General features: G+C 62.7%; 117 protein-coding genes, 1 tRNA gene and 1 pseudogene (1 of these 119 only partly in view). 73 read left to right on the forward strand and 46 right to left on the reverse strand.

Annotation, left to right across the window (positions count from 1 at the left end):
* Positions 1-342 (forward strand): annotated as a pseudogene (locus tag G8767_RS35645) (hypothetical protein); the annotation flags it as partial.
* A gap of 143 nt (positions 343-485) precedes the next feature.
* On the forward strand, positions 486-1457 hold the full coding sequence (locus G8767_RS00010; protein ID WP_166808975.1) for an alpha/beta hydrolase: 972 nt from the start codon (positions 486-488) through the stop codon (positions 1455-1457).
* Positions 1458-1466: 9 nt separating this feature from the next.
* Here G8767_RS00010 and G8767_RS00015 read toward each other — a convergent pair whose 3' ends face one another.
* Genes G8767_RS00015 through G8767_RS00025 form a run of 3 tightly spaced genes read right to left on the reverse strand, consistent with a single transcriptional unit; the run spans position 1467 to position 3741 of the window.
* Positions 1467-2270, reverse strand: a complete 804-nt coding sequence (locus G8767_RS00015; protein WP_166808976.1) for a transglutaminase-like domain-containing protein — start codon at positions 2268-2270, stop codon at positions 1467-1469.
* Positions 2271-2329: 59 nt separating this feature from the next.
* The gene (locus G8767_RS00020; protein ID WP_095972068.1) at positions 2330-2896 is read right to left on the reverse strand and encodes a nucleotidyltransferase family protein; all 567 of its coding nucleotides are present in this window, start codon (positions 2894-2896) and stop codon (positions 2330-2332) included.
* A 2-nt stretch (positions 2897-2898) separates the two neighbouring features.
* Positions 2899-3741 carry an alpha/beta hydrolase gene (locus G8767_RS00025; RefSeq protein ID WP_019745522.1) on the reverse strand — a complete coding sequence of 281 codons (843 nt, stop codon included), beginning with the start codon at positions 3739-3741 and terminating at the stop codon, positions 2899-2901.
* A 146-nt stretch (positions 3742-3887) separates the two neighbouring features.
* Here G8767_RS00025 and G8767_RS00030 point away from each other — a divergent pair, with 146 nt between their 5' ends.
* Positions 3888-4997, forward strand: coding sequence for a DUF6670 family protein (locus tag G8767_RS00030; protein WP_166808977.1), 1110 nt, complete (start codon positions 3888-3890; stop codon positions 4995-4997).
* A gap of 18 nt (positions 4998-5015) precedes the next feature.
* A complete protein-coding gene (locus tag G8767_RS00035) occupies positions 5016-5591 on the forward strand; it encodes an AAA family ATPase (RefSeq protein ID WP_166808978.1) in 576 nt (191 codons plus the stop codon).
* Here the strand turns inward: G8767_RS00035 and G8767_RS00040 are convergent.
* A complete protein-coding gene (locus G8767_RS00040) occupies positions 5574-6218 on the reverse strand; it encodes a formylglycine-generating enzyme family protein (RefSeq protein WP_095972072.1) in 645 nt (214 codons plus the stop codon). The two genes, G8767_RS00035 and G8767_RS00040, sit on opposite strands and share 18 nt — an antisense overlap.
* A 28-nt stretch (positions 6219-6246) precedes the next feature.
* On the reverse strand, positions 6247-7767 hold the full coding sequence (locus G8767_RS00045) for a PucR family transcriptional regulator (protein WP_240951816.1): 1521 nt from the start codon (positions 7765-7767) through the stop codon (positions 6247-6249).
* A 175-nt stretch (positions 7768-7942) separates the two neighbouring features.
* Here G8767_RS00045 and G8767_RS00050 point away from each other — a divergent pair, with 175 nt between their 5' ends.
* Positions 7943-8407: a nucleoside deaminase gene (locus G8767_RS00050; RefSeq protein ID WP_021331861.1), complete on the forward strand. Its 465-nt coding sequence runs from the start codon at positions 7943-7945 to the stop codon at positions 8405-8407.
* On the forward strand, positions 8404-9735 hold the full coding sequence (gene codB / locus G8767_RS00055; protein ID WP_166808980.1) for a cytosine permease: 1332 nt from the start codon (positions 8404-8406) through the stop codon (positions 9733-9735). The genes G8767_RS00050 and codB overlap by 4 nt, the downstream gene beginning before the upstream one ends.
* Positions 9736-9829: 94 nt before the next feature.
* On the opposite strand, the gene G8767_RS00060 is transcribed toward codB, so the two are convergent.
* Positions 9830-10675 (reverse strand): mechanosensitive ion channel family protein, encoded by an 846-nt coding sequence (locus tag G8767_RS00060; RefSeq protein ID WP_003939801.1) that lies wholly within the window; start codon positions 10673-10675, stop codon positions 9830-9832.
* An 86-nt stretch (positions 10676-10761) separates the two neighbouring features.
* On the opposite strand from G8767_RS00060, the gene G8767_RS00065 reads away from it, so the two are divergent.
* The 4 genes from G8767_RS00065 (at position 10762) to G8767_RS00080 (ending at position 14489) form a co-directional block, all read left to right on the forward strand.
* Entirely contained in the window at positions 10762-11400 is a 639-nt protein-coding gene (locus G8767_RS00065) for a DUF2461 domain-containing protein (RefSeq protein WP_166808981.1), read from the forward strand.
* A gap of 428 nt (positions 11401-11828) precedes the next feature.
* Entirely contained in the window at positions 11829-12821 is a 993-nt protein-coding gene (locus G8767_RS00070) for an ABC transporter substrate-binding protein (protein WP_007729992.1), read from the forward strand.
* 83 nt (positions 12822-12904) lie between these two features.
* Positions 12905-13690 (forward strand): alpha/beta hydrolase, encoded by a 786-nt coding sequence (locus G8767_RS00075; protein WP_166808982.1) that lies wholly within the window; start codon positions 12905-12907, stop codon positions 13688-13690.
* Positions 13691-13760: 70 nt separating this feature from the next.
* Positions 13761-14489, forward strand: coding sequence for a Clp protease N-terminal domain-containing protein (locus tag G8767_RS00080; protein WP_166808983.1), 729 nt, complete (start codon positions 13761-13763; stop codon positions 14487-14489).
* Positions 14490-14558: 69 nt separating this feature from the next.
* Here G8767_RS00080 and G8767_RS00085 read toward each other — a convergent pair whose 3' ends face one another.
* Both G8767_RS00085 and G8767_RS00090 read right to left on the reverse strand, forming a co-directional pair.
* Positions 14559-14762: a cold-shock protein gene (locus G8767_RS00085; protein ID WP_003939930.1), complete on the reverse strand. Its 204-nt coding sequence runs from the start codon at positions 14760-14762 to the stop codon at positions 14559-14561.
* Positions 14763-14901: 139 nt separating this feature from the next.
* A complete protein-coding gene (locus G8767_RS00090) occupies positions 14902-15795 on the reverse strand; it encodes a LysR family transcriptional regulator (RefSeq protein WP_095972124.1) in 894 nt (297 codons plus the stop codon).
* A 168-nt stretch (positions 15796-15963) separates the two neighbouring features.
* Between G8767_RS00090 and G8767_RS00095 the strand changes: the two genes are divergently transcribed.
* From G8767_RS00095 to G8767_RS00105, 3 genes are read left to right on the forward strand one after another with little or no spacing between them, the layout of a single operon-like run.
* Entirely contained in the window at positions 15964-17439 is a 1476-nt protein-coding gene (locus tag G8767_RS00095) for a sodium:solute symporter (RefSeq protein WP_166808984.1), read from the forward strand.
* 41 nt (positions 17440-17480) lie between these two features.
* A complete protein-coding gene (locus tag G8767_RS00100) occupies positions 17481-18101 on the forward strand; it encodes a TetR family transcriptional regulator C-terminal domain-containing protein (RefSeq protein ID WP_054826364.1) in 621 nt (206 codons plus the stop codon).
* Complete coding sequence (locus G8767_RS00105) at positions 18098-19042, forward strand: C-terminal binding protein (RefSeq protein WP_166808985.1); 945 nt, start codon at positions 18098-18100, stop codon at positions 19040-19042. Before G8767_RS00100 ends, G8767_RS00105 begins: the two co-directional genes overlap by 4 nt.
* Positions 19043-19054: 12 nt before the next feature.
* Here G8767_RS00105 and G8767_RS00110 read toward each other — a convergent pair whose 3' ends face one another.
* Entirely contained in the window at positions 19055-19828 is a 774-nt protein-coding gene (locus G8767_RS00110) for a class II aldolase/adducin family protein (RefSeq protein ID WP_095972079.1), read from the reverse strand.
* A 133-nt stretch (positions 19829-19961) separates the two neighbouring features.
* Here G8767_RS00110 and G8767_RS00115 point away from each other — a divergent pair, with 133 nt between their 5' ends.
* Positions 19962-21014 carry an ABC transporter substrate-binding protein gene (locus G8767_RS00115; RefSeq protein ID WP_346842948.1) on the forward strand — a complete coding sequence of 351 codons (1053 nt, stop codon included), beginning with the start codon at positions 19962-19964 and terminating at the stop codon, positions 21012-21014.
* A 46-nt stretch (positions 21015-21060) separates the two neighbouring features.
* A complete protein-coding gene (locus G8767_RS00120) occupies positions 21061-21780 on the forward strand; it encodes a dienelactone hydrolase family protein (protein ID WP_166808986.1) in 720 nt (239 codons plus the stop codon).
* Here the strand turns inward: G8767_RS00120 and G8767_RS00125 are convergent, their stop codons facing one another.
* Positions 21781-22506, reverse strand: coding sequence for an SDR family oxidoreductase (locus tag G8767_RS00125; protein ID WP_166808987.1), 726 nt, complete (start codon positions 22504-22506; stop codon positions 21781-21783).
* Between the two features lie 72 nt (positions 22507-22578).
* Here G8767_RS00125 and G8767_RS00130 point away from each other — a divergent pair, with 72 nt between their 5' ends.
* The gene (locus tag G8767_RS00130; RefSeq protein WP_234036887.1) at positions 22579-23115 is read left to right on the forward strand and encodes a MarR family transcriptional regulator; all 537 of its coding nucleotides are present in this window, start codon (positions 22579-22581) and stop codon (positions 23113-23115) included.
* Here the strand turns inward: G8767_RS00130 and G8767_RS00135 are convergent, their stop codons facing one another.
* Genes G8767_RS00135 through pcaH form a run of 6 tightly spaced genes read right to left on the reverse strand, consistent with a single transcriptional unit; the run spans position 23116 to position 29044 of the window.
* Entirely contained in the window at positions 23116-24327 is a 1212-nt protein-coding gene (locus tag G8767_RS00135) for an acetyl-CoA C-acetyltransferase (protein WP_124569135.1), read from the reverse strand. It lies immediately after the preceding gene.
* A gap of 24 nt (positions 24328-24351) precedes the next feature.
* Positions 24352-25176: an IclR family transcriptional regulator C-terminal domain-containing protein gene (locus G8767_RS00140; RefSeq protein ID WP_095972084.1), complete on the reverse strand. Its 825-nt coding sequence runs from the start codon at positions 25174-25176 to the stop codon at positions 24352-24354.
* Positions 25173-26354, reverse strand: coding sequence for a 3-oxoadipate enol-lactonase (gene pcaD, locus G8767_RS00145; protein WP_166808989.1), 1182 nt, complete (start codon positions 26352-26354; stop codon positions 25173-25175). The genes G8767_RS00140 and pcaD overlap by 4 nt, the downstream gene beginning before the upstream one ends.
* Complete coding sequence (pcaB, locus tag G8767_RS00150; protein ID WP_166808990.1) at positions 26351-27679, reverse strand: 3-carboxy-cis,cis-muconate cycloisomerase; 1329 nt, start codon at positions 27677-27679, stop codon at positions 26351-26353. Before pcaB ends, pcaD begins: the two co-directional genes overlap by 4 nt.
* 11 nt (positions 27680-27690) lie before the next feature.
* Positions 27691-28332 carry a protocatechuate 3,4-dioxygenase subunit alpha gene (pcaG, locus tag G8767_RS00155; protein ID WP_166808991.1) on the reverse strand — a complete coding sequence of 214 codons (642 nt, stop codon included), beginning with the start codon at positions 28330-28332 and terminating at the stop codon, positions 27691-27693.
* Entirely contained in the window at positions 28325-29044 is a 720-nt protein-coding gene (pcaH, locus tag G8767_RS00160; RefSeq protein WP_166808992.1) for a protocatechuate 3,4-dioxygenase subunit beta, read from the reverse strand. The genes pcaG and pcaH overlap by 8 nt, the downstream gene beginning before the upstream one ends.
* Positions 29045-29215: 171 nt before the next feature.
* On the opposite strand from pcaH, the gene G8767_RS00165 reads away from it, so the two are divergent.
* Both G8767_RS00165 and G8767_RS00170 read left to right on the forward strand, forming a co-directional pair.
* Positions 29216-29962: a CoA transferase subunit A gene (locus tag G8767_RS00165; RefSeq protein ID WP_007730016.1), complete on the forward strand. Its 747-nt coding sequence runs from the start codon at positions 29216-29218 to the stop codon at positions 29960-29962.
* Positions 29959-30606 (forward strand): CoA transferase subunit B, encoded by a 648-nt coding sequence (locus tag G8767_RS00170; protein WP_166808993.1) that lies wholly within the window; start codon positions 29959-29961, stop codon positions 30604-30606. The genes G8767_RS00165 and G8767_RS00170 overlap by 4 nt, the downstream gene beginning before the upstream one ends.
* A 63-nt stretch (positions 30607-30669) precedes the next feature.
* Here G8767_RS00170 and G8767_RS00175 read toward each other — a convergent pair whose 3' ends face one another.
* Positions 30670-31548 carry an AraC family transcriptional regulator gene (locus G8767_RS00175; RefSeq protein ID WP_166808994.1) on the reverse strand — a complete coding sequence of 293 codons (879 nt, stop codon included), beginning with the start codon at positions 31546-31548 and terminating at the stop codon, positions 30670-30672.
* Between the two features lie 154 nt (positions 31549-31702).
* Here G8767_RS00175 and G8767_RS00180 point away from each other — a divergent pair, with 154 nt between their 5' ends.
* The 4 genes from G8767_RS00180 to G8767_RS00195 all read left to right on the forward strand — a co-directional run bounded on the left by G8767_RS00180 (position 31703) and on the right by G8767_RS00195 (position 35801).
* Entirely contained in the window at positions 31703-32275 is a 573-nt protein-coding gene (locus G8767_RS00180; protein ID WP_166808995.1) for a peroxidase-related enzyme, read from the forward strand.
* A 133-nt stretch (positions 32276-32408) separates the two neighbouring features.
* Positions 32409-34103 carry a hypothetical protein gene (locus G8767_RS00185; RefSeq protein ID WP_166808996.1) on the forward strand — a complete coding sequence of 565 codons (1695 nt, stop codon included), beginning with the start codon at positions 32409-32411 and terminating at the stop codon, positions 34101-34103.
* Complete coding sequence (locus G8767_RS00190) at positions 34075-34692, forward strand: sortase (protein ID WP_166808997.1); 618 nt, start codon at positions 34075-34077, stop codon at positions 34690-34692. Before G8767_RS00185 ends, G8767_RS00190 begins: the two co-directional genes overlap by 29 nt.
* 26 nt (positions 34693-34718) lie before the next feature.
* Positions 34719-35801 (forward strand): M20/M25/M40 family metallo-hydrolase, encoded by a 1083-nt coding sequence (locus G8767_RS00195; RefSeq protein ID WP_166808998.1) that lies wholly within the window; start codon positions 34719-34721, stop codon positions 35799-35801.
* Here G8767_RS00195 and G8767_RS00200 read toward each other — a convergent pair.
* Positions 35762-36787, reverse strand: a complete 1026-nt coding sequence (locus G8767_RS00200; protein WP_095972094.1) for a LacI family DNA-binding transcriptional regulator — start codon at positions 36785-36787, stop codon at positions 35762-35764. The two genes, G8767_RS00195 and G8767_RS00200, sit on opposite strands and share 40 nt — an antisense overlap.
* A gap of 234 nt (positions 36788-37021) precedes the next feature.
* Here G8767_RS00200 and G8767_RS00205 point away from each other — a divergent pair, with 234 nt between their 5' ends.
* From G8767_RS00205 to G8767_RS00240, 8 genes are read left to right on the forward strand one after another with little or no spacing between them, the layout of a single operon-like run.
* Positions 37022-37864 carry a BtpA/SgcQ family protein gene (locus G8767_RS00205; protein ID WP_124569147.1) on the forward strand — a complete coding sequence of 281 codons (843 nt, stop codon included), beginning with the start codon at positions 37022-37024 and terminating at the stop codon, positions 37862-37864.
* A gap of 2 nt (positions 37865-37866) precedes the next feature.
* Positions 37867-38766, forward strand: a complete 900-nt coding sequence (locus tag G8767_RS00210) for a carbohydrate kinase family protein (protein WP_166808999.1) — start codon at positions 37867-37869, stop codon at positions 38764-38766.
* Positions 38763-39770, forward strand: a complete 1008-nt coding sequence (locus tag G8767_RS00215; RefSeq protein ID WP_019745494.1) for a substrate-binding domain-containing protein — start codon at positions 38763-38765, stop codon at positions 39768-39770. The genes G8767_RS00210 and G8767_RS00215 overlap by 4 nt, the downstream gene beginning before the upstream one ends.
* A gap of 2 nt (positions 39771-39772) precedes the next feature.
* Positions 39773-40543, forward strand: a complete 771-nt coding sequence (locus tag G8767_RS00220) for an ATP-binding cassette domain-containing protein (RefSeq protein WP_003939830.1) — start codon at positions 39773-39775, stop codon at positions 40541-40543.
* Positions 40540-41583, forward strand: a complete 1044-nt coding sequence (locus G8767_RS00225) for an ABC transporter permease (protein WP_003939698.1) — start codon at positions 40540-40542, stop codon at positions 41581-41583. Before G8767_RS00220 ends, G8767_RS00225 begins: the two co-directional genes overlap by 4 nt.
* A complete protein-coding gene (locus G8767_RS00230; protein ID WP_166809000.1) occupies positions 41580-42629 on the forward strand; it encodes a phosphotriesterase in 1050 nt (349 codons plus the stop codon). The genes G8767_RS00225 and G8767_RS00230 overlap by 4 nt, the downstream gene beginning before the upstream one ends.
* Positions 42622-43374 (forward strand): glutamine amidotransferase, encoded by a 753-nt coding sequence (locus G8767_RS00235; RefSeq protein ID WP_166809001.1) that lies wholly within the window; start codon positions 42622-42624, stop codon positions 43372-43374. Before G8767_RS00230 ends, G8767_RS00235 begins: the two co-directional genes overlap by 8 nt.
* Positions 43371-43997 (forward strand): TenA family protein, encoded by a 627-nt coding sequence (locus G8767_RS00240; RefSeq protein WP_095972099.1) that lies wholly within the window; start codon positions 43371-43373, stop codon positions 43995-43997. The genes G8767_RS00235 and G8767_RS00240 overlap by 4 nt, the downstream gene beginning before the upstream one ends.
* Before the next feature lie 97 nt (positions 43998-44094).
* On the opposite strand, the gene G8767_RS00245 is transcribed toward G8767_RS00240, so the two are convergent.
* Together G8767_RS00245 and G8767_RS00250 are read right to left on the reverse strand one after the other, a co-directional pair.
* A tRNA-Met gene (locus G8767_RS00245) sits at positions 44095-44168 on the reverse strand.
* A gap of 53 nt (positions 44169-44221) precedes the next feature.
* On the reverse strand, positions 44222-44932 hold the full coding sequence (locus G8767_RS00250; protein WP_166809002.1) for an FCD domain-containing protein: 711 nt from the start codon (positions 44930-44932) through the stop codon (positions 44222-44224).
* A gap of 98 nt (positions 44933-45030) precedes the next feature.
* On the opposite strand from G8767_RS00250, the gene G8767_RS00255 reads away from it, so the two are divergent.
* From G8767_RS00255 to G8767_RS00275, 5 genes are all read left to right on the forward strand, one after another.
* Entirely contained in the window at positions 45031-45780 is a 750-nt protein-coding gene (locus G8767_RS00255; protein ID WP_166809003.1) for a (Fe-S)-binding protein, read from the forward strand.
* Positions 45777-47297 (forward strand): LutB/LldF family L-lactate oxidation iron-sulfur protein, encoded by a 1521-nt coding sequence (locus tag G8767_RS00260; RefSeq protein WP_166809004.1) that lies wholly within the window; start codon positions 45777-45779, stop codon positions 47295-47297. The genes G8767_RS00255 and G8767_RS00260 overlap by 4 nt, the downstream gene beginning before the upstream one ends.
* Positions 47294-47920: an LUD domain-containing protein gene (locus G8767_RS00265; protein ID WP_166809005.1), complete on the forward strand. Its 627-nt coding sequence runs from the start codon at positions 47294-47296 to the stop codon at positions 47918-47920. Before G8767_RS00260 ends, G8767_RS00265 begins: the two co-directional genes overlap by 4 nt.
* A gap of 58 nt (positions 47921-47978) precedes the next feature.
* Entirely contained in the window at positions 47979-48794 is an 816-nt protein-coding gene (locus tag G8767_RS00270; RefSeq protein WP_095972104.1) for a mycofactocin-coupled SDR family oxidoreductase, read from the forward strand.
* A gap of 132 nt (positions 48795-48926) precedes the next feature.
* The gene (locus G8767_RS00275; protein ID WP_166809006.1) at positions 48927-49808 is read left to right on the forward strand and encodes a sulfurtransferase; all 882 of its coding nucleotides are present in this window, start codon (positions 48927-48929) and stop codon (positions 49806-49808) included.
* A gap of 58 nt (positions 49809-49866) precedes the next feature.
* Here G8767_RS00275 and G8767_RS00280 read toward each other — a convergent pair whose 3' ends face one another.
* Positions 49867-50931 (reverse strand): LLM class flavin-dependent oxidoreductase, encoded by a 1065-nt coding sequence (locus G8767_RS00280; RefSeq protein WP_166809007.1) that lies wholly within the window; start codon positions 50929-50931, stop codon positions 49867-49869.
* Between the two features lie 11 nt (positions 50932-50942).
* Entirely contained in the window at positions 50943-52232 is a 1290-nt protein-coding gene (locus tag G8767_RS00285) for an O-acetylhomoserine aminocarboxypropyltransferase/cysteine synthase family protein (protein WP_166809008.1), read from the reverse strand.
* A gap of 199 nt (positions 52233-52431) precedes the next feature.
* Here G8767_RS00285 and G8767_RS00290 point away from each other — a divergent pair, with 199 nt between their 5' ends.
* The 9 genes from G8767_RS00290 (at position 52432) to G8767_RS00330 (ending at position 62373) form a co-directional block, all read left to right on the forward strand.
* Positions 52432-53130 (forward strand): alpha/beta hydrolase, encoded by a 699-nt coding sequence (locus tag G8767_RS00290; RefSeq protein WP_166809009.1) that lies wholly within the window; start codon positions 52432-52434, stop codon positions 53128-53130.
* A 46-nt stretch (positions 53131-53176) separates the two neighbouring features.
* A complete protein-coding gene (locus G8767_RS00295) occupies positions 53177-54541 on the forward strand; it encodes an aminotransferase class I/II-fold pyridoxal phosphate-dependent enzyme (RefSeq protein WP_166809010.1) in 1365 nt (454 codons plus the stop codon).
* Positions 54542-54684: 143 nt separating this feature from the next.
* Positions 54685-56076, forward strand: coding sequence for an NtaA/DmoA family FMN-dependent monooxygenase (locus tag G8767_RS00300; protein WP_166809011.1), 1392 nt, complete (start codon positions 54685-54687; stop codon positions 56074-56076).
* 41 nt (positions 56077-56117) lie between these two features.
* Positions 56118-57656 (forward strand): ABC transporter substrate-binding protein, encoded by a 1539-nt coding sequence (locus G8767_RS00305; RefSeq protein ID WP_166809012.1) that lies wholly within the window; start codon positions 56118-56120, stop codon positions 57654-57656.
* A 45-nt stretch (positions 57657-57701) separates the two neighbouring features.
* Positions 57702-58742: an LLM class flavin-dependent oxidoreductase gene (locus G8767_RS00310; protein WP_166809013.1), complete on the forward strand. Its 1041-nt coding sequence runs from the start codon at positions 57702-57704 to the stop codon at positions 58740-58742.
* Positions 58743-58770: 28 nt separating this feature from the next.
* The gene (locus G8767_RS00315) at positions 58771-59802 is read left to right on the forward strand and encodes an ABC transporter permease (protein ID WP_166809014.1); all 1032 of its coding nucleotides are present in this window, start codon (positions 58771-58773) and stop codon (positions 59800-59802) included.
* Between the two features lies 1 nt (position 59803).
* Positions 59804-60673, forward strand: coding sequence for an ABC transporter permease (locus G8767_RS00320; protein WP_166809015.1), 870 nt, complete (start codon positions 59804-59806; stop codon positions 60671-60673).
* 4 nt (positions 60674-60677) lie between these two features.
* A complete protein-coding gene (locus G8767_RS00325; RefSeq protein WP_166809016.1) occupies positions 60678-61529 on the forward strand; it encodes an ABC transporter ATP-binding protein in 852 nt (283 codons plus the stop codon).
* Entirely contained in the window at positions 61519-62373 is an 855-nt protein-coding gene (locus G8767_RS00330) for an ABC transporter ATP-binding protein (RefSeq protein ID WP_166809017.1), read from the forward strand. The genes G8767_RS00325 and G8767_RS00330 overlap by 11 nt, the downstream gene beginning before the upstream one ends.
* Here the strand turns inward: G8767_RS00330 and G8767_RS00335 are convergent.
* The gene (locus tag G8767_RS00335) at positions 62370-63008 is read right to left on the reverse strand and encodes an LON peptidase substrate-binding domain-containing protein (RefSeq protein WP_166809018.1); all 639 of its coding nucleotides are present in this window, start codon (positions 63006-63008) and stop codon (positions 62370-62372) included. The genes G8767_RS00330 and G8767_RS00335 overlap by 4 nt on opposite strands.
* Positions 63008-63484, reverse strand: coding sequence for a DUF309 domain-containing protein (locus tag G8767_RS00340; protein WP_166809019.1), 477 nt, complete (start codon positions 63482-63484; stop codon positions 63008-63010). Before G8767_RS00340 ends, G8767_RS00335 begins: the two co-directional genes overlap by 1 nt.
* Positions 63485-63623: 139 nt before the next feature.
* On the opposite strand from G8767_RS00340, the gene G8767_RS00345 reads away from it, so the two are divergent.
* Both G8767_RS00345 and G8767_RS00350 read left to right on the forward strand, forming a co-directional pair.
* Positions 63624-63968 (forward strand): YciI family protein, encoded by a 345-nt coding sequence (locus G8767_RS00345; RefSeq protein WP_166809020.1) that lies wholly within the window; start codon positions 63624-63626, stop codon positions 63966-63968.
* Between the two features lie 6 nt (positions 63969-63974).
* On the forward strand, positions 63975-65216 hold the full coding sequence (locus G8767_RS00350; protein WP_166809021.1) for an RNA polymerase sigma factor: 1242 nt from the start codon (positions 63975-63977) through the stop codon (positions 65214-65216).
* A gap of 8 nt (positions 65217-65224) precedes the next feature.
* Here the strand turns inward: G8767_RS00350 and G8767_RS00355 are convergent, their stop codons facing one another.
* The 3 genes from G8767_RS00355 to G8767_RS00365 form a co-directional block, all read right to left on the reverse strand.
* Complete coding sequence (locus G8767_RS00355) at positions 65225-66637, reverse strand: FAD-binding oxidoreductase (RefSeq protein WP_166809022.1); 1413 nt, start codon at positions 66635-66637, stop codon at positions 65225-65227.
* A 62-nt stretch (positions 66638-66699) separates the two neighbouring features.
* On the reverse strand, positions 66700-67278 hold the full coding sequence (locus G8767_RS00360; RefSeq protein ID WP_166809023.1) for a hypothetical protein: 579 nt from the start codon (positions 67276-67278) through the stop codon (positions 66700-66702).
* 35 nt (positions 67279-67313) lie between these two features.
* Complete coding sequence (locus tag G8767_RS00365) at positions 67314-67913, reverse strand: TetR/AcrR family transcriptional regulator (protein WP_054781655.1); 600 nt, start codon at positions 67911-67913, stop codon at positions 67314-67316.
* 140 nt (positions 67914-68053) lie between these two features.
* On the opposite strand from G8767_RS00365, the gene G8767_RS00370 reads away from it, so the two are divergent.
* From G8767_RS00370 to G8767_RS00380, 3 genes are all read left to right on the forward strand, one after another.
* Positions 68054-69199, forward strand: coding sequence for an acyl-CoA dehydrogenase family protein (locus G8767_RS00370; protein ID WP_007730036.1), 1146 nt, complete (start codon positions 68054-68056; stop codon positions 69197-69199).
* Positions 69200-69277: 78 nt separating this feature from the next.
* Positions 69278-70039, forward strand: coding sequence for an SDR family oxidoreductase (locus tag G8767_RS00375; protein WP_003939707.1), 762 nt, complete (start codon positions 69278-69280; stop codon positions 70037-70039).
* A 97-nt stretch (positions 70040-70136) separates the two neighbouring features.
* A complete protein-coding gene (locus G8767_RS00380; protein ID WP_095972109.1) occupies positions 70137-70784 on the forward strand; it encodes a TetR/AcrR family transcriptional regulator in 648 nt (215 codons plus the stop codon).
* A 3-nt stretch (positions 70785-70787) separates the two neighbouring features.
* Here the strand turns inward: G8767_RS00380 and G8767_RS00385 are convergent, their stop codons facing one another.
* Positions 70788-71249 (reverse strand): SRPBCC family protein, encoded by a 462-nt coding sequence (locus G8767_RS00385; protein WP_003940411.1) that lies wholly within the window; start codon positions 71247-71249, stop codon positions 70788-70790.
* Positions 71250-71338: 89 nt separating this feature from the next.
* Between G8767_RS00385 and G8767_RS00390 the strand changes: the two genes are divergently transcribed.
* A complete protein-coding gene (locus tag G8767_RS00390; RefSeq protein WP_095972127.1) occupies positions 71339-71965 on the forward strand; it encodes a TetR/AcrR family transcriptional regulator in 627 nt (208 codons plus the stop codon).
* A 38-nt stretch (positions 71966-72003) separates the two neighbouring features.
* On the opposite strand, the gene G8767_RS00395 is transcribed toward G8767_RS00390, so the two are convergent.
* Positions 72004-72582: a TetR/AcrR family transcriptional regulator gene (locus tag G8767_RS00395; RefSeq protein ID WP_166809025.1), complete on the reverse strand. Its 579-nt coding sequence runs from the start codon at positions 72580-72582 to the stop codon at positions 72004-72006.
* A 34-nt stretch (positions 72583-72616) separates the two neighbouring features.
* On the opposite strand from G8767_RS00395, the gene G8767_RS00400 reads away from it, so the two are divergent.
* A complete protein-coding gene (locus tag G8767_RS00400; RefSeq protein WP_206028785.1) occupies positions 72617-73594 on the forward strand; it encodes a DMT family transporter in 978 nt (325 codons plus the stop codon).
* Here the strand turns inward: G8767_RS00400 and G8767_RS00405 are convergent.
* From G8767_RS00405 to G8767_RS00430, 6 genes are all read right to left on the reverse strand, one after another.
* Positions 73581-74402 carry a tyrosine-protein phosphatase gene (locus tag G8767_RS00405; RefSeq protein ID WP_235170383.1) on the reverse strand — a complete coding sequence of 274 codons (822 nt, stop codon included), beginning with the start codon at positions 74400-74402 and terminating at the stop codon, positions 73581-73583. The two genes, G8767_RS00400 and G8767_RS00405, sit on opposite strands and share 14 nt — an antisense overlap.
* Positions 74403-74440: 38 nt before the next feature.
* Positions 74441-74854 carry a phage holin family protein gene (locus G8767_RS00410; protein WP_070385180.1) on the reverse strand — a complete coding sequence of 138 codons (414 nt, stop codon included), beginning with the start codon at positions 74852-74854 and terminating at the stop codon, positions 74441-74443.
* Between the two features lie 64 nt (positions 74855-74918).
* Positions 74919-75860, reverse strand: a complete 942-nt coding sequence (locus G8767_RS00415; protein WP_166809027.1) for a DUF1214 domain-containing protein — start codon at positions 75858-75860, stop codon at positions 74919-74921.
* Positions 75861-75925: 65 nt separating this feature from the next.
* Entirely contained in the window at positions 75926-76234 is a 309-nt protein-coding gene (locus G8767_RS00420; RefSeq protein ID WP_166809028.1) for an SHOCT domain-containing protein, read from the reverse strand.
* Between the two features lies 1 nt (position 76235).
* Positions 76236-76670: a DUF6325 family protein gene (locus tag G8767_RS00425; RefSeq protein ID WP_095973111.1), complete on the reverse strand. Its 435-nt coding sequence runs from the start codon at positions 76668-76670 to the stop codon at positions 76236-76238.
* The gene (locus tag G8767_RS00430) at positions 76667-77041 is read right to left on the reverse strand and encodes a PLD nuclease N-terminal domain-containing protein (protein ID WP_124569165.1); all 375 of its coding nucleotides are present in this window, start codon (positions 77039-77041) and stop codon (positions 76667-76669) included. Before G8767_RS00430 ends, G8767_RS00425 begins: the two co-directional genes overlap by 4 nt.
* Before the next feature lie 169 nt (positions 77042-77210).
* On the opposite strand from G8767_RS00430, the gene G8767_RS00435 reads away from it, so the two are divergent.
* Positions 77211-78746, forward strand: coding sequence for a LuxR family transcriptional regulator (locus G8767_RS00435; RefSeq protein ID WP_166809029.1), 1536 nt, complete (start codon positions 77211-77213; stop codon positions 78744-78746).
* Here the strand turns inward: G8767_RS00435 and G8767_RS00440 are convergent.
* A complete protein-coding gene (locus G8767_RS00440; protein ID WP_095973114.1) occupies positions 78681-79268 on the reverse strand; it encodes a TetR/AcrR family transcriptional regulator in 588 nt (195 codons plus the stop codon). The two genes, G8767_RS00435 and G8767_RS00440, sit on opposite strands and share 66 nt — an antisense overlap.
* Before the next feature lie 95 nt (positions 79269-79363).
* On the opposite strand from G8767_RS00440, the gene G8767_RS00445 reads away from it, so the two are divergent.
* The 4 genes from G8767_RS00445 (at position 79364) to G8767_RS00460 (ending at position 84185) form a co-directional block, all read left to right on the forward strand.
* Positions 79364-81142 (forward strand): ABC transporter ATP-binding protein, encoded by a 1779-nt coding sequence (locus G8767_RS00445; protein ID WP_166809030.1) that lies wholly within the window; start codon positions 79364-79366, stop codon positions 81140-81142.
* 75 nt (positions 81143-81217) lie between these two features.
* On the forward strand, positions 81218-82429 hold the full coding sequence (locus tag G8767_RS00450) for an acyl-CoA dehydrogenase family protein (protein ID WP_166809031.1): 1212 nt from the start codon (positions 81218-81220) through the stop codon (positions 82427-82429).
* Positions 82426-83451, forward strand: coding sequence for a phosphotransferase family protein (locus tag G8767_RS00455; protein WP_166809032.1), 1026 nt, complete (start codon positions 82426-82428; stop codon positions 83449-83451). The genes G8767_RS00450 and G8767_RS00455 overlap by 4 nt, the downstream gene beginning before the upstream one ends.
* The gene (locus G8767_RS00460; RefSeq protein ID WP_095973116.1) at positions 83448-84185 is read left to right on the forward strand and encodes an SDR family oxidoreductase; all 738 of its coding nucleotides are present in this window, start codon (positions 83448-83450) and stop codon (positions 84183-84185) included. The genes G8767_RS00455 and G8767_RS00460 overlap by 4 nt, the downstream gene beginning before the upstream one ends.
* On the opposite strand, the gene G8767_RS00465 is transcribed toward G8767_RS00460, so the two are convergent.
* On the reverse strand, positions 84186-84731 hold the full coding sequence (locus tag G8767_RS00465; RefSeq protein WP_095973117.1) for a ribulose 1,5-bisphosphate carboxylase large subunit: 546 nt from the start codon (positions 84729-84731) through the stop codon (positions 84186-84188).
* A gap of 144 nt (positions 84732-84875) precedes the next feature.
* On the opposite strand from G8767_RS00465, the gene G8767_RS00470 reads away from it, so the two are divergent.
* From G8767_RS00470 to G8767_RS00485, 4 genes are read left to right on the forward strand one after another with little or no spacing between them, the layout of a single operon-like run.
* Positions 84876-85376: a methylated-DNA--[protein]-cysteine S-methyltransferase gene (locus tag G8767_RS00470; RefSeq protein WP_166809033.1), complete on the forward strand. Its 501-nt coding sequence runs from the start codon at positions 84876-84878 to the stop codon at positions 85374-85376.
* Positions 85363-85917 (forward strand): sigma-70 family RNA polymerase sigma factor, encoded by a 555-nt coding sequence (locus G8767_RS00475; protein WP_124569171.1) that lies wholly within the window; start codon positions 85363-85365, stop codon positions 85915-85917. Before G8767_RS00470 ends, G8767_RS00475 begins: the two co-directional genes overlap by 14 nt.
* Positions 85914-86519 (forward strand): methylated-DNA--[protein]-cysteine S-methyltransferase, encoded by a 606-nt coding sequence (locus G8767_RS00480; RefSeq protein ID WP_124569172.1) that lies wholly within the window; start codon positions 85914-85916, stop codon positions 86517-86519. The genes G8767_RS00475 and G8767_RS00480 overlap by 4 nt, the downstream gene beginning before the upstream one ends.
* Complete coding sequence (locus G8767_RS00485; RefSeq protein WP_166809034.1) at positions 86516-87361, forward strand: DNA-3-methyladenine glycosylase 2 family protein; 846 nt, start codon at positions 86516-86518, stop codon at positions 87359-87361. The genes G8767_RS00480 and G8767_RS00485 overlap by 4 nt, the downstream gene beginning before the upstream one ends.
* A gap of 4 nt (positions 87362-87365) precedes the next feature.
* On the opposite strand, the gene G8767_RS00490 is transcribed toward G8767_RS00485, so the two are convergent.
* The 5 genes from G8767_RS00490 to G8767_RS00510 all read right to left on the reverse strand — a co-directional run bounded on the left by G8767_RS00490 (position 87366) and on the right by G8767_RS00510 (position 93257).
* Positions 87366-89591: an MMPL family transporter gene (locus G8767_RS00490; RefSeq protein ID WP_124569174.1), complete on the reverse strand. Its 2226-nt coding sequence runs from the start codon at positions 89589-89591 to the stop codon at positions 87366-87368.
* A gap of 102 nt (positions 89592-89693) precedes the next feature.
* Complete coding sequence (locus G8767_RS00495; protein ID WP_166809035.1) at positions 89694-91241, reverse strand: bifunctional 3'-5' exonuclease/DNA polymerase; 1548 nt, start codon at positions 91239-91241, stop codon at positions 89694-89696.
* Between the two features lie 47 nt (positions 91242-91288).
* The gene (locus G8767_RS00500) at positions 91289-92152 is read right to left on the reverse strand and encodes a biotin-dependent carboxyltransferase family protein (RefSeq protein ID WP_166809036.1); all 864 of its coding nucleotides are present in this window, start codon (positions 92150-92152) and stop codon (positions 91289-91291) included.
* Positions 92149-92781: an allophanate hydrolase subunit 1 gene (locus G8767_RS00505; RefSeq protein ID WP_166809037.1), complete on the reverse strand. Its 633-nt coding sequence runs from the start codon at positions 92779-92781 to the stop codon at positions 92149-92151. The genes G8767_RS00500 and G8767_RS00505 overlap by 4 nt, the downstream gene beginning before the upstream one ends.
* Positions 92778-93257, reverse strand: coding sequence for a MarR family transcriptional regulator (locus G8767_RS00510; RefSeq protein WP_166809038.1), 480 nt, complete (start codon positions 93255-93257; stop codon positions 92778-92780). Before G8767_RS00510 ends, G8767_RS00505 begins: the two co-directional genes overlap by 4 nt.
* A gap of 74 nt (positions 93258-93331) precedes the next feature.
* On the opposite strand from G8767_RS00510, the gene G8767_RS00515 reads away from it, so the two are divergent.
* The gene (locus tag G8767_RS00515) at positions 93332-94165 is read left to right on the forward strand and encodes an alpha/beta hydrolase (RefSeq protein ID WP_166809039.1); all 834 of its coding nucleotides are present in this window, start codon (positions 93332-93334) and stop codon (positions 94163-94165) included.
* 4 nt (positions 94166-94169) lie between these two features.
* Here the strand turns inward: G8767_RS00515 and G8767_RS00520 are convergent, their stop codons facing one another.
* The 3 genes from G8767_RS00520 to G8767_RS00530 form a co-directional block, all read right to left on the reverse strand.
* Complete coding sequence (locus G8767_RS00520; RefSeq protein ID WP_166809040.1) at positions 94170-94613, reverse strand: hypothetical protein; 444 nt, start codon at positions 94611-94613, stop codon at positions 94170-94172.
* Between the two features lie 116 nt (positions 94614-94729).
* Positions 94730-96106: an NAD-dependent succinate-semialdehyde dehydrogenase gene (locus G8767_RS00525; protein WP_166809041.1), complete on the reverse strand. Its 1377-nt coding sequence runs from the start codon at positions 96104-96106 to the stop codon at positions 94730-94732.
* Between the two features lie 99 nt (positions 96107-96205).
* Positions 96206-97519 (reverse strand): DUF3533 domain-containing protein, encoded by a 1314-nt coding sequence (locus G8767_RS00530; protein ID WP_166809042.1) that lies wholly within the window; start codon positions 97517-97519, stop codon positions 96206-96208.
* Positions 97520-97690: 171 nt separating this feature from the next.
* Here G8767_RS00530 and G8767_RS00535 point away from each other — a divergent pair, with 171 nt between their 5' ends.
* Genes G8767_RS00535 through G8767_RS00580 form a run of 10 tightly spaced genes read left to right on the forward strand, consistent with a single transcriptional unit; the run spans position 97691 to position 108272 of the window.
* Positions 97691-98323, forward strand: a complete 633-nt coding sequence (locus tag G8767_RS00535) for a DUF4178 domain-containing protein (protein ID WP_166809043.1) — start codon at positions 97691-97693, stop codon at positions 98321-98323.
* Entirely contained in the window at positions 98320-98820 is a 501-nt protein-coding gene (locus G8767_RS00540; protein ID WP_095973132.1) for a DUF2617 family protein, read from the forward strand. The genes G8767_RS00535 and G8767_RS00540 overlap by 4 nt, the downstream gene beginning before the upstream one ends.
* Before the next feature lie 26 nt (positions 98821-98846).
* Positions 98847-99224 (forward strand): DUF4247 domain-containing protein, encoded by a 378-nt coding sequence (locus G8767_RS00545; RefSeq protein ID WP_124569429.1) that lies wholly within the window; start codon positions 98847-98849, stop codon positions 99222-99224.
* Between the two features lie 16 nt (positions 99225-99240).
* Positions 99241-99711: a DUF350 domain-containing protein gene (locus G8767_RS00550; RefSeq protein ID WP_095973179.1), complete on the forward strand. Its 471-nt coding sequence runs from the start codon at positions 99241-99243 to the stop codon at positions 99709-99711.
* 44 nt (positions 99712-99755) lie between these two features.
* Entirely contained in the window at positions 99756-101285 is a 1530-nt protein-coding gene (locus G8767_RS00555; RefSeq protein WP_240951834.1) for a polyamine aminopropyltransferase, read from the forward strand.
* 52 nt (positions 101286-101337) lie between these two features.
* Complete coding sequence (locus G8767_RS00560) at positions 101338-102078, forward strand: enoyl-CoA hydratase-related protein (RefSeq protein ID WP_124569184.1); 741 nt, start codon at positions 101338-101340, stop codon at positions 102076-102078.
* Complete coding sequence (locus G8767_RS00565; protein WP_166809045.1) at positions 102075-103637, forward strand: acetolactate synthase large subunit; 1563 nt, start codon at positions 102075-102077, stop codon at positions 103635-103637. The genes G8767_RS00560 and G8767_RS00565 overlap by 4 nt, the downstream gene beginning before the upstream one ends.
* Positions 103638-103686: 49 nt before the next feature.
* Positions 103687-104382, forward strand: a complete 696-nt coding sequence (locus tag G8767_RS00570; protein ID WP_166809046.1) for a GAP family protein — start codon at positions 103687-103689, stop codon at positions 104380-104382.
* An 18-nt stretch (positions 104383-104400) separates the two neighbouring features.
* Positions 104401-106314, forward strand: coding sequence for an SEC-C metal-binding domain-containing protein (locus G8767_RS00575; protein ID WP_166809047.1), 1914 nt, complete (start codon positions 104401-104403; stop codon positions 106312-106314).
* 35 nt (positions 106315-106349) lie between these two features.
* Positions 106350-108272, forward strand: coding sequence for an SEC-C domain-containing protein (locus G8767_RS00580; RefSeq protein WP_346842949.1), 1923 nt, complete (start codon positions 106350-106352; stop codon positions 108270-108272).
* Between the two features lie 32 nt (positions 108273-108304).
* Here G8767_RS00580 and G8767_RS00585 read toward each other — a convergent pair whose 3' ends face one another.
* Entirely contained in the window at positions 108305-109735 is a 1431-nt protein-coding gene (locus G8767_RS00585; RefSeq protein WP_166809048.1) for a coniferyl aldehyde dehydrogenase, read from the reverse strand.
* Positions 109736-109844: 109 nt separating this feature from the next.
* Between G8767_RS00585 and G8767_RS00590 the strand changes: the two genes are divergently transcribed.
* Complete coding sequence (locus G8767_RS00590) at positions 109845-110642, forward strand: enoyl-CoA hydratase (RefSeq protein ID WP_166809049.1); 798 nt, start codon at positions 109845-109847, stop codon at positions 110640-110642.
* 44 nt (positions 110643-110686) lie between these two features.
* On the forward strand, positions 110687-111447 hold the 5' portion of the coding sequence (locus G8767_RS00595; protein ID WP_124569190.1) for an acyl-CoA synthetase. The gene runs 760 nt beyond the window's last position; only the first 761 of its 1521 coding nucleotides appear in the window; the start codon lies at positions 110687-110689; its stop codon lies off the right edge, out of view.

The raw sequence follows: 111447 nt of genomic DNA on the forward strand, positions 1-111447 counted from the left end.
TGGTCGAGTCACTGGTCAGGTAACTCGTTCATCACTACGCGATGGCCCACCCACAGAACCGGAACGACACGCCCCACCTGCGGCTACGCTGTCTCACCGAATGTCCACCACCCCAGGGGACTTACCCTGAAAGTGCGTCTCTCCGGGGCAATGACCGGGTGGAGTAGCTGGGCGGTGCAACCTGCTGGATCTGGTTGCATAGCCGACTTTCGGCAACAAGTGGCGGTGTCCGGAGCGCTCGGTCTGGCCTCGAAGATCGCGAAGCCGGTGTTCGAGTGGAATCATGAAGCGATGATGCGTGGCGGGCACCGCGGACTGTCCGCGTATCTCTCCTCGCCGTGATGGCAAGCCGAACTTGCACACGCTCGAGCAATTGAGGTCCACCCGTCGTGTCATTTTGACGCAGCGTCAGTTATCGTTCACATCAGCAGCCGACAAGTATGTGTAACTCACATGCACAAAACGGCTTGACCTGGGAGGACGCTATGCGGACGCGAGATTCGACGGTATGGCATTGGAACGTGAGCCCGCGAGCACGGGTTATCTTCTGCCTGACCAGGACGTTCGTGAAGCCCATGTTCACCCTCTGGCCGACCACCGAACGCGGTATCCGCCAACTCGAGCGACTCGACGCGATGGCGGACAAACTGCCGAAGCCGAAGAACCTCGACATCGAGCCTTTCACGCTGGGTGGTGTGCCCAGCGAGAAGGTGCAGCATCCACGCAAAGCGCAGGGCGAATTGGCCAGCGCCACAATCCTCTACTTCCACGGCGGTGGGTTCGTCTTCTGCGGTCTGGCAACGCACCGCGCGCTGTGCGGCCTGCTCTCGGCGAAGACCGGCGTACCGGTGATCTCCGTGCGCTACCGACAGTTGCCGGAAGGTTCCATCGGCACCTCCGTCAAAGACGCGATGGCCGCGTACACCGCGTTGCTCGAGACAGCGGAAGATCCGAACAAGATTGTGGTCGCCGGTGACTCGGCGGGCGGTTACCTGGCCATGAAGGTCGCCGAAATTACCGCACTGCGCGGAATCACGCGGCCCGCAGCCGTCGTCGGATACTCGCCGCTTCTCAACGTGAACCTCGAGGACCACGATCCCGATTTCATGAAACGTGACGCCTACCTACCGATGTCACAGGTGGAAAAGCTCAAGGACCGGTGGCTCGAGGGTCCGGACGAGATTCCTGGTGCGCAGTCGCCGATCAACGCCGACGCCAGTCTGATTCCGCCGTCGTTCCTGGTGTCCGCCGAATACGAATTGATGCGTCCGGACGTCGAGATCATGACCGAAAACTTGATCAAGGCAGGACAAGCCGTCGAAACGCACATCTGGAGTGGGCAGATCCATGCCTTCCCGGTGATCGGCAAAGCACTTCGCGAGGGCAAAGCGATCGTCGATCTCACGGTCAAGTTCCTCGAGCGAACGATGGCCTCGCAGAACCAGATCAGCGCCTGACGCTGCTCTTCATCCGATGGACGTCAGTGTCGCGTAGTCGTCGTTGTCGAGAACGCCGTCGACGACTGCGCGAACTTCCGAGGCATGCAAAGTGATAGAACCGCCGTGATTATCGAGGAAGGCTGTGTCCGCGGCGTCTCGGCCGGTCGAGATGCGCACAAGATTGCTGCGCGGGGCCAATTGCGTTGCATCGACTACGCGCCACACGTTGTCGATACTGGCTTCGACGACGGCGTGAAAATCCATCGGATCGCACCCCGGCGCGTAGACGGCCACAAGGCGAGCGGGAATCCCCACCGCGCGTAGCAGTGAGATGGTCAGGTGCGAGTAGTCGCGGCACACTCCGGCACCTGCCAGCAGGGTGTCGACCGCACTGTCGGTGCCACGACTGGTGCCCGGAACATAACTCAAATGTGTACTCACCCAGCGCGTGACTTCGAGGAGGAGTTCGGCCGGGGGAGTGGCGAGATCGAATTGCCCGGCGACAAAACCGAAGAACTTGTCGGCCTCGGCATACCGGCTGGGGCGCAGATATTTCGACACGTCGTAGTCGCTGACCGACGCCGGTTCTGCGCGGCCGATGACGGTTGCGTCGTAGCTGACGATCAGTTTGCCTGGGGCACAGTCGAGTAGATGAATCCGGGTGCCGTGTTCGGCGATAATCTCACGGGGTTCGATCGGATTGCCGTCATGAACGAACGACATCGTTTCCAGTAGCTCGACCCCCGGTGCGCGCGTCACCGCGATCTTGAACTCCAGGTTGGTCGCCTCGTCGATCTCGATGTCGAGCAGGGCGGCGACGGTACGTTTCATCGGGTCATCTTTACACCGAATTCGGACACCCACCACCTGGGAGGATTGTGACAGTGCGATCAGGCTTCGGGATAGTCGATGTCGACGCCGCTGCTGAGGTCGCTGCACTCCACCAACTCGACCCCGTGTTCGCGTAGGTAGGCGTTGGCGCCCCCGTCCCCGGTGAGTGACTTGGCAAGCGTCGGCCAGTGGTCGCGTCCGATCAGGACAGGATGGCCGGGCCTGCCGTGAAAGACAGCTCTTCGCAGTATGTTTCGTGAGCGGGAGCTCTGGCCCACGATACGAGTCACGGTTTCGGCGTTGAGGTCCGGGACGTCGACCAGGGAGATCGCTGCCGCCTCGGCGCCCTCGATCTGCATGGCCGCCTCGAGTCCGCAGCGCAGTGACGCGCTCATTCCGTGTTGCCAATCCGATATCACCACAATGACATCGGTGGTGGGCAGTAGCTCGACGGCGGCCTCGGCTTGGGCGCCGAGGACCACGATGACCGGCGAGAGGCCGGCGGACTGCAGTGTCGTCACCCCGTGGTGGAGCCACGACTGACCGTCGGCGTCTGTGACGAGAGCTTTCGGTTTGCCCATGCGGGATCCCGCCCCGGCAGCCAGCAGGATCCCGCACGTCGACATGACTACGCTCCGGTGACCCGCGGACGCAGCCACTCGATCAGATCGTTCAGAACCTCTTCCTGCTCAGGCTCATTGAAGATCTCGTGGTACAAGCCGTCGTACACCTTCAAGGTGACATCCGAAGAGCCGGCCAGATCTGCGACGAGCTTGCTGCCGGCGGGGTCCGTCAATCGGTCGTCCGAGCCGTGTTGAAGCAGTACGGGAATGGTGAGCGATGGCAGGCGCGCCGGGAAGCCTTCCGCGGCGGTGATCATGCCGCGCGCGATTCCGGCAGGAACCTTGCCGTGGTGAACCAGCGGGTCGGCGTTGTACTTGTCGACGACCTTCTGATCACGCGATACGGCAGCTGCTTCCAGATTCTCGACGGGCACGTCGGGGAGATATTTGCCGACGATCTTGCCCAACTGCATCACGATCTTCGGAGTACCGGTTGCGATGATCACGGCAGGTCCGGACAGGGCGAGGGCTTTGAGATCGGCCTGATGGTCGAGGGCGTAGGAAAGGGCGATCGCGCCGCCCATGCTGTGTCCGAGCAGGAACTTGTCCTTGCCGGGATGAGCCGCCGTCACGATCGAGAACAACGTGTGGACGTCGTCGGTGAAGTCGGAGAATTCCTTCAGGTGAACGCGCTTGCCGCCAGAACGCCCGTGCCCGCGATGGTCGGGTGCGTACACGATGAGCCCGAGTTCCCCGAGACGGGCAGCAACATGGTCGTAGCGCCTCGCGTGTTCGCCGAGGCCGTGGCAGAGGACGAGAACCCCGGTGGGTTCGCGGTCCGGAGTCCACACGTCGTAGACGATCTTGGTGCCGGCCACTCCGGTGAACGACGACTCTTCGTGCTGCATTGTTGCGCCCTCTCTGCGACCGGTTCCGGTACGCGGATTCTCACATGCTATTCGTCCCGTGCGCAGGGCGCGGGTGTTCCGGGTGTGCGGTCGACGAGGAAACTTCGACACTTGTTTGTTACGGCTGGTTACATTAACTTGGGGGCGTGACCGGACAAACTGTTGATCGTTCCCACATTGCCTCCGCCACCCGCTCGCGGCGGTTGTGGCGACCCGCGGTTCGGGCATTGCTGGACGGCGCGCTTCCGCTGATCGACAAGCGGATGGCCGAATCGGTACGCCCGTTCGACCGTCCGGAGATGATGCGCCCGCATCTAGCCTCGCGAAAATTTGCCTGGACGCACTACGGGATCTTCGTTCCCCGATTGCCAGGACCTTTCCGTTACCTCAACACCATGACGCTGATCGGTGCCACCGGGACGATGGTGTTCGACAACGACTATCTCGCTGCACCAGACGCACGAAACACCGCGACCGTGCTGAGTTCCACCGCTGCGCCGGGGCATCACTTCTATCAGGCGTACGACACCGCCGATGAGTGTGCGTTCGAAGACGATGGTTCGCAAATCGCCTTCGGTGACAACCTGATCATCGAGAACAGCTATCCGAACTTCCGTGTCACCGGGCGATACGACTCTTTCGACGTCGATCTCGAGATCGTGGCAACGGATCAAGCGTCGTGGTTCGTGCGCAATCCCGTCTACGACCATGTCAGTCTGCTGGCGCACTGTTCCGGGACGATCTCGAGTCCGGATGGACCGGTGAGTATTTCGGCTCCGTGCACCGTCGAATACGCGCGGTGCATGACACCGCAATCGTTGACTCGCCGCGCGCTTCCCGAGTCGTGGAAGCTTCCGGCCGACTTCTTCACCTACCAGATTGTTCAGCTGGACGACCGGCATCAGTTGTTGCTCACCGATGTTCGAGCGTCAGGAGTTACGGCGTGCAAGCTCGCCTACATTCGGACTGTTGACGGCAGTGCGAAGGTCTTCGACGACGTGGTGTTCGACGTACTCGAGTACGCCGACGCATTGCATGTCGACCCGGAGGGACGTGAGATGCGTGTGCCGCGCGTACTACGTTGGCAGGTACGCGATTACGGCAGGACGATCGTGGAGTTCGAGGCCGAGATCGACTCGGAGTGGCGCTACGGCCACGGTAAGGGGTACGTCGGCGCGTACACCTACCGGGGAAGTTTCGACGGTGCGTCGATCAACGGCACCGGTTACATCGAATGGGTGGACTGCGAAGTCTGAGGCCCCTAGTGTGTATCGGTGCCTTTCGTCGACCCTGCCGAGCTGACGGTTCGTCCGCAGAAGATCCTTGTCGCGGGGACCTCAGGTGCCGGAAAGACGACTCTCGCCGGTCGAATCGGTCAGCTTCTCGAGATCGAACACACCGAGTTGGACTCTCTCTTCCACGGGCCAAACTGGATTCCGCTCGAGAGTTTCGAACCCGAAGTACGACGCTTTTCCAGCGGGCCGGCCTGGGTGACCGAGTGGCAGTACGGTGCGGTGCGTCGGCTACTGGCCGAGCGTGCGAACCTGATGCTGTGGTTGGATCTGCCTCGGCGGACGGTGATGCGCCAGGTGATCACACGAACCGTGCGTCGGCGATTGCAGCGAGAGGTGTTGTGGAACCGCAATATGGAGCCGCCACTGCACACCATTCTGTTCGATCCGGATCATGTGGTTCGGTGGGCCTGGCGAAGCGACGGACGCAACGCGGAGCGAATGGCCACGGTCTTGGTCGATGTGCCGTCGTTGCCGATAGTTCGGCTGCGCAGTCGAGAAGAGATCGAGGCTGTGCTCGAAGTCCTCGGTCGTCTGCCCTCAGATCGTCTGAGCTAGGCGAAATCCCAGGTCGTCGATAGCAAACGTCGGGTGGCTTCGCCTTCTTACGGTAGCGCCGCAACCGCGTTCACTTTCGGCCCAACTGCCGCCGCGAAAGATCCGGTACGTGCCGTACACCTCGGGGTCGTAGAGATCCCAGCACCATTCCCAGACATTGCCGATCATGTCGTACAGGCCCCAATTGTTGGGCGCCTTCATCCCGACGTCATGTGCCCGTCCCCCTGAATTGTCGCTGTACCAGGCAATCTCGTCGATTTCGCCGTAGCGGTAGCCGGAGGTGCCGGCTTTGCACGCGTACTGCCACTCGGCCTCGGTGGCGAGCCGGTAGCCAGTTGCCGCCCGGTCCCACCGCGGAGAATCGGTGTCGACGTCTTGATATGCGGGTGTCAGACCGTCCGCGACTGACAGCGAGTTGCAGGTTGCGATGACGTCTTTCCACGAAAGGTCGACCGCGGGTTTGCTCGAATCGCCCGACGAATTTCCGTGAAGCAGTGCCCTGGTGGTGAGATGGCGTGCGAGGCGGAAGGATTCGACTTTCGAGGTCCATGCAGTGCCTTTGCGGTCGTCCCGAAGGTGCACCTCGCCGGCAGGGATCTCGATCATCAACTCCGCTGCTCCGGTCATACGTCCATCATCGCAGAAGCTCGGTTGCTCACCCGGGGAGACGCTCGAACGCTGCTTGTGGATCAAGGCCGGTGCGCATGCGCCATGCGGTCAGCGCAAGCCCGAGACACACCACCTGTGCCGGATCGTCGAGGGAAACACCCATCAGCTTCTCGATGCGCGTGAGCCGTGCATAAAGCGACTGACGCCGGATGCCGAGGAAATCCGCGGTTCTCGCCTTGCCGCCCCGATGTGCGAGGTACGCGTCGAGTGTTCGGACGAGATCGGCGGAATGTGCTGTGTCGTAGGCGATCAGCGAACCGAGTTGCTCCGTGACGAACGAGGACAGGGAAGCGGGCGTCGTGCCGGCGGCGAGGAGTCGTTGGACGCCGACGTCCCTCGCGAGGATCACGCCGGTCCGGGTGCCGAAGCGTCGCGCGATCTGGACGACCTCGCGAGCTTGCGCGACCGCCACCCCGACGCCGGACAGATCCTCGGCCGGCGTCGCAACTCCGAGCGTGCGTACTGCGGAACCGCCCGGCCCGCGGCGTAGCAGCTCGTCGGCTTCGGTGAAGGTGGCCCGAACTCGTGCCGGGGATGCGGACGCCCACCCGTGCGCGAGCACGATGACGTGATTGGCCGCAGTCCCGACGACGCAGGAACCGAGCACGGCCCGCACGGCGTCGCGTACTTGGTCAGCGAGCTCTCGAACCGGCGTTTGCCGATCGACGTCGACAGCGGCGACGAGGACATGGTGCCCCTCCGACAACGGCGTCCACCCGGCCGCTGTCAGTCGCTCGGACAAGTCGCCGTGTGATGTGAGCACACCGCCCACCACGTCGGTGATCACCGATTGCGCGAGTGACTGTCGTGGGCCGACATCGCCGTGACGTCCGAGTTCCAGAGCCACGGCGACGGCGGCGCAGTTTGCGACGGCGGTTCGGCGTGTGGTTGCGCGCCCGCACAGGACAAGTCGACCGAGCGAGTTCGTCGGGCCGCGTACGTCGTGGATCGTGCGCTCGGTCTCGGATCGCTCTGCGCCGGTTGTGCTGCGCTCGACGGTTCTGCCATCCGCGTCGAGCAGATCGACGGCGCACCCCGCGAGTCGTGACACCTTGTCGAGCAGCGCGGTCATGCCCTGGCCTGCGACCACGAGACTCAGAAGTTCTTGCCAGACAGGCTCGCCCGCTTGCGCCGAACCGAGAGTGCGGCGGAGCATCAGGTCGTGAAAGTCTTCGACCATCCGCTCGAAGGGCACTACCGCGTGCAGGGCCAAGAACGCGAGCCCGCGTCGGCGCGAAGCTTCGACGAGTTCGGGAGGGGCCGTGAGGAACGAGCGACCGACTTCCATCGCGAGCGCGACGCATCCTGCGTCCGCCAACTGGTCGATGTAGGCGGTGAGCTGCTCGGGAGACCGCCCGTGGAGACCGAGGCCCGTGGTCAGAAGGACCTCACCTCCGGACAGCAGCCCACCCATCTCGTACACCTCGGAAGAATGGACCCAGCGGACCACCGCGGTATCGACGTCGCCCGCGAGCACCTCGATTGCGGCGGCCTTGAACGAGGGCATCGCAAGAACTTGTCGCAGAGTCGGGAGCATTTCTATATCGTCCGCCGAGGGGGCACTTCGTCATAGAGCTAGTTCTGCCGAACTGACAGGTTGTCCCTTGTCGGGCTGTTACCACCGTGGTCGGATTGTGACACGAGCCACAATCGACGATTTTGGTCAGACTCCAGGAGCGCACATGAATCACCCGGCACACACCGATGAGTATTTTCTCGGACTTGCGATCGAACAGGCGAAGATCGGTTGGGAGGAGGGCGGCGTGCCGATCGGCGCGGCGCTGATTCACCGCGGCGAGGTTCTCGCAGTCGGACGCAACCGTCGGGTCCAGATGAACAGCGCCATCCGTCATGGAGAGACCGACTGCATCGAGCGTGCCGGACGGCTGCCGGCCTCGGTGTATCGCGAGTGTGTCCTCTACACGACTTTGTCGCCGTGCTTCATGTGCGCCGGAACTGCGCGCCTGTACGAGATCCCTCGAATCGTGGTCGGCGAAAATCGTTCCTTCGAGGCGTCGGAAGAATGGTTGCGCAGCAGCGGAATTCAGGTCGACGTCGTCGACGACGCGGAGTGTGTGGCACTGATGGACCGCATGCTGACCGAGCGCCCGAGCCTCTGGCTCGAAGACATCGGCGAAGTTGTATGAGCAGCGCCGTCGAACCTGCCACGGTCGCAGGCGATTCGGAGAGCGCAGGCCCTCCGGTCGACCCGGACTATCCCGTTACTCCGGTTCCGCTTCATGCACGAAAGCCGTTCTTCTCACTCGCGGTGGTGTTGTTGGGGTTCACCATCTTCACACCGACGATGTTGGCCGGAGCAGCGCTCGGTACCGCGTTCTCGTTCTGGAAACTGATGGTGGTGATCGCCGCCGGATCCGCCATCTTGGGGGTGTACGTCGCCATGATGGGGTTCGTCGGAGCCCGAACCGGACTCACAACAGTTGTGATGGCGCGCTACAGTTTCGGCACTCGCGGGTCCAAGCTCGCTTCGATCCTGCTGGGCGGTACCCAGATCGGCTGGTACGGAGTGATCATCGGCACAATCGGCGATCTCACCGCGCAGGCATTGGGCTGGGATTCCTATCTCGCGCGAGCGTCGGTGATGATCGCGGCGAGCATCTTGATGTGCATCACTGCCTGCTACGGCTACCGCGGAATGTATTGGGTCTCGCTCGTCTCGACGCCTTTGATCCTGGCGTTGGCCTGCTGGGTCGTGTTCCGGTCCCTCGAGGAAGTCGGTGGATTCTCCGGCCTGGTCTCGGTTCAACCACAGACGACCATGACGATCGCGCTCGCAATCACCACTGTGGTCGGCACATTTGTATCGGCGGGAACGCAAGCGCCCAACTGGACCAGGTTTGCCCGTTCCGGATCACAAGCGGTGTGGGCCTGCGTTATCGGGTTCCTGCTCGGAAACGGATTGATGATCCTGTTCGGTGCCATCGGAGCCATCACGTTCCACGAGGGTGACTTCGTGCTGATTCTCTACAACCTCGGGCTTGTCGGCTGGGGCCTGGTCTTGCTGTTCGGGAATCTCTGGAAGAGCAACGCCGACACCGCTTACGCCTTCGGGGTGGCCGGTGCCGAATTGTTCAGAAAGCCCCGCAAGACCCCGTTCGTCATCGGTGGATGTGTGATCGGAACGGCACTCGCCCTGACCGGTGTGCACAACCATCTAGTCGACTACCTGAGCCTTCTCGGGACGTTCATCCCGCCATTGGGCGGTGTGATCATCGCGGACTTCCTGTGCCGCTGGCGGCGCGGCATTCCCGAGAGTTACACCCCGCAGCCGGTCCACTGGCGAAACCTCGCCGTCTATGCCGTCGCAGCGTTCCTCGCATGGCTTTCCGGTGAGTTCGAAGTGGGAATCCCGCCGCTGATCGGCATCGTCGCAGCGATTGCGCTGACGATGTTCCTGCACAGGGTTTTCGGTAACACCTCGGCAACCCGGGAGGTCTCGACCTCCACCGTCTGAAGCACGCTTCAGAGACCGGCGAGCCCCCGGCGGTATCGACCCCGCCGGGGGCTCGCGTCGTTGATAGAAAGGGCAGACGCTTCCGTCCCAACCGTCACCGCAGAACAGGCAGGTACGGTGCCTCGATTCCCTGCTCTTCGAACGCAGTCAGCGCCGAGCGCGCAAATGCGCGCTGGACTGCCCACTGGCGTCCAGGCTTGACCTGCGCCGTCACTCTAATGGTAATTGCCTCGGCAGTAACCGAATTGACTCCCAGCATCTCCGGCTTGTCGATCATGTCCGCCCTGATCGGTTCGGACTCCGCCGCCTCGAGGACAGCTCGCGTTGCCACCTCACACGCTTTGTGCACGTTCGCGTTGTGAGCGATCGGGAGATCGAGAACTGCAGTGGCGTAACCCTGACTCATGTTGCCGACTCGCAGGATTTCGCCGTTGCGGCAGTACCACAAGGTGCCGTTGACATCTCGAATCGTGGTAACTCGCAGGCCCACGGTTTCGACGGTCCCGACCGCGTCGCCGAGATCGACGACGTCGCCGACACCGTACTGATCCTCGAGCAACATGAAGATGCCGGAGAGGAAGTCACGCACCAGGTTTTGTGCACCGAAACCGATGGCAAGACCGATGACTCCGGCGGATGCGATGAACGGCGCGACGTTGATCCCGAGAATGCCGAGGATCTGCAGCACACACCAGACGAGGATGACGATGGACACTGTCGACTTGAGTACCGAACCGATGGTCCGGGCTCTCTGCGATCTGCGCTCGTTCACCTTGGCATTCGGAGACTTACGGGGCTTCGACATTCGATCGATCCCGCGGTGCAGCGCGAAGCGCAGTACGACTGCGAGCGCCACGTAGATCGCGATCTCGACAGGTCGGTGTATCAGCCAGTCCCGGTTGGTGTCGGTCAGTTCCCATGCTTGTATTTCGGAAATCATCCCCATGCAGTCTACGGATTCCGGCCGATCCGGGCATCGGTGCAGGGCAGGCGGTCCAAAGCCGAACAGGCAGCTAGGCTTACGCCATGGCTGCGTTCACTGGCATACCCGTTGCTGCACTCGATTTCTACGAAGACCTGGAAGCCGACAACAGCAAAACCTGGTGGGCAGCGCACAAGGAGACGTACGACGAGGTGGTTCGTCGTCCGATGGCGTCGTTGACCGCGGCGTTGGAGGACGAATTCGGCGCGGCCAAGCTCTTTCGGCCATATCGAGACGTTCGATTCTCGAAGGACAAGATTCCGTACAAGACACATCAGGGCGCGTTCGTCGGTCTTGCCGAGAGCTGTGGCTACTACGTGCAGATCGACGCGGCAGGGTTGATGGTGGCCGGTGGTTTCTACGCCAGCAGTTCGGAGACTATCGCGCGTTATCGTGCGGCTGTCGACGACGACGTTCGAGGGCCGGAGCTCGAGAAGATCCTGGCCTCCGTCGAGAAGGCCGGATTCACCATCGGCGGCGACAAGCTCAAGACGGCGCCTCGCGGATACACGGTCGATCACCCGCGAATCGACTTGTTGCGACACAAGTCGCTCACTGCTGGTCGCAGTTACCCAAGCCCCTCGTGGCTGGACAGCGCCAGGACGTTGAAGGAAGTTCGCACAGCGTGGCGCGCATTGACGCCTCTGGTCGAATGGTCCGGACAGGTGCTCGGACCGAACTGACCGTCCGACAGAAAAGTGTGACGTAGCCGTCGGAGAGTTCACCTCGAGTTCATCGAAACTCGAGACGCCTGGGGCTAGCGTGGTGTGTGTAACCGAAAGTTTCGGCCCCGCTTCGAGTCGCAGCGCCGCAGTTCGAAGCCATTTTCTCTCGATCGACATCGTGAACAACCCGTGTCAGTGGAGACCATCATGGCTATGTTTCTCGCTCTCGTCCTGATCATCTCGGTCCTCGGAATCGTCGGCACCTACCTCGCGTTCAGCGCGGTCTACTTCGTCGAGATGCGCAAACTCGACAAGTAGGGGGCTCGATTTGGCCTGATCCGACTATTTCTGGGCCGATCGCGACGACCCTCCCTGCGTACGCTGTTAGGGCATCCTTATCCGCTCGCAACAGTGGATGATTCATTTCTTCTGGAGGTTCGACACGCATGCCCGCTCAATCCACGCTCTTGCTTCCCGAGGGCTACTCCGACAACCGCCTAGTCTCGGACCTCACGCGTCGGCAGTTCGGCTTCGGTGCCGGTATCGCCGGACTGGGCGCGTTCCTGGCGGCCTGCGGTGACAGCGGGAGCAGTTCGGGTGAAACCGAAATGCGTTCTGTGACGACACCTCTCGGAACGTACGACATTCCTGTCAATCCCAAGAGGGTTGTCGCGATCGACTCTCGACTCGACCTGGAACCTGCTGTAGCGCTGGAACTTCCGCTCGTCGGCTACACGTACGCCCAGGCGACACCGTGGGTGCCTATCGATTCGTCGGTACCGTTCCTGTCGGAGATCCCCAACCGCGAACAGATCTTGGCACTCGAGCCCGACCTGATCGTGTGCCTCAACTACGAGAGCGAGTGGTGGCCGGTAGCCGAGATGTCCACCATCGCACCGGTTCTGACGACCGAGTTCACCGACGACTGGCGTACCAACCTCTCGCGGCTGTCGGGCTGGCTCGGTCGAACGGCCACACTCGATCGATTGACGCTCGACTACGACAATCTGATTTCCGACATCCGCAGTCGTCATGCCGAGAAGATTGCGTCCAAGACCGTCGCCAGTGTCTCGTTCATGCCCGACACGAACACGCTGTACGTCACGAGCATCCGTACGTCCGAGAAGGGCGACAAGCCCAGCGACATGACGCTCGGCGACATCGGTGGCAAAACTGCCACCTCGGAGGGCCTCGATCCCGAGGGTGGCGTCAGCCTCGAAGGCCTCGATGTGCTGGCCGGCGTCGACGGCTTCATGATCACCGAAAACGAGGACAGTGCCGCGTACCAGGCATTGGTGGCGAGCAAGCTGTGGCAGCGACTCCCGGCAGTGCAGGCGGGCAACGTCACCAGTCTGGGTGGCTCCACGTTCTACGGTTCGATCTACACGATTTCGTACGTGGCACAGGGTTGGGATGCGCTCTACAACAAGATCAGCTGAAGCCTCTGCCGACTGGACCGATGAGTTTCGGTAGCGCGGGCGGTCTAATCAGGTAGGCATTGACCAAACCTGAGGAGATCGACGTGCAAACAGAGCAATCCCCAGAGGTAGTGCAATCCCGCGACGGTACGACCATCGCATACGAACGCTCCGGTGCCGGACCAGCGGTGGTCCTGGTTGCCGGAGCGTTCTGCGATCGAGGATGGTTCGATTCTCTCGCTGCAGAGTTGGCGGCGGGTTTCACGGTGTACTCGTACGACCGGCGCGGACGCGGGGACAGCGGTGACAGTCGTGCGTTCTCGATCGACGCCGAGGTAGAGGACTTGCGGGCGGTCGTCGCTGCCACCGGTGAAACGCCGCTGGTTTACGGATTGTCGTCGGGTGCTGCGCTGGCTTTGGAAGCTGCCGCGCAGGCCGTACCGATGCGCAAGCTCGCCGTTTACGAGGCGCCGTACATGGACGACGACCAGCGTGACGTGACTGCCCAAAGCGATCTGGAGCGGTTGATCGCTGCCGGTGACAGGGAGGGGGCTGTGACCCGTTTTCTGGACCTGACCGGCGCGTCTTCGGAGATGGTCGACGAGATCAAGCGGAGTACCGATTGGCCCGAAATGTGCGCCATCGCGCACACCTTGCCCTACGACGTCGCCGTGTGCGATCACGGCTGCGAGTCGCTCGACTGGCTGGCCTCGATTACCGTCCCCACGTTGGTCATGTACGGCGGTGAGAGTGGTCGATGGGCACCTGCCTCGGCGACGCGAATCGCTGCAAAAGTCTCGGGGACAAAAACTTTGGAGATCCCCGGTCAGGGTCACGGCGTTGCCGACGACGCTATTGTCCCGGCTCTGCGTGAATTCTTTTCCGGCTGATCACTGGGCGGCGAAAACGATCGTCAACCTGGGGTTGACGTTTTCGATTGCGTCAACCTATGGTTGACGCATGAGCAAGCCAGTGGAAATGACCAACAAGGTTCGACTCGACGACCTCATCGACGCGATCAAGAAGGTGCACACCGACGCGCTCGACCAACTGTCCGACGCGGTGATCGCAGCTGATCATCTCGGTGACGTTGCAGATCATCTGATCGGCCACTTCGTCGACCAGGCGCGCAGGTCGGGAGCGTCGTGGACGGAGATCGGCGCGAGCATGGGTGTCTCGAAGCAGGCCGCACAGAAGCGTTTTGTTCCCAAGGCGCCGAATGATCAGAAGCCGATGGATCCGAACGAAGGATTCAGCCGGTTCACTCCCCGGGCGAAGAACGTCGTCATGGCCTCGCAGAACGAAGCCCGCGCCGCCGGTAATGCAGAGATCCAGCCTGAGCACCTGATCCTGGGGCTTGTCGAGGAGCCTGCCGGGTTGGCTGCGAAGGCGATAGTGGCGCAGGGGGTGGACCTCGGGTCCGTTCGGGATGCAGTGGCGGGTGTACTACCGGCTCCGACTTCCGAACTGCCAGAACTCATTCCGTACGACGCTCGTGCGCGCAAGGTCCTGGAACTGACGTTCCGTGAGGCTCTTCGTCTGGGCCACAACTACATCGGAACCGAACACATCCTGCTCGCGCTGCTCGAACTCGAAGACGGATCAGGTGTTCTGGCCGATCTCGGAATCTCGAATTCAGTGGCGGAGTCGAACATCGTGGGCGCGCTGGCCGTCATTCAGGATCAGTGATTCAGGGGCGAACCTGATGCAGAAGAGGGCCGCACCCTTGCGGGTGCGGCCCTCTTCTTGTGTCACTGATTAGACAGCGCGCACATTGGTGGCCTGAGGACCCTTCTGGCCCTGGCCAACCTCGAACTCCACACGCTGGTTCTCGTCGAGCGACTTGTAGCCGTTGCCCGAGATTTCAGAGTAATGAACGAACACGTCCGGTGTTCCGTCGTCGGGAGCGATGAAACCAAAGCCCTTTTCGCCGTTGAACCACTTCACGATGCCCTGTGCCATACCGATACTCCCTACAAACTCGATCCGGGCCCTCACATCGAAGTCCCGATCTCGATATGTCTATCCTCCCACGCCGCGCAAGTCGAAGGGTGGGCGACGTGCAGAAAACGGTTTGTCAGCATGATCAGAGGTGGCCGCGCTACTGATCTTCGACGCTGGTTCTGACCAATTCACGGAAGGCGAGGACCAGTGGTTCGCGTGCCCGTCCACGGCGATAGATCAGGGAGAACGGTGCCTGATAGCCGAAGGAGGCAGGCAGTAGGGGGCGCAGTCGTTGCTGGTCTACCCAGTATCCGGCGTAGTGCTCGGGTAGATATCCGATGTATCCGCCCGAGAGGATGAGAATGAGTTGCCCCTCCATGTTCTCGACGGTGGCCGATCTCTCGGTGAATCCTTGGCGAGCCAATTCGGCTTCGCTCCAATAACCCCTGGTGACCATTCGTTGACGGGTGATGACGTCCGGGTGCACCCGCTTGCTCGCGAAGAGTGGATGTTTGTCGCTGCAGTAGAGCCAGTGCTGCTCGCGGTGTAGGGCCTGTGCGGTCAGACCGTTCATCGGCGAGGCGAATGCGCCGATCGCCACGTCGATACGGTCGTCTAGGACGCCTACTTGAAGCTCGTGCGGAGTTTGGACCTTGAGGTCGAGATAGACGCCGGGGTGTGTTCGGCTGAATTCGCCGATGACGTCGGCGAGTGGGAGCGTCGAGTCCGTGACAGTCGAATCCAGCACCCCGACGGTCATCGTTCCCCGCAGTTCGCCTTGGAGTGCGGTGGCATACCGCTCGAACCCCTCCAGTTCGCCGAGGATGCGGACGCACTCCTGGTGGTAGAGCTCGCCCTTGCTGGTCAGACTGAACCCACTGCGGCCGCGGTGGCACAGGACGATGCCGAGCTGGCGTTCGAGCTGGCTCATGTAGGTGCTGATCGCCGAGGCGGACAGGCCGAGGTCCTGTTGCGCCGGCGCGAAGCCCTGGTGGCGCACCACGGAGGTGAAGATCCGAAGCAGTTTCAGATCGGGAAGTGAGCTGCGCATCGGGTACCTCGGCAGAGTCGCGAACAGATACATCAGAAATTTCTGAAGTGATTATTTGTATCAAGTGATTTATTTCACGTCAATCGTCTTCTACGGTTTCCTCAGGCGGTCTGACGAGACCGGCGTCTGCACTCGGACCTGCTGGTACTTCACGAAGGAATCGTCACCATGGACATAGCCATAATCCTGACCTATCTGGCCGCAATGCTGGCGTTCGGTTGGTGGGGCAAACGCCGCGCGAGCAACTCCAGCGAGTACCTCGTGGCCGGTCGAAGGCTCGGCGGAGTTCTCTACACGAGCACGATGGCCGCCGTCGTCATCGGCGGAGCGTCCACGGTCGGTGGTGTCGGCCTCGGCTACAAATACGGAATCTCCGGTATGTGGTTGGTTGTCTCCATCGCCGCTGGTGTGCTCCTGCTGAGTCTGTTGTTCGCCTCCCGGATTCAGCGTCTGAAGGTATACACGGTTTCGGGAATGCTGAAGTTGCGCTACGGAATCGACGCAACCGGCGCGTCCGGCATCGTGATGATGGCCTACACGTTGATGCTCACCGTTACGTCCACCATTGCCTACGCCACTATCTTCAACGTGCTCTTCGGGTTCGACCGGACGCTCTCCGTAATCCTCGGTGGATTGATCGTCGTCGCGTACTCCGCGATGGGCGGCATGTGGTCGATCACCCTGACCGACGTCGTTCAGTTCGTCATCAAGACCATCGGAATTTTCTTCCTCCTGCTCCCGTTCACATGGTCGAAAGCCGGTGGGTACGACGGGATCAAGGAGCGTGTGGGCGACGCAGCGTTCTCGCTCGGCACCATCGGCACCGGCACGATCATCACCTTCTTCGTCGTGTACACGCTCGGAATCCTTATCGGGCAGGACATCTGGCAGCGTGTGTTCACGGCCAAATCGCCCGAAGTTGCGCGCTGGGGCGGCGTCGCAGCGGGCGTCTACTGCCTGCTTTACGGTGTGGCAGGTGCACTGATCGGTCTGGCGGCCTCGGCTCTGATGCCTGACATCGGATCTTCCGACGACGTCTACGCCGACGTGGCAGTCCACGTTCTCCCGATCGGTCTCAGCGGCATTGTCCTTGCAGCGGCCGTCGCAGCGATGATGTCGACTGCTTCGGGCGCGCTGATCGCTACTGCCACCGTGGCGCGGCAAGACGTCTTGCCACTCGTCTCGAAGATCTTCGGGCGTACACAGCCTGGCCTGGATACGTCCGATCCGGAAGCAGATGTGCGCGGAAACCGTCTGTACGTCATCGTGATCGGTCTCGTCAGTATCGTCCTCGCCGCCCTGATCAACGACATCGTCGCGGCGCTCACGATTGCGTACGACATCCTCGTGGGCGGCCTGCTCGTCCCGATCCTCGGTGGTCTGGTGTGGAAGAGGGCCACCGGAACCGCAGCGATGGCATCGATGGCGGTGGGAACGGCAGCGACTCTGATCACGATGTTCGTCGTCGGCGACGTGCTGGCCAACGAACCGGTGTACGTCGGTCTGGTGAGTGCACTCGTTGTCTTCGTTGCGCTGAGTCTGACCACGGCGCCGACTCCGCCCGCAGTCATGAAGATCTGGAACGAGCGAGTTTCCGGAAAGGGCACGGAGACGGCGGAACCCGAAGTCGCCCCGATAGCCTGAAGGTCGGTGCGTGCAGGAGTGCAGCCACAAGGAGGTAGATCGTGCCCAAGGTCGTTGATCACGACGAGCGACGGTTGGTGCTGGCCGACGCTGTTCTCAGCCTGATCGCCCGCGAGGGTATCTCGGCGGTGACCACCAGGGCGGTTGCCGAGGAGAGTGGATGGTCGACCGGAGTGTTGAACCACTACTTCAATTCTCGACACGAACTTCTCCTCGCCGCGCTGCGCCGGGCCGCGGACATCCAAGGTGATCAGTATCAGGTCATCCTGGATCAGGTCGACAACTCGGCGCTCGAAAAGTTGCGGGGAATCACCGCCAGTGTCTTGCCGCTCGACGATCGGCGCCTGGCGATGACGCGCGTGTTCCTCTTCTTCTATGCCGAAGGCGCACAGGAAGAGAAAGCTCGCAGTGAGATCGCGGGCTTTCTCGCTCGGTGGCGCCGGATCGTTCGCGAGACGGTTCTGGAGGCGCAACAGGAGGGGTCGGTGCCGGCAGATGTCGACCCCGACCTCGTGACGATCAGGTTGGTCGGACTCACCGACGGCCTTGCCATGCAGTCGATTCTTGATCCCTTCATGATGGACGCCATTCGGGCTCCCGGCGCGGTGGCCCGAGGCGTCGACGCAGTCCTGCAAGCGATATCCGCGGAGGCTCGGACGTGACGGATCGAATCGTGGTGCTCGACGATTTCATCGACCTCGGCACTCTGCGAGAAACTCTCGGCGCCGCCGGGATCGACGTCGGCGTCGAGTTCAGTTCCGAGATCCCGAGCGGCGCAGGCATAATCGCGCTACTGGTGGGGCCGGAGACTCTAGGGCTCGACGCACATCATCTCGACTCCTTGCCGGATCTGCGTCTCCTGGCGGCCACCTCGGCCGGGTTCGATCACCTGCCGGTGGGCGCGGCGCATGATCGGGGCGTCACCGTCACTCGCGCGGTCGACTACTGCACCGAGGAGGTTGCCGATCACGCGCTGGCGTCGATCCTGTCCTTGCTGCGCTCCATCGGTCCGCTCGATGCCGCAGTGCACCAAGGTCGTTGGAGTGTCGTGGAGTATCCGCCACGTCGGATCGCAGGAACAGTTCTGGGCCTCTATGGATTCGGACTGATCGCTCAGGCACTTGCCAGCCGTGCAGCAGCGCTGGGGATGACGGTCTTGGCAGCGGGGCGTTCGCTCTCGGCCGGAGCGCCCGGCGTCGAGGTCGTGGAGTGGGACGAGCTTCTGCGTCGATCGGACGTGTTGAGCGTGCATGTTCCGTTGACTGCGGAGACTGCGGGCATCGTGGACGCTCAGGCTTTGGCGTCGATGAAGCCGGGATCGTTCCTGGTCAACGTCTCGCGCGGAGGCCTCGTCGATCACGAAGCGCTCGGAAGTGCTTTGCGTAGCGGCAGATTGGCCGGCGCTGCGGTCGACGTGCTACCGGCAGAACCGCCGACTGCTGATGATCCGATACTGCAGATTCCGAACCTGACGATCACTCCTCATGCCGCCTGGTATTCGTCGGCGGTCTCGGGGACTCTGGCCAGGCAGTCCGCACTCAACGTCGTTGCGGTGCTGACGGGAAAGACCCCGGTGGGCGTTGTAGCCGCACCGGGGTCCTGAGGGGCGCTCGCCTCAGTTCTTGTATTCCGGATCGATTCGATCGAGAAGGCGAAGTAGTGCAGCCCAGGCTAATTCGTAAGCCTGGTCGTCACTGAATTCGTCTTTCACCTCGCCCGCGAATTGTCTGGCGGTGTACTCCGCCAGTTCAGGGGAGGGTAGGCGCAGACTGCCGGAAGCCTGTGCGGCGATCTGGATGTCGCATGCTTTCTCCAGGTAGAACATTCGCAGAAATGCTTCCGACGCAGTCTCGCCGACAGTCAGCAGGCCGTGATTGCGGAGAATCAGCGCGGGGTGGGTGCCGAGATCCTTCACCAACCGCTCACGCTCGGCGGTGTTGAGAGCGATGCCCTCGTAGTCGTGGTAGCCGACCCGATTGTAGAACTCCATCGAGATCTGGTTGAGCGGCAGCAGACCGTCTTCCTGTGCTGCGACGGCGCAGCCGGCCTTGGTGTGCGTATGAAGGACGCACTGTGCGTCTGACCGCGCGGAGTGCACTGCCCCATGGATTACGAATCCTGCTGGGTTGACCTGATATTCGGACGGCTCGACGAGGTTCCCGTCGAGATCGATCTTGACCAGGTTGGATGCTGTGATCTCTTCGAAGAGTAGGCCGTACGGATTGATGAGGAAGTGATGTTCGGGCCCCGGAACGCGCACCGAGACGTGCGTGAAGATGAGGTCCGTCATCTTGAAGTGGGCGAGCAACCGGTAGACGGCGGCGAGTTCGCGGCGAAGTTCCAGTTCGGACTTGGCAATTGTTGGCGGGGTGGTGGCCGGCGCGCTCATGCGGTCTCCGTTTCTATGAGCAGTACAACTTCGTTTAAATATATCAATCGATATATTTAAACGTCAATGGTTGTCGTACACCGAAACGTAGGAGCCCCACGCGTGCTCAGGGTGGGCTAATCTCGCATTCGCTGTGCCCTCGGCGCGCGCAGCAGACGCCGAGAAGGAGAGTGCACACGTGTACGGAACGATTCGCGAATCACCGACGACCGCTGAACTTGTGGACCAGCTCAGCCGCCGTGGGTTCTTCGGCGTCGGCGCGGCGGCAGCGGCCGCCATCCTTGCGGGTTGTTCGACGGCGTCAGATGCCGTAGACGCCGGCGAACAACGCGAGGTGATCAATGCGCTCGGCACCACCACGATCTCGGGAAAGCCGGAAAGGATCGTTGTTGCCAGCGACTTCACGGATCTGGAATTCCTGCTCTCGCTCGGCGTTCACCCAGTCGCCTACGGCAACACAGGATCGTGGGACCGCGGTTCACTGCCGTGGCAGAGCACCGCGGGAATAGCCGATCTCGAAAGCTTCGGCACCACAGGCGAAATCAATCCGGAAATCATCGCTCGTTACTCGCCGGACCTCATCATCGGTATGAAGACTTATCTCGAACCGGCAGCCGAGAGGCTCAGTCAGATCGCGCCGGTCGTAGCGCTGGACTGGACCACGTCGTGGCGTGACGGCGTTGCCACGGTCGGGCAGGCCGCTTTTGTCGACGAGGCCGCTACTGCAGCGATCGCCCGGACCGATGCCCTGATCTCCGACACGGCAGCTTCACTCAACGGTCTGGGCGGCAAGGCGATCATGATCGGCTCGATGTACGGCGATCAGTTATATGTGCAAGGGGATGCCAGTGCACCCGGGGTTCTGCTGCGAGAACTCGGACTCAACTATCGCGGATACAACGCCGAGCAGATGACTGCGCTGTCGATGGAACAGGCGGAGGTGCTCGCGCCCGCAGACATTCTGCTCAGCCTCGCTTCTGACCAGGAAGCCACGACGAGGTTCGAGAACTTCGCAGTTTTCCAGAACCTCCCCGCGGTGAAGGCGCGAGCCTATGCGCCGGTGGAACTTCTGCTCTCGAATGCTTTCGTCGACAATTTCGGTCCGCTGAGCGCGCCGTACGCCTTGCCGCAGCTCGCCGAGCTCTTGTCCGGACTTGCGGCGGGCCAGGGAAAACAGCTTCCCTGACCTCGCTTGCGAGCCTGTGGACGCCGTGTCGGCCTAGCATCGAGACATGGTGGACATAGATCTGACGGGCCGCGCCGCAGTAGTCGGCGGATCACAACCGCTGCGAGCGATACTCGAAATCCCCACTACCCCCGGCCCGTGGCCGGGGGTAGTGATGATTCACGAGGCTTTCGGGCTCGAGGAGGTGATGCAGCGTCAAGCCAAGCGGCTGGCCGCTGCGGGATTCCTGACGCTTGCCGTCGACCTCTACAGCGCGGGCGGGGCGAAGCGGTGCCTCGTGCCCACCATGACGTCGATGCTTCGAGGCCACGGCAAGGCGTTCACCGACATCGAAGTCGCTCGCAGCTGGTTGGTGGAATCCCCGGACTGCACGGGAAAGATCGGTGTCATCGGATTCTGTATGGGCGGCGGCTTCGCGATGGTCAGCGCCGGAGATTTCGATGCTGCATCGGTCAATTACGGTCAGCTTCCACGCAAACTCGATGAGGCCGTGGTGGATGCGTGCCCGATCGTCGGGAGTTTCGGAGGCAAGGACTTTTCGCTCCGGGGCGCGGCAGCGAAACTGGAGACGGCGCTCGACAATGCCGGTATCGAGAACGACGTCAAGGAGTACCCCACCGCCGGCCACGCGTTCCTCAACGACGCGGAGGCCGGACCCAAGGTGCTTCGTCCGTTGGAGCGCATCGTCGGAATCGGTCCCGATCCTGTTGCAGCGCAGGATGCCTGGAAGCGAATCGACTCGTTCTTCGAGCGCCACCTGGCATGATCAGCGACTGGTTCTCTCACCGCCGTTGACTGCCAATACCTGGCCGGTGATCTGCCGGGCGCCAGGTGAGGCCAAGAAGTGGACGGCCGACGCGATGTCGTCCGGCGTTCCGGCGCGCTTGGTGCTGGTGGATTCGATCAGCATCGCGCGACGCTCGTCCGTCAGAAAGTCTCGGAAGAACTCCGTGTCGGCGATGTAACCGGGGGAGACGATGTTCGCCGTGATGCCTTCGGGGCCCAGTTCGGCGGCCAGATCGACATTCCACGTCGCAACTGCCGCTTTGGCAGCGCCGTACGCTCCCGCGCCCTTGTCGGCGGCAATCGATCCGATGGTGATGACGGCACCGCCACTGGGGATTCGATCTCGAATTGCGGCTGTGGTCAACACCGCGGAGATGAGGTTGGAGTCCAGATTGGCACGCCACCCGGCGGCCAGGGATTCCAGATCTGACGGCGCTTCGCGATCGAAGTCCGTGTTACCGCCGGCGCAGTGCACCACGACGTCGATGGTTCCCGGAAGCGAATCCTGCAACCGCTTCAGGTCTTTCGGGTCGGAGTTGTCACACGTCAAGGCGTGAACAGCGTCGCCCAACTCCTCCGCGGTCTTTTCGAGTGTTTCCGTGCGTCGGCCGGTGACGAAAACTGTGTCTCCGTCTCGGGCGAACGCTGCTGCAACTGCGCGCCCGATCCCTGTTCCGCCGCCGGTTACCAGAACTGTGCGTGTCATGCCTACCTCCGTGAGCTACGTTTAGACCTATACGAAGAACGTATCATTTAGAGCTAAACGAGGTGTGCAGTGGTGGGCGACTACAACCCGGACGACGCGGTGGACGCGGTCGCGTTGGCCTGGCTTCGCGAAAGGCCGGGCACGCCGGTAGAGGGTATCGGCATCGTGACCAGGCTGTGGATGTGCGCCAAGCTGCTCGGTGAGGATCGCCGACGGGTACTCGCCTCGGCCGGTGCGGACACCGCGACTCTGGACCTGCTCAGTGTCCTGCGGCGATCCGGCGAGCCGTATCAGTTGACGACTCGCCAGATCACCGAGCAGACCGGAGTCACGGCCGGTGCGATCTCGCAGCGACTCGCGCGCGCGGAGAACGCAGGTCTGGTGGAGAGGTCTGCATCCGAGGGCTCACGAATCGTTCTCGTGACACTCACTGCCGCCGGTCACGAGCTGGTGGAGCAACTGGTGGACCGAGTCCTCGGCCGTGAAGCCGAACTGACGTCGATTCTCACCGAGCAGCAGCAGGCCGAACTGACCGAACTGTTGCGTGTCTTTCTCGACGGTCTACGCGGCGAACTCGGTGACCCCGGCGTCGCGCACGTCGGAGCTTGATCAGGACAGGCGCTCGAAGACCGCAGCCAGGCCCTGCCCGCCGCCGATGCACATCGTCTCGAGGCCGTAACGCGCTTCGCGACGGTCCATCTCGCGCAACAGGGTGGCCAGGATTCGTCCACCCGTGGCGCCGACCGGATGGCCGAGGGAGATGCCGGAGCCGTTGGGGTTGATGCGTGGGTCGTCGGCCTCGAGCTTCCAACTCTGCAGGACTGCGAGTGCTTGTGCCGCGAAGGCTTCGTTGAGTTCGATGACATCCATGTCCGCCAGGGTCAATCCGAGGCGGCCGAGTGCCTTCTCCGACGCCGGGACGGGACCGATGCCCATGGTGCGCGGGGGAACGCCCGCGACACTCCAACTTGCCAAGCGCGCGAGGGGGCGCAGTCCGAGTGCGCGGGCCTTGTCTGCGGTGGTGACGATCGCCAGTGCTGCGCCGTCGTTCTGGCCGCTGGCATTACCTGCGGTCACGGTGGAGTCGGGGTCGATCTTTGCGCGCATGGGACGAAGGCGCGCAAGCGATTCCATCGAGGTGTCGGCCCGCGGATGCTCGTCGGTGTCGACGATCAGGGCCTCACCCTTGCGCTGCGGAACGGATACCGGAACGATTTCCTCGGCGAAGACGCCGTTCTTCTGGGCGGCGACTGCACGCTGATGCGACTGCACCGCGAGTGCGTCCTGATCCTCTCGGCTGATGGAGAACTCGGCACGCAGGTTCTCTGCCGTTTCGATCATTCCGCCGGGAACCGGGAATTCGCGTCCACCGGCTGTGACGCGGGCACGAGCGAGACGATCGCTGAGCGCAACACCCTCACCCTTGACGCCCCAACGCATTCCGGTTGCGTAGAACTCGGCTTGGCTCATCGACTCGGCACCGCCCGCGAGGACCAGGTCACTGCCACCGGACTGAACCTGCATGACGGCCTGGATGATTGCCTGCAATCCCGACCCGCACCGGCGATCCACCTGCATGCCGGGAACGTCGACACCCAGACCGGCGTTCAGCGCCGCGATGCGTCCGATCGCCGGAGCCTCACCGTTCGGCGAAGCCTGGCCGAGAATGACGTCGTCGATCTCTGCGCCGGAAATGCCGGTACGCGTGACGAGTTCGGTGATCAGCGTCGAGGCGAGATCTTCCGGAGCGACGTCACGGAATACCCCGCCGAAGCGGCCGACAGGGGTGCGGAGGGGCTCACAGATGACAACGTCAGGCATTGGTTCTTCCTTGGGTATGCCCGGTCAGCGAGTAGCTGCCGAGTGATTGTTGGACGACTGAGTACGTCCGAGATCGACGGAGATAGCGTCCGCGGTGGCGACTGCGGCCGGAACCAGTTCACCGCGAACAGCTTCGGCGCTGTAGCGGGCGGCTTGGGTGGAGATGTTGACGGCCGCGACCACGTCACCGGTTGCGTCCCGGATCGGTGCGGCGAGCGAGCGCAGACCTTCTTCGAGTTCCTGGTCGACTATCGCGAACCCGTCGGCGCGAATCTTCTCGAGTTCGGCGCGCAGTCCGTCGGCGGTGGAGATGGTCTTGCCGGTCAGGCGGGCGAAGGACACGCGGGCGAGGTAGGCGTCCAGTGCGTCGTCCGGCAGGCCGGCGAGCAGAACCCTGCCCATGGACGTGGCGTACGCGGGAAAGCGTGTGCCGATGGTGATGGACACCGTCATGATGCGGCTGACCGGAACACGGGCTACGTACACGACGTCGTCGCCGTCGAGGATCGACACGGAGGTGGATTCACGGACCTTGGCGGACAGGGCTTCCAGATGCGGCCCGGCGATCTCGGGAAGGGACAGACTGGAGAGGTAGCTGTAGCCGAGTTCGAGGACTCGCGGCGTCAACCAGAACACCGAACCGTCCGTACGTACGTATTCGAGTTCGACGAGTGTGAGCAGGAAGCGGCGAGCAGTCGCACGCGTGAGATCGGTGTGCCTGGCAACCTCGCTGAGGGTGCGACGCGGGTGCTCACCGTCGAAAGCCTTGATGACGGAAAGCCCACGGGCCAGCGACTGCACGTAGTCCGGGGACGGTCCCGGCGACTGCTCGCTGCTGTTCTCACTCATGTTGTCTCGTTCTCCTCAGGTTCGGCCGAGAGGTCCGCGAGTGCTTGCCTTCCCAGCGCAAAAGCCAAGTTGCTGTTCGGCACACCCGCATAGACCGCGGTATGGAGAAATACTTCCACGAGTTCGTCGGGATCGATCCCGGCACGCAGTGCAGCGCGAATATGCATGTCGAGTTCGTGTTCGTTGCCGACGGCGGTGAGGATCGCGAGAGTGAGGAGTCGGCGAGTGTGGTGATCGAGGCCGGGGCGTGACCAGATGTCGCCCCACGCCGTGCGAGTGATGAAATCCTGGAACGGGGCCGTGAACTCGGTGGCACCGGCGATGGAACGGTCGACGTGGGCGTCACCGAGCACCTGACGTCGTACGGTCATGCCTGCCGACACCGCGGCGCTCCGTTGGGCGAGCGCAGATATGTGCGAGGCAATATGCGTTGCAAGCAGTTTGGTGACGCGCCCGGCCTGTTCGACGTTGGCCAGGTGTGCGCCGGGATCAACGACGTGCAGTACCGCATCGGCGATACCGTCGGCGATCGCGCTCAGCGTCGCCGGAGGTGTGGACGGATCCTGCTCACCCGCGACGAGGAGCGTCGGAGCGACGATGCGGGCCAGGTCGGCGCGGCCGTCCCACACCGAAAGTGCCTCGCAGCAGGCGGCATAGCCCTCGTCGGGTGTGGCTTCGACCATCGCGACGTGGCGGGCGACAAGTTCCGGATCGTTGTCGGCCAGTCCCGGGGTGAACCAGCGTCCGACCACGGCGGCCGCGATGGATGCAATACCGTCCGCACGGACAGCCTGCGCACGATCGATCCACGGCTGAGCCGGGGCGAACTGCGAGGACGTGCACATCAAGGTCAAGGTCACGACGCGAGTGGGGTGGTGCGCGGCGATCCACTGGCTGACAGCGCCGCCGAGGGAGAGCCCGACCAGATGTACGGACTCGAGTTCGAGCGAATCGAGGAGAGCGATGACATCGCCGCCGAGATCGGCAATGGAGTACGGGCCGGCGGGAACCGGTGACTTGCCGTGGCCGCGATGGTCGACGGCGATGACGCGGTAGCGATTCGACAGCGCGTGAATCTGCGGCTGCCACATGGACAGATCGGATCCGAGTGACCCCAGGAGAACCACTGCGGGAGCATCAGGAATGCCGGTCTGTTGAAAATTGAGCGCGACGCTCATCGAGATCCTCCTGTAGGGCGTTCGGCGAGGGCGCGGTCGACCAGATCGGTGGCGTGGCCCAGATAGTGTGCGGGGTCGAGCAATTCGGCGATCTCGGTTTCGCTCAGGTGTTCTGCGACAGCGGGATCTCGATCCAGTCCGACCCCGGAAGTGGCTGCCGCTGTGACGATGTCGCGCGCTCGATCAGTGTGTGCGGACAGAGCCTTGGTGACACGCTCGGCAAGAATCAGGCCACCGGTGATGTCGAGATTGCGAGCCATCGACTCGGTGTGTACGTGCAGACCGGTGAGGCTGACGGAAAGCTGGTGCGCCGCTCCGCCGGCCAGGCGCAGGAGATCGGTGACTGTTTCCCACTCGGCGTGCCAGGGGCCTGCAGCGCGAGCGAATTCGTGATCCATGTTCGACAGAGCTGTGGCCACCAGTGCGGGAGTGCGTCGCGCTGCTGCGCGGGCGGTGATCGCGGCAACCGGATTCTGCTTGTGGGGCATGGCCGATGAGCCGCCCGGAGCGCTCTCGGCGACCTCGGACAGCTCGGTGGACGCCATGACGGTGATGTCGGTGGCTGGCTTGGAAACGGCGCCGGCGACGATACCGAGTGTGGTCGCGAGTTCTGCGATGGTCACGCGGTCGGTGTGCCACGGAGTGATCTGCCTGGCCAGGCCGAGTTCGTCGGCCAGCGCGTCGGCGATCCTGAGCCCGTCGGGATACAGAGCAGCGAGTGTTCCCGCGGCTCCGCCGAATTGAACCGGTAACGTGGACAGCACGATCTCGAGGCGGATCGCCGCGGCGTCGAGTGCGGTGAACCAACTCGAGGCCAGTAGCCCGAAGGTGGTCGGAAGTGCTTGTTGGCCCAGGGTTCTGGCGACCATCGGAGTGGCGCGATGGATGCGAGCGAGGTGGGCGGCGGAATCGGCGGCGCGGGTCAGATCGGCCAGAACCACCGCGCCTGCGCGTCGCGTCAACAGCATCAGCGCACAGTCCATGATGTCCTGGCTGGTGGCGCCCGGGTGCACCACGGAGGCAGGCACACCTTCCTGTCCGACCCTTTCACGCAGCATCTTCACCAGTGGGATGACGGGATTTCCGCCGGCGGCCGACGCGCGGCCGAGCGCCACGATGTCCAGGCCGCCCGGTTGTGAGAGTTCAGCTGCAGCAGCCGCCACCGCGGCGCAATGTTCCCCGTCTGCCAACCCGACTGTGGCCATCGCACAACTCAGTGCGGCCTCCACGTCGAGCAACGCGGTGACCCACGCCTGGTCGGACAGGTGCTCCGATACTCGGGTGGCCCCGAACACCGGGTCGAACAGTGCGCCGCGAGTGGGCATGTGTACTCCTCTTACAGCTCGAAGAAGGGCGTCTCGACGCCGTTCGCGTCCTCGTCCTGAACATAGACCGTCCAGGAGTACCCACCGTCGACCTTGGTTGCAACCAACTTCGCGCGTTCGGTTTCGCTCAGTGAGGACAGCACCGGATCTGTAGCGTGTGCGTCGGCGTCTTCGGGGAAGTACAAGCGGGTGACCAGGCGGTCGAGCATGCCGCGAGCAAATACCGACACGTCGACGTGTGGCGCCTCGCTCACGTCAGCTTCGGTGGGGAGCGCACCGGGCTTGACTGTGTGGACGAGAGCTGTGCCCGTGGGATCCGCTGCGCTGCGGGCGAATCCGCGGAAACCGGCGGGAGTGAGCTCCACTGCGCCGCGGGGATCGTCCGGATGGTTGAAGCGTCCGAGCGTATCGGCCTGCCACGTTTCGATCATCGCGTCGGCGACGGGTGTGCGGGCGCCGTCGATCACCGTGATGGCCAGCGTGATTCGTCCGGGGGCATCGGCGGGGGCGGCGTCGGGGCCGTCCGTCCAGGGGAGGCCGATGTGCCAGTACGGTCCGACGGTCTGAGAGGGCGTGACACCGAAGGGGGCAGTGGTGAAGTCGCCGGGGACGACCGGATAAGTGGGTGCGGGCTTCGCGGTGTGATCAGTCATCGTGGTCTTCCTCGTTCTCGAATACGGAGGCATCACGGCCACGCAGGACGATGTCGAAGCGGAACCCGAGAGCCCAGTTGGGGACTGTAGCGTCGTAGTCGAAGACGCTGACCATGCGATGGCGGGCCTCTTCGGGCACTGAGTTGTAGATCGGGTCCTGGAAGAACATCGGATCTTCGGGGAAGTACATCTGTGTCACGAGGCGCTGCGTGAAGGCCGTGCCGAACAGCGAGAAATGGATGTGTGCCGGTCGCCAGGCGTTGTCGTGGTTCATCCACGGGTAGGCGCCAGGCTTGATCGTGGTGAAGCTGTAGTGGCCGTTCGCGTCGGTGACGCAGCGACCCAGGCCGTTGAAGAACGGGTCCAGCGGCGCGGGCCAGTTGTCCCCGGTGTGGCGGTAGCGCCCACCGGCGTTGGCCTGCCAGACCTCGAGCAGGGTGTGGGGGACCGGCTTTCCGTCGCCGTCGAGTACGCGGCCGTGGACAACGATGCGCTGTCCCTGTGCTTCGCCGCCGTTGGCAATGGTCAGGTCGTTTTCGCCGGCGCCGACGCGATCTTCGCCGAACACCGGTCCGGTGAGCTCCGTGAGCCGCTGGGGGAGCAGCTTCAGCGGTTGCTTCGGGTGGCGAAGGGAAGTCGTCTTGTAGTCCGCGAAATCGGCCGGGGCGTTGACGCCAGTCGGCCGCTGGTACCTCGGCGGTAGATGCAGCATAGGGAACCTCGTCGTTCGGTTACGTGAAGTTGTTCGCAATGTGTACATGTGTTGCGCTCTGCGAACAGAATAGGTCGTAGATGTGACCCAGGCAATGCCGGGGGTGAAAAATGTTCGTGATGCGGACGGGGGTTCACAATACGTACGCGTCGCGCTACTGTGATCGACATGATGGACAAAGTCATTCCCACTGCTGCCGAGGCCGTCGCCGACGTGCCGGACGGCGTCACGATCGCTGTCGGAGGATTCGGGCTCGTCGGAGTGCCGGAGATCCTCATCGATGCGCTCCTCGAGCAGGGCGCGACATCACTCGAAACGGTGAGCAACAACTGCGGCACCGACGGGTTCGGGCTCGGAGTGCTCCTGGAGAAGGGGCGTATCCGTCGTACCGTCAGCTCGTACGTCGGCTCCAACAAGGAGTTCGCGCGTCAGTACCTCTCCGGTGAGCTGGAAGTCGAACTCACGCCCCAGGGCACGCTCGCCGAGCGCATGCGCGCCGGGGGAGCGGGCATCCCCGCGTTCTTCACCCCGGCCGGTGTCGGCACCCAGGTTGCCGACGGCGGCCTGCCACTGCGCTACGACGGCAACGGCGGCATCGCAGTTGCCAGTCCGCCCAAGGAAACTCGTGACTTCGACGGCGTCACCTACGTGATGGAACGCGGCATCGTCGCCGACTACGCACTGGTCCATGCCTGGAAAGGCGACCGGCACGGCAACCTCGTCTACCGCGCGAGTACCCAGAACTTCAATCCGGCAGCAGCAACGTCGGGACGCATCACCATTGCGCAGGTCGAGCACCTCGTCGAGCCGGGTGAGCTCGACCCCGCCGAGATCCACACGCCCGGCATTCACGTTCAGCGCGTTGTCCACGTCGGCCCCGTGACGGTCGGCATCGAGAATCGGACGGTACGAGCATGACTTCTGTACTACCCACCAAGCTCACCCGTGAAGAGATGGCGGCGCGCGTTGCGCGCGAACTCGAGGACGGACAGTACGTGAACCTCGGCATCGGTATGCCGACGCTGGTTCCGAACTACCTCCCGACCGACATCACCGTCGTATTGCACTCGGAGAACGGCGTTCTGGGCGTGGGGCCGTACCCCACCGAGGACGAACTCGATCCCGAGCTGATCAATGCGGGCAAGGAGACCATCACCGTTCTTCCCGGTGCGTCGTTCTTCGACTCCTCCGCGTCGTTCGGCATGATCCGCGGTGGTCAGGTCGACGTTGCCGTGCTCGGTGCCATGCAGGTCAGTGCCACCGGGGATCTCGCGAACTGGATGATCCCGGGTCACATGGTCAAGGGCATGGGCGGCGCGATGGATCTGGTCCACGGCGCAAAGCGCGTCATCGTGATGATGGAGCACGTCTCGAAGAAGGGCGAGCACAAGATCGTCGAGGAGTGCTCGCTTCCGCTGACCGGTAAGGGCTGCGTCCAGCGAATCATCACCGACATGGCCGTGATCGACGTGACTGACGAAGGACTCCGTCTGGTGGAGACGGCGCCGGGCATCAGTGTCGACGACGTGGTTGCTGCCACCGGAGCGAAACTGATTCTCTGACAGTCTGTTTAATCTGAAGGCTCAGCCGCCGGGTCGTGACTTCCATCCGACCCGGCGGCTGCTTTACGCGCCGTTGTCGTTCAATTCGCTCTCGACCGGAATCCAGAGCTCGAACCGGGCGACTGTGAAATCGTCGTTGTATTCGGTACGCATGATCTCGGGACCAGGTACGGAGCGAAAAGGGTTGGCCGGGAACCATTCCGTGTAGATATCTCGCCACAAGTACTGCACAGATTCGATTGCCGACCCGTCGGCGGTGAACACGGCCCACGTGTGTGCGTCGACCGTCAGTACGTCGAAACCCGTGGGTGAAGGTTTGCCGGTGACCACCCCCAAGTAGTAATCCAGTTCTGTGCCTTCGGTTCTGGGATGCGCCACATTGTCGACAACACTGACGATTCCCGCCGGTTCCTGATCGGACAGCTCGCGCAAACCGCGCAGCGCAACCTTGTCGACGGAGCGGGTGAAATCTTCGATCGCAGAATTGGGACCTTCGTGAACCAGCGGAACCCGGGCTTTGAATCCGACGACGGTCAGGGCAGGTTTTTCCACAAGCATGTAGTCCATCGGTGTGGCTCCTTCCAACGTCACGTGAATGACAAGTTTCGGTTGTGATTTGAGAACGGCGGGAGCACGTTTGACCGCGCCGGGGCTCACTCCGTGAAATGCGGTGAACGCTCGTGTGAAGGCTTCCGCGGATGAGTAGCCGTATTTCACGGCGGTCTCCAACACCCCTGATCTGCTGACGGACAACTCGGCGCCGGCCACGGTGAGTCGACGTCGACGGATGTATTCGGATACGGGAATGCCGGCAAGGGCCGAGAACATCCTCCGAAAGTGATACTCCGAGGTGGTTGCCAGCCTTGCCATCTCGGCTGTGTCGATCTCGCCGCGCAGATTGCTCTCGATGTACTCGAGTGCGCGGTTCAGTCCGTCGATCATCGTGTCTTCCTGTTCACGGGTTTCACGCTACGCAGATCGCTTGGGTCGTACCCGACTATCCGTGCCCGAAAAAGTAGGGCAGGAAATGCATCTGGACAACTCAGTTAATCATCATTATCTTGAATCGAACATCGTTGGTTGACCAGGAGGCACAGTGAGCACCCGTTTTCCGCAGTCCGAATTGACCGAGGTGCCCGAGGACATCGCCACCAAGATTCTCGAGATCCAGGAGAAGTCGGGGTTCGTGCCCAACGTCTTCCTGATGTTCGCTCGGCGCCCGGCCGAGTTCCGGGCATTCTTCGCGTACCACGACGCGATCATGCTCAAGGAAGATTCCGCGCTCACCAAGGGTGATCGCGAAATGATCGTCACCACGATCTCTGCGGCCAACAAATGTACGTACTGTGTCGTCGCGCATGGCGCGATTCTGCGGATTTACGAGAAGAAGCCGCTGGTCGCCGATCAGGTTGCGGTCAACTATCGCACCGCAGAGATCTCCGATCGTCAGCGCGCGATGCTCGACTTCGCCACGAAGGTGAACTCCGCCTCGCACGAAATCGCCGACGCCGACTTCGATGCCCTCCGTGGGCACGGCTTTGGTGACGAGGACGCGTGGGACATCGCCGCGATCACCGCCTTTTTCGGCCTGAGCAACCGAATGGCGAGCTTCTCCGGCATGCTGCCCAATCCGGAGTTCTACCTGATGGGGCGCATTCCGCGATCCTGATTCCCGCGCGTCGAACAGCAGCTCTCAATTTTTCGGACCGACCGGTCGTAACGTCTGGGGTTCAGCTGACGAAGTAAAGGCTGTCCACGCCGGAATTGCCGTCTTCGTAAAGAAGGCCGAAAGGTTGAGCGCTATGTCGGAGAAGTCCATCGCCCATTCTCGGAGGGTCCGCTCTGCGGCCGCCGGTGCCGTACTAGCTCTCGGATTGGCGGTGGGCGGCACGGGAATTGCATCGGCAGAGCCGGAAACCGTGTGTACTCCGAGCGCTGATCCGCTGGTGACCTGCGCCGAGGAAGAGGCAGCTGCCACCACCGACGCCGACCCGGCGACGAGTACCGAGACCACACCCGAGAAGGTTGAAGCCGGGGTCGCGGGCGCGGGCAGTGTCGAAACCGCAGGTACGGACGCCGCAGCACTGGCCGAAGCCGAAGCAAAAGCCAAAGCAGCAGCCGACGCGGCAGCAAAGGCAGCCGAAGCAGCCGCGACGGCGGGGGTCGACTCGTCCGCAGCGACAGACACTTCGGTGAAGGCGACCGAGGCAATGACTCAGGCGAGCGTCGAGGCAACCAAGGCGGCGGTCGAATCGACCAAGGCCAAGGCGGAGGCTGGAGCCGCGGAACAGTCTGCCAAGGAAGCCGAAGAGGCGGCCAAGGTTGCGGAGTCCGCTGCGGCCGATGCGAAAGAGGTAGCAAAAACAGCTCAGGCAGAAGCAGACGCTGCCGCAGCCAAGGCTGCGGAACTCGAGGAGGCTGCGAAGGCCGCCGGTTCGGGGCCCAAGACCGAAGAGGCCGCAAAGGCGCGCGCCGAGGCTAATGCTCTGCAGGCCAAGGCCGACGAGGCGAAGGCCGCCGCGGATGCAAACGCCAAGCTGGTTGCGGACAAGAACAAGGAGGCCGAGGAAGCCTTCAAGAACTGGGATTTCGCGAAGGCAGCCGTCGCCAAGGCTCAGGCGCTGGCCGCAGCGTGGAATGCCAAGCAACTCGCGATCACCGTCAAGGAAACTCAGAAGGTGGCCACCGCCGCTGAAACCACGGCCAAGGCAGCCGAGTCCGCAGCAGCAACCGAGGCAGAAGCTGCCACCGCCGCCCGTAAGGCTGCTGATGAAGCGGCAGCCACCGCAGCTTCCGCATTGAAGGACGCCGAGGCTGCACAGAAGGCCGCGGAGTCGGCACAGGCCGAGGCCGATGCTGCGGGCGAGGCTGCCACCGACAAGCGAGCCATCGCCGACGAAAAGGCCGCCGAAGCCGCCAAGAAGGCCGAAGCTGCCGAGGCGGCGAGCAAGAAGGCGCAGGATCTCTACCTAGCCGCCGAAGACGCGAAGGCCGCAGCCGACGCCGCAGCAGCAAAGGCCAAGGAAGCTCAGGCCGCCGCGGCCGCAGCAAAGGCCGAAGCGGATGCAGCGCAGAAGATCGTCGACGAGCTCAAGGCAAAGGGCGAGAAGGAGATCGACAACGGAACAGGCGTCGGCGGTGAGGTGATCATCGGTGAGCACACCGACGACGGCTCCGGAGTCACGAAGGTCGACGAGACCACCGCTGTAGTGAACAAGACCGGCGTCAAGCTGGTCGGCTACTACAACAACAAGGGAGCCTTCGACGTCGTCGACTACTACGTCACCGATGCCGACGGCGATCCGGCGCTCGCCGGAGGCCTGCCCCCGGTAGACCTTGCTCTCGGCGACACTGCAAGCAGCACCAGCGGTAGCAGCAGCTCCAACCTGCCGGCTGTACTGATCGGCGTCGGAGTCGTAGGCGCTGCCGCCGCAGCAGCTACGACGGTGGTTGTTCGTCGCAAGCGTCATGACGGTACGGGCAACACGTCTGCGTAGCGCCGGCCTCTCGGCGGTAGCGATCCTCGCACTCCTCGTTTCCGGATGTTCGGGCGAGAACGCGGGATCGCTACCCGATCGCTCGCCGGTGCAGTCGCACATCGCGGCTGCACCGGCTTCGGTGACCGTCGATCCGGCAGAACCTGAGCGGATCGAGTTGAGGTCTGCGTCCGGGGTCACGTACCTGAGCAGTCCGTTGCACTCGGAGAAACTGGTGCGCGGCGGCGAGAGTGGGCAGCAGCTGAATCCGGTCGACGAGCTGCCGGTGTGGTGGGGTGAGAGCGGAATGCCGGGAACGTCGACCACACAGACCGTTGTTGTCGTCGGCCACAACTTCACCACTCGCGAAGCACCGTTCCGGGCGCTCCGGGTGGTGGAGCCAGGAGATCACGTCCTGCTGAGCACACCGAACGGGGTGCTCGAGTACGAGGTCGAAACCGTCGGGCCGCTGCACAAAGGTTCGCTGCTGGGCACTCACGAGTTGCGTGAATCGGTTCCCGGGCGGTTGATCCTCGCCAATTGTGATGTGGTCGAAGGAGAGTCGACCGACGATAATTACGTTGTCATCGCCCAGCTGGCAGCGCACTGAATCCGTGGCAGTGCAAGAATGGGTGCATGGATTCCCTCGGACTTCTCTCGGAACTGGTAGCTCTCGACACGGTCTCGGGGGAGGCCGCTCCTCAACGACGGGCGATGGATTCGATTGTCTCGTTGGTTCTCTCACATGTGCCACAGGCGAAGGTGGAGTCAGACCTGACCGGCAATCATCCCTGGGCCTTGATCACCAACGAAGCAGCACCCTCGGCGGCAAGACTGTTGTTCGCCTGCCACGTCGACACGGTGCCGGTGGGCACCGTCTCGGACTGGGAATTCGACCCGTATGCCGCGCAGGTCGACGGTGAATTGTTCCTCGGCAGAGGGACATCGGACATGAAAGCCGGCCTTGTCGCCGCTACTGCCGCGGTTGTCGACGCCTTCGAACGTGGAGTCCCGGTCGCACTACTGCTGACGAGCGACGAGGAAATCGGGTCGCTCGGGGCCGTTCGTTCGGCCGACGCCGTAGCGAATCTCGAGGTCGGGGCCGTCATCGTTCCCGAGGCGACAGGAAATCAGATCAACCTCGGGCACCGCGGTGCACTGTGGCTCGGCGTGTCCGTCAAAGGGAAAGCCGCGCACGGGAGTACGCCGCAGCGCGGAACAAACGCCGTCCTCAAACTGCTCGACGTCGTCGACCGAGCTCGACGTGAGCTTCCGCTGTCGTCCGACGCGTTTCTGGGCGCAGAAACCTGGAACCTCGGCTTGGTCGGTGGGGGTTCGGCTCCGAACATCGTGCCGGACAGTGCCCATGCGGTGATCGATCATCGCACGGTGGGAGACGGAACCGACCTGCTCGCTTGGTGGCGCGCCCAACCGGAAGTCGACTCGGTGGAGACGTCGATTCACCTGGGAGGTGTGCGTACCGACGCATCGGACTCGTGGTTGGCCACCCTGCCGTTCCCCGTTGCAACCGAACCGGTTTCGTACTTCACCGATGCTTCGGTACTGGCCGCGGCCGCCCCCGGAGCTCCCGTCGTGATCTGGGGCCCTGGCACTCCCTCGTTGATGCATGCGGCGAACGAAAGCGTCAAGGTGTCCGAACTGGACGATGCGATTGCGGCCTACGGTGCGGTTGCCGCTGCTTGGCCGACGGTGGACTGACGGACAATCAGTTCAGGAGCAAGCGCAATGTGGGCTGTCGACTCGGAAGAGTTGTTCATCGCCTGATCCAGAAGTCGCACAGCTTCTTCCGCGATTCTCTCCTGCGGCTGCCCGACGGTGGTCAACGGAGGGTTGCACAACTCGGAGAAGGGAATGTTGTCGAAACCCGTGACCAGAACGTCGCCGGGAACGTCGATGCCCAATGAGTGGCAGGTCTGCAACACGCCGAGTGCGATCAAGTCGTCGGCGCAGACCAGAGCGTCGGGACGAGTTCTGCCGGTCAGGATGGTGTTGGAAGCCGTGCGCCCCCACTCGATCGAGTACTCGCCGAGTTGTGTCCACTCGTCACGAGTTTCGATCCCCATTCGATCCGCGTGGCGGAAGAAGCCGGCCCGGCGAAGTTCTGTTGACGAATTGGTCAGCTCGGAACTGATGAAGGCGGCCGATCGCGCGCCACGCTCCGACAGATGCTCCATCACCAGGGATTGAGCGGCGTCGTCGTCGACACCGACCCAGTCCGTCTGGGTATCCATGGCAAACCGGTCGAGTTGAACGACCGGAAGCGTTGCCGCGCTGGCTCGGACTGCTTCGGAACTCAATTCGCCGTGGCACGGGCTGATGATGATTCCGTCGACTTGCCGGGAGACGAGCGACTTGAGCCGCTGCGCTTCCACGTCGGGGTCGGAACGAGAATCGCACAGGAACAGTTGTAGTCCGCGCTGAGCGAGGACGTGTTCGACGTTGACCACCAGCGAGGTGAAGAAGGGGTTCGCGATACTCGGAACCACCATTCCGACAGTGTCCGTCCGATTACGACGCAGTGAGCTGGCGATGATGTTTCCCGAGTATCCGAGAGAATCCGCGGCTCGTTTGATCGTCGCCGCAAGCTCGTCCGAGACAGGCCGGGAGCCGGACAGTGCCCGCGAGACGGTGGCAGTCGACACCCCGGCCAGTTCCGCGACATCGCGAATGGTCGCCTTGCGCATGCGTCCCCCGTTTTCTGCTCGATTCGGGTCCGAGGTTATCGAACCGCACGGTCCAGTGTCCCGCATGTAACGCGATTGAGGCAATCGTTTACAAATTCGAATTGTGAAAACCTTGACATAACCCGGTGTTGATCGCATAACCTGCTAATTCATCAAGGCAATCGATTACATCGTGTGCAGATCTTGTGCATGGACATACAGCGCAAATCTTGCGCATGGAATGGGGTAGCTGAAGTGACCGCATCACCGCTCGGAGTCTTTCCGCCCAAGCCCTCGGCGTTGGCAGAGATGTTCACCGGCACGCCTTCTCTCATCGGGGCCATTCACCTCCCAGCCCTGCCGGGCAGCCCGCACTACACCGGGCAGCCGGTTTCGGAGATTGCCCGCTTCGCCGTGGAGGAAGCACACGCGTACATCGACAACGGTTTCGACGGCGTGATCGTCGAAAATCACTGGGACATACCGTTCCTCAAGCCCGGCGAACACGGGTACGAAACCGCCGCCAGCATGGGAGTCATCACGGCAGCGGTGGTCGGCGAGTTCGGCAAGGCCGTCGGCGTCAGCATCCTGTCCAACGCCGGCGAGTGCGGAGTGGCCGCAGCGTGGGCGGCAGGCGCGAGTTTTGTGCGCGTCAATCAGTGGGCCAATGCCTACATTGCCAACGAGGGTTTCATCGAGGGTCAGGCTGCCAAGACGACGCGCTTCCGTCATCGCATCGGCGCCGACCCGGTCCGGATCTTCGCTGACGTGCACGTCAAGCACGGTGCGCATGCCATCGTCGCGGACCGCACCGTCGCGGAACAGACCGAAGACGCCGAGTTCTTCGACGCGGACGTCCTGATCGCGACGGGTTCGCGCACCGGTGACGCCGCTTCGGTCGACGAGGTTTCCGTGATCCGAGACAACACCGTTCTTCCGGTGATCATCGGATCCGGCATCACGGCTGCCAATGTCGCAGCGCTGATGAAGGAATGCGACGGCGCGATAGTTGCATCCTCGGTGAAGGACAATGGACGCTGGTGGGGACGGGTCGCAGGCGAGAAGGTCCGCGAACTGTCCCGGGCCGCAGGAAAGTAGCCATGATTGTCTTTTGTGGATACGCCAACAACGATGTGACGGTACATGTCCCACACGTACCGGTACTCGGGGAGCGCGTTCAGGCAACGGCCATCAGTCAGATCGACGGTGGAATGAATGCAAATGCTGCGGTATCCGCGGCCAGAATGGGCGCGCAGGTGATCTTTGCCGGTGCCGTGGGCCCGGACGCGCGGTCCACCGAGTTTCTCGAAGCCCTCGAGGCAGATGGCGTCGATACCAGTTGGTCGCCGCGAGATGCGTTCCTGTCGACGGCAGTAGTTCTCATCGCGCAGGACGGCGATCGCTCCATCATCAGCCAGGACGACCCGAACGATGCCGAACGCATCGGTGTTGTGGTCACTCGCTTGGCCGCTGCCGGCGGTGGACGGCTGTTCCTCGACGGATACCGGACAGAGTTTCTGCCTGACGTACTGCCGGGAAGCGTAAGTCTGGTAATCGATCTGGACGGCTGTGAAAACAAGGCCGCGGCGCTGCGCGCGTTCGCGCTCGCCGACCACGTCGTGGTAGGGCGTGCCCTGTGGGAAGGCGAGTTCGGAATCGCTTTCGATCAGTGGCAGACGCTGGCCGCCGAGCACAACACCCACCTGCTGGTGACCGACGGCTCGCGAGGTTGGACACTGGCCACACCGGACGGCGAGGTGACGAGCGAACCGGCAGTAGTGGTCGACGTCGTCGATGCAGTCGGGGCCGGTGATTGCTTCGGCGGTACGTACATCGCTTTTGTCGACGCCGGGCGCTCACCGGTGGACGCCGCACGACTCGCTGGGGCATCGGCTGCATTGGCGTGCGCCACCGCCGGCCCCCGCGGATGCCCCACCCGAGATGAATTGGACAGCTTCACAGCAACATTGACCCCTCACACCCTTTTGGAGACTCGATGATGAAACGTGCATTGCCTCTGGCGCTGGGAGCTGCAGTCGCGCTCACGCTCACCGCTTGTGACTCGGCTTCGTCGAGTGACTCGAAGGACGCATCGGGTGGCTCGTCCATCCCGCAGCCGACCCGGGTCGCCGAAAGCTGTGACGGGACGAACGGCAAGCTCAAGGTCGGTCTGGTGACCATCAACCTTCAGGCGCTGTACTTCAACCAGATCAACAATGCCGCGAAAAACGTCGCGGACAAGGCAGGCGTCGACCTGCAGATCATCAGTGGCAACGACGATTCCGTCGCGCAGGCCAACGCCTTCGACAATCTGATCGCCGCCGGAGTCGACGCGATCATCGTCGATGCAATCGACACGGACGGAATCAAGCCGTCGGTGGTCAAGGCCAAGAACGCGGGCATCCCCGTCGTCGCTGTCGACGCGACCATCGACGATCCGGCACTGTCGACTCAGGTCGGTACGGCAAATGCCGAGGGAGGTGCCAAGATCGGAAACACCTTGGCCGACGTCGCGAACAACACCGGAACGGTCGGTATCGTCGGTGCGCTCAACAGCACTGTCCAGTTGGAGCGGCAGAAGGGCTTCACGGAGACCGTGACCGGCCGCGGAATGACCGTCGGCACCGTCGTGGACGGACGTAACATTCAGGAGAACGCGCAGACTGCAGCGGAGAACCTGCTGACCGGCGGTGGCGACATGAAGTACGTCTACGCAACCGGTGAGCCGGCGTTGATCGGACTCGTCGCGGCGGTCAACAGTCAGAAGGCGCAGGATCGCATCGAAGCAGTCGGTTGGGATCTTTCGGATCAGGCGGTAGGCGGACTCAAAGCCGGCTGGCTTAAAGGCGTGGTCCAGCAGAACACCTTCGAATTCGGCCACGAGGCAATGAATTCGGCAATCGACCTGGCTTGTGGTCGCGGCGCTCCGGCGAACATCCCCGTCCCCACCCAGATCGTGACCCCGGAGAACGTAGCCGACTACATGTACTACTTGGAGAAGTAATCATGGCACCTCCACTGATCGAACTCTCGGGCATCACCAAGTCGTACGGACCGGTGAAGTCCCTTCAAGGAGTTGACCTTCGGCTGGCGAAGGGTGAAGTACTCGGAGTGGTCGGCGACAACGGCGCCGGTAAGTCCACGCTGATGAAGATTCTCGCCGGTGCAGTTCAGCACGACGGCGGCGAAATGCGTGTCAACGGTGAACCGGTACGCTTTTCGACGCCGCTCGACGCGCAGCAGAAGAAGATCGGAATCGTCTACCAGGATCTGGCTCTGTGCGACACGCTCGACGTCGCCAGCAACCTGTTCCTCGGCAGAGAACCGCGAAAAGGTCCGTTCCTCGACCGGCACGCCATGCACGAGAAGGCGGCTCACATTCTCGCCGACCTGCATGTCAAGGTGAAATCGACCTACCAGGAGATCGGGCAACTGTCCGGCGGGCAGCGGCAAACCGTCGCGATCGCCCGCGCAGTCTCCTTCCGACCCGACGTACTGATCCTCGACGAGCCCACCGCGGCGCTCGCCGTCGCAGAGGTCGAGTCGGTACTCAAGCTGATCACGGACGTGGCAGCGGCCGGGGTGGGCGTCATTCTCGTGACGCACCGCTTGCAGGATCTGTTCCGCGTGTGTGACCGAATCACGGTCATGTACGAGGGGCAGAGCGTCGACGACGTTCCGATCGGCGACCTGAACATCGAGTCCCTCGTCGGACTCATCACTCGAACTCCGGTGCCGCAACGGACATCGGCAGCAACACAGGGAGCCACGGCATGACCACTCTCGAGAAGACCCAGGCGCCGATCGAGCGCAAGCTCGCCGCGAAACCCTCTTTGTGGGACAGCGTCAACAAACCGACGCTCGCGATGCTGGCGGTGACAGTTGCTGTCGCAGCCGTCTTCTCGGCAACCACGTCGTCATTCCTGACGTTCACGAACCTGTCGAACTTGGCGACCCAGATCGCTCCGGTTCTGATCATCGCGGTGGCAATGACTTTCGTGATCACGGCCGGTCAGATCGACCTGTCCGTCGGTGCGATCGTCGCGTTCGTCGCGGCAATGAGTGCCGAGCTGATCCAGGCCGGCGTCGATTCGTCCCTGGTCTTCGTCGCCGCCCCGGTGATGGGTGCGGCCTGGGGCCTGGTCAACGGGTGGCTCGCCGCCTATCAGGGCATTCCGCCGTTCATCGTGACTCTGGCGACGATGTCCGTCATCCGCGGTATCGCGCTGTACCGGACCGAAGGGTTCTCCGTTCCGGTCCCGGCCGACACCTACTTCGCGAAGCTCGGAACTGCGGAGTTCCTCGGGTTCTCCGCCAGCGCCTGGATTGCTCTCGTCGTCGTGGTCATCGGAGCAATTGCGCTCAACCGCATGCGTTTCGGACGTTACGTCACCGGCATCGGCTCCAACGTCGAATCGGTACGACGGTCCGGCGTCAACACGCGTCGCGTGCTCATGATGACGCTCGTCTTCACCGGCCTGGCTGCCGGCATCGCGGGACTGCTGATCGCGGCTCGACTGGGCTCGGGATCGGCCAACTCCGCAACGGGATTCGAGCTCACCGTGATCACCGCGGTGGTTCTCGGTGGCACCAACCTCTTCGGCGGTCGCGGCACGGTGATCGGTACCGTCATCGGCGCCGTCCTGACCGGCATCATCGCCAACGGGCTGACCTTGCTCGGCGTGAGCCCGTTCCTGACGCCGATCATCACCGGTGTCGTTCTGCTTCTGGCCATCTGGATCAACATGCGCGGACACACACTGAGTGCGCTGTGGCGACACCTGCAGTCTGCACCCTCGGGGCCTGCACGCTCATGAGCAAGGTTCGTACCGTCACGGGAACTGTGGACAGCTCGGAACTCGGACTGGTTCTCCCACACGAACATCTGCACAACGACGTCACCGGTGCGTACACCGAGGCCCCGGATCCGGTTGTGGCGCAGCGGTTGGCCGGTCCGGTACGCGTCGAGGATGCCTGGCTTCTTCACGACAATCCGTACTACAGTCTCGACAATTGTCGAGTCGACGACGCAGCGGCCGTGGTGGAAGACCTTGCGGACTTCGCCCGCCTCGGTGGTCGGACGATCGTCGATCTGACGCCGCCGGGACTGGGCCGGGCGCCGGAGAAGCTGGCGGAGTTCTCGCGCACGTCAGACGTGCGAGTGATCATGGGTTCTGGCTGGTACCTCGAGACGACCCATCCGGTCGAGGTTCACGAACTCGGTGTCGACGATCTGGCGGGCTCGCTCGTCGCGGAGTTCGATCCGGCAAAGGAATTGGCTCCGGGAGTGATCGGGGAGATCGGTATCTCCCCGCTCTTCACTCAGAACGAGGCGAAGGCCTTGCGTGCGGCGTGCATCGCTCAGCGTGAGGTGGACGTGCCCCTGTTCGTCCACCTTCCAGGGTGGCAGCGCGTCGGACATCATGTTGTCGACATCGTGGTCGACGAGATGGGCGTCGATCCGCAGGCCGTAGTTCTGTGCCACATGGACCCGTCGGGGCACGACGCCGACTACCAACGATCGCTCGCCGACCGCGGAGTCTTTCTCGAGTTCGACATGATCGGGATGCCTTTCGATTTCCCCGGCGAGGGTCTCTCTCCGCATCCGGCGGAAACAGCCAGTGCGGTAGCCGGATTGGTCACCTCCGGTCACGCATCACAACTCTTGCTCAGTCACGACCTCTTCCTCAAATCAATGCTCAGAAAGCACGGCGGAAACGGATTCTCCTACGTACCACTCGCCTTCGCCGCCCGGTTGGTGCGCGCAGGCGTAGATCCCCAGCAAGTGTCCGCACTGATGCGAGACAACCCGAGGTCGCTCTTCGAGCAGGCCGCGAAAGGAAACAGAAGCAGTCATGGGTAAACGAGTACTGATTGCCGGCGAGAGCTGGATGACGACGTCGACGCACGTCAAGGGCGTCGACGAGTTCAGTGTCCATTCCTACGTCGAGGGAGTCGGTCCGCTTCGGGATGCGCTCACCTCACGTGGCCACGACGTGACACACATGCCCGCACACCTGGTGCCGACGCAGTTCCCCGGCACCGCAGAAGCATTGTCCCAGTTCGACGTCGTCGTTCTCTCCGACATCGGAGCGAACTCGCTGCAGTTGGCTCCCGGTGTGTTCGACCAGTTCCGCGCCGGCGAGGATCGCCTTGTCGCGCTTCGTGACTGGGTCGGTGCGGGTGGCTCGCTGATGATGATCGGTGGCTACCTCTCGTTCTCCGGATTCCAGGCGCGAGCAGCTTTCCGGCAGACCGCGATCGCCGAGGTATTGCCTGTGACGATGCTGGCCGAGGACGATCGCGTCGAGACACCGGCCGGGATCGTTCCCACCGTCGTCGATGCTGCTCACCCGGCTCTCGGTGGTGCCGGGGATTCGTGGCCGGCGCTCCTGGGATACAACCGCGTCGTCGCAAAAGACGGTGCTGCGGTTCCCGCCACCATCAACGGCGATCCGCTTGTCGCTGCGGGTGAATACGGCGCCGGACGGTCGATCGTCTTCACCTCGGACTGCTCTCCGCACTGGGCTCCGCCGGAGTTCTGTGAGCAGTGGCCCGGATACACCGACCTGTTCGACGGCTTGATCAGTTGGGTCGCCGGCGAATGAGTCGGTCCTCAGACCTGCTCGCGCGGCAGCAGAGCAACCTCGCTGCCGCGCGGGCGGTTCCATTCATCGAGGACACCATCGGCGGGACGTTGAGTGATGAGGGATTTCGCCGGTACCTCGTGATCGAAGAGGCATTCGTACTGACGGCCGTCAAGGTGCTGGGGTTGGTGGTCGCCGAATCCCCGACGCTCGACGACGCGCTCGACCACGTGACGTCGATGTCCAACCTGGTCGGCGAACAGCGCGAGTATTTCGCGCAGTTGCGTTCCCGCTTCCCCTACGAGGGGGACGCAGCGGCTCTGGTCGAGGAGTCGGCCGTGCTGTCCACCCATGCCTTGACCCTGGCTCGCGAAGAGGGCAGGGCGGCAGCCCTGGTGGGCATGTACGCCGCGGAAACCCTGTATCTGTCGTGGTGCCGGGAGGCGGCGGCAGTGAAGGTAGAGCGCGAACCGGCGTTGCAGGACTGGGTGGACATGCATGTCGCTCCGCCGTTCGTGTCCCAGGTGGCGGTATTGGCGTGCGAAGTCGACGCCATGCCCGAGTCCGTCACTGACGAGGACCTGGATCGGTGGTTCTCCGGCATGCTCGCCGCGGAGATCGATTTTCACAACGTGGCGGTGTGAACCACGGCTGTGCGCCTTTATTAACCCCCGGCGGTTAATAAAGGCGCACAGCAAAAGGCCCGTAGGTCGCTTTCGCAACCTACGGGCCTCTTCTTTGTAGCGGGGACAGGATTTGAACCTGCGACCTCTGGGTTATGAGCCCAGCGAGCTACCGAGCTGCTCCACCCCGCGTCGGTGTGAAACCAACAGTACACGACTTCTGGAGGTGCAATTACCACCCCCTGTCACCGGCTGGAGTGAGCGCTTTCCGAGTAGTAACCGCGGATGTGGCCGACTATGCGCTGACGTGCGAGTTCGCCGTCACCCGCGTTGACCGCATCGATCAATCCTCGGTGTTCGTGACGTAGACGCGTGCAGGTACTCGGCCAGCTGTCGATCTGGACGCCCGCGAGAACGTAGGACTCGATGGACTCGCGCAGGCCGGTCATCATGGCTGCGATCACCTGATTGCCCGCCGCGTCGGCGAGCGCCACGTGGAACTGCGCGTCGAGTAGCAGGAATTCCTCGGCCGAGAGAGCTGCGTAGTCCATCGAGTCGAGCAGTTCGACAGCGGCGCTGAGGTCAGGGGCCGGGGTTCGCGATGCCAGGGACTGCATCACCTCGGATTCGAGCACGAGTCGTGTCTTCACCACGTCCGAGACCGGAAACCCTTGTGCTGCAACCTGCATTCGCATCAGCATGGTCATGCCGCCGGTCGGTTTGGCCACGATCATCGCTCCGGACGTCGGGCCGGATCCCGTCTGCGCTTTCAGCAGGCCGAGAGCTTCCATAACGCGCAGGGCCTCGCGGACCGATGACCGTCCGACGCCCAGTTCGGCCGCCAGAATTCTCTCTCCCGGAAGCCGCTGGCCTGGAGAGACCTCGCCTGAAACGAGCCGACGTTCGAGATGACTCAGTACTTGTTCCCACGCTCGCGGGCCCGGCTCGGTCGGCATGAGGCAAGAGCATAACCGGGTGGGCGTCGTTTATGGGGTGGCCTGTCCAGGGATGTATTACTGTGGTCAGACCACACCGACAGATTGCGGGGATCCACATGCGCGTAGCGCTGTTCGCCACCTGCATCGGGGACACGATGTTTCCCGACGCCGCCAAGGCCACCGCCCTCCTGCTGACCCGTCTCGGGCACGACGTCGTATTTCCGTCCGGGCAGACCTGCTGCGGGCAGATGCACGTGAACACCGGCTACCAGCCAGGTGCGCTGCCGCTGGTCGCGAACTACGCCGACACCTTCGGTGACACGTCGATCGACGCCGTTGTCGCACCGTCGGGATCGTGCGTCGGTTCGATCCGCCATCAACACGAGATCGTCGCCGAGCGTTACGGCACCGCCTCGCTGTGTGGACAGGTGCAGACCGTGAAGGCAAAGACGTACGAGCTTTCCGAATTCCTCGTGGACGTTCTCGAGGTCACCGATGTGGGCGCGTACTTCCCGCACCGGGTCACCTATCACCCGACCTGTCACTCACTGCGCATGCTGAGGGTGGGAGACAAACCACTTCAGTTGCTGCGCAACGTCCGCGACATCGATCTGGTCGAACTCCCCGAAGCAGATTCCTGCTGCGGCTTCGGTGGCACGTTCGCCATCAAGAATGCCGAAACGTCGACGGCCATGCTGGCGGACAAGATTCGCCACGTCGCGGACACCGGCGCCGAATTCTGCAGCTCCGGAGATTCCTCCTGCCTCATGCACATCGGCGGCGGGATGTCGCGACTGCAGATGGGCGCCAAGACCATTCACCTCGCGGAGATTCTGGCGTCGGTGGAATGCCGGGTGCACGCATGAGCGCGGTGACGCTGGGTCTGCCCAGCTTCCCGCCGAGGTCACCCGAAGGTGCAGGATTCCTGCGAGGTACTGAGAAGTTCCCGGTCGCAGCACATCACGAGCTGGCCAACGCGCAACTGCGACGCAATATCGGCAAGGCGACGCACACCATCCGTGCCAAGCGCATCAACGTGACCGGCGAGCTTCCCGATTGGGAAGAGCTGCGTGACGCGGGTTCGGCGATCAAAGCCGACGTCATGGCGCGGTTGCCGGAACTGCTCGAACAGTTCGAAGCTGCAGTCATCGCGCGCGGTGGGCAGGTGCATTGGGCAGCGGATGCCAACGAGGCCAACGCCATTGTTACCGAACTTGTCAAGGCCACCGGCACCGACGAGGTCATCAAGGTCAAGTCGATGGCAACGCAGGAGATCGGGCTCAACGAGCATCTCGAAACCCAGGGCATCACCGCCTACGAGACCGATCTCGCGGAATTGATCGTCCAGCTCGGCCACGACAAACCGTCGCACATTCTGGTTCCCGCCATCCATCGCAACAGGTCCGAGATTCGAGAGATATTCCTTCGTGAGATGCCAGATGTCGATCCGAACCTCGGGGAGAATCCGGCCGAGCTCGCCGCAGCCGCACGAAAATTCCTGCGCCACAAGTTCATGACGACGCCGGTCGCAGTCTCCGGCGCCAACTTCGGTATCGCGGACACGGGAACACTGACCGTCGTGGAGTCGGAGGGCAATGGGCGAATGTGCCTGACGCTGCCGAAAACGCTGATCACCGTGATGGGCATCGAGAAGATTCTGCCGACGTATCAGGATCTGGAGGTCTTCCTTCAATTGCTGCCGCGGTCGTCGACGGGGGAGCGGATGAACCCGTACACCTCCATGTGGACCGGAGTGACGCCCGACGACGGTCCACAGGAGTTCCACCTGATCCTCCTCGACAACGGCCGGACCGCCGCGCTTGCCGACAAGATCGGGCGGGAAGCCCTGAGTTGCATACGGTGCTCGGCGTGCCTGAACGTGTGCCCGGTCTACGAGCGCACCGGTGGTCACGCTTACGGATCGACCTATCCGGGGCCGATCGGCGCGGTGCTGACTCCGCAGCTCGCGGGCATGCATGGCAAAGACGATCCCAACTCGACGCTTCCTTTTGCCTCGAGTCTGTGCGGTGCGTGCTTCGACGCCTGCCCGGTCAAGATCGACATACCGTCTCTTCTGGTCGAATTGCGCCACCAGAAGGTCGAGCAATCCGGTGTCACGGCAGAGTCTTTGGCGATGAAAGCCGCCTCTATTGCGATGTCGACCGAGGGCCGATGGACCCTCGCGCAGAAAGCCGCCGGGATCGGACGCGTCGTGGCCGGTAAGAAGGGGAAGATCTCCACCTTGCCACCCCCACTGAACGGTTGGACAGCTGCCAGAGACATTCCCGCACCACCCAAGCAGACCTTCCGATCCTGGTGGGACTCCGACGAAGGCCGCGCGGCATTGGACGAGGCTAGTCGCGACGGGAAGGCAGACAGATGAATTCACGCGAGTTGGTACTCGGACGCATTCGTGATGCCATCACCTTGGCGCCCGCCCGTGAGAGCGAGATACCGCGAAACTACCGGACTGGCAGAACCATGTCCGACGGGGAACTCATCGATTTGTTCGTCGACCGTTTGGTGGACTACAAGGCGCACGTTCACCATTGCGCTGCAACAGAAATCGCCGAGGTCGTCACCTCGATACTGACGGCACAGGGGCTACGCACATTGGGAATCCCCGCCGGCCTCGACCGATCGTGGGTAGCCGGATTCGACGGAACGCTGGTGGTGGACCGCCCTGACGTACCGGCTCCTGAACTCGAGAACCTCGACGCCGTTGTCACCGGCTCGAAGGTCTCCTGCGCCGAAACCGGCACCATCTTCCTCGACGCCGGTCCATCGCAGGGCCGCCGTGCGTTGACGCTGGTACCGGACACACACATCTGCGTCCTGTATCGCAGCAGTGTGGAAGTGGGAGTGCCGGAGGCGATTGCGAAGTTGACGCCGGAGCGCCCCACCACCATGATCAGCGGCCCGTCGGCGACCTCCGACATCGAACTCGAACGCGTCGAAGGTGTCCATGGTCCGAGGAATCTTCACGTCGTCATCGTGGAGGACTGATTCCCGTCGAGCGGGAACGCGGAGGCAACTGGCTACATCAGCGTCTAACGTCCCGGCCATGACACAACTCTTGGCAGGCAAGGTCGTTTTCATCACCGGTGCAGCGCGGGGTCAGGGACGCAATCACGCGATCCGACTCGCGCAGGAAGGTGCACACGTCATCGCTGTCGACGTGTGCGCGTCGGTGTCCGAAGACGTGGGTTACGCGGCCGCGACTGAAGCCGACCTCGAAGAAACGGCTCGTCTCGTACGAGCGGAGGGGCGCGAGATCGTCACCGCTGTAGCGGACGTCCGCGACCTCGAGGCGCTGCGGGCGGCGGTGGCGTCGGGCGTCGACAGGTTCGGTCGCCTCGACGTCGTGATCGCCAATGCGGGCATCGCAACGTGGAACCGTTTCTGGGAGATGCCGGAAGAGCAGTGGTCGACGCTGGTGGACATCAATCTCAATGGTGTCTGGCGCACGATGGCAGCCGCAGTTCCTGCAATGATCGAAGCCGGCAACGGCGGTTCCATCGTGATTGTGAGCAGTGCCGCCGGCGTTGCCGAAGCGCCCGGCTGCGCGCACTACTCGGCGGCCAAGCACGGCCTCGTTGGTTTGGCACGCACCGCGGCAACGGAATTGGGCGGCTTCGACATTCGAGTCAACAGCATCCACCCCGGCGCGGTGGAGACCGAGATGGGCAACGATCCCAACGTCGGTAAGGTACTCACCGCTCATCCGGAGTACATGAACTCGTACAAGTGGCCGCTCACGTCCGTCCCGCGCACCACCGTCGAGGACATCTCCAACGCCGTGGTCTATCTCGCGACAGATCTCTCAAGGGCGGTCACCGGGACGAAGATCGTCATCGACATGGGCCAGACGATGGCGTAGTACACCTGTGGCGGCGTAATCGTCGGTATCCCTGTCAAGGTTTTATGTCAGTAGCGAGCGTCTCGGTGGCGTGCGTCGTCAAATTGGCTAGCGTGACAAAGGAAGTCGACCACTTCTTACCCCGAGGAACTGATGACTACTCAAAACCTGCCTGCCCTTGTCGATGTCGCGTGGCTGAAAAGTCGCATCGTCGATCAGAACCTGGTCGTGGTGGATGCAACCACCCATCTGCCGGTTCCCACCGACGGTCCGTACATTCCTGAGTCCGGCGGCGCCTCGTACCGGACCGCCCATATCGAGGGTGCGCTGTTTGCTGACCTGTTGACCGACTTTGCTGATCCGGACAGCAGTGACGCGTGGACCGTCCCGAGTTCGGAACGATTTTCCGCGGCAGCCGGTGCCCTCGGCATCGGTGACGGCGCAACTGTGGTGGTGTACGACCAGCACGACGGCTTCTGGGCTACTCGCCTGTGGTGGCACCTCCGTCTCGAAGGTTTCGATTCGGTGGCGGTTCTCGACGGCGGCTTGCGTGCGTGGCAGGCTGCGGGACTGCCCGTGACGGACACCGAGTCAACCGCGACTGTTCGCACGTTCACCGGCGTCCGTAGGCCGGAGTTGTTGCGTTCGACCGAGGAGGTGGCCGCGGCACTCGACGACTCCGACACCATCCTGGTCAACGTGCTCGATCCGGCCACGTACCGAGGTGAAACCAGCACGTACGCCCGTCCCGGCCACATCCCGGGCAGCGTGAATCTTCCTGTCTTCGAGGTGCGTGACCAGGAAACAGGCGAGCTTCGCTCGGTTGAGGATCTGCGAGCCCTTTTCGACGCGGCAGGACTCCTCGATACGACCAAGAAGGTTGTCACCTATTGCGGCGGCGGCATCGCAGCCACCGGAGTTGCGCACGCTCTGGCCTTGGCCGGCCGTGAAGACGTCGGAGTCTATGACGGGTCACTGACGGCGTGGGCAGGAAATTCTGATCTGCCGTTGGTCACCGGACCCTCACCGCGCTGACAAAGACGAAAGGGCGTCTACTCGCACACTGCGAGTAGACGCCCTTCGCGTTGCAGGATCACACGGACAGTGACTGCTTCAGTTCAGGGACCAATGGAAAGACCTGCGTCGCTATGCGCTCGAGTTCTTCGTGGGCTGGGGAAGTTTGAATCAGGAGAAGGGTCAGGCCGGCGTCCTGGTATGCGCGGATCTTCTCGGCAACCTGTTCCGGGGTGCCGACGAGGTCCGGGCGTAGTCCGCGGGTGCCGACGGAATACTCGCGTCTGGACACCTCGACGTCGAGTTCGGAGTTCGCGACGAACTCTTCGAAAGACGCGTAGCCAGGTGAATCGGGATCGACTGTGGTGATGCGCTCGAGTTCGGCGCGTGCCTCGGTTTCGGTGTCGCGGACGATGATGTAGGTGGACATGCCGAATTCGGCCATGTCTCGCTGGTGGATTCGCTGTGATCGGGCGTTCATGTCCGCGATCTTCGTGCGGACCTCATCGACGGTCCCGCCGTGCAGGACGTAGGAGTCGGAGAAGCTTGCGATGGATTCTCGGCCGCTCTCGCTCTCACCACCTGCGAAGATCGGGGGACGAATGCCGGGTTTGGGGGACAGGATCGAATCACGCACCGAGAAGTGCTCTCCTTGATAGCTGAAGGGCGTGTGTTTCCACAGACCACGGAGAATGTCGACGAATTCGGTGGCTTGGCGGTACCGATCGTCGTGGCGCGTGAAGGCGCCGCCGTACTGACGTGCCTCCTCTTCCCACCAGGCTGCAACGACATTGAGAGCGAACCGGGCGTCGCCGAGTTCGGTTGTTCCGGCGATGTCGGTGATCGTCGCGGATTCCTTGGCCGTCACCGCCGGCAGGTGGAATCCCGGGCGCACGGCCGTCATGACCCGAAGTTGTTCTGTGACAGCCAGAACAGCCGACGAGAGTGACCAAGCCTCGAGGCTTGGGGCTTCGATTCCTTTGCGATCGTTGAGATAGAGTTCAGGTACGAGCGTTGTGTGATAGCCGAGGCGGTCGGCGAGCTGTGAGAGCTTCTTGACGTACTCCCACGTTGCGGGCATCTGCTCGTCGCCGAGGTTACGTAGGAAGCCGCCGTAAATGGGTGTCCAGTAGCCGAAGTGCATGTCATTCCTTCTCAGATGGCGTCGAGTGATGCGCGCAGATCATCGACGAGGTCGTCGACATTCTCCAATCCGATCGACAATCGGATTGTGCTGTAGCCGAATCCGGCCTGTTCTCGTTGGGCGTCGTCGAGGTGGCTGTGGGTGGTGGTGGCGGGATGGACAACCAGCGAACGCGCGTCTCCGATGTTGGCGACTATGGCAAACAGTTGCAGCGAGTCGACGAACTTCGCGATCTTCGAGTCGTCCACGTCGAGATCGAAGGAGAATACCGAGCCTGCTCCGCGGGGCAGGTATCGCTGGGCGGCGTTGTGCCATCTGTTATCCGGCAGACCCGGGTAATTGACCTGGGAGACGGCAGGGTGTGCGTCGAGGAAGCGTGCGATCTCCAGGGCTGAACCCACTTGACGGTCCAGTCGAAGGTCGAGTGTTTCCAAACCTTGCAGCAGCTGAAAGGAATTGAACGGTGACAACGCCGGACCCAGATCGTGGACGATCTTCGTCTTCGCGTAGACGAGATAGGCGCTGCGTTCGCGACCGAACTCTTCCCACAGGACCAGATCGCCGATGCGAGGATACGGTTCGGTGAACTGGGGCCATCGCTCGGGTTGTGCGCCGAAGTCGAAGGTTCCGAGGTCCACGATGACACCGCCGAGCGAGGTACCGTGTCCGCCGATGAACTTGGTGGCAGAGTACACGGCGATGTCCGCGCCGAAGTCCCTCGGACGCAGCAGATACGGAGTTGCGATCGTATTGTCGACGATCAGTGGAACGCCGACGTCGTGAGCGATGTCTGCCACGGCTGAGACGTCGAGCACGGACGCGATGGGATTGCCGATCGTCTCGGCGAAGAATGCTCGGGTATCGGGACGGGCCGCGTCACGCCAGGCCTCGAGATCGTCCTGATCGACGAGGGTGACGTCGATCCCGAAGTCCGCGAAGGTGTCCGTGAGGAGATCGACTGTTCCGCCGTACAACTGGCGCGCGGCAACGACGTGCTGCCCTGCCTTGGCGAGGGTCAGGAGTGCAACCGCAACGGCAGCTTGCCCGGACGCAGTTGCCAGTGCCGCGACACCGCCGTCCAGGTCGGCGAGACGTTTCTCGAACACGGCCTGTGTCGGGTTCCCGGTGCGGCTGTACAGGTTTCCCGTGCGGCGCAGAGAGAAGATGTCCCGTGCCTGCTCGAAGCTGCCGAAGTCGTAGGCAACCGATTGGTAAATCGGGGGAATGGCGGTGTTCTGCGCAGTTCCGGGTTGGTAACCAGAGCGGACCTGCCGGGTTGCGAACCCTGTGGTCTCGGACATCGGTATGGCTGTCCCTTCGTTGATCGTGCAGTGGGCGCTGTCGGTGAATCACAAACCAGATATGTTCGGAACAAAACACGAAGCGGTGAGCAATTGCACCCGTTTTGTTCGGGGTGAGCCTTAGTCTTGTTCGCGTTCGAGTGGTCGGCCAGAGTGAAATTGTCAACTCTGTGAACAACCATTCCGAATGAGGTAATCAGTGGAAATCGACTGGCTGAAACCTGAAGCGACAGGTCGAGGTTCCGTGATAGTCGTCGGTGGTCGTGGTGAGCGGGCCGACGTGTACACAAGGTTCGCCCGCCGAATCGCGTTCGACGGTTACCGCGTCGCGGTGGTGGAGAACGACACCGACACGATAAATCGTGCCATCGCTGATGCGCAGGCCGACCTTTCGCTCGCAGTGGTGGGGTCGGACAGCGGTGCCGTGGCGGCTCTCGCCGCTGCCGTTACCCATCCCACTGTGACCGGGGTGGTGGTAGCGGGCCTTCTCGTCTCCGATCACGAAGCATCAGTGCAAGACTGGGACCGCGAGCTCGAGATTCGGTCGGCCTGCCCTGTTCACCGTGGTGTTCTCTCCTCGGCTGATGCTCTCGAACCTGGTTCGCTCACAGACGAAGTTCCGATTGCCACTGCTGAAGTGCTTGCTCAGGTTGATGTCCCGGTTCTGGTCGTCCACGGACAGTCGGACGTCCTGAGCCCTGCACTTGATGTTCTCGAACTGAGCTCGTCTCTGCGTGATGTCCGGGTAGTCGTCGTACGCGACGGTCGACACGACATACTCAACGATGTATCCCACCGATCGGTGGCCGCCGAGATCGTTCAATTCCTCGAGCGTCTCCGCCTGCCCTTTACTCCTGACATCATCCTGCGAGATCCGACTGGGGTTCACGCGGTGTGATCGTCCGTCTGCGCAGTGGAACGGTGCTCTCAACGAAAGGTGATGGATGTCAGCGACATTGGAATCTCAGATTGTCGATCCCGAATGGCTGGTGGAGCGGATCAGTGGCCGGGCCGCGGACCTGGCCGATGCTGTCGGCAAGCTCATCCGGTCAGGTGAGTTGCGCCCTGGAGACCGCCTTCCGACTGTTCGTGAGCTCGCACGGTCGGCGGACTTCAGCGTCGGCGCGATCGTCAATGCCTGGGGCCGGTTGCAAGAACAAGGCTTCGTCCAAACTCGCCGTCGCGGTGGCACTGTCGTTCTCCCGCCGAGAGACACTGTGCCCGAACGCGGAATACCTGATTGGCGTGGTGTAGATCTGGCGCAGAACGCGCCGGATCTCGCGCTGCAGCCATCACTGTCCGAAGCCTTGCTGTCGAGCCTGGATGCGGAGACCTTGAATGTCTTCGGCCGTGAGCTCATGACAGAACGGTTGAGAGATGCTGTTGCGCAGAGCTGGCCGTTCGAACCGGAAGCGTGGGCCACAGCCGGCGGGGGCACCGAGGCGCTGCTGTTGGCAGTCGAGGCGGCAGCCCCGCCCGGAACGATTGTCGCCGTTGACGAGCCGCTGGGACCGGGAGTGCTCGACACGCTTCGCGACCTGGGACTCGAAGCGATCGGGGTAGCCGCAGACTGTCACGGTCCTCGCCCCGACGCTCTCGAGGCGGCCTTGATTGCCGGTGCCACGGCGTTCGTGTTCCAGCCTGGGGCGCCGTTCGCGGTCGACCACGAGGTCAGCAACGAGCGTATCGACGAACTCGCCGAGGTTCTGGCGCGTCATCCGAAAGTCTGGGTAGTCGAGGACGATTCGATAGGACCGCTCGAGCCCGTGCAGCCACCGTCGCTCGGTGGACGACATCCACACCGAGTTGTGCGAATTCGTAGCTACTGCAAGGCGTATGGGATCGACGTGCGGACGTCGGTGCTCGGTGGATCGCGCGAACTCATCGAGCGGGCGATGAAGGTCAGAAGTCACGGAGTCGGGTCGAACAGTCGAATTCTGCAGAACACGCTCGCCCACTTGATCACCAGTGCAGATGCCGAACAGGCGGTGTCGACAGCGCATGAGCGTTACGCGGCCAGGCGCACCGCACTTCTGAAAGCTTTGATCGACCGTGGTATCGAGGCATTCGCAGGACCGCACAGTCTGGTTGTGTGGGTAGGGGTCTCGGATGAAACCGCTTCTCTCGTGGCGTTGGCGCGACAAGGAATTTCGGTGGGCGCGGGTTCACGTTCGTTCGTTCGGGCTCCCGCGCAACAACTTCTGCGTCTGTCGGCTACTCAGTTGCCTGATGACGACGGACTGATCGGGCAGTTGGCAGATGTGGTCGCGGGTGCGGTCGCAGAGTCGTCGAGAGAATACTTCGACTGATCTGGCTTTGTTCAATTATGTTGTGCAACATATGGATTATGTTTTGAACATCGAGAATTTAATACTCTGCACGCGTCTGTTTGCTCCATACACTTCAACTCGACGTACAGAGGCGCATGCCTTTTCGGTGAAGGAGCGGAAACATGACCAGACGGCAATTGAAGTTGGGTGCAGTCCCCACCCCGACAGGTGGACCGGGGCACCCCTACACGTGGCTGGATCCGGAGATTCCCGGGGACGCGAGCGTCGACATCGACTGGTACATCCGCTACGCGCGCCTGGCGGAGGAGGCGAAGTTCGACCTCGTATTCATTGTCGACAGCCAATTCATCACGGCGGACTCACCGCCGCACTACCTCAATCGCCTGGAGCCGCTGACATTGCTGTCTGCGCTTGCCGTGGCGACCGAGCACATCGGACTCGTCGGAACCCTGACCACCTCGTTCAATCAGCCCTTCAATCTGGCGCGCCGACTCGGATCTCTCGATCTGATCAGCCGAGGGCGTGCCGGTTGGAATGTTGTCACCAGCGGAGACAGTGGAACTGCGGGGAACTACGGACTCGACGAGCACTACGACTACGCAACTCGCTACGGACGTGCACTCGAACATGTCGAGGTGGTGAAGGCCCTGTGGGACTCCTTCGAAGACAATGCATTTCCGCGGGACAGGGAATCTCGTCGCTTCTTCGATCCCACCAAGCTGCACACCCTGGATCATCGGGGCGAGTACTTCTCGGTAACGGGCCCCTTGAACCTCGAGCGTTCACGCCAGGGTCAGCCGGTGGTGTTCCAGGCAGGCGATTCCGAGCAGGGGCGTGACCTCGGAGCCCGCATCGGCGACGGAATATTCACTCACGCGCCCAATTTCGAGGCAGGGGTGGCCTTCTATTCCGATATCAAATCCCGCGCCGCGGCGTACGGACGCTCACCCGAGGACATCGTCGTCTTGCCCGGCGTTACTGTCACGGTCGGAGACACCGATGCCGATGCTCGCGAGATAGAACGCGTAACTCAACTCGGGGACAACGACTTCGGGAGATCTCTACGTGAGTTGGGGCGTCCGTTCGGTTGGCACGATTTCGGCCGATACGACCTTGACGCACCCTTCCCTCGTGAGGCCCTGCAATTCGCCGAACGGAGTTTCTACACACAGGCGAAGAAGATCACCGAACTCGCCGTGGATCGTGGACTCACTTTGAGGCAAACTGTTGAACTGCTGAATGCGCCCAAGGTGTCACCGTTCACGGGCAGTGCCGAAACCGTTGCGAACGAACTGCAGCGCTGGCTGGACGGACGTGCCCTCGACGGAATCAACATCCACATCGGTCACCCCGCGCAGTTCCAACGCTTCCTCGACGAGGTGCTGCCGATTCTTCGGGAGCGGGGGATAGTGCGAGAGGAATACGAGCACAACACATTACGTGGAAACCTTGGGCTCCCCTTCGCGGCGAATCGCCACACGCTTGCCGAGCGTGAAGGAATTCGCCCTGCCCCACTGCCTGGCACCTCGGCGTCGCTCTCCACGAGTATCTGAACAACCCACTCTTGCCGGACCTTTAAGAAGAAAGAACACCGATGAAATTCTCTCGCCGTCTCACGGCACTCGTGGGACTCGCCACGGCCTCGATGCTGGTGCTGGCCGGCTGCTCATCGGCTGGCGGATCCACGTCCGGCGATGCTGTCGTCAAGTGGGGGCAGTCCGGGGTAGCTCCCGGAAACTGGGATCCGATTGTCACCGGTGCAACCGGAGCGACTGTCAACCTGACCCCGATTTACGAACCGCTTCTCACTCAAGACGAGGACGGCAAGCCCGCTCCCGCGCTCGCGGAGAGCTGGGAATACAACGCGGAGGGCACGGCAGTCACGTTCCAGCTTCGTCCCGGGTTGACCTTTCAGGACGACAGTCCGCTCGACGCCGACGCGGTGGCCTACTACATCAATCGAGCGATCACGCAGAAGAACTCCGCACTCGCCGGTTCGTACAGCAACATCAAGGACGTCGTGGTCGACGACGAACTCCACTTCACGGTCAATCTGAAGAGCGTCGACTATCAGATTCCCTACCTTTTCAGCATCCGTGCGGGTCTCATCACGAGTAAGGCTGCCGCCGAGAAGGACGTCGACGCACTCAACACTCGAAATCCGGTCGGAGCCGGCCCGTTCAAGGTCGTAGAACTGGTACCCGAGTCGCACGTGACCTTGGAGAAGTTCCAGAACTACTGGGATGCCGACAACATCCACATCGATCGGATCGAGATCCACTTCGGTAACGACGCTGCGAGTCTCGTCTCGGCAGTACAGACTGGGGTCTACAACTTCGTCACAGTCGACGTCACGCAGATCCAGGCCGCTCGCGCTGCCAATCTCGATCTGGTCCAGGACATCACGAAGAACTGGGCAGTTCAATTTCTGAGCGTCAATCGAAACATTGCACCGTTCGACGATCCCCGCGTCGTCGAAGCATTCCGTCTGGCAGTCAACTCGCAGGAGTTCGTCGACAAGGTCACTCTCGGTGAGGGTGAAGTCGCTAATCAACTTGTCCCCAAGGGGCATCCGCTCTTTGCCGATGCGATCGAGGGTGTGTACAAGTTCGACCCGGCGCGGGCTAAAACTCTTCTCGCCGAGGCCGGTCACCCAGACGGCCTGGAAGTGACTCTGGACGCGTCACCCTATTCCGCTGATTCCCAGTCGGAGGTGATTCAGTCACAGCTGGCCGCAATCGGAGTGAAGGTCACCATCAACAAGAATCCGAACTGGTCGAAGGGTTACTTCGGGAAGACCCAGGCGTTCTCCACCTACGGCTACGTCGGCCGGAATTCGCAGGCACAGACGCTCACCGAGCACTACGACGTCGGTGGGGTGCTCAACTTGAGTTCGCCCTATTCGTCCCCCGAATTCCAGGGGGCACTCGCGAAGTTGCGGGCGACGCCGATCGATGCACCGGAATACCCGTCCGTCGCTCGTGCGGCGTCCACTGCCGGATTCCTGAACGGTTCGAGTATCCCGCTCTTCGCGCAGCCGGTCACCTGGGCGAAGTCCTCGGACGTGTCCTCGGATTTCCAGAACCGTGAGGGATTCCTCAACTGGCGCGGCATCACGGTCGGTTCCAAGTAGTCGATCCGTCGTACGGCATTCATCTCTTTCAGTGAAGGACACACCATGACAACGACGACAGCACTTCCCGGGCTCGCGCTCTTCGAGGTGCCGCCCGTCACCGACAATGCAGGTGCCGGGTACGCCGTACTCCTCGACAATGCCGTACGAGCGGAATCTCTTGGCTACGAAACGTATTGGTTGGCGGAGGGTAGGTTTTCGAATATCGGGCTGCCCTCCGCACTGACCCTTCTCGCGGTGCTGTCGGAGCGAACAGATCGGCTGCGCCTCGGTACCGCCGTCATTCCGCTGGCCTTCGATCACCCTCAACGCCTCGCGGAGACGGCGGCAGTGGTCAACACGTTGAGTGGTGATCGCCTCGAGCTGGGGGTAGGGAAAGGGAATGGAGGTGGATTTTCGGCGGCGGCGTACGACGCGTTCGGCCTCGACGAGAACCGGCGCGAAGAACTCTATGCGGACGCCCTCGCCCGACTGCGAGGTGCATTCGGAGTCCAGCGCGTAGTGGAGGGAAAGACCTTCGGTTTCTACCCGCCGGCGGGAAACCTTCCGCAGCGTCTGTGGCAAGCGACGTCGAAGCTGGATACCGCGGTTTCCATCGGCAGGGCAGGCGACGCATTGCAGCTTCATCGCTTTGCTTCCGGCGGCCCGACAGGCACAGTGCAGAAGGATCTCGTCGACGCGTATTCGAGTGAACTGCCCGCCGATCGCGGGCCGCGAATCGGGGTGTCTCGATCGGTTCTTCCCGCGGAGAGCAAGAAGGATGCCGTGCGACTGTTCACCGAGCACATCGAACGTGATCCGGGAGCGACACCGTGGATTACTCGTGGATCTTCACCCGCCGAGATCTTGCGTGATTTCTACATCCTGCACGGGACGCCCGACGAGATCGCCGCGGAACTACTGGAAGATGCCGCGGTGTCGGCGTCGACCGACTACCTCTTCAGTGTGCCGCTTGCCTTGGGCGACAAGCACTACCGGGAAAGTCTCGCAGTGATAGCAGACGAGATCTACCCGACGCTGTCCGCTGTGCGTCCGAACGCGTCGTCGCGAAACTCGTTGTCCACATTACCGATACCTGTCGGCTGACCCTCGGACCGGGTAGAGAGGAAGAGCAATGGTCATCGATCTGCATTCAGTGGTCACCCCGAGCGCTGTATCGCCGCGCGCTCCGTTCCGACGGCCGTCGGTGGCAAAGCGCGTCGCCGTGACGATTCTCCGGTCAGTCGGCATCTTCGTGCCCGTCTTCGTGATCGCAACCTTCATCACGTTCTCGTTGCGGGAGATCAGCGGCTTGTCACCGGCCTACCTCCAGGCAGGCGACAACGCCACACCAGAACTAGTGGCCCAGATCGAGAGTGAATGGGGCCTGGATCGTCCATTCCTTCTGCAGTATATCGATTGGTTGGGGTCGGTGCTCCGCGGCGACCTCGGGGAGAGTTGGTACAACGGATTCCCTATCTCCGAACTACTCTTCGACCGAGCGCTGATCAGTCTGTCGATCGCAGGACTCGCATTGCTCATCGGTGTGACTGTCGGGCTTCTCCTGGGGGTGCTTGCAGCATCTCGTCCGACCTCGCTACTCGACCGTGCAGTCACGGCGTTCTCCACGCTCATCTCCACGATGCCGCCGTTCATCGTCGGTGTTCTGCTCGTATCGATCTTTGCGGTAGGTCTCGGTTGGTTCCCCGCGGCGGGTTATGCGCCTGTTGCACAGGGGATCGGTCCGTGGCTCTGGTACGCAACACTTCCCGCGCTCGCATTGAGCCTCGACACCGTTGCGGAGGTCGCCCGCCAGACGCGAGTGGGTCTCGTCGACGTCTATCGCCAGAACTACATAGTCGGGGCGCAGGTGCGCGGACTCGGCACGCGGCGAATCTTTTTCGTGCATGCATTGCGGAACGGGATCGGCCCGACCGTCGCTCTTCTCGGCCTCAAGTTCCCGGCGCTCCTCGGTGGGGCGGTTGTCACCGAGACAATCTTCGGTATCTCCGGCTACGGACGGTTTGCGGCCGACTCGGCCGAGCGCGGCGATGTCCCGGCAGTCCAAGGGGTGCTTGTGATCTCGATTGTGATCGTTGTGGCATTCAATCTAGTTGTGAACATCATCCTCAACCGCATCATCCCCGCCGCGACGAGAGGTCTCTAGAATGTTCCGCAATATCTGGGCGATCCGCAGTGGCCGCCTCGCCATCCTCATTATCGGTATCGCCGTTCTGCTTGTGGCCCTCGGTCCACTCCTCGCGCCCTACGACCCGCTCGAGGGATCCGAACTCGTTCTCTCCGGGCCCTCTTTCCAACACCCTCTCGGCACCGATTACCTCGGCCGAGACAGCCTGAGCCGATTGTTGGCGGGCGCACCGCTCAGCATCGCGAGCGCGGTCCAAGTAGGTGTGATCGGGCTTGTCGTCGGTGCTGTTCCCGGGGTGCTCTCGGTGTACTCGGGGCGCTTCTTCGAGTGGGTGACGCTCAGACTGATCGACACCCTCATCGCGTTGCCCTTTCTCGTTTTCGCAGTAGCGGTAACTGCGCTGCTCGGCAATGCGCTCACGCAAGCGATGATCGTCGTCGGTGTGCTCACCGCGCCGGCGTTTTATCGCGTTGCCCGCGCATCGACCCTTGCTGTGGCCAACTCGCCGTACGTCGAGGCAGCTCAACTCGCCGGGGCCGACGTCTCCTGGATCGTGCGTAAGCATGTGACGGGCAAGGTGTTTCCACCTCTCGCGATCACATTGGCGAGCACGCTCGGCGTCGGGCTCATTGCCGTTGCGGCGCTGAGCTTTCTGGGAATCGGAGTTCAGCCTCCCGCGCCGACGTGGGGTGGAATGCTTGCCTCCGATTTGAAGTACCTGACCTTCCGTCCGTTTGCCCCGCTCATTCCGTCGATCCCGATCATCGTGCTCGTCTGGGCATTCAACCTGCTTGCCGACCTCATTCGTGACGTGAGTGGTGAGTCGGGTCGGCGACTGGTCGCGCGGTCACGTCGTCGACGGGGCCTTACATCGAAGCAAGGAGTATGAACCGATGTCGTTACTGCTGACTACGGAAACCGCACCGGAAACGGTTCTGCGCGTGACTGATCTGCGGATTGTCAACGAGGTCGACGAGGTTGTTCTCGTGGACGGTGTCGATTTCGAGCTTCGGCGCGGCCAAGTCCTCGGCATCGTCGGTGAATCGGGGAGCGGGAAGTCGATCAGTCTCCGGGCGGTACTCGGTCTTCTTCCCGCCGGTCTGGCGATCGCCGGGGGGACGATCGAACTTTTCGGCGACGACACGTCCCGTTTCACGAATGTCGACTGGAATCATGTTCGGGGTTCCGGGATTACGGCGGTTTTCCAGGATCCTGGCTCGTATCTGAATCCGTCGATCCCGGTCGGGAAGCAGGTTGCCGAAGTGCTGCGCGTCAAACGCGGGCTCGGGCGCCGTGCGGCAAAGGCACAAGCGTTGACCTTGCTCGACGAAGTCCGGATACACGATCCCGAGCTTGTGTTCCGGCAGTACCCGCATGAACTCTCCGGAGGGATGCTTCAACGAGTACTCCTCGCGATCGCCGTATCGCTGGAGCCACGCATTTTGATTGCCGATGAGGCGACGACAGCACTCGATGTCACGGTGCAGGCCGAGGTACTCGACCTGATCGTCGATCTGACCGAGCGTCACGGGCTTTCGCTGATCGTCGTCTCCCACGATCTTGCTGTTGTCGCACAGGTGGCCGACGCCGTCGTGGTGTTTCGTGACGGCGTCATCGTCGAACGCGGATCAACTGCGCAGGTACTGCACGATCCGCAGCACGAGTACACCCGACTGCTCGTCTCGGAACACGAGCTTTACGGTCTCGACCGCTTCACGAGAGAGGTTGCTGCACATGTCTCTTGACCAGAATCCCCTGCTCGACGTCAGGAACCTCGACGTCTCCTACGGCCGTGGCGCGAAGCGCCGTCAGATCCTCGACGGCGTCAGCTTCCGAATCGCTCCCGGTGAGGCGCTCGGCCTGATCGGCGAGACGGGCTCCGGTAAGTCGACTGTCGCGCGCGCGATACTCGGACTCGTCGAGACCGACGGAGGAGAGATCCTCGTCGAGGATCACGATCTGACGACGTTGTCGCGCACTCAGTGGCGCGAGTTTCGCCGAGAGGGCATCGTGCAGTATGTCTTTCAAGACCCGCTGCGCAGTCTCGATCCAGAGCGCACCATCGCGCAGTCGCTTGCCGAGCCTCTCGAAATTGCCGGCGCACTCGGTCGTGACGTGATTCGTGAGCGGGTTGCGGCTTCTCTGGCGACAGTTGCTCTCGACGCCGACATTCTTCCTCGATTTCCCGGTGAGATTTCAGGTGGTCAGCGTCAGCGAGTCGCGGTCGCGCGTGCGCTCATCACCAACCCTCGGCTCATCATTCTCGACGAACCGGTGAGCGCCCTCGACTCGGCGAACCGCGTCAATGTCATCGAGATCCTCGCGGCGCTGCGTGATTCCGGTGCAACATTGCTCTTCATCTCTCACGACCTCGGCTCAGTTGCCGGCGTAACGGATCGACTCATCGTGCTGTATCGAGGTCAGGTCGTGGAAGAGGGACCGACCGCTGAAGTTCTGCGACGGCCAGAGCATCCGTACAGCCGACTTCTTGTCGGTTCCGCTCCGACGCTGCGACGCGGAGCGGTCGACCGTGCGGAGCGAGAGGAACTGCGCCGGCTACTCACCGAGCACGACGTCTCTTCTCTTTAGAGCAGATTGAACTGCGCTACCTCGATGGTGTTCTCGACTGCCTCCGAGAGTGTGCGGATACGTTCGTCGGCGCCTGGCGCGGTCAGTACAGCCAGACGATCGGCGTCACCCATCGGAATACTTCGTGCCAGGGCGTACAGCCGAGAACCCAACGGATCCAAGGGATCAGGTGGGACGGGCATTCGCGGGGTCTGTTCGCCGGCTCGTAGTGCGAGCTTTCCCAACATGCCGTACATGAACTCGATGCGCTCGAGCAAAGAGTCGTATTCGTAAGCGGTGACGGGTGTTCCGTTGTTCTCGTCCGGCCACAGTTCGACCTCGGCAAGCGGGTAGGGATCGTCCGGCAGCCAGCGATTGACTCGGATGCGGTCCTCGGTCCGGCAGTACAGCTGATACCGTCCGGCACCCATGGCGACATGAGACTCGATCCGAGCCAGAGTGCCGACGTCGTGGCGTGATTCGCCGCCGCCGACCTCGTGGCCACGCGCGATGAGCACTACCCCGAACAGTGGGCCGTCGGCAGCTTCGAGAACGTTCTCGACCAGCGCGCGGTACCGAGGCTCGAAGATGTTCAGCGGCAACACCTCGCCCGGTAGCAATGCGGAGCCGAGCGGAAACATGGGGAAGATGGGCATCAGGGGATTCTCAACCTCGGAATCGGAGGGGCGGGGAAATCGCCGGGGCGATCGATTTCGGCGAGCAGGTGTTCGGACCACGTCAGTAGACCGGGGATGTCGAGGCCGTGCGGGCTTTCCACTTCGTAGTGCCTGATGCGGTCGTGACCCTGGCCGAGGAGTGAGACGGCGCCGGTGTTGTTGCCCCGAAGCAGATGGGTGAGCCCGACGGCCAGCTGAGCCAGTCCCTGCCACAGGTCACGTTCCTCGGGCGGCGCGCTTTTCCACGTTCCTTCGAGAATCTCGTGTGCGTGAAAAGGCATGCCGTGGTCGAGGAGGCGCTGAGCCTCGGTGATGGACTCGTCTGGTGGCAGGCGTACATCGTCCGGAATGCGCGGAACGCCGCCCGGCGCGTCGCGTGGCAGTGGACGGCCGAGTCCGTCGCGGGGCCGCGAATTGAGGGGTTTCCCAGCGGCGTCCCGGTCGCGTTCGGTCATACACTCAGCCTAACGGCAGCACCTCGGACGAACCCGCCAAAAGTTTTTTCGAGTCGCCTGTCGATTCTGGGGAGAACCGTTCGTCGTCATGTTGTAAGGCAAGAAGGCCGGAAGAAAACAACAGACCAAGGAGTCAGTCATGAAATACATGTTGCTCATCTACACCGCCCCCGGCGGAGACACCGAACCCCAGTGCACGTTCGAGGACTGGCAGCAATACGACAAGGAAATGAAAGATGCCGGCATCTGGGTGTCCGGCGATGCCCTCGCCGACCTGACCACCACAACGACGGTTCGGATCTCGCAGTCCGGAGAAAAGACCGTCACCGACGGACCCTTCGCAGAAACCCGTGAGATCCTCGGCGGCTACGACGTCATCGACGTTCCCGATCTGGACGCAGCGCTCGCGTGGGCCGCGCGGTGCCCCGGCGCGCGCGACGGTGGCAGCGTCGAGGTGCGTCCGCTGGCCGGGTTCGGGGACTGATTCGCCGTGGACGAGCAGGCCGAGAACTCCATCGAGTCAGTGTTCCGGGAGGAACGTGGACGGCTCTTGGCCTCGCTCGTCCGCCGTTTCGGTGACCTCGATCTGGCCGAGGAAGTCACGTCCGAAGCCGTCGAAGCCGCGTTGGTGCACTGGCCCGTGGACGGAGTTCCGGAAAAACCCGGTGCCTGGCTGCTGACCACGGCGCGTCGTAAAGCCGTCGACAGGCTTCGTCGTGATCAGGCCTACGCGGCGCGATTGGCCGTGATGCAGGTGGACGCCGACCGTGCCGACCCGGCGCCTCCCGTCGTCGAGGGGGAACTTCCCGACGAGCGGTTGCAGCTGTTCTTCACCTGCTCGCACCCGGCGCTCGCCGAGGACGACCGAATCGCACTCACCTTGCGTTGCCTCGGCGGGTTGACGACGCCCGAAGTAGCTCGGGCCTTCCTCGTGCCCTCGGCGACGATGGCGCAGCGGATCGTGCGTGCGAAGAAGAAGATCCGTCAGGCTCGGATTCCCTTCCGAACTCCCAGCGCCGAAGAACTCCCGGAACGTCTGCCTGGTGTTCTGCAGGTGATCTATTCGGTGTTCACCGAGGGGTACGCAGCGAGTTCGGGTCCAGATCTGCAACGCGTCGACTTAGCAGTAGAGGCGATCAGGCTGGCGAGGATCTTGCGCGCTTTGCTTCCCGAGGAGCGCGAGATCGCCGGGTTGCTCGCGTTGATGCTTCTCGTCCATGCGCGCCGGGATGCCCGTACCGACGCCGGTGGCGCGATCGTGCTCCTCGAAGATCAGGATCGCGGGTGCTGGGATACGCCGATGATCGAGGAAGGAAGCGACCTGGTCGTGGTCGCGTTGACCGGGGGAGCGCCGGGGCCGTACGGGGTCCAGGCGGCTATCGCCGCATTGCACGACGAGGCCGCCGATGTGCAGAGCACCGATTGGCCGCAGATCTGCGCGCTCTACGGAGTGCTCCTCACGTTGACGCCTTCGCCTGTCGTCGCAGTCAACAGGGCAGTGGCGCTGGCGATGCGCGACGGCGAGGAGGTTGGGCTGGCAGCGTTGGAAGAACTGGCAGCGGAGCCCAAACTTGCCGACTACCACCCGTATCACCTGGCGCGCGCCGAACTGCTCGCGAGGTTGGGGCGTGCCGACGCGGCAGCATCTGCGTATCGGCAAGCTCTGAAACTCGTTGGTACGGAACCGGAGAGGGCCTACCTGGAGCGTCGGTTGGGTGAGATCTCTGACTGATCGGCGCCTCAGATCAATTCGAGTCTTCGGGCCATGTCGGACACGAAAACACCTGTCGGATCGATATTTCTGCGCATCTGGATCCACTCGTCGATTCGCGGATACATCGAGTGGAAGTTCGCCGCGGTAGTCCGAGAGTCCTTGGCGGTGTAGAGGCGACCGCCGAATTCGAGTACCCGTTTGTCGAGGGAAGCGACGAACTCACCCAGTCCGGGCTTGATCGGGAAGTCGAAGGCCACGTTCCACCCGGACATCGGAAAGCTCAGTGGCGCTGCGTTTCCTTCGCCGAAAAGTTTGAAGACGTTGAGCGCTGAGTAGTGTCCCGAACGCTGGATATCGCGGATGATGCTCTTGAATTCGTCCACCGCGTCGACGGGTACTACGAACTGGTATTGCAGGAATCCCTTGGATCCGTAGGCGCGGTTCCACTCACCGATGAGGTCGAGCGGATGGTAGAACTGCGTCAGATTTTGGACCTTTCCGACGTAGTTGCCGCCGGTGCGGTAGTAGAACTCGCCGATCGCAGAGGCCGAAAGCTTGTTCATCAAGCCGTTGGGAAAAACATCCGGTGTCGTGAACAGTTGTGGTGCATCGAATTTCAACGGATTCTTCTGCAATTTCAGCGGAAGCTGATCGACGGTCGCCAACGAACCACGCGTGATCGAGGCCCGGCCGAGCTTCGGCGGCGCACTGACTGCATCGAACCAGGCGCTCGAATACGTGTAGTCGGCTTCGCTGCCGTCGCTGTGAAAAGCGACGGTTTCATCAAGACTCGCGGTCAGAGCGCCATCGTTGACGAAATACGCCGTCTCGGTCGGCGTCATCTCGAGGGTGACGCGCAGGATGATCCCGGTCAGTCCGATTCCGCCGACGGTAGCCCAGAAGAGCTCGGATGTCGGGCCATGCGGTTCCAAGGTTCGGATACTGCCGTCGGCAGTGAGCAGATCCATCGAGCGGACATGATTTCCGAAGCTGCCTTCGGTGTGGTGGTTCTTGCCGTGGATATCGCAGGCGATCGCTCCGCCGATGGTTACCTGGCGTGTTCCGGGGAGAACCGGGACCCAGAGGCCGAATGGTAGTGCCGCCCGCATCAGCTGGTCGAGGGAAACTCCGGCGTCCATCTCCACCAGTCGGGTCTCGGCATCGATCTTGTGAATTCGACGGAAGGCAGTCATGTCGATGACCAAGCCGCCGGTGTTCTGCGCGTTGTCTCCGTAAGACCGCCCCAGACCGCGGGCGATGACTCCGCGTCGGAGGTGCATGGGCTTGTCGGCATTGTCGTCTGCGACGCGGGCGACGGCCTTAGCGATCGCCTCTACATCAGGGGCCGAAACGACGTGCGAGGTCGTTCGGGCTGTGCGACCCCAACCGCCGAGGACGGTGGACGCAGTGGTTGGTAGATCGGTGGAGTTGTCGGGCACGAAATCCGAGGGTACCTGTTTGCGGACCAACTGGTCTGAAACCGATGGCTGTGCCGGTTCGGCTATCGCGGGAGGTCGAAATCGAAGTACAGGGTCTCGGACCAGTAACCGAGGCCGAGTTCGCGTAGCGGTTCCTCGACGCTCTCCTGAGTCGGCGTGAACAGCCGCTCCCAGAATCGCGGCTTGACGGGTGCGAGCGTGGCCAGAGCCGCCTCCATCTCCGCATCAATGTTCGCCAGACCGGCCATCAGGGCCGTGCCCTGTTCGGCGAACGGTTCGTCGTCCATGTCGAAGATCTCGCCGCACTCGAGGACGAAGTAGTGGTCGGGTTCGGTGTGGCTGCGCAGGAAACGCAGCGCATCGCCGGCCATCGTGCCGAGTTCGGGGTGATCGATGCGGCCGAGGAAGTCTTCGAGCCGGGCGATACCAGGACCACAGGGCGCGGTGACCGCGATCAGGTCGGGGGTGTCGTCCCAGATGATCGACTGGCGGGCGAGCGGATTCACGGACACAAGGATCCGGGGGACCAGCGGTAGCGCGTACGACCACTCCGAGATTCCTTTGAGTCCGCGGGTGCGAGCGGCAGCCGGATTCTCATGCGGGGCAACAGGGGTCGAGTAGAGATAGGTGCGGTTGGCCACTGGCCGAGTCCTTTCTGCGGTCGGCGTCACCTGATTCAGGCGGCGCCCACCATCCTCAATGCCAGGTCTCCGTACAGTTTTCCGATGTCTTCCGGATTCGTGTAGTTGCCGGCCGGGAACCAGCGGCACACGTCGACGCACAGGGACATCAAGGCGAGGGTGACGCCTTCGGCATCGGGGATCGTGAAATCGCCCGACTGCACGCCGGCATCGACAACCTCCCGGACCACCCGCGTCGTGCTGCGGCGAAGCGCGACGACGGTTCGGTAGTGCTCTGGTGTGAGGGCGGTGAGTTCGTACTGGACAACGCGAGCGAGTGAATGGTGCCCCGCCTGCCAACTGGCAAACGTGCTGATCAGTTCCTGCAAGCGAACGGACGGTTCTTCACCCGGTCGGTCGGCGCCCTCGACCACCTTCAACGCTTCGGTGTGGCCTTCGTAGCTGATCGCGAAAAGCAACTCTTCTTTCGAGCGGTAGTGCGGGTACATGGCGGCCGGACTCATGTCGAGGCGCGCAGCGATGTCACGGGTGGTGGTGCCGCCGTAGCCCGCGGAGGCAAAAGCGTCCACGGCTGCCGCGCGGATACGGGCCGCAGCTTTGGAGGGGCTGATCACCACGTCAGGTGAGTCGCTCACGGTTTCCTCCAGGTGTGACGGATTTCGATGTTGACAATATCCCGCTCTCGATTCACTATAAGCAGGTGCTTAGATTCTAAGCGAATGCTTAGGAACATCGTTACGTGTGGCATTGCCACGCCGAAAGGAAGCAACTCGTCATGCGTCGCACTCTGTACGGACCCGATCACGAGGCATTTCGCGAATCTGCCCGCGAATTCGTCAACCGGAACATCCTTCCGGTCGCAGAGAAGCTGATCGACCAGCGCTTCATCGATCGTGAAATCTGGCTCGAAGCGGGACGTAACGGTTTCCTCGGGCTCGAAGTTCCGGAGGCGTACGGCGGAAGCGAAGCCGGCGACTACCGCTTCAACGCGGTTCTGGCAGAAGAGCTCTCGCGCGCCAGTGCAGCTGTTGCCTCGAGCTTCGGTATCCACGCGGACGTCGTAGCTCCCTACCTCGTTCAGCTCACCACCGAAGAGCAGAAGCAGCGTTGGCTGCCCAAGTTCTGCACCGGTGAGATGCTGACGGCCATCGGCATGACCGAGCCTTCCGGTGGATCCGACCTCGCCTCGCTCAAGACCACCGCGGTCAAGGACGGCGACGACTGGATCATCAACGGCTCCAAGACCTTCATCACCAACGGCTACAACGCCGATCTCGTGATCGTGGCGGCACGGACCAGCCCCGAGAAGAAGTCCAAGGGCATCACGCTCTTTGCCGTCGAAACCGGCATGGAAGGCTTCGAGCGCGGACGCAAGCTCGACAAGGTCGGCCAGCACGAGTCCGATACCGCCGAACTGTTCTTCGAGAACGTTCGCGTGCCGTCCACCAACATTATCGGTGAGATCGACCGCGGCTTCATCCACATGATGGAAATGCTGCCGCAGGAGCGCGTCGGCGCTGCGGTGTCCAACATCGCGCACGCTGCTCCGATCCTCGAAGAGACGCTGCAATATGCCAAGGACCGCAAGGCTTTCGGTCAGCCGATCGGCTCGCTGCAGTGGAACAAATTCCTTCTCGCGGATCTCGTGACCCGTATCGAGGTCACTCAGGCCTACGTCGACAACTGCGTCGCGGCACACGCTGCCGGCGAGCTGACCGCCATCGACGCCGCCAAGGCTAAGTGGTGGACCGCGCAGGTGCAGAACGAGGTCCTCGATCACTGCGTTCAGTTGCACGGCGGCTACGGCTTCATGACCGAGTACCGCGCCGCTCGCGCGTGGATGGACGCCCGCGTCACCAAGATCTGGGCTGGATCCAACGAGATCATGAAGGAACTCATCGGCCGCGATCTCGGCCTGTAATTTCGCAACTGCAGTCGATACGTCACTGCCGTCCATACGTCACTTCCCGAACCCGACGACACAGGAGCATCACCGCGCATGTCTGTTCTCGACAAGTTCTCTCTGACCGATCGAGTGGTCATCGTGACCGGTGCGTCGTCGGGCCTCGGGGTGGCGTTTGCGAAAGCCGCAGCAGAGGCCGGTGCGGACGTCGTCCTCGCAGCTCGCCGCGTCGACAAGCTCGAAGACACCGCCAAGCTGGTGCGTGACGCAGGCCGCGAAGCGCTGTGCGTGGCCACCGACATCGTCGATCCGGCTCAGGCTCAGAACATGGTCGACGCCGCGATGGAGAAGTTCGGCCGCGTGGACGTGCTGGTCAACAACGCCGGCGTCGGAACTGCCGTTCCGGCGACCCGCGAGACCCCGGACCAGTTCCGCGCCGTCATCGACATCAACCTCAATGGGTCCTACTGGGCAGCGCAGGCCTGCGGCCGCGTCATGCTCCCGGGCAGCTCCATCGTCAACATCTCGAGCATTCTCGGATTGACGACCGCCGGACTCCCGCAGGCCGCCTATGCGGCGAGCAAGGCAGGCGTCGTCGGATTGACCCGCGACCTCGCACAGCAGTGGGGGACACGCAAGGGCATCCGCGTCAACGCGATCGCGCCAGGCTTCTTCAAGTCGGAAATGACCGACCAATACAACGACGGCTACTTGGATGCGATGGCTCCACGCCTGATCCTCGGCCGCATGGGTGACCCGGAAGAGCTCGCGGCCACCATGGTGTGGCTCGCATCCGAGGCAGGCGGATACGTCACGGGACAGACCATCGCCGTCGACGGAGGAATCACCATCACCTGACGCCGATGCCGAGAAGTCGCCGGCTTTGCCGTATAAGTAGCTGGTGACCTCTCGCGCCGAACCTCAGGAGAACTGGGAAGACCGTCCGCCACCATCCATGGCTGCGACGGAGCTTCTGCGTGACCTGCCGGTGACCGCCCGCGGCGTCCGTACCAGGGCTTCTCTGGTTGCAGCGGCTCGAACTGTGTTCGAGCGCGCCGGGTATCTCGACGCCCGTCTCACGGACATCACCAAGGAAGCGAACTGCTCCACCGGCACCTTCTACACGTACTTCGACAACAAAGAGCAGATCTTCGCCGCAGTTCTCGACGTTGCGCAGGAAGACATGTTGCACCCCGGCATGGGGCGGGTCCGCGATGTCGACAATCCGTATGCGGTCCTCGAATCGAGCAACCGTGCCTATCTGACGGCATTTCGCCGTAACGCCAAGCTGATGGGTCTGCTAGAACAGGTATCGCACATCGATCCGGCTTTCGCGAAACTGCGTCGGGACCGAGCCGAGACCTTCATTTCGCGTAATGCCCGAGCCATCGAACGCTTGCAAGCGGCAGGCAAGGCAGACAGCTCGTTGGATCCGCTGCTGGCTTCCCGAGCATTGTCGGCGATGGTGAGCCGTCTTGCCTACAGTTCGTTCGTCTCGGAAGAACCTGGCGCCGACGGCAACCCTGTCCCGTTCGAGGACGTCGTCAAGACGGCTACCCAAGTGTGGGCCAACGCCCTGGGCCTCGAAGGCGACCGCGGGTAGTTTTCAGCCTTCGCCGCGGGCCGCGAACTGCTCCTCGAGGCTGTGGCGCAATGTCTCCTCGCTGTTCTTGACAGCGTTTTCGACGAACGGCCCGATCAATCGGCCGAGTGCTTTTCCGGCAATGCCGCCGGGGAGTTTGTAGGCGAAGTCGACGGAAAGCTCGGTCTTGGAATCGTCGATCGCGGCGAATTCCCAGGTGGACGAGTTGGATACACCGCCGAGCGAAGACAGCTTGATGATCCGATTCTTCTCCCACTCGGTGACCTCGAGCTTGGAGCGCAACGTGCTGGGCCCGATCTGCATGGCCGCGTCGAACGTGGCGCCGAGCCCCTGATCGAACTCTCCGAACGGGGTGAACTCGGAAACACCGAACATCCACGTCGGGACATTGCGGTAGTTGTCGATGTAGTCGAAGGCGACATCAACCGGCACGGCAGCAACCGCGGTGTGGCGAACATGGATCATGACTGGTCCCTGTCTTTCGGTGAACACCGACTCTAACCAATGGCTCCGACGTGTTCGGCGGCGGCGCAAGAGCGATCTACGGTATCGGTATGACGAACGAGCTTCCGGTACGCGGGTCCTGGCGCGATTACGAAGACCTGGGATTGCCGAAACCGCTCGCCGCGGCGCTGGAGGCCTTCGTAGAGCAGGGTTATCACGGAACGTCGATCCGTGACGTGGCGTCGCGGTCCGGGCTGTCGGTGCCTGGGCTGTACCACCACTATCCGTCCAAGCAGGCTCTGCTGATCGGTCTGGCGACCGTCGTGATGACGGAGTTGTTGGAGCGAAGCCGCGCCGCCGAACTCGATGCCGGCGACGACCCCTCGGACCGTTTCGACGCGGTGATCGAATCTCTGTTGCGGTTCCACATGTTTCGACGCGAGCAGTCGTTCGTCGCCTCCTCCGAGATCCGCAGCATGGAGCCCGACAGTCGGGCGAGCTACATCGCGCAGCGCGACGAACAGCAGAAACAGGTGGACCGGATCGTCCTCGACGGCGTCGCTTCGGGAGTGTTCGAGGCCGACCATCCCGAGGATGCCAGCCGCGCCGTTGTGACAATGTGCGTCGCCGTGGCGGTGTGGTACCGACCGGACGGTGAGTTGTCTCCGGAGGAGTTGGTGGAGAGGTATTTGGAGATAGCGCGGCGCATGGTGGGGGCGAAGCGGGTTGGGGAGTGACTGTGGGGACTGAGAATTGGCTGATGCAACTCCGCGAATCAGTCTGAGTTCTTCAGCAATTCGAGCGCCGCGTCCCGGCCGGCCCCGAAGGGGTCGGTGCCGATACCGATCCCGTCTGCGACGAGGGCACCTTCGTGAAGCAGCATGATTGCCTCGACGAGACGTTCGTCGGCTTGCCCGTCCGTCGCCAGAATGCGCCGAAAGACGTCCAACATTTCCTGCTTCTGTTCGGCGATGACAGCGAATACCTGATGTGAGCGATCACTGAACTCAGCGTGAGCGTTGATCATGCTGCACCCCTTGCCTCCGCTCGCCCTCGACCAGGAGGCGGAAGCATCGAACACCGCACTCAACTGTTCGGCGCGGCTGTGTCCGGCTGATGCCAACTTCTTGTCGCGAAAGTTCCGCCACCGCCGATCTCGATCCTTCAGATATTCCACGACGAGACCGTCTTTCGAGCCGAACCGCTCGTACAAAGTCTTCTTCGTGACCCCGGCGTCCAGTGCGACGGTATCCACACCGACGGCGTGAATTCCCTTTTCGTAGAACAACTTCGACGCCGAATCCAGGATGCGACGTGCTTTCGGAGTCAATTCGGGTACGGATTCCTCTGCCATGGACAAAAGTATACCGATCTGTATAGTCGAATCCATGAGTAAACAGATCGGTATACCTCGGATTCTGACCTCGAGATCTGCCGTGACGGCCACCTTGTCGATCCTGTTCGTCGCGTGCTGGAGTTCAGGGTTCATCGGGGCCAAACTCGGCGCCGGCAGTGCCGAGGTACCCACGCTGCTGATGTGGCGTTTTCTCCCGCTCGCGGTGGTGCTCGTCCCGATTGTCTGGCTCTCCGCGCGGCGCCGGAACACGATGCCGACACCGCGAGCGCTCGGCAGGCAGGTAGTGATCGGGATGCTCTCCCAGAGCGGTTACCTGTTGTCTGTGTACTGGGCAGTCGATCTCGGCGTGAACACCGGGACAACTGCGCTGATCGACGGTATTCAGCCGCTGGTGGCAGCCGCGCTGCTCGGTCCGGTCCTCGGCGTCGCAGTCCCGCGGATGCAGTGGGTCGGGTTGGTGATAGGACTTGGCGGCGTCGCGATGGTCACGGCAGCGGACGCCGGAGCCGGTACATCGGCGCCGTGGTGGGCCTACGCGATTCCGTTCCTGGGGATGGTGAGCCTGGTTGCATCCACCTTCGTCCAGCAACGCGCTCCCACGTCCATGCCACCACTGCAGGCCTTGGCCATCCACTGCTCAACCAGCGCAATAGTTTTCACGACTCTTGCGTTCGCTTCGGGTGCTGCCGCACCGCCGAGTGTCAACACATTCTGGATCGCATTGCTCTGGTTGATCGTGTTGTCCACCTTCGGCGGTTACGGCCTGTACTGGTTGTTGCTGCGTCGCATCGGCATCACGTCCGTCAACACCTTGATGTTCTTGATCGCTCCGGTCACCGCGGTTTGGGGCGCACTGATGTTCGGAGAATCCTTCACTCCGTTCACCGCGCTCGGATTGGCGGTGGGCATCCTCGCCGTCATCGTGGTCACCCGCGTGGACAATCGCCCGAAGAAGCAGGACGAGGGCACGGATTCCTGCCCAGCCAGAGCTTCGATCACGTCGCGCTGACGAGGCCCGATCTTGATATGAACCGCTCGCGGAGCGTGGTGAGTTGCTCTGCGGTGAGCTTGAGTCCGTTGAGTGCGTAGTCCTCGATTGTGCCGAAGTGCGTGCGCATTTCGTCCAGCGCGGCGTCGAAGTAGCTGTCACGGACTCCGAGGAGGGGCCGGAGCAGTTCTCCGTCAACGCCTTTGCTCGCGGCGAAGTCGAGGATCGGTTCCGTCATGGGCGCCAGATCAGTGTTCGTCTCCAGATAGTCGGCGCGTACATCGGCTTCGTCGGCGCCGAGGAGGAGCAGGAAAGAAGTTGCGGCCCATCCGGTTCGATCCTTGCCGGTGGTGCAGTGGAAAAGTGCTGCCCCGGCGCGTTTTTCGTCGATGAGGTCGAGGTAGAACGTGCGATAGGCGTCGAGTGCGGACGGCAGGCTGACGAAGTTGCGGTTGGCTTCCTCCATCTGCGCGATCCCACGGCCACCGCTGACACTCTCGGCGTACGCGGCCGGGTCCGTCATGAGTAGTCCTGTGGCCGCGGCGTTGTGGGCATTGTCGGCGAGAACGTCGAGCCAGACTGTCCGCGTGGAGTCAGGGAGATTGTCGAGTGCGCCGTCGCGCTCAGCTGCGGTCCTCAGGTCGTACACAGTCCGAACGTCCAGGCGGGCGACCGCGGCAACGTCGTCGCCGTCGAGTTTTGCCAGCGTCGCCGAACGATAGAGCGCGCCGGCGCGGACGGTGCCGTCTGCAACGGGAATGCCACCGAGGTCCCGGAAGTTCGGAGCGGTCTTCAGGAGAACGCGACGATCGAGCGGGTGAGTTGGCATGGCTGACTCCTCGTGGGTTCCGTTTCTGCACTGATCATTCATGCCTTCTGCACACTGCGCACGAGCTTTTCGGCATTACGTCTCTTGATCCACTTGTCGATGACGAGAGCCATGAAGATCCACCCTCCCAACGCCGTGATCACCCACACGATGATCGGGGCGAGGATCCAGGACCCGACGCCGCTGATCGCAATGCCGTCGGGGACCAGGGTCGCAACCCAGAGCGCGAGCAGTGTGGCGACCAAGCCGACACCACCCGCGAGTGGAGCCGCATAGTGCAGTGCCACGCTGAGCACGAACGGGCCGAGAATCATGTGGGCGAGGGTGAATACACCGATAGCGGCCAAGAAACCGTTGACGCTCAGGCTGACCCCGGGTAAAGCGAAATGAACGACGATCAGCGCGATCGCGCCGAGTACGCATTGCGAAACGAGCTGAAACAGCAGACGCATGGCTTGTACCTCCGTGGGCGGGTCGAATCACCCGAGAGTGGTGTGTGCGTGGGGAAACGCTTCGTCAGAGCGCTTCGGGACGAGGAGCCGTCCAGGAGCCGTCGAGCACGGAGGGGTGGGGGCGGTACAGGCGCAGCACGTAGTTCCAGCCCGGCATGATGGGCAGTGCGTTCGCGACGCCGTCGAGGTGAACACCGAAGCGGATAGTCGTGCTGCCGTCGGCATCGAGGGCGGCGGTGAGGCTGTTGATGCTGTTCACACCCAGGGCGTTCTCTTCGAAGTATCCCGCTGCGTTGTACAGCGAGACCGACCAGAACGCATCCACGGGAACGTCGGTTAGGCGGAGACGGTATTCCCCGACCGGGAGACCTTCGTCGAAGTTGACGTAGGTGGCCTCGTACTCGGGAAGGCCACCCCATCCGGAGGCGGTACCGAGCAGGTGCCTGATGGGGTCGACTTCCGCAGCGGTGCCGAATGAATGGTCGTAGGTGGTGATGCCACGCGCGAGTGCGAGGAGCGCGTCGCGGGTCTCGGTCTGCGACTGCTCGTCGTAGCCGGGCATCGGGAACTCACCGGTTCCGCCGCCGTCGATGGTGAGGGCGTCCTGCAACCGGTTCACCTCGGTGACGTCTTCGGGACTGTTCGGATCGACGAGGATGCGCACGATCAGCGCGGCGTAGTCGGTCCCAACCAATTCGCGCGTGAGCAGGTGCTCTCCCGGATCGCGCAAGATGACGGGACCGTAGTGATCTTGACTGACCACCCACACGGAGATGTAGCGCTTGCCGGTATCGGGCACCGTGATCGTGACGTTCTCGCGCACGTCGATGATCGCGCTGCTGTACAAGGTGTCGCGGTTCTGGCGGATGATCGGCTGGTTGTCGAGTGACCCGAGATCACGAGTGTGGTTCCACGTGCCCAGGCCGACGCCCGCGGCCAGGCGAGCGAACATGAGGTCGGATTCTGCCCGATTGAAGTTCAGGACGTTGACTGCGATCGCGGACATAACTGGTTCCATTCGGTGTCGGGTACGGCACGGGAGCGGGGATCCCTCGCTCCATCGGGGGTGAATCAGCCGAGCAGTCGTGCTTTCGCTGCTTCGAACTCTGATTCGCTCAGTAGGCCCTGCGATTTGAGGTCGCCGAGTTTCTGCAACTCCGCGACGAGATCGACCGAGGCTGTGGGTGTGGGTACGGGAATCGGGAGTACGGCCTGCTGCTGCGCAAACTCGTACTGTGCGTGCTCGTATTCGGCCTGGGCTCTCCGTTGCCGGCGAGTGGCCATGCCGTCGCTGACGGCGGTCGCGGTACCGGTCACGACCGCGGTACGGGCGGCGAGGCCCAACAGTCCGGGGCGTCCTCGTCTCGGGATGTACGGCATGTCAGACCTCCAATTTCGGGATGATCGTGTCCATGAGGGCGTTGACGACGGGTGCGGGTATCCGCTCGTAGCCCAGCAGCACCGCGCCGGACTCGGCGGTCCGGGCGGCGAGTTCGCGCTGATAGACCAGCTCGAGAGCGACCAGCAGCGCTGACGCGCCGGCGGGGATTGCCGCCGCGAGTTCGGTGATGTCGTCGTGCCCGAGCAGACCGGACGCGCCGAGCATCTCGACGCTGATCTCGAAGCCGTTCGGTAGTTCCTCGACCTCGACGAGGGTGAGTTCACCGTCCTCGGCCTTGGCGATGAGGATCAGATCGAGCAGTCGCACCAGGCCGGTATCCGTGAGGTCGGTGAGCGCGGAGAGCGCGGCGGGATCGAGGCCGGCTCCCGGCAGGCCGAGAAGATAGAAGTCGACAGGTCCGAAGCGGGCACTCACGACAGGACCTTCAGTTTCAGTGCGGCGAACTCGTCCTCGTTGATCGCTCCGGCTTCGAGCAACGCTGCGGCTGTGGCGATCTCCTCGCTGGGGCTCTTTCCTGCGACCTCGCGGATATACGATTCGGCAGCGTTCTCGGCGTCACGTGCGGCCTTGTTGCTGCGTTCCGTCATCCCTTCGCCGCGGGCGACGAGGTAGACGAGCGCGGTGAGGATGGGCAGGAAGAGCAGGAAAAATATCCAGACAGCTTTCAACCAGCCGCTCAGCTTGTGGTCGCGGAACAGGTCGGCGATGATCGCGAACAGCGCGAAGAGATATCCGATGAAGACGGTCGCCCACAGCATCCAGCCGAGGCTTTCCCAGAAACTCATGTGTCTTGTCCGTTCGTGTCGGGCCTGCGCACCGGTATTCCGCCGACTGGCGCAATTCGGTTGATTGCGGCAATTCTCACCGGTTTCCGCAGGCTTCGATCGCCGTCTCATCCGAAGCGGATGAGACCGGATTTCCACGGCGGTCGAATGTCTCGAGTATCTTCGACACATGATCGAAGCCGTGCGTGATGCACTCGCCTCCGGTGAAGCGGAGCAGGCTCGACGCGTGCTGCGGAAGAATTGGCTCCGTCTGATTCTCGAATCTCATACCAGGGAACTGGAGCAACTCTGCCTTGCTCATCCCGATCCGCACGATCCGCACATCCTGCTGATAAGAGCGTGCTGCCGTGACCTCAGCGGCGACCCGTACGGCGCGGAGTTTCTCCGCGGGCAGGGTCTGCGGGTGGCGTCGGACGATTTTGTCGTCTGCTTCACCGACCTGCTGCTCGCTCCGGACACCTCGACCAAGGCCGTGATCGCCGATCGCGCGCGCCACGCGCTCTCCCAGTGCGAGCCCGAAGACGATTACCCGTCCGCGCTGTTCCTCCTCGGATGGACCGAGATCAGGCTTCGTCGTGATCTTCCTCGTGCCATCGCGCTACTTCGTTCCGCCAGCGATGAGGCACAGTTGCAGTCGCGTGCGGAGACATTTCGTCTGGCGCAATCCAATTTGGCGTTTGCCCTCACCCACGCGGGAGCATTCACCGAAGCCGAACAGATTCTCGACGGCCTCCCGTCCCGAGAAGTGGCGTCCGACTGGGAACGCTTCGAAGGTGGCCTCCCGCAGTCGAATCGAGGATGCATCGCGTACTGGCGTGGCGACTTCGAGGAGGCGATCGCTCAGTTCGACTCGATCATCGTCGACGGCAGTCCCGGAACCAACTTCGAGGCGCTCGCCCGGCTGTACCTGGTGATGAGCCTGATCGCTCTGAACCGGGAAGACCGGTACCACAACGCCGCTCGTCTGCTGCGCGGCGTGAGCACTGCGGACAAGCACGGCATTCCTTGGGATACATTGCGACGCGTCACCACGGCCTGGCTCGCCCACGCTCAGGGGCAGGACGATCAAGCGCGCCGGATCGCAACGCCCACGCTGACCCGAACCGGTGCTGCGGTCGCTCATGCCCTTCTCGCGGAGCTCTATCGAGTCTTGGGAGATCCGGAATCGTCGGCTCGGGCGCTTCGTTTGGCAACCTCGGCGGGGCTACCCCGATATGCGTTGGTGAGCACACTTGTCACGTCTGCTGCGCTGAGTTCCGTCGCAGGGCGTGGATCGCAGGCGCACGAGCAGTTGGATCGTGCGCTTGCGGAGGCAAGACCCGAGCGGATTCTCGCCCCTTTTCTCAGCGGCGATCCGGTAATTGTCGATCTCTTGAACGCGCACGCAGTACAAGGGTCGAGACACCAGGAACTCCTGCGCACGATTCTGGAAAAACGGAGCCGGCTCTCTGCCCAGCTCACAGGAGTTCTGACGGAACGTGAGAACGAGATTCTCACGTTTCTGCGCACCACGATGACTGCGGACGAGATCGCTGCGCACCTCGGCATTGCCTACCCCACCGTGAAGACACACATTCGCTCGATCTACCGCAAATTGGGTGTGACCAAACGGCGTGCCGCTGTTCAAGCAGCCGACAACCTAGACCGCGGGATCGGGCGCGATTCCGCGGCGGAGGCTGCGAACCGTCAGGTCCAAGGCCTGTAGTCGCGTCCCGGAACCGCGGTTCACGTAGTCCATGGACGTGTAGAGCAGTGACCACAGCAGGTTCTGCACCCAGTCCGAACCCATGTCGGGGTCGATGGACCCGTCGGAGTGTCCGCGCTCGATGGCGTCGGTGACGTCGTCGTCGTTCGACGCGGACTCGGCAAACGAATCTTCTTGATACACGCCGGGAGTGAAGAACAGGACCGTCAAAAGGTCGGCCAGTTCGAAGTATTCATGGCACAGGCGAACCAGTGCCTCGGCTCCGGTGCCCTCACCGAGTCGCGCCGCCGCTGCGGCCTCACCGACGGCGCGGGTGGCCTCGGCGGCGACTGCGTCGACCAGGTCTGACCGTTCGGGAAAGTAGCGGTGCAAGGTGGTTCGTCCGACCTTCGCGGCCGAGGCGATCTCGCTGAGCGTCGCGGCCGGCTTGGATGCGAACACCGAAACGGCAGCATCGAGGATGGCCTTCCGGGTGCGCTCGCGGGTCGCGCTTTGTTCTGGTGCGCTGTGGATCGTTGTCACGAATTCGAAGCGTAGCCGTGTCAGGTTTCGGTATCCAGTGTTTCCGTATCGGAATTCCTCTTGCCCTTTATGGAACATTCGTGTTCCATAAATTCATGCTTGAATCCGATGCGCCTCAGCCCGCGCCGAAGTGGAGCAATCTCCGCGTCCTCTCGGAGTTCGCTCGCCCGCATCTGCCCTCGCTCCTCCTCGGATTGGTGCTGGCTCTGTGCGGTTCCGCGGCAACGCTGGCAACGCCGATGGTCACCAAATGGGTTCTCGACACCCTCGACACCGGTGCGTCGCTGAAGGGGCCGATCCTCACGCTCGTCGTCCTCCTGGTCGTCGGTGCGGTGCTCGGCTGTGCTCAGTGGATCGTTCTCGGGACCGCTGCCGAGAAGGTTGTCTTCGACGCCCGGTCTTCGCTCGTGAGGCGATTCCTCGCCGCGACCGTGCCTTCGCTGCAATCGCGATCCGTCGGCGAATTGGTCACCCGGGTCACCTCGGACACCTTGCTGCTGCGGGAGGCGGCGTCGTCGGCCGCAGTGAATATTCTCAACGCAGCCGCGTTGACCATCGGAACAATCGTTCTGATGGGCGTTCTGGATCTGCCGTTGCTGGGTGTGACCATGGTGGCAATCGTGTTCGCCTCCATACTCTTTGCCGTTCTGATGCCGCGGATCTCCGCAGCCGAGGCGCGAACCCAGGAATCGCTCGGTCAGCTCGGCGGCGTTCTCGAGGGCGGTTTACGTGCGATCCGGACGGTCAAGGTTTCCCTGGCCGAGGATCGCGTCGGCGCTCTGGTGACGAACAACGCGTCCGATGCGAAAAAGCATGCGATCACGGCGGTTCGAGTGTCGGCAACCGCGTGGACTGTCGCGTGGACCGCCATTCAAGGCTCGATCATTGCCATTCTCGGCTTTGGTGCCTGGCGAGTCGCCGACGGCGAAATGGCAGTCTCGACGCTCATCGCGTTTCTGCTCTACGCCTTCACACTGATGGGGCCGGTGTCCGAGCTTGCGCAGAACGTGACGTCCGTTCAGTCGGGAATCGCGGCAGCTATCCGGATCCGCGAGATGCAATCGTTGCCCACCGAGCAGTACGACGAGGTCGTGGACGTAGTCGAGAAAACGAGCGCAGCCGCGCCGCTGATCGAGTTGCGCGACGTCACCGTGAGCTACCACGGCTCCAACCAGCCTGCGTTGCGCGATGTCTCGCTGGTCATCCCCGAGCGTGGGCACATGGCCATCGTCGGCCCGTCGGGTGCCGGAAAGACGACATTGCTCTCGACCGTGCTGCGATTTGTCGAACCGAGATCGGGTGAGGTTCTCCTGCATGGAGTCGGTTACGACGCGCTCGATCACCGCGCTGTGCGCGAGAGTCTCGCGTACGTGGAGCAGGAGACACCGGTGGTGCCCGGAACGATTCGGGAGAACGTCGTCTTCAGCCATCCCGATGCGACGGACGAAGAAGTACAGGCCGTTCTGCGCTTGCTCCGGCTCGACGACGCGATCGAGGCCCTGCCCAACGGACTCGACACCGCTCTGACGGCCACTTCGCTGTCGGGCGGCCAACGTCAGCGGATCGCGATGGCGCGCGCAGTTCTGCGGCCGAGTGCTTTGCTTCTGCTCGACGAAGCCACTGCCCAGGTCGACACGCTCACCGAAGCCGCGATTGTCGACGCGATCAACGAACGTGCGCGCACCGGCGCCGTGGTGACTATCGCTCACCGGCTCTCGACGGTGCGTGACGCCGACTGGATCGTGGTCATGGAGGACGGTCGGATCCGCAACATCGGCAACCATGACGAGCTCATGGACAAGGACGATCTGTACCGCGACATGGTGGTTGCCGGCAGGCTCGATCAGGGCGAGGCGATGCTCGAGGATTGTTGACCCGACGCGTCGGCGTGTGCGAGAGTGCTGGTACCGAGCGATCGCTCGGTCGGGATGTTCATTCGGAGGTGTCTGGTGGCAATCGATCTGACGTACGCGCCCGAGGTGGTGGCGCTGATCGAGAAGACGCGCGACTTCACGCGCAACGTAGTGCTCCCCATCGAAGACGAACACGCCGGTGACATCGCCGTCGCGGGTGGCGACGCCATCCGTATCGAGATGCAGGCGGCAGCAAAAGAAGCAGGTGTCTTCGCCCCGCATGCGCCGATCGAATACGGCGGCCACGGGCTCAACATGAGTGATCGCGCGCCGGTCTTCGAGGAAGCCGGCTACTCGCTCTTCGGCCCGACTGCGCTCAACATCGCTGCGCCGGACGAGGGCAATGTCCACATGCTGGCCCACGTCGCGAACGAAGCGCAGAAGCAGCAGTTCCTCGCGCCGCTCGCGAGCGGGGACATGCGGTCGGCCTTCGCCATGACCGAGCCTGCGCCCGGAGCCGGATCCGACCCCTCGGCCTTGAACACCCGCGCGGAGAAGGTCCCCGGCGGCTGGAAGATCAACGGTAAGAAGTGGTTCATCACCGGCGCCGACGGTGCCGGATTCTTCATCATCATGGCGCGCACCTCCGGCGAGCCCGGGCAGCGCGGCGGAGCGACCATGTTCCTGGCGCCGACGGACACTGCGGGTCTCGTCGTGGGGCGGCACATCGACACCCTGGACAAGGCCATGATCGGCGGGCACTGCGAGGTCACGTTCGAGGATCTCTTCGTTCCCGACGAGGCTGTTCTCGGTGAGGTCGATCAAGGTTTCGCCTACGCCCAGGTTCGCCTCGGTCCCGCCCGCATGACGCACGTGATGCGCTGGCTCGGTGCAGCGCGCCGCGGCCACGACGTTGCCGTGGCCAGGGTTGCCGAGCGTGAAGGTTTCGGCTCGAAACTCGGTGATCTCGGAATGATCCAGAAGATGGTCGCCGACAACGAGATCGACATCGCGGCCAGCCGCGCGCTCTTGGTCCAGGCCTGCTTCGAGCTCGATCAGGGTGGACACGCCAGCAATGCGACCTCCATCGCGAAGACCTATGCGGCCGAGGCGATCTTCCGGATCGTCGACCGCTCCATTCAGATGTGTGGAGGAATGGGCGTGTCCGGCGATCTGCCCCTGGCACGGTTGTCCCGCGAAGTGCGTCCCTTCCGCGTCTACGACGGCCCGTCCGAGGTTCATCGCTGGGCAATCGCGAAACGTGTTGTCGGAGCCGCGAAGCGGGCCGCTCGGGAGGAGTCGAAGTGACGGACTTTCCAGGACTCGATCTCGCGGCGCTCCACAAGTATCTGCAAGCCGCAGGCGTCACGGTCAGCGGTGAGTTGCGAGCCGAACTGATTTCAGGCGGCAAATCCAATCTCACCTACGGAATCTTCGACGACAACTCGAAGTGGATTCTGCGTCGTCCACCTACTGCCGGTCTCACGCCGTCGGCGCACGACGTTGCGCGCGAGTTCCGAATCACCTCGGCGTTGCAGAACACTGCAGTACCGGTCGCGCCGACCGTCGTGCTGTGCGAGGACGCGTCGGTGATGGGTGCGTCGTTCACGGTGGTCGAGTTCGTCACCGGTCAGGTGATCCGGACCAAAACCGAGCTGGAAGCTGTTTCGGCAGAGCAGGTAACGCAGTGCACCGACGAATTGGTGCGTGTACTGGCCGCCCTGCACGACGTCGATTACAACGCCGTGGGTCTCGGCGAACTCGGCCGTCCCGACGGTTATGTCGCCCGCCAGGTGAAGTTGTGGGCCGGTCAATGGTCGCGCGTCAAGACCGAGGACTCGGCAGACGTGGACAGGTTGGCCTCGAGCCTCGCGGACATGATTCCGGCTGAATCGGCTTCGTCGATCGTGCACGGCGACTACCGGATCGACAACACGATCCTTGCGGCGAACGACGTCACCAAGGTTGCCGCAGTGGTGGACTGGGAACTCTCGACGCTGGGAGATCCGCTGGCGGACATCGCGATGATGTGTGTCTACCGGCACCCCGCCTTGGATCTGGTTCTGGGTGAACCTGCCGCGTGGACGAGCCCGTCGCTACCCTCCGTTGTCGATCTGGCGCAACGGTATTCGACCGTATCGGGTCGAGAGCTGGCGCACTGGAACTTCTACATGGCGCTCGGGTTCTTCAAACTCGCCGTCGTGGCGCAGGGCATCGATCACCGATTCCGAGCAGGAGCCACCGTCGGCGGAGGATTCGACAAGGCTGGATCTTCTGTGCCGGAACTGATCTCGGCCGGACTCAACGCACTGCAAGGAAAATTCGAATGACTCGATCAGCACTGGTCACCGGCGCCTCCAAGGGAATCGGCCTCGGCATCGCAACGCGCCTGGCATCTCAAGGGTACGGACTGACCATCACCGCCCGTGACGCCGAACGACTTGCGGTCGTCGCCGAAGAACTTACGCGCGCCGGATCGCCGGACGTCGTAGTCTCGGCAGGTGACATGGCGGACGAGAACTTCGCCTCAGCACTCGTCGCCACGCACGGCGATCGGTTCGGCTCCATGCGGGCCCTCATCCTCAACGCCGGAGTGGGAACCAGTGGGCGAGTAGCGGATTACCCCATGCGACGTTTCGACAAGACCGTCGCCGTCAATCTGCGGACACCGTTCGCGCTCCTACAAGCATCACTGCCGCTCCTGCGCACTGCGGCGGACGCGGACCTTGCCGGTGGCGCGAAAGTGATCGCTCTCGCCTCGATGGCCGGTGTGTATGCCGAGAGCGGCCTGGCCGTCTACGGAGCCACCAAAGCTGCACTCATTTCGATGGTCGAAGCACTCAATGCCGAGGAATCCGGAAACGGAGTGAGCGCGACGGCCATTGCTCCCGGTTACGTCGACACGGACATGTCGGCGTGGACGCACGATCGGATCACCCCCGAGACCATGATCAAGGTCGACGACATCGTGGAGTTGGTGGACGGACTGCTCAAGCTCTCGTCTCGAGCAGTGGTTCCGAAGGTCGTCATGACGCGAGCCGGAACCAACGGCTACTCGGCCTGATCAATCCAGCTTGGCTTCGCCCCGCTTGCGGAAAAAGTGGAAGCCGGGCACTCCGACGATCGCCTGACGCAGGTCCTTGACCACTCCGAGGAGTTCGTGGATCTCGGGCGAGACGGAGTCCAAGGTTCCGAGGATGGGCAGGACCGCGGTCACGCGGTCGGTGAGCTCCGGCAGTTGGTCGATCAGTTTGATCGCGGCGCTGACCTCCGCCTCGGACAGGTCGTCGGCGAATCTGGCCGCCAGCGGCGCGAGCTGCAACGCAATGGGCTCGTAGATCTCGAGGAGCTGTCCCGCGATGTCCGAGGTCTGCTCGACGGCCTCGACCAGCGTCTCAGCTCGAACGGTCACGGCGGCGGCTCCGATGACGACGCGGTCGGCGTTGTCGGCGATCTGGTTGATGCGTGCCACCAACCTCTCGACCGAGAAGAGGAGCGCCTCGAGTCGAGCGGGCAGGGTGACCGCAAAAGCGACCGTGGACAGGGACCAGTGCACCACGTCGCCGACGGAGCGGACGACGGTGGAGCTGCCGGGCAAAACTAGAGCCATCCCTCGATACTGCCTGATGTGACGTCAAAGTACAGGTAAATCTCACATTCACGAGGCTCGCGGCGTCTTCGAGGTGTCGGTGCCGGCACGGACAATCAATTCACCCGCTGCCTGCTGCACCGCGCAACCTGGAAGGATCGAGACATGACGGCTATCCGTACACACACCGTGATCGATTCGCCGATCGGGGCGTTGACGCTGGTAGCGGAAGGTGAAAACCTCTGCGGGCTGTACATGGCGGAGCATCGTCACAAGCCGGACGAGTCCACGTTCGGTGATCGTTCCACAGCGGTCTTCGGTGAAGTCGAATCGCAGCTCGCCGAGTACTTCGAGGGTGATCGCACGGAGTTCTCCGTGCCGCTGGCGCCCGTGGGCACAGAGTTCCAGAAGCGGGTGTGGGATACCTTGCGAACGATCCCCTACGGCGAAACCTGGACCTACATGGAGCTCGCGCAAACTTTGGGTAACCCACTTGCGATCCGTGCTGCCGCCGCTGCCAACGGCAAGAATCCGATCAGCATCATCGTTCCCTGCCATCGCGTGGTCGGTAGCGACGGCAGCCTGACCGGTTTCGCCGGCGGCCTCGAACGCAAGAGGTTCCTGCTCGACCGCGAGCACGGCGGCGAATCGGATGTTCTCTTCTGATGCGTTCGACTCACAATTCGGTGATCGGGAACGTCTACCGCTCGTGACACTCAAACCGTTCGAAGACGTCGTGACCGAATACGGTGCGGTGGTCCTGCGTGTCTGCCGCGCTGTGGTCGGTCCCGTCGACGCCGAGGACGCGTGGTCCGAGACGTTCATTGCAGCGATGCGGGCCTATCCGGATCTGAACCCGGACGCGAACGTCGAAGCCTGGCTGGTGACCATCGCGCATCGCAAGGCGATCGACATCACCCGAGTGCGTGCCCGAGTGGCCGTCCCGACAGACGACGTTCCGGAACTGCCGACGCGAATCGGCGTACCGGGAACGTGGGATCACGAATTGTGGGACGCCCTCGAACAGCTACCGCTCAAACAACGCGCGGCAGTTGCCTATCACTTCCTGGGTGGGCTGCCGTACGCAGAGATCGCGGACATCCTCGGCAATACGCCGGCAGCAGCCAGACGGGCGGGCGCCGACGGAATCGCCACCTTACGAAGAACCTACTTGTCCGCCACCGCTGCGGAAGGGAGTCACTCATGAATACCGATGCCGAAGTTTTCGAGGCACTTCCAGCAGTTGACGCCGGCGCTCTGGCCCGCCTTCGCGCGCGCCTGGCCGCGGAGGCCTCCGCCGCCGAGTTGATCGACGTGGCATACCGAACCGTAGATTCGCCGGTCGGGAAGTTACTGCTCGCAGCGACCGATGTGGGCTTGGTGCGGGTTGCTTTTGCCGTCGAAGGGCACGACCTTGTTCTGGACCGGCTGGCCGGTACGGTCAGTCCCCGAGTGCTTCATTACCCGCGCCGACTCGACACCGTCGCTCGCGAGTTGGACGAGTACTTTGCCGGTGCTCGTCGAGAATTCGATCTGCGCTTGGATTTCCAACTCGCCAAGGGGTTCCGACGCGAAGTGTTGCGTCATCTTCCCGAGATCGAATACGGCCACACTGCAAGCTATTCGGTGGTCGCAGCAGCGTCGGGCAGCCCACGTGCCGTGCGGGCCGTGGGGACCGCCTGCGCCAAGAACCCACTGCCGTTGGTCGTCCCCTGTCACCGGGTGGTGCGCAGCGACGGCAGCCTCGGGCAGTACGCCGGCGGCCCCGAACTGAAAGCGATACTGCTGGATCTGGAAGCCGGCCGGTGAGCGCAGTGACGCTGCGCTTTCAGGCGCCCTATGCAGTCGAACCGCTCACCGGTGCCCTGCGGGCTCATTGCGTCGCCGGCCTCGAACGTCACGACGACGGTGTTCACACCAGAGTCATACCGTTGCCGTCCGGCCCGGTTGTCGTGTCGGTGTCGTGGACGGACGACGGTGTTGTCGTGGATTCCGATGTGCCGGTATCGGATTCCGCAGAGCTGGAGGTGATCGTGCGTCGTTGGCTCGACCTCGACGCCGATCACACTGCTGTCGAAGCAGCGTTCGGTAGCGATGAGTTGTTGGCCCCACTAGTGGCCGCCCGTCCAGGATTGCGGGTGCTCGGCTCGGTGGACGGGTTCGAGACCGCGGTGCTCACCGTTCTGGGGCAACAGGTTTCGCTCGGTGCGGCGAGGACGTTCGGTGGGCGTTTCGTCGGCGCATTCGGAGCGGCGGTGGACGCGGAGTTTCTTGCTTTCCCCGACCCGGCCTCGATTGCAGCGCTATCGCCGGAGGATATTCAGAAAGCCGTCGGACTGACCACTGCGCGCGCAAAAACGGTGCACACGTTGGCAACTGCGGCAGCGAACGGCCTCGATCTCTCCTGGGATGCGGATCCCGTCCAATTTCGGCGAGAGTTGTTGTCGCTAACAGGAATCGGACCGTGGACCGCTGACTATCTCACTGTTCGAATTCTCGGTGATCGCGACGCATTCGTACCTGATGATCTGGTCTTGAAACGTGCGCTGGGGGTCTCGTCGGGCAAAGAAGCCGCAGCGTTGTCCGAGAAATGGCGACCCTGGCGGGCCTATGCGCTTTTTCATCTGTGGACCAAAGAGGCGTTTCTGTAGTCGGTCAGTCTTTGGCGCGCGCCAATTCGGACGGCCACCAGATACGTTTCCCGATGTCGTGTGAGAGCGCCGGAACGAGGACACTGCGCACGATGATCGTGTCGAGCAGCACGCCGAAGGCCACGGCAAAACCGATCTCGGCCAGGAAGACCAGTGGCAGGATGCCCAGTACGGCAAATGTTGCGGCCAAGACGATTCCGGCTGAAGTGATCACGCCGCCCGTCACTGCAAGACCGCGCAGAACGCCTGCACGGGTACCGAATTCTCCCGTCTCCTCCCGGACCCTGGTCATCAAGAAGATGTTGTAGTCGATACCCAGTGCGACGAGGAACACGAAGGCGAACAGCGGGAAAGACTGATCAGCCCCGGCGAACCCGAACACGTGCGTGAAGAAGAATCCGCTCACGCCGAGGGTCGCCGCGAACGAAAGCACCACGGTGACAATGAGAATCACCGGGATCAGCAGAGCGCGAAGCAAAGCGGCCAAGACCAGGAAGATCACCACCAACACGATCGGGATGATCAGATTCCTGTCGCGGACCGAGGCGGCCTGGACGTCAAGGGTGGTGGCCGTGCTGCCGCCGACAAGTGCGTCGGCGCCGGGCACGTCGTGGACGGCCGTCCGCAGTCGCTTGACAGTATCGAGTGCCTGCGGTGAATCGTAGGAGTCGGCGAGGGTTGCATTGATCATGGTGCGGCCGTCGATCGGTGCAACGGTGAAAGCCGCTGGGGCGCAACCCGCAGCGGCGGCTTGGGCGACGGCAGCGGGATTGGTCTTGATCAGCTCGCTGACCTTCGCGACGTCCACCTGGGTGCAGACGGCGCCGGGATCCTGCGAGATACCTTCGACGCCGCTGGCGGCCTTGATGACGGCGTCGGCCTGGTCGGCGTTTGCGGTGATCACGGCCGGTGCGCCCGCTCCGGGATCGAACTTCGAGTCGTAGAGTTCCTGTCCGACAACGGCGTCGGGCCGGTTGGTGAAGCTTTCGGTGGATGTCAGGCCATCGGTTTTGAGACTGCCGATCCCGGCTGCGAACAGGATGATCAACAAGACTGTGGCGCCGATCCACAGTGGGCGGTCCTTGCTACCGACGACCTCGGCGATCTTGCCCCACATCCCGTGCGTCGTCAGGTCTGCGGCGTGATCGACCTTGGGCTTGCGCGGCCAGAAGACCCACCGTCCGGTAGCGGCCAGAGCGACCGGCATGAAGGTCATCATCACCAGATAGGTGCAGGCGATCCCGATGGCGGCGACGGGTCCGAGGCTCTTGTTGGAGTTGAGTTGAGAGAACGTCAGGCAGAGCAGTCCGAGAATGACGGTGACAGCCGAAGCGGTGATGGCCGGCGCAGACTCGCGCCAGGCCTTGATCATCGCGTCGAAGCGGTTGGGATAGGTGTGCAGTTCTTCGCGATAGCGAGAGATCAAGAGTAGGGCGTAGTCGGTACCGGCTCCGATCACCAGCACGAAAAGAATGCCTTGAGATTGGCCGGTCAGCGTGAGTACTTCGGCCTTCGCGAGGAAGTAGATCACCATCGACGACAAGCCGATGGCGAGAAGGGCGGAGAACAGCGGGAAGAACCACAACACCGGCGATCGGTACACGACAAGCAGGATGAGGATCACGACCAGAAGTGCCGCGCCCAGCAGCGCTCCGTCCAGACCGGCAAAGGCGTCGATGAAAGCGACGAGTAGTCCACCTGGTCCAGCAGGGAGTACCTCGACATCACCAGCGGCTTGCTCGGCGGCGTCGATGACGTTCTGCTCGGTGGTCGCCAGGACGTCGCCCGCGACTGCGGTGTCACCGTCTTTGGCGACGAGTGGCACGAAGATCGACGCAGTTGTGCCGTCGGCGGAGTACTGGGTGGGCTGCATACCGTCGGCGTCAACTCCGGAGATGCCGGAAATGGAGTTACGTGCCGAGTCGATCGCAGACTTGTCTGCCTCGGTGAGGGCCGAATCCCGATGGAACAGAACAAAACCAGGGATCGTCTCGACCGCGAGGAAGTTCGCGGATTGGTTGCTGACGATCGTCGATTCGGCGGAACTCGGGAGGTACGAGGCGTTGTCGTTCTTCTGAACCTCGGCGAGTTTGCCTTGGAACGACCCGCCGAATCCACCTGCAATGAAGGCAAAGATGGCAAGGGCGATCACGGTGAAGATCGGCAGTCGACGGCGTTTGACCGCTCCGCTGTCGTTCTGTTCTGCGTCAGTTGTATCCAGCTTGGTCATGGTTCTCCTCGAACACAGTCGACCAGCACCAACAAAGCAACGTTTTCCAGTAGAACACGCAATACGGGCGCGGTGGAACCACTTGGAGTGGAATTGACGACGCTACGAAGTGCCTTTGCCGTAAGTCTCGCGGGCGGCGACGTCCATAGGAAAACGGACGACTGTGTCGCCGAACAACAATCGAGTTGCCGAAGCCGCAGCGGCCAGCACGTGAGCGGTACCTGACTCGGGGTTTCGCGTATGCACGACCACCTCGTCGTGTTGGAAGAAGACCAACTCGCCGTCCGGATCGTCGGCGAGGCGGCGCCTGAGGTCGGCCAGGAGGCAGAGCGCCCACTCGGAGGCGGTGGCCTGCACGACGAAGTTGCGCGTGAATCGGCCGCGAGCGTGAGCGTCGCCGTGGGAGAAGTCGGGAGACGGTGGGGGACAGGCCCGGCCGAGCAGCGACTTCACGACCTCGCCGCGCTCGCCTGCCTTGGCAGCTTGCTCGACGTACTCGACGGCGACCGGGAATCGCTTCCGCAACAAGATGAGCAGTGCTTTGGCCTCACCAGCCGTTGCTCCGTACAGGACTCCGAGGATGGCGACCTTCGCTTTGGCGCGGTCGCCGCCGAAGGCTTCGGCACCGACAAGTGCGTACAGATCGTCGTCGCCGGCGGCAGCCATCATGCGGCGGTCGCCGGACATGGCGGCCAGAATTCGGGGCTCGAGCTGACCGGCGTCGGCGACGACGAACACGTGGCCCGGATCGGCGACGACGCTCGAGCGCATGGTCTTGGGAATCTGCAGAGCCCCGCCGCCCCGGCTCGCCCACCTGCCGGATACAACGCCACCAGGGACGTAGATCGGGCGGAATCGATCACCCCGCACCCAACTGTCCATCCACTGCCAACCGTTGGTGCTGTACAGCTTGGCGAGTTCGCGATGACGCAGCAGCAACGGGACCGCCGGGTGATCGATTTCCTGCAGAAACCACTTGCGCGTCGACGGCAGTTCGATGCCCTGACGCCCGAACGCCTCGGTGATCTCCACCGACGACGAAGGATTGACCGGGCGCCCGAAGACCTCACTGATCTGGGCAGCGAGTTCCTGCATGCGAGCAGGGAGGTCGTATCCCGTCGGCCGCGGCCCCAGCCGTTCTTCGAGGAGTTCGCGATGCTTCTGCGTCGAGAACGGCAGGCCCGTGTGTGTCATCTCGGCGGCGCTGAGAGCTCCGGCCGATTCTGCTGCGATCAACAAATCCAAACGCGCGTCCGTGCCGATGGTTGCGCGCTGCTCGGCGAACTCGGTGGCGACAGCGACGGGATCGAGAACGGGGGCAGTATCGAAGAGGCCGAGGCGATCGTCGTCGAACTCGTCGGCAGGCGGTGACGGTTTACCGACGCGCATTCCGAGGATCGCGCGGGTCAAGGAAATGTCGTGGCACCGCTGAACCCGTACGCCTGCCCGCAGTAGCGGTGGGTACACGGTCGCCGTACTCGGCCACACCCACCGCGGGTGCTCGGCTTCCTCGATGGTGCGCACCGCCGCGATCAGGTCGGGGTAATCGACGGGATCGGCGAGCGGCGTTCCACCGGGATCGGTCCGTAGGACAGTTGCCGTCACAGCTCCCGTGGACGTCGTACTACCGGGAACCAGGACAACTCGCACGACATCAGTGTGACGGCAGGGTCCGACACGACCATGCTCGGCGCTGCTCAGGCAGCGACAAACCGGATGTGCTGACCCGGGCGGGCTTGACCGAGCCGATCGATATCCGCGTCCGCCACCACTCCCACCACCGGATAACCGCCGGTGATGGGGTGATCGGCGAGAAACACGACAGGTTGGCCGCTTGGCGGGACCTGGATCGATCCGAGGGCCACGCCTTCGGTGGGCAGCTCGGTGTCATCTGTTCTTCGAAGTAGTTCATCGGTGCCGACGCGGCCGAGGCGTGCGCCGATCCGGTCCGAGTCGCTCGAAACCTCCCATCGCCCCTGGACGAGCGTTTCGGGGTTGGTGAATCGATCTGCACGTGGACCGAAGACGACTCGAAGGTGGAGAGTCTCGTTTGTCATCGGCGGCACCGGGGCGAGGTCGACCGGCGAGAACACGATCGGCGACGGCCCGATCGGGAGAACGACACCCGGCTCGAGCGGTACCGGACCGATCCCGGACATGGTGTCGGTACTGCGCGATCCCAGGACCGAGGGAACCACAATGCCCCCTCTGACGGTCAGATACGTCCGCAGTCCACTCGGTGCGTAGTCGAGGTGGACGGTCTGACCAGGCCGCAGAGAGATCACGCTCGCATGCCCGACCGGAATGCCGTCGCGGTAGGCCTGTGCGGGCGCACCGGTGAACGCGATCGTCGACGATTGACGGGACCGAAGACTCAGCCCACCGAGGAGGACCTCGATACCGGCCGCGCTCTCGTCGTTGCCGACGAGTCGATTGCCGAGTCCGAGCGATCGCCGGTCCGCAGCACCGGAAACCCCGACGCCCGAGCGCAGATGCCCTATCCGTCCCAGGTCCTGGATCAGGCTCAGCGGTCCGGTTTCGAGTATCTCCAGGCCGTTCATCGTTGTTCCTCGTTCGCGAAGCGCACGCGGCCCCCGGGCTGAACGGTGGCCGGTGGAGTGGCGTTCAGGTCCCACATCACGGTGTCGGTGCTTCCGATGATCTGCCAGCCGCCCGGAGATGCCCGCGGGTAGACCGCGCTGTATCCAGCGGCCAGGGCGACGGAACCGGCAGGCACAGACGTTCGTGACTGAGTTCGACGCGGTACGTGGAGTCGCGTGTCGTTTGAAGTCAGGTAGGCGAAGCCGGGTGCGAATCCGATGAAGGCGCAACGCCACATCGCCTCGGTATGGGCCGCAACCACCTCGGATCGGCTCATTCCGAGTGACTGTGCGACGTCGTCGAGGTCGGGTCCGTCGTACCTGACGGCGATGGTGAGTGCGTCTGCCTCGGAACGTTCGTCTGCGATCGAGGCAGAATTGGTCTGCTCGAGATCGTTCAAGCACTTCCGGACGTACGTGAGATCTGCCGCCGGGGTGCACGTGACCAGGACCGTGCGAGCTGCCGGGAGGAAGTCCTCGACCCCGACCGGGGTGTTCCGTGTCAGTGCTTCGGTGAACGCGAGAACGTCGGCTTCGGAATCGAGGTCTACGAGAAATGCGCATTCTCCAGCGGGAAGTATGCGAGTCACGGGGAGGGCTCCCGATCGATTCGAGTCCGCTCCACGTCCGCTCGCATCGCGATGATGAAACTCGCGATGGTGGCTCTCTCCGTGGCCGTGTAATTGCCGATGGTGCTCACCGCCCGTGAAATGAGCGGATCGAAGTAGCTCTCGCCTAGAGTGACTGCAGTGGGTGTGACCTGCAAGAGCACCCGTCGGCGGTCCGCCGAGTCCCGTTCGCGAGCTACGTGGCCCGCTTTGACCATGCGGTCGACGAGCGCAGTCACCGATGCCGAGTTGATTCCCAGTTGTGCGCCGAGCCAGCCTGGCGTCGCCGGTGTGTCCGAGCGCTCGGCATCGAGAAGGCAGATCAACGCGCGCACGTCGGTGGAGTGCATTGTGTACTTGTTCGCAAAGCCGGAAACCGCCACGTTCAAGTCGACGGTCAGTGCGCGAAGCGAGTGCACGATCGCCATCGCTTCGTCTTCTGCATCGCCGACGCTCAAGGATGCCTCCAGCCCTGGTGTGTTGTCTCTCGATTGTCTACTATCTCGATAATCGAGAGAAATGGGGGTGGGGGATGGACTTCGATCGCGCATACGACGCTGTACTGACCAAATGGCCGCAGAAACCGCTGGGTGTGGACCTCACAGGCCGGTTCGGGAGCACGCATGTGAACGTCTGTGGACCTGAGGACTCGACGCCGTTGATCCTCTTTTCCGGTGGAGGCGCCACCTCGACGGTGTGGTTCGACAATGTTGTGGCGTTGTCGAAATCTCGACGAGTCTTTGCCGTCGACACCATGGGGGATGCCGGGCGCAGCGTTCCGAATGGTAATCCGATGAAGTCCGCCGACGATCTGATCGAGTGGATGGACTCGATAGTCGAGTACGCCGGCTCCGACGCTGTCGATGTGATCGGACATTCCTACGGCGCGATGATCGCATTGGCATTTTCTTTGCGTCGCCCGGAACGTGTCGGGAAACTTGTTCTGCTCGATCCTAATTCGAGTTTCTCCGGTATGAAGGCGGGCTACCTTCTGCGTGCGCTTCCGCTGTTGCTCAAGCCGTCGCGGGCTGGCCGACGGCGACTGTTGGAGTGGGAGACAGGCGAGTTGAGCCTCGACTCCGACTGGCTGTCACTTGCGGAAGCAGGCGCTTCGGAACTCCCGCGCCCCGATCTCGTAGTGCCTCAACGTCCTTCGGTGGAGGACTTGAGCGCACTGGATGTCGAGTTGCTGGTGGTCCTCGCGCAGGACGGACGGGTGCATGATGCGGAAGCGGTGTCGAGGTCAGTGCGGAAAACTGTTCCCGCAGCACGCGTCGAAGTGTTGGAAGATGCTTCGCACCACAGTATTCCGATGGTCCCGGCCGATGCACTCAACCGGGTGCTCGTCGACTTCTTGGAGGGCTAGCGGATCAGGGTGCGACGACGCACCCCGGACCGATCGGCGTGGCCGGATTGACATCGACCGTTGTGACCGGCCCGCCCGCGGACGTCTGGTAGGCCATCAGAGAGTGTTCGCCGGGTGCAGTCGGAGTCCACAGAGTGACGGCATGGCCGAGTACAACCGGCAAGGTGAAGTAGGGATTGACGGTGTCCCAGATCAATTCCTGCGGGAACATGGTCGATGCCCGGTTCATGTCGACAATCGAGACGTTCGGCTCGTCCAACGCTGCTGTCCTGGAAACCACCAGATACGTGCAACCAGCTCCGTACGGCGTCGTCGGCCCGCTGCTGAGACCCGGAAGGATCGTGACGTCGACTACGTCCGCGGAAGCCGACGTCGCGGTACAGATGGCTGCGCTCGCGCAGAGGGCGGCGGCAAGCGCGGTGGTGCGCGCGATTCGTGAAAGTGTCATACCAGCAGGTCGGTTTAATTCGACGTGGCGTTACAAGACTGGGCGTGACAGCAGGAAGGCCCCGACCTCCGTAGAGATCAGGGCTTTCCTTTGTATTGCGCTACTTTTGCACCGAGCTACTTCTTGGAGACGCGGAGCAGCTTCTTGTTCACGAACTCGTCCATTCCCCACGGACCGAGCTCGCGGCCGACTCCGGAGCGCTTGACTCCGCCGAAGGGCAGACCGGGCAACGTCGTTCCGTGCTCGTTGACAAACGCCATTCCCACGTCGAGATCGGCAGCGACCGACCGGGCGGAATCGAGATCGCTGCTCCAGACAGACCCGCTCAGACCGTAGACCGACGAATTGGCAAGTTCCACAGCCTCGCTGGCCGACTTGACCTTGTACACGACGCCGGCAGGTCCGAAGAGTTCTTCGCTGTAGGCACGCATGTCCGGGGTCACGTCTGCGAGCAACGTCGGTTGAACGTAGGCGCCCGGGCCGTCGATCTTCTTTCCACCGGCCAGCAGGGTTGCGCCCTTGGACACGGCGTCGTCGATCTGCTCGATCAGTGTGTCCGCCGCGCTCTGTGAGGACAGCGGGCCCAGGACTGTGGATTCATCCAACGGGTCACCGGCAGAAACGGATTCGAAGGAGGTCGCCAACTTGCGCGTGAAATCATCGTAGAAATCTTCGGTGACGATGAAACGCTTGGCCGCATTGCAGGCCTGGCCTGCGTTGGACAGACGTGCCTTGGTGGCTGACTTGACGGTGGCATCCATGTCGTCGGAATCGAGGACGATGAACACGTCCGATCCGCCGAGTTCGAGGACGACCTTCTTGAGGTTGCGTCCAGCAGTTTCGGCGACGCTGGTGCCCGCGCGTTCGCTGCCAGTCAGTGACACGCCTTGAACTCGGGGATCGGCGATCATGTCCGCGATCTGTTCGTTGGTCGCGAAGACGTTGACGTAGGCGTCGTCCGGCAATCCGGCTTGTCGCAGAATCTCTTCCATCAGCAGGGCTGACTGCGGACAGTTGGACGCGTGCTTGAGAATGATCGTGTTGCCGAGCATGAGATTCGGTGCCGCGAAGCGGGCGACCTGGTAGTACGGGAAGTTCCACGGCATGACGCCGATCAGGGCGCCGATCGGTCGCCGGTACACAACCGACTCCTCGGCGCCGGGAACGTCGAGCCGTTCTTCCTCGAGCAACGCCGGGCCGTGGTCTGCGTACCACTGATAGATCGCGGCCGAGAGTTGTACTTCGCCCTTGGCCTCGCGGACCGGCTTACCCATCTCCAAGGAGATCATTCGGGCCAGTTCGTCTGCTCGCTCTGTGTACAGTTCGGCCGTCTTGCTCAGGACTGCCGCACGTTGCTGTGGCGCACTGTTGCGCCAGGTCAAGTAGCCGCGATGCGTGTTCGCAAGTGCGGCTTCAACTCCGGCGTCATCCAAAGTATCGAATTCCCTGACGGTTTCACCTGTCGCGGGATTGACTGTTTTGTAATTAGCCATAGTTGTACAACGTGCGAAAGGGGGTCGAAGATTCCCGAAACGCGCAATCACATTGAATCGGCCCAACAGGTTTCGATCAAATCCCGGCTGGGTACCATCTCACGCCACCTTGGGGCGATGGGTGCGTTCGTAGCCCTTGCGGTCGTAGAAACGGGTGGTCACGATGCCGAGTACGACGCCGATCAGTAGACCCACCAACGTCATCCAGACGGCATGCAGCAGCCCTGCCTCACCGCGTGCGCCGAAGAACAGGATCGATCGCGTACCCATGTAGATCTGGTGCATCGGCTCGAATTGCGCCAGCCAGGCATACAACCTGGGGCTGGCTTCGAGGGGGATGGTGCCACCGGAAGAGGGCAGCGCGAGAATGACGAACACGAACAGGTTGATCAACATGCCCAACGAGCCGAATGCGGCCATCACCGACATCGCCGTGATGCCGACTGCAGTGATGACCAGCGCGCCGTACTCCCACAATGCAAGCCCGTGAGTGACCGGCATTCCGAGGGCGCGACTGATCCACTGGAACAACGCGGAGACTATGCCGGACAACACGATCATGAACGCCCATTTGACGAGCAGCGTCCGAAACCTGTTGATACCCACAACGTCGTTCTGAACGAAGAGCGGACCGAATTCGGTAGGCGCATATCCGAGCATGCCGTCCACCAAGGAATTGACCACGGTTGCTCCGGTGAATCCCGCAAGGACCAACAGCAGCGCGAAATAGAATGCAACCAAACCGAATCCGGTGCCGTCGGGAAGCGGATCGTGGGCAACCGTGAGTACGTTCACCGGATTTTCGAGCAGCAGGCGGCTCGCTCCTGAGATCTGGGTTCCGGTGCCTCCCGCTTCCAACTGCTGGGTGACCAGGGTGGTGAGTTGCTCGCCCATGTTCTTGTTGACCGAGGCGAGGGCTGTAGTTCCGATCGACTGGACGAGAGATGCGGAGACGGAACCGGCGCGGGGATTGGTGTAGATCGTGATGATCGGTTGGTCCACGTCACCGGCGACGACGCTGGCCTCCGCCAGGATGATCGTCCTCTTCGTGAAATCACTGGGAATCACGATCGCGCCGTACAGCGTGCCGGAGTTCAGGCGTGATTGGGCTTCGGCGATACCGATCTGCTGCAGGTCGATCTTCTGGTGGTCGATTCCGCTGTCGAGGCCGGCGACGATGTCGTTTCCGAAATTCTTGCGGTCGGCGGGATCGCCGCCGGGAAGAGTGTCCCCTTCGTCCTGGTTGACCAGGGCGATCGGGAACTGGTCCAGGTGTTTCTTGGGGTCGAGTATTCCGCCCATGTACAGCGCTGCCAGCGCCGACATCAAGAGGGTGACCACGATCAACGGCGTCAACCAGAATCGTGGCGTGTGCATGACGGTGCGGGCAGACGGCTCCGTGTTCTTGCTCATCGTCAGTCGACCGGCTTTCTTTCGCGCGGAGTTCCTCGGGCTGAGCGTAAACGCAAAGGTGCGCCGGGGCAGTCTTTCAACTGCTCCAGTGCGCTGAGGACATGATGGGCCGACGACGGGCCGGCTTGCCGGCAGTCTCATCCGAAAAGGCCGAGAACGGATCGGTAGGGTATGGCCCGCGGCAACCCTGCCGAGACGATTTCGGAGAAACCGTTGACCAACGTGCTGATAGTTGTCCTGATACTCGTAGTGATCGCTGCCGTCGCGTTTGTGGTCCTGCGTGGACGCCAGGGCAAGCCGAATGCCCGTGTCGACCCGCTCGCCGACTACCCCGAGGTGTACGACCCTCACAAGATCGGAGTCGGCGACATCATCACGTACGCGGGCATCGACCACGTCGTTCGAGGGACCATCACGCTCGACGAAGAGGGTTACATCTGGCGTGAGCACCTTCTCGACGGGTCGATCGGTCGCCGCTGGCTGACTGTGGAGGACGACGAGGGTGAACTGGAGATGACTCTCTGGATGCGTCGGGAAGGAACCAACCTGGTCCCGAACGGCGACGTCGTTCTCGACGACAAGGTTCACCGCAAGATCGAAAGTGGAACGGCGAAGTTCACGGCCGAGGGTACGACGGGTACGGCCCCTTCCGGTTCGATGGAATACGCGGACTACGCGACCGCCGACAAGACCGGTCTGATCGCATTCGAGAAGTGGGCGCGCGGACAGTCGTGGGAGGTTTCCACGGGACGGGCGGTCACACGCAGCGAACTCACCGTCATCCACTCGGGCCCCCCGGAATGAGCCTGTATCGACTCGATGTGGAACCGACCGACGTGAATGCCTCGGCACTGGGGTTGGTGCTGGGAGCGCCCTCGCCGCCGGCCCTCGCCGAGTTGGTGATCGAAACTTCCGATGCGACGTTGACACTCGGAGTGCTCGGGGCATCTCACGTGGTGACGGCCCGGGCGTCGGGAAAGGAACTGACCGAGCAGGTTTCGTGCGATGCTCTTGCCGCCGGCGGTGAACCCTTGCCGGCAGTGGAGTCCACGGATAACTACCGGTTCGAGTCTTCTTCGCTGGTCCTGGACCGAGTCGAATTCGATTCGGAAGCTGCATCGTTGAGAGAGTCCGCCGGCCAGGACGGTTGGATCTGCGGATCCTTTCCCGGCGACGACACAGCGTTGACCGCGTTGTGTGGCGTGCGAGACCGCCAGGGGTGGAGTTGGCAGAGTTGGCATTTGTACCCGGGGGAGGGGACAGGAGTGATCGTGAAGACGCGCAGTAGGTGGCGACCGTGAGGGGGCGGACGTGGTTGGCTCCGGTGATGGTGGCGGCCGCAATTGTGTTGTCGGCGTGCGGTGGTGGAGCCAAGGACTTCATCGCGGACAACTATTCCAAGACGTCCCAGGATGGCGACGTCGTGTTGTACTCGTCGAAAGATCCAGTGGGCACGACCGTCTCGCGGATTGTCGACGCGGACGAACCGGCGGCGCGAAGTGCTGACGGCGGCAACGAATACCTGCGCTACGACGACGACATCGTCACCGTCAGTTCGGCTTCGGGCGGTGGCAGCACCATCAAGGTAGAGGACATCGACGGCACGTATCGCAGCGGCGGATACGCGTACCTGGGACCGGGCTTCAACCCGGGATCCCCGGCAGGTGGAAGCAGCGGCAGCGGTGGCTCGGGTAGTGCCAAATGACGACAAGGAGAACGGCGTGACCAACATCTTTGCATCCACTTCCGTCGAGATCGGAACGGTGGATCCGGAATTGCTCGTCGGTGGCATTCTCGGCACCCTCGCCTATTTCGTCGTCGGCGTAGCGGTCCTGGCAACAGGATTTCTGGTCCTCGACCTCATGACACCAGGAAATCTGCGCCATCAGGTTTACGTCGACAAGAATCCGAACGCTGCGATTTTGTTGGCTTCCAATCATCTTGCGCTGGCGATCATCGTGGTGACTGCAATCCTGACCAGTTCGGACGGCTTTGCCCAGGGACTCGCCGACTCCGCGGTGTACGGACTGTTCGCGATCGTCCTGCAAGCGATTGCGCTGCGTTTGATGAACGCGTTTCTTCCCGGCAAGTTGGTTGCGCTGGTGCAGGATCCGAAGATGTGTGGCGCCGCGTGGGCCGTGGGCGTCAGCTTGCTGTCCATCGGTTTGGTGAATGCCGCAGCACTCACCTGATGGTTGCCGATGATCCCGATGTGAAGGTTGCCGAGCGGTCGACCATGCTCGGCTCACGTGCGCGTGTGCTACTTCTTGCTGCCGTCGCGGCGTGCGCGGCGTGTGGCCTGATCTACGAGTTGGCACTGCTCACTCTCAGCGTGAGTCTGACCGGCGGCGGCATCACCCAGACATCGTTGATCGTCGCGGGATTTGTTGCGGCGCTGGGTATCGGAGCCCTGGCTGCGAAACCTCTGCTGGGACACGCTGCCGTTTCGTTCGTGACGGTCGAGATTCTGCTCGGGCTGATCGGCGGATTCAGTGCCGTCACGCTGTACGTGACCTTCACGTTCTTCGGTTCGAGCGCTGCAGTTCTCGTGGCAGCAACGGCGCTGATCGGTATCCTCGTCGGTGCCGAAGTGCCTCTGTTGATGACGCTCTTGCAATCCGGTCGGAGCGACAACGACGCACAGAGCACCGGAAAAGTGCTGGCCAATCTCAATGCGGCCGACTACCTCGGCGCGTTGATCGGTGGTCTGCTGTGGCCGTTCGTCCTGCTGCCGTGGGCGGGCATGATTCGCGGTGCCGCACTCACCGGGATGATCAATCTCGTGGCTGCGGCAGTTGTCGCGCTGATACTTCTTCGGTGGCAGCTCAGCCTGCGCGCACGATTGATCGCCGTCGTCGCAATGCTGTTGGCGGCGAGCTTGATCGGATGGCTGTTGATCGCGGCCTCGGACATCGAGACCACATCGAGGCAGCGGTTGTACACCGATCCAGTGGTGGCCGCCGAGCGGTCGGTGTACCAGGAAATCGTCGTTACCGAGCGGGGCAACGACGTGCGCCTGTTTCTCGACGGAGACCTGCAGTTCTCGAGTGTCGACGAGCATCGGTATACCGAGTCGCTGGTGTATCCGGCACTGGTGAACGATCCGCGGCGGGTGCTGATTCTGGGCGGAGGTGACGGCCTCGCTGCACGGGAAGTGCTGCGGATGAACAGCGTCGAGCAGATCGTGCAGGTCGAACTCGATCCGGCCGTGATCGAGTTGGCGAATACCCGTCTTCGTGAACTGAACGAGGGAGCGCTGGAGGATCCACGGGTGGACGTCGTTCTCGACGACGCGTTCCGGTGGTTACGAGAAAGCCCGGAACCGGGTTTCGACGCGGTCATCGTCGACCTCCCCGATCCTGACACTCCCGCACTGGGCCGGTTGTACTCCATGGAGTTCTACGGACTTGCTGCTGCCGCGATGAATCCGGGCGGGCTGATGGTCGTCCAGTCCGGCAGCCCGTATTCGACGCCGGATGCGTATTGGAGAACGGTGTCGACGGTTGCGGCTGTCGGGCTGAGTGTCTCGCCGTACCACGTCTTCGTGCCGAGTTTCGGTGACTGGGGGTATGTGCTCGCGCAAGCAGGTTCCACGCCGCCTGAGCTTCGACTGCCCGCTGATCTGCCGGAACTGCGGTTCCTCGACGAGCCGACGCTGGCGTCGGCGTCGGTGTTCCCACGCGATCGCCCGAGGCGGGGGTTGGAACCCTCGACACTCGACCGGCCACGCATCGTCGACGATATGCGCAAGGGCTACGAACGCTGAACTCCGGACCGAGTAGCTTGAACCGAGACTCTCGGCTACGACGGAGGTACGGATGACTGTTCGGATCGAGGAGCACTCACCGGGAGTCCGGTTGCTCACGATGGACCGCCAGGAGAGGCGCAACGCGCTCGACCCCAAGACGTACCGTGAACTCACGAACGCGATCCGGGAGTCCGACGACGACGATGCAGTGCGGGTTTCGGTGCTGACGGGCGCCGGTGGTGTCTTCACCAGTGGCAACGACATCGGAAGTTTCCAGGACACCGCCGGGAAAGACGGCGGCGAGGCCAAGGATTTGTTGATCGCGCTCGTCACCGCACGCAAGCCGATCGTCGCGGCGGTCGAAGGGTTTGCAGTCGGAATCGGCACCACGATGTTGTTGCACTGCGACCTGGCATTCGCGGGGCGAGGTACACGATTCCGCTTGCCGTTCGTTCCGCTCGGACTCTCGCCCGAGGGCGGATCGAGCTATTTGTTGCCACAGATCGCAGGCCTCAAACGCGCGACGGAACTGTTGATGCTCGGCGATATGTTCGACGCCGACGAGGCTGCCGAAGCCGGCCTGGTCAATCGGGTCGTGGAAGCCGGGACCGCACTCGACGTGGCGCTGGACCGGGCAGTACGCATTGCAGACTCCCCGGCTGAATCGGTAGCGCTGACGAAGATGCTGCTTCGTCGTCCACATCTCGATGCCCTGCTGGAGACCATCGACGTGGAGTCGGATCATTTCGCGAGACGGCGGCGATCCGACGAAGCGCAAGAAGCATTCGCAGCTTTCATGAAGAAGAGGTGATCGAAATGAACGGTGCACAGTCGCTCATCCAGAGCCTGGCCGACTCGGGCGTCGAAGTGTGCTTCGGCAATCCCGGAACGTCCGAGATGCATTTTGTCGCCGCACTCGACTCCGTTCCGCAGATGCGTGCGGTACTGGGACTGTTCGAGGGAGCTGTCACCGGTGCAGCGGACGGCTACGCGCGTATCGCCGGAAAGCCTGCCGCGACACTTCTTCACCTCGGACCCGGAATGGCGAACGGGCTGGCGAACCTTCACAACGCGCGCCGCGCCCACACGCCGATCGTGAACATCGTCGGTGACCACGCCACCTACCACCACGGTTTCGACGCTCCTCTCGAATCGAATATCGACGCGCTGACCGAATGGCTGGAGGGGTGGAGTAGACGTTCCGAATCCACCGCGACTGTCGGTAGCGATGCGGCCGACGCCGTTGCCGCGTCGATGGATTCGGCTGGAAGAATCGCGACGCTGGTCCTCCCTGCCGACGTCTCGTGGGGCGAAGGTGGAGTGATTGCGGGTCCTCGGGACATATCTCCGCGAGCGGAAGTTTCTGCAGCACAAATCGACTCGGTGGTCGGCGCGGTCAATGCCGAGGGACGCACCACGCTGCTGCTGGGTGGCGCAGCCTGTTCCGAGGCCGGACTGCGCGCCGCTTCTCGGATCGCGGCCGCGACGGGAGCGCAAATTCTGGTCGAGACCTTTCCGGCCAGGCTTCAACGAGGCGCGGGGTTACCGTCATTCGAGCGCTTGGGATACTTCGCCGAGCACGCCACCGAACAACTTCGCGGAACAACTCAGCTGGTCCTGGCCGGCGCGGTTTCGCCGGTGTCGTTCTTTGCGTATCCCGGAAAGCCGAGCGATCTGGTCCCGGACGGCGCAGCGTTGACAACGCTGGCGAGCGTCGGTGACGATGTTGTCGGCGCTCTCGAAGCAGTGGCCGAACTCGTGGCACCAGGAGTCGAACCTGTTCTGCAGGAGGTGAATCGGCCTGCGCTGCCGAGCGGGCCTCTGGACGTACGGAACTGGGCCGACGTGATCGGCGCGCTCCTGCCGGATGATGCCATCGTTTCCGACGAGGCAGCGACTTCCGGTTGGGCGATCCCGATTGCCCTTGCCGGAGCGCCGCGCCACGACGTGCTTACCCTCACCGGAGGTGCCATCGGCCAGGGCATCCCGGTGGCTACGGGCGCCGCGGTTGCCGCGCCGGAGCGACCGGTGATCAATTTCGAGGCCGACGGAAGCGCGATGTACACCATCACCGCGTTGTGGACGCAGGCGCGAGAACAGCTGAATGTCACGACGATTCTGCTCAACAATCGCGCATACGCCATCCTGCGTGGCGAACTGCAACGAGTCGGTGCAGATGGTGGCGGCGTCGTCGCACAGTCGATGTTGGATCTGTCGTCTCCCGACATGGACTACGTGAAGATCTCCGAGGGATTGGGCGTGCCTGCGTCACGGGCGAGCACTGCGGAGGAGTTGGCGGAGCAGTTTGCCGCAGCGCTTGCGGAACCCGGTCCGCATCTCATCGAGGTCATGCTGCCACCCCTGTCGTGATTTCGACTTCGAGTCGATCACCGATCGTGTATTCAACTGGAGGTTTTCGGTGCTAGCCGCGATCGGTCTGTCTCTTCCGATTGCCCTCGGCCTGCTTTTCGTCTCGATGCCCATGGCGGTGATCGTGCTCGTCATGATCACCGCTGGAGCACATCGCGAGGCGGCATCTTTTCTACTCGGGTGGGTCCTCGGAATCTCGGCAGTCGTTGCGGTGACCATCGTGATCGCGGACTATTCGTTTGCGGAGTCGGAGTCGGAGTCGGCGTCGGGGTCGGCGCAGAGTTCGGTGTGGTCGAGCGTCATACGAATCGTGTTGGGGCTCGTTCTGTTCGGATTGGCGTTCAAGCAGTGGCGAGCGCGTCCGAGGGACGGAAGCGATCCGACAGTTCCGAAGTGGATGAAGAGCATCGACGGGTTGACTCCGCGGAAGGCGTTCGGGTTGGCGTTCTTGTCCGCGGCGGTCAATCCCAAGAATGCAGCGCTGGCGGTATCCGGTGCGGCCACTATCGCAGTCGCCACGAACGTTGTTGCCCAACAGATTGTTGCCGCGGTGATCTTCACGATCATCGCGAGCGTCGGTATCGCGTCGCCGATCCTGGTGAAGGTGTTCTCCGGCAAGCGAGCCGACGACATCCTCGTGTCGGCGAAAGCGTGGATGACGGCGAACAATGCAGTGATGATGGCGGTCATTCTGGCGATCCTCGGAGCGACCGTGCTGGGCGAGGGGCTCAGCGGACTGCAATAAGTCGCCTACCATTGGCGGGTGACTGATTTCGACGACGATGCCGCTGGTTCCATTGCTTCCGCAGCTTTGGCTGTTCTGCGCGAGCAAGGCCCGCTGAGTCTCGAAGAGTGGGCGACCCATCTCGAGAAGTACGGATCGGCGACCGAGGTAGCCGACGTGCTCGAGTATCTGTCCGAACCCATGCTCGGATACCTACCGAGCGGAAAGTACGTTGCTCTCGACACTGTCCTCGAAGGTCTCGTGTTCACTCACCGACTCAGCGCCCTGGAGATTGCGTCCGACATCCTCGACGCGAGCCCCGACCTGGAACCGATCTTGGCATTCGGTGACGGTGACGGTGACGGCGACGGAGAGGACGGGGCGATCCGTGTGATCGCGGCGGAAGAAGCCGCCGTGGAACGCGGAGCGGCCCACTTCCGGAGCCGACGAGTCGTGATGCTCCCGGCCGGAACCCTCGGAGAGTGTGCCGAAGGTGATCTCGTCGGTCTGGCTGTCGAAGACGGACGACTTGCGTTTCGTCTGGTGGAGATCGAGGACGAACCAGATCTCGTACCGTCCCTCGGCGAACTCTTCGAGGAAGACGGCGTCGAGGCCTTGGATTCCGTGTGTTGGCAACTCCTGCTCGAAGACCCGTCACTGTTCACAGTTCCCATTGCGCCGTTGAGCGAGCTTTTCGAGGCAGCAGGGTACGAACACGAGCGAGAACTACTGGCTCGGCGGGGATTCGACTTCGATGCCTACGATCTGCAGATTCGGACCGCCCTGGTCGCGAGCACCTACGACCTGACCCACGACGAGGCAGTCTCTGCCGTCGCGTTTGTCGATCTGGCGGATCGCGGATACACCGACGCCGTCATCGCCGATTTCGACATCGCGGACTGGGCCCACCGTCATGTGAGCGCTGCTCCGGATTCTTTTGTCTCACTCGCGGATCCGGGTGCGGCGGTAGCGGTGTTCGATCTCGGTTTTCGGAACCAGGACCCGGTGACCGACGCAATTCTCGAAGCACTTGCGGCCGAACTGGCCGAGCGAGGTCCACGGTCGGTCCGGGCGGCGGCGCATTGGCTCGCTGGTAAGGCAGTCGATCGGCTGGGGCGCGTCCTCGAGGCGGAGGCGCACTACGAGAAGGCGCTCCTTGCCGAATCCGGTTGGGGTCCTGCCCTGTTCGAGCTGGCTCAGTTCGCGTCGGACCGCGGCGACGCGACCCGCGCGTTGTCACTGCTCGGGCGGATCGACGGCGGAAGTGAAGAGAATCTCTACGCCGTACTGCAGGACTTCGTCCCGGTCGATCATCCTGAACTCGGGCGAAACGACAAGTGTTGGTGCGGTTCCGGCCGCAAGTACAAGGTCTGCCACCTCGGAAAGGCGGATGAATCCGTCGAGTCGGATGGTCGGTGGTTGTACAAGAAGGCATGCCTGTTCGCGTTTGCCTCCGAATACGCCGACATCGTGACCGGGCTCGACGATCTCGAAAACGACAGTCTGTCCGAGGACGAACTGATCGCCGCCACGATCTTCGACGGCTCGGCACTGGACGTGGCTCTGTTCGAGGGCGGGATCTTTGCCGACTTCCTGGCCAGGCGCGGTGAACTGCTCCCGGAGTCGGAGGTTGTCACGGCCGCACAGTGGCTCGGAACCCGGAGGTCGGTGTACGAGGTGGTCGAAACTTCCGACGCCGGCGTCGTGTTGCTCGATCGTGGGTCCGAGGAGTCCGTGACCGTTGCGCACTCGCTCGACGGCACGCCAGGTGATGTGATCAGTGCCCGGGTCCTGACGGTCCCCACTGGCGCACTTGTGGTGGGCGTAGTCGTCATGGCTTCGGAATCGCAGGCTGCGAAGGTCCTCGAGGTTCTCGCTTCCGAGGAGCTCGACGCCGAAGAAGTGGTGCGTGCGTCGCGTGGAGGCGCCGATCACTCGACCGATGACCGGTGACGATGTATCGAGTCGACCCCGTTAAAGTTGGATAGGTGAACGAACCGATGGATGCCAATGACTTGATCGCCGAAGCCGCGATGGAGTTGTTGCGTGAGCACGGCCCGCAGACAGCGGCGGACTGGGGCACCCTGTTGGCTGATGCCGGTCACGGTACAGCCGAGGACATGGCCGAGTTCGTCGAGTACGTCGAGGACCCACTGCTCGGCTACCTGAGTGAGGAGCGGTACGCCGCACTCGACACGTTGTTCGAGCATCGAGTGCTGACCCATCGGCTCACCGAAGCGGAAATCAAGGCCGGCGTCCTCGATGCCAACCCCGATCTGATGATGCTGCGGGTTTTCCTCGATCGTGACGACGACGAGGTCCATGGCATCAGCGTCGTGCACCGCGGGATCGACGACGACCTGTTGGCTGATCGGGGGATCGAAGACCCGGAGTTCCCGCACGACGAGGGTTTTCTCCTCGACACCGATACTCTCGCCGAATGTTCTGCAGGCGATTTGATCGGATTGTTCGTCGCAGACCGTGAGCTGACGCTCTGCACCATTCCCGAGGTACTCGATCCCGCACCCGGATTCGGCGAGAGTCTGGCGACGGTCCTTGCCGACATCGGTGCGGACACCCTCGATGCCATCGTCTGGCAATTGATGCTCGACGAGCCGTCGCTCTTCCGTCAGCCGACCGCCCCGCTGGGCGAGATGCTCGAGGCGGCAGGGTACGTCCGCGACGGCGATTACGTCGCAGTGGACGGTTTCGATTTCGAGGCCTACCACCTGGCGAACCGGGCCCGCATGCTCGAGGTGCGGGAGAACCTGCACCCGGAAGAAGCCGCGTCGGTGATTGCCTTCGTCGATCTGGTGATGGCCGCGAAAGTCGAAGCCGTCGAGGACGTCTCGGACTGGGCGCGCAAGCAGGTCAAAGAGGATCCGCAGACCTTCGCCGGTATCGCCGAGCCGCCCGCGGCTGCGGCGGCGTTGGAGCTGCTATCCGAACTCGACGATCACGATTCCGTATTGCATTCTGTTGCAACTGCTCTCGCCGAGAAAGGATCGCGTCGTGTCAAGCCGGCAGCGCACTGGCTGGCGGGCAAGGCTTCGGATCGTCTCGGCAAGATCCTTGCCGCCGAGGCGTCGTACGAAACTGCACACGATCTCGATCCCGACTGGACTCCCGCGATCTTCGATCTGGCGCTACTGGCGGCCGATCGCAGCGATGTGACGCGCGCGCTGGCACTTCTCGGGCGGATCGAGGGCGGCGAGTCCGAGGTTCTGCACGAGGTTCTTCAGCGCTATGCCCCGGCCGAGCACCCCGAACTCGGACGAAATGACAAGTGCTGGTGCGGTTCCGGTCGCAAGTTCAAGGTCTGCCATCTCGGCAAGTCCGAGGTGACGTTCGACGATCGGGCCAACTGGCTGTACGTCAAGGCACAGCTGTTCTCGCGCACTCCGGAGTACTTCGATGCCGTCTTCGATCTTGCGCTCATCCGTGCCGAGCAGTGGAACAGTGAGGAAGCACTGACGCTGGCCGTCGAGGGCGGTTTGGCCGTCGACGTTGCCTTGTTCGACGCCGGTATCTTCGAGGCGTTTGTCGAGCGTCGCGGAGAACTGCTTCCCGCCGACGAGCGGGAACTGGCCGACGAGTGGTTGAAGATTGCGCGCTCGGTGTACAAGGTCGCTTCGACGGAGCCGGGGCAGTCGGTGACTCTCAGTGACGTCCGCAACGGGCATCTGGTGAAGGTCACGGACGAGTGGGGCTCGGTCAATCTCGAGCCGGGCACGCTCGTGTGTGCACGAGTCCTTCCGGCCGGCTCCACGATGCGCACCTTCGGTGGCATCGAACCGCTTGCAGCAGAGGACAAGAAAGAACTGATCCAACTGATCGAGTCGGCGGACGCCGAGCCGGGTCAGTTGGTGGAGTTCCTCAGCCGAGGCCTTGCCGGTGCGCCTTTCCGGTAGCGCGAACTACCGAAAAGGCGGGGCGGAAGGCACTAGGGCGTCACCTGAGCCAGCATCATCTGCTCGAAACCCTCACCGTACGGCGGGAGCATTCCCCACTCGCCGCGTGGATCATGCTGCGCTGCTTCGAATACCGTTCGCGCGTGACTGAACTCGAGGAAGCCCTCGCGGCCGTGGTAGTGCCCGATGCCCGAAGCTCCGACGCCGCCGAAGGGTGCGTCGCTCAGCCCTGGGTGTGACATCGCATCGTTGATGGTGACGCCGCCCGAGACGGTGCGTTCGAGTACGGATTCCTTCTCGTCCAGATCGGTGCCGAAGTAGTACAGCGCCAACGGCTTCGGCCGTGAGTTGATGTCGGCGACAACGCTGTCGAGTTCGTCGTACGGCAGGATCACGACGGCCGGCCCGAAGATCTCTTCCTTCATGATCTGCGCGTCGGTCGGAGGGTCGACCACGATTCGCAGTGGGCGGCGACGAGTATCTGCGGAGAGTTCTTCGTCGGGAACGGTGATGATTCGCGCTCCGCGCTCTGCGGCGTCCGCGATGTACCCCTCGATGCGTGCGAGGTGACGGTCGCTGACTATCGAGACCATGTCTTCGTTGTCGGCGATCGTGGGGAACAGTCCCGTGAACTGGTCGGTGAACGCGTCGATGAATGCTTCGGTGTTCTCGCGCGGAACATAGATCAGATCTGGCGAGACGCAGAGTTGACCGGCATTGGTCGATTTCGCGATGGCCAAACGCGATGCAGCAGAGCTGATATCGGCACTTCGTCCAAGAACGCTCGGTGACTTGCCGCCGAGTTCGAGGGTGACCGGAACCAGGTTCTTCGCGGCGTTGGCCATGACGAGCTTGCCGACTGTCGTGCTGCCGGTGAAGACGAGGTGATCGAACGGCAGCGACGTCAGTAGATCAGCGACCTCCGGGCCACCTGTCACCACCGCGACCTCCAAGGGGTCGAGCGTTCGACGCGCCGCCTCGGCCAGTACGGCCGCAGTGTTGGGCACGATCTCCGACGGTTTGAGGACGGCGCGATTTCCCGCTCCGAGGGCGCAGGCGAGCGGGCTCAGAAGAGTGAAAAGGGGAGCGTTCCAGGTTCCGATGATGCCGATCGAACCCTTCGGTTGGTACGAGACGTACGCCGTGGCGCCCAGTTGGTCCTGCATCGCTCCGGTGGCTCTCGGTGAGCGAATCATCCACTCTTCGAGCGAATCACGAACATGCTTGAGTGAAACCATCGACCCCAGAACGTCATTCATCACCGAGTAGGCCGGGATCCGGCCGCCGAAGTCTTCGTTGATCGCTTCGGTCAGATCCTTGTGGTTCGCCACCAGGAGATCGACGACGCGTTGGATGCGCTCGCGTCGTATCTGCGCGGACGGAAGACCGGCGGCGCGAGTTGCTTCCTGCTGGGCCCGCAGAATCTCGTGGAGATCGGTGGTGACGGCGGCATCGGTGCTCATGGGCACTCCTCGTAGTGGCGAAGTATTGACCGGACCGTATCGACGCGGCGCGAACCGACGCCCGTTTCGTCTCGTTGACCGGGACGGATTCGATTGGTAGAGAGAACACATGTCGCAGACACAGGTAGAAGACACTGCAGTGAAGATTTCCGTCGAGGAATCGGTGGGACTCGGATTCCTGACACTCGATCGGCCGGCGCGGCGAAATCCGCTCTCGGCGGAGACCATGCGCGAGGTGACGGCTGCCCTTCTCGAGTTGTCTGCAGACGAGCGCGTGCGGGTTGTCGTCGTGCGCGCCGAAGGCCCGGTGTTCTCTGCCGGTCACGATCTGACGGAGATGATCGGGCGAACCCTCGAAGACGAGCGGGCGATCTTCGACGGCTGTACCGAGATGATGGAGACCGTGCAGCGGATTCCGCAGCCGGTGATTGCCGCAGTCCAGGGCCCGGCTATCGCGGCGGGCTGTCAGCTGGCTGCGTCGTGTGATCTGGTTGTTGCTGCGTCGAACGCGGTCTTCGGCACGCCCGGTGTCAAGATCGGACTGTTCTGTTCGACTCCGATGGTGGCTCTGAGCAGGGCAGTAGGGCGCAAGCGCTCGATGCAGATGTTGCTCACCGGTCAGACGATCGACGCCGGCACCGCTGCGGACTGGGGTCTGGTGAACTTCGTCGTCACGCCCGGAGAACTGGACCGGCAGGTGCGCGAACTGGCCGCCAAGATCACGACGGCCAGCCCCTTGACGGTGAAGATCGGTAAGCAGGCGTTCTATCAACAGATCGATCTGCCGCAAGCACAGGCGTACGAGGCGATGGCGGAAACGATGGCAACCAACGCCGTGACCTGCGACGCTCAGGAAGGCATGCAGGCCTTCGTGGACAAGCGAAAGCCCGAATGGCGCAATAAGTAACGATCGCTCTTCCGGTTTAGTTGGACGTCCTATAACCTGAGCGAATGAGCCTGGATCCACGCACCAACACCGTCGACGGAGTGCTTCGGCGCTCGGCAGCCAAGTACCCCGACCGCGTAGCCGTCGTCTTCGAAGATCGCACTCGCACCTACCGCGAACTCGACGACGCGGTGACGCGGGTCGCGGCCCACTTGCTCGGTCTGGGCCTCGAACACGGCGACCGCGTCGCGGCATACGGAACCAACTCCGACGCCTATGCGATCGGATTCCTTGCCTGTGCGCGAGCAGGTTTGGTGCATGTTCCGGTCAATTACGCACTCAAGGGGGAGGAACTCCGGTACCTCGTGGCGCAATCAGGCGCCCGCGCGGTGTTGGTGGATCCGGCATTGGCGTCGACGCTCGACTCGGTTCGCTCCGACCTCGATCTCGACCACGTGATCGCACTGCGGGACGCGGAACTGTCGGTGGTCACGATCAGCGAGGCCGGCGAGGTGCCTGTTTTCGAACCGCGTGCGACGTCGACGGATCTGGCGCAACTGCTGTACACCTCGGGAACCACCTCGAAGCCCAAGGGCGCCATGATGTCTCACGGTGCGCTGGTACACGAGTACGTGTCCTCGGTGATCGCGCTCGGGCTCGACAAGAACGACAACCCGCTGATCTGCATGCCGATGTACCACTCCGCGGGGATGCACGTCTTCATGCTGCCGTACCTGTCCGTCGGTGCGACGGTCAGTCTGATGCAGGCGCCGGACATCCCGGAGATCCTGCGCCGCGTCGAAGCAGAAAAGATCGGATCGCTGTT

Origin of the sequence: Rhodococcus sp. IC4_135 (assembly GCF_011602025.1) — a bacterium.
Classification (GTDB): Bacteria; Actinomycetota; Actinomycetes; order Mycobacteriales; family Mycobacteriaceae; genus Rhodococcus_F; species Rhodococcus_F baikonurensis.

What these genes read in the sequence shown, in the direction of transcription:
- G8767_RS00010 (WP_166808975.1), top strand. Translation starts at nt 486, where the DNA reads ATGCGGACGCGAGATTCGACGGTATGGCATTGGAACGTGAGCCCGCGA.
- G8767_RS00015 (WP_166808976.1), bottom strand. Translation starts at nt 2,270, where the DNA reads ATGAAACGTACCGTCGCCGCCCTGCTCGACATCGAGATCGACGAGGCG.
- G8767_RS00020 (WP_095972068.1), bottom strand. Translation starts at nt 2,896, where the DNA reads ATGTCGACGTGCGGGATCCTGCTGGCTGCCGGGGCGGGATCCCGCATG.
- G8767_RS00025 (WP_019745522.1), bottom strand. Translation starts at nt 3,741, where the DNA reads ATGCAGCACGAAGAGTCGTCGTTCACCGGAGTGGCCGGCACCAAGATC.
- G8767_RS00040 (WP_095972072.1), bottom strand. Translation starts at nt 6,218, where the DNA reads ATGACCGGAGCAGCGGAGTTGATGATCGAGATCCCTGCCGGCGAGGTG.
- G8767_RS00045 (WP_240951816.1), bottom strand. Translation starts at nt 7,767, where the DNA reads ATGCCCTCGTTCAAGGCCGCCGCAATCGAGGTGCTCGCGGGCGACGTC.
- G8767_RS00050 (WP_021331861.1), top strand. Translation starts at nt 7,943, where the DNA reads ATGAATCACCCGGCACACACCGATGAGTATTTTCTCGGACTTGCGATC.
- codB (WP_166808980.1), top strand. Translation starts at nt 8,404, where the DNA reads ATGAGCAGCGCCGTCGAACCTGCCACGGTCGCAGGCGATTCGGAGAGC.
- G8767_RS00060 (WP_003939801.1), bottom strand. Translation starts at nt 10,675, where the DNA reads ATGATTTCCGAAATACAAGCATGGGAACTGACCGACACCAACCGGGAC.
- G8767_RS00065 (WP_166808981.1), top strand. Translation starts at nt 10,762, where the DNA reads ATGGCTGCGTTCACTGGCATACCCGTTGCTGCACTCGATTTCTACGAA.
- G8767_RS00070 (WP_007729992.1), top strand. Translation starts at nt 11,829, where the DNA reads ATGCCCGCTCAATCCACGCTCTTGCTTCCCGAGGGCTACTCCGACAAC.
- G8767_RS00080 (WP_166808983.1), top strand. Translation starts at nt 13,761, where the DNA reads ATGAGCAAGCCAGTGGAAATGACCAACAAGGTTCGACTCGACGACCTC.
- G8767_RS00085 (WP_003939930.1), bottom strand. Translation starts at nt 14,762, where the DNA reads ATGGCACAGGGCATCGTGAAGTGGTTCAACGGCGAAAAGGGCTTTGGT.
- G8767_RS00090 (WP_095972124.1), bottom strand. Translation starts at nt 15,795, where the DNA reads ATGCGCAGCTCACTTCCCGATCTGAAACTGCTTCGGATCTTCACCTCC.
- G8767_RS00095 (WP_166808984.1), top strand. Translation starts at nt 15,964, where the DNA reads ATGGACATAGCCATAATCCTGACCTATCTGGCCGCAATGCTGGCGTTC.
- G8767_RS00110 (WP_095972079.1), bottom strand. Translation starts at nt 19,828, where the DNA reads ATGAGCGCGCCGGCCACCACCCCGCCAACAATTGCCAAGTCCGAACTG.
- G8767_RS00120 (WP_166808986.1), top strand. Translation starts at nt 21,061, where the DNA reads ATGGTGGACATAGATCTGACGGGCCGCGCCGCAGTAGTCGGCGGATCA.
- G8767_RS00125 (WP_166808987.1), bottom strand. Translation starts at nt 22,506, where the DNA reads ATGACACGCACAGTTCTGGTAACCGGCGGCGGAACAGGGATCGGGCGC.
- G8767_RS00135 (WP_124569135.1), bottom strand. Translation starts at nt 24,327, where the DNA reads ATGCCTGACGTTGTCATCTGTGAGCCCCTCCGCACCCCTGTCGGCCGC.
- G8767_RS00140 (WP_095972084.1), bottom strand. Translation starts at nt 25,176, where the DNA reads ATGAGTGAGAACAGCAGCGAGCAGTCGCCGGGACCGTCCCCGGACTAC.
- pcaD (WP_166808989.1), bottom strand. Translation starts at nt 26,354, where the DNA reads ATGAGCGTCGCGCTCAATTTTCAACAGACCGGCATTCCTGATGCTCCC.
- pcaB (WP_166808990.1), bottom strand. Translation starts at nt 27,679, where the DNA reads ATGCCCACTCGCGGCGCACTGTTCGACCCGGTGTTCGGGGCCACCCGA.
- pcaG (WP_166808991.1), bottom strand. Translation starts at nt 28,332, where the DNA reads ATGACTGATCACACCGCGAAGCCCGCACCCACTTATCCGGTCGTCCCC.
- pcaH (WP_166808992.1), bottom strand. Translation starts at nt 29,044, where the DNA reads ATGCTGCATCTACCGCCGAGGTACCAGCGGCCGACTGGCGTCAACGCC.
- G8767_RS00165 (WP_007730016.1), top strand. Translation starts at nt 29,216, where the DNA reads ATGGACAAAGTCATTCCCACTGCTGCCGAGGCCGTCGCCGACGTGCCG.
- G8767_RS00170 (WP_166808993.1), top strand. Translation starts at nt 29,959, where the DNA reads ATGACTTCTGTACTACCCACCAAGCTCACCCGTGAAGAGATGGCGGCG.
- G8767_RS00175 (WP_166808994.1), bottom strand. Translation starts at nt 31,548, where the DNA reads ATGATCGACGGACTGAACCGCGCACTCGAGTACATCGAGAGCAATCTG.
- G8767_RS00185 (WP_166808996.1), top strand. Translation starts at nt 32,409, where the DNA reads ATGTCGGAGAAGTCCATCGCCCATTCTCGGAGGGTCCGCTCTGCGGCC.
- G8767_RS00190 (WP_166808997.1), top strand. Translation starts at nt 34,075, where the DNA reads ATGACGGTACGGGCAACACGTCTGCGTAGCGCCGGCCTCTCGGCGGTA.
- G8767_RS00195 (WP_166808998.1), top strand. Translation starts at nt 34,719, where the DNA reads ATGGATTCCCTCGGACTTCTCTCGGAACTGGTAGCTCTCGACACGGTC.
- G8767_RS00200 (WP_095972094.1), bottom strand. Translation starts at nt 36,787, where the DNA reads ATGCGCAAGGCGACCATTCGCGATGTCGCGGAACTGGCCGGGGTGTCG.
- G8767_RS00210 (WP_166808999.1), top strand. Translation starts at nt 37,867, where the DNA reads ATGATTGTCTTTTGTGGATACGCCAACAACGATGTGACGGTACATGTC.
- G8767_RS00215 (WP_019745494.1), top strand. Translation starts at nt 38,763, where the DNA reads ATGATGAAACGTGCATTGCCTCTGGCGCTGGGAGCTGCAGTCGCGCTC.
- G8767_RS00220 (WP_003939830.1), top strand. Translation starts at nt 39,773, where the DNA reads ATGGCACCTCCACTGATCGAACTCTCGGGCATCACCAAGTCGTACGGA.
- G8767_RS00225 (WP_003939698.1), top strand. Translation starts at nt 40,540, where the DNA reads ATGACCACTCTCGAGAAGACCCAGGCGCCGATCGAGCGCAAGCTCGCC.
- G8767_RS00230 (WP_166809000.1), top strand. Translation starts at nt 41,580, where the DNA reads ATGAGCAAGGTTCGTACCGTCACGGGAACTGTGGACAGCTCGGAACTC.
- G8767_RS00235 (WP_166809001.1), top strand. Translation starts at nt 42,622, where the DNA reads ATGGGTAAACGAGTACTGATTGCCGGCGAGAGCTGGATGACGACGTCG.
- G8767_RS00240 (WP_095972099.1), top strand. Translation starts at nt 43,371, where the DNA reads ATGAGTCGGTCCTCAGACCTGCTCGCGCGGCAGCAGAGCAACCTCGCT.
- G8767_RS00250 (WP_166809002.1), bottom strand. Translation starts at nt 44,932, where the DNA reads ATGCCGACCGAGCCGGGCCCGCGAGCGTGGGAACAAGTACTGAGTCAT.
- G8767_RS00255 (WP_166809003.1), top strand. Translation starts at nt 45,031, where the DNA reads ATGCGCGTAGCGCTGTTCGCCACCTGCATCGGGGACACGATGTTTCCC.
- G8767_RS00260 (WP_166809004.1), top strand. Translation starts at nt 45,777, where the DNA reads ATGAGCGCGGTGACGCTGGGTCTGCCCAGCTTCCCGCCGAGGTCACCC.
- G8767_RS00265 (WP_166809005.1), top strand. Translation starts at nt 47,294, where the DNA reads ATGAATTCACGCGAGTTGGTACTCGGACGCATTCGTGATGCCATCACC.
- G8767_RS00270 (WP_095972104.1), top strand. Translation starts at nt 47,979, where the DNA reads ATGACACAACTCTTGGCAGGCAAGGTCGTTTTCATCACCGGTGCAGCG.
- G8767_RS00275 (WP_166809006.1), top strand. Translation starts at nt 48,927, where the DNA reads ATGACTACTCAAAACCTGCCTGCCCTTGTCGATGTCGCGTGGCTGAAA.
- G8767_RS00280 (WP_166809007.1), bottom strand. Translation starts at nt 50,931, where the DNA reads ATGCACTTCGGCTACTGGACACCCATTTACGGCGGCTTCCTACGTAAC.
- G8767_RS00285 (WP_166809008.1), bottom strand. Translation starts at nt 52,232, where the DNA reads ATGTCCGAGACCACAGGGTTCGCAACCCGGCAGGTCCGCTCTGGTTAC.
- G8767_RS00295 (WP_166809010.1), top strand. Translation starts at nt 53,177, where the DNA reads ATGTCAGCGACATTGGAATCTCAGATTGTCGATCCCGAATGGCTGGTG.
- G8767_RS00300 (WP_166809011.1), top strand. Translation starts at nt 54,685, where the DNA reads ATGACCAGACGGCAATTGAAGTTGGGTGCAGTCCCCACCCCGACAGGT.
- G8767_RS00305 (WP_166809012.1), top strand. Translation starts at nt 56,118, where the DNA reads ATGAAATTCTCTCGCCGTCTCACGGCACTCGTGGGACTCGCCACGGCC.
- G8767_RS00310 (WP_166809013.1), top strand. Translation starts at nt 57,702, where the DNA reads ATGACAACGACGACAGCACTTCCCGGGCTCGCGCTCTTCGAGGTGCCG.
- G8767_RS00315 (WP_166809014.1), top strand. Translation starts at nt 58,771, where the DNA reads ATGGTCATCGATCTGCATTCAGTGGTCACCCCGAGCGCTGTATCGCCG.
- G8767_RS00320 (WP_166809015.1), top strand. Translation starts at nt 59,804, where the DNA reads ATGTTCCGCAATATCTGGGCGATCCGCAGTGGCCGCCTCGCCATCCTC.
- G8767_RS00325 (WP_166809016.1), top strand. Translation starts at nt 60,678, where the DNA reads ATGTCGTTACTGCTGACTACGGAAACCGCACCGGAAACGGTTCTGCGC.
- G8767_RS00330 (WP_166809017.1), top strand. Translation starts at nt 61,519, where the DNA reads ATGTCTCTTGACCAGAATCCCCTGCTCGACGTCAGGAACCTCGACGTC.
- G8767_RS00335 (WP_166809018.1), bottom strand. Translation starts at nt 63,008, where the DNA reads ATGCCCATCTTCCCCATGTTTCCGCTCGGCTCCGCATTGCTACCGGGC.
- G8767_RS00340 (WP_166809019.1), bottom strand. Translation starts at nt 63,484, where the DNA reads ATGACCGAACGCGACCGGGACGCCGCTGGGAAACCCCTCAATTCGCGG.
- G8767_RS00345 (WP_166809020.1), top strand. Translation starts at nt 63,624, where the DNA reads ATGAAATACATGTTGCTCATCTACACCGCCCCCGGCGGAGACACCGAA.
- G8767_RS00370 (WP_007730036.1), top strand. Translation starts at nt 68,054, where the DNA reads ATGCGTCGCACTCTGTACGGACCCGATCACGAGGCATTTCGCGAATCT.
- G8767_RS00375 (WP_003939707.1), top strand. Translation starts at nt 69,278, where the DNA reads ATGTCTGTTCTCGACAAGTTCTCTCTGACCGATCGAGTGGTCATCGTG.
- G8767_RS00380 (WP_095972109.1), top strand. Translation starts at nt 70,137, where the DNA reads ATGGCTGCGACGGAGCTTCTGCGTGACCTGCCGGTGACCGCCCGCGGC.
- G8767_RS00385 (WP_003940411.1), bottom strand. Translation starts at nt 71,249, where the DNA reads ATGATCCATGTTCGCCACACCGCGGTTGCTGCCGTGCCGGTTGATGTC.
- G8767_RS00390 (WP_095972127.1), top strand. Translation starts at nt 71,339, where the DNA reads ATGACGAACGAGCTTCCGGTACGCGGGTCCTGGCGCGATTACGAAGAC.
- G8767_RS00395 (WP_166809025.1), bottom strand. Translation starts at nt 72,582, where the DNA reads ATGGCAGAGGAATCCGTACCCGAATTGACTCCGAAAGCACGTCGCATC.
- G8767_RS00400 (WP_206028785.1), top strand. Translation starts at nt 72,617, where the DNA reads ATGAGTAAACAGATCGGTATACCTCGGATTCTGACCTCGAGATCTGCC.
- G8767_RS00405 (WP_235170383.1), bottom strand. Translation starts at nt 74,402, where the DNA reads ATGCCAACTCACCCGCTCGATCGTCGCGTTCTCCTGAAGACCGCTCCG.
- G8767_RS00410 (WP_070385180.1), bottom strand. Translation starts at nt 74,854, where the DNA reads ATGCGTCTGCTGTTTCAGCTCGTTTCGCAATGCGTACTCGGCGCGATC.
- G8767_RS00415 (WP_166809027.1), bottom strand. Translation starts at nt 75,860, where the DNA reads ATGTCCGCGATCGCAGTCAACGTCCTGAACTTCAATCGGGCAGAATCC.
- G8767_RS00420 (WP_166809028.1), bottom strand. Translation starts at nt 76,234, where the DNA reads ATGCCGTACATCCCGAGACGAGGACGCCCCGGACTGTTGGGCCTCGCC.
- G8767_RS00430 (WP_124569165.1), bottom strand. Translation starts at nt 77,041, where the DNA reads ATGAGTTTCTGGGAAAGCCTCGGCTGGATGCTGTGGGCGACCGTCTTC.
- G8767_RS00435 (WP_166809029.1), top strand. Translation starts at nt 77,211, where the DNA reads ATGATCGAAGCCGTGCGTGATGCACTCGCCTCCGGTGAAGCGGAGCAG.
- G8767_RS00445 (WP_166809030.1), top strand. Translation starts at nt 79,364, where the DNA reads ATGCTTGAATCCGATGCGCCTCAGCCCGCGCCGAAGTGGAGCAATCTC.
- G8767_RS00460 (WP_095973116.1), top strand. Translation starts at nt 83,448, where the DNA reads ATGACTCGATCAGCACTGGTCACCGGCGCCTCCAAGGGAATCGGCCTC.
- G8767_RS00465 (WP_095973117.1), bottom strand. Translation starts at nt 84,731, where the DNA reads ATGGCTCTAGTTTTGCCCGGCAGCTCCACCGTCGTCCGCTCCGTCGGC.
- G8767_RS00470 (WP_166809033.1), top strand. Translation starts at nt 84,876, where the DNA reads ATGACGGCTATCCGTACACACACCGTGATCGATTCGCCGATCGGGGCG.
- G8767_RS00475 (WP_124569171.1), top strand. Translation starts at nt 85,363, where the DNA reads ATGTTCTCTTCTGATGCGTTCGACTCACAATTCGGTGATCGGGAACGT.
- G8767_RS00480 (WP_124569172.1), top strand. Translation starts at nt 85,914, where the DNA reads ATGAATACCGATGCCGAAGTTTTCGAGGCACTTCCAGCAGTTGACGCC.
- G8767_RS00490 (WP_124569174.1), bottom strand. Translation starts at nt 89,591, where the DNA reads ATGACCAAGCTGGATACAACTGACGCAGAACAGAACGACAGCGGAGCG.
- G8767_RS00500 (WP_166809036.1), bottom strand. Translation starts at nt 92,152, where the DNA reads ATGAACGGCCTGGAGATACTCGAAACCGGACCGCTGAGCCTGATCCAG.
- G8767_RS00515 (WP_166809039.1), top strand. Translation starts at nt 93,332, where the DNA reads ATGGACTTCGATCGCGCATACGACGCTGTACTGACCAAATGGCCGCAG.
- G8767_RS00520 (WP_166809040.1), bottom strand. Translation starts at nt 94,613, where the DNA reads ATGACACTTTCACGAATCGCGCGCACCACCGCGCTTGCCGCCGCCCTC.
- G8767_RS00525 (WP_166809041.1), bottom strand. Translation starts at nt 96,106, where the DNA reads ATGGCTAATTACAAAACAGTCAATCCCGCGACAGGTGAAACCGTCAGG.
- G8767_RS00530 (WP_166809042.1), bottom strand. Translation starts at nt 97,519, where the DNA reads ATGAGCAAGAACACGGAGCCGTCTGCCCGCACCGTCATGCACACGCCA.
- G8767_RS00535 (WP_166809043.1), top strand. Translation starts at nt 97,691, where the DNA reads ATGGCCCGCGGCAACCCTGCCGAGACGATTTCGGAGAAACCGTTGACC.
- G8767_RS00540 (WP_095973132.1), top strand. Translation starts at nt 98,320, where the DNA reads ATGAGCCTGTATCGACTCGATGTGGAACCGACCGACGTGAATGCCTCG.
- G8767_RS00545 (WP_124569429.1), top strand. Translation starts at nt 98,847, where the DNA reads ATGGTGGCGGCCGCAATTGTGTTGTCGGCGTGCGGTGGTGGAGCCAAG.
- G8767_RS00555 (WP_240951834.1), top strand. Translation starts at nt 99,756, where the DNA reads ATGCTCGGCTCACGTGCGCGTGTGCTACTTCTTGCTGCCGTCGCGGCG.
- G8767_RS00560 (WP_124569184.1), top strand. Translation starts at nt 101,338, where the DNA reads ATGACTGTTCGGATCGAGGAGCACTCACCGGGAGTCCGGTTGCTCACG.
- G8767_RS00585 (WP_166809048.1), bottom strand. Translation starts at nt 109,735, where the DNA reads ATGAGCACCGATGCCGCCGTCACCACCGATCTCCACGAGATTCTGCGG.
- G8767_RS00590 (WP_166809049.1), top strand. Translation starts at nt 109,845, where the DNA reads ATGTCGCAGACACAGGTAGAAGACACTGCAGTGAAGATTTCCGTCGAG.